This window comes from Myroides sp. N17-2 (assembly GCF_002286775.1).
Lineage (GTDB): Bacteria > Bacteroidota > Bacteroidia > Flavobacteriales > Flavobacteriaceae > Flavobacterium.
The window spans coordinates 57672-143974 of sequence record NZ_NSGJ01000008.1; the positions used below are offsets into that span (position 1 = coordinate 57672).

The following is an 86303-nucleotide window of genomic DNA, read 5'->3' on the forward strand; positions in this document are numbered from 1 at the left end:
AATTGTTGTGAGAGCCAGCTAGTCATCGGCACTACGATTACATTGGCTATAGCATAGGCTGTTACTACCCACGCAATATCAGTTAGTGAAACACCGATACTACCTTTCATATCATTCATGGCCACATTGACAATAGTAGTATCTACAATCTCAAGTAACGCACAAAGAATAGCTGTAACTGTAATGATTATTCGACGATAACCATGCTCTACTAAGCTTTCTTCATTCATGGTTTATCGCCCGCTTTTAATGTTTACATCGATATCTACGTTCATCCCTGCCTTAACATGTACTAGCATTTCATCCTTAGGATTAGTGAATAGTATCTTTACAGGTACACGTTGAACTGTTTTTACGAAGTTACCTGATGCATTATCAGGAGGTAGTAACGCGAACTTAGCACCTGTAGCAGGAGACATAGAGTTGATTGTTCCTTCGAACTCGTGTTTAGGGAATGCGTCTACCTTAATCATTACAGATTGTCCTTCGCGCATATACTGCATCTGTGTTTCTTTAAAGTTAGCGACTACCCAAATATTTCCTTTTTGTACAGTATTAAACAGACCTTGACCAGGCTGTATAAGTTGCCCATTTTGCAAGTTTATTTTAGATACTTGTCCATCTTCTTTAGCTGTAATCACAGTATAAGAAAGGTAAAGTTCAGCATTGTCTAGATTTGCTTTCGCTTGATCTACCATTGCTTTCGCAGCGTCTATTTGAGAGGTAGTAGCTACAGCTTGTGACTTGCTAATATTTACTTGTTGAGCGACAGCATTAGCTTGTTTCTCTATTGCTTTTAATTGCTCTTGTAATACGATTACTTGCTTCTCAGCTATTTCTTTAGCCGCTAGCGCTTGCTCATATTGTTGTTTCGTGATAGATTGACTAGCATATAGTTTATTATAACGCTCATAGTCATTCTTCGCTCTCCACAGTTGTGTTTTGGCAGCATCTATATTTGCTCTAGCAGTAGATACATTTGCTAATGCTGAGGTAGCACCCGCTTGAGAAGAGAGTACAGTAGACTCACTTGTGTTCTGTCCTGCTTCAGCTACTTTCACCTGACTTAGAGCCGCTTGATAATTCGCTTTTGCTTGCTCTACTTTGATGACATATTCTGTGTTATCTAAAGTGATAAGTGTATCTCCTTTTTTGACAGCTTGGTTGTCTTGAACATAGATATTTTTAATATATCCAGGTATTTTAGAGATAATAGGAGTGATCTTAGTTTCTACCTGAGCATCATCAGTTGTCTCGTGAGATCTAGAGTGAATGTATTTATTTACACCATATCCCCCCCCTACAAGTACGATAACTGCTAGAGCAGCAATAAACTTCTTGTTAAGCGGTTTTTTATATTCGTTATTAGTCGTAGTATCCATATTATTTCTCGATGTATTCTGTTAGGTTCCCTGTTTTATATGCGTATTGGTATAATGAGAGTGTTTGATCAGCCTCACCTACCACACTATTTATTTGCGCTTGTAGTTGTTGTACATCAGCTTCTAATAACTGATCTGTATCTGCTAAGCCATTGTCATACTTATCTTTTACGATACGGTAGTTCTCATTAGCTTGTGTAAGCGCAGTACTTAGTACACTATTTTTCTGTACAGTAAGGTCATAATTATTATACGCCTCTTGTAGTTCTACATTAGCGTGGTCCTCAGTGATCTGCAATTGATATTCAGCTTCTTGTTTTTTAGCTTTGGCAATGTTTACTTCCGTTCTATTTTTGAAGATAGAAGTTAAGTCGTATTTCACACCTAATCCGATCATCGTAGCATTCGTCATTTCCATAACTTTATCTAAGCGAAACGCCATATATCCACCTGTTAAGGCAATAGAAGGGTAATAGTTAGCACGATTAAGTTGAATATTTCGTTGTGCTAATTCTACACTTTTACTTGCGTATTGAACATCTTTTCGATCAGTTATACCACTTTCTGTATCGGGTAATACATTAATCGTTTTGATTGGTTGGATAACTATTGTTTCTTTTAATGGTAACTCTAATAAAGAGTTTAAACGCATATTGATATTTTTGAAAGCCGTCTGTGTTTCTTGAAGTGATAATTGCACATTAGCTTCTTGTAGTTGTACTCTTAAAAAATCATTTCGCGCAATAAGACCATTGTCTAAGAAGTTTTGCATATCCTTAGTACGTTGTACAGCGCGTTTGTGGTTTTCTTTTAAGATTTCAATAGAACGTTGTGTTTTATAAAGAGCAAAGTACAGGTTGATTGTTTCCCATACGGTGTTCTCTGTTGTTGCTTCTGACCCTAGTTGTGTCATTTCATAAGCTTGTTGACTTTGCTTTACAGCGTTTCTAATTTTGAAACCACTGAATAAAGGCATAGTTGCAGTTGCTTGTGTCATTGCCATATACTCAGGACTTATCGCTGCAGGAGAGTGTGATGGATCTGATGCGGGGATTGGCACTTTGACATCGACATTGGCTCCGCTAAATAAGTGAAGGTAAGTACCTGATAGTTCCACATTGGGGTAGTACAGGTTTTTTGCACTGTTGACCTGTAATCGAGAGGCTTCTTTTACAGCAGACGCTTTTTTGATTTCTTTGCTGTTTTGCAAACTAAGACCTATAGCTTGGTCTAGAGTAAGTATTTTTTTATCAGGCTCCTGAGCCCATAAACTAAAAGCAAAGAACGTAGTAAGTAAGAGGTAATTACTTCTGTTCATTGTAGATTAAAATTGATTGAAAGGATTGTATTAAATAAGGATATATATGTTGTTTGACATGCAAACTATATTCTTCGTGATTATCGATATTCCAATATTGCGTTAATGTGCGCTCGTGGTGTATTAGGTAGCTAATAATGCCTAAAGCAAAAATGACAAAGGTGATCGGATCAGGTGTAGCTTTAAATAATCCTGTGCTATGCCCTTCTTGAATAAACCCATTGATGATCTCTAATATCTCTAGTTGTAAGGTAGTCATAGCATCACAGATCTCAGGGACACGCTCTTTTTTTGATAGTTGGCCCATTAGAATAATATGGAAGTCAGCATTCTGTAGCTGCACATTCATCATGTGCTCTACGAAAGCTAGCAGTTTATCCATAGGGTTTAACTGTGTATCTTTAGTCAGATCAGTTAACTTTTCTCTCGTACGAGTAAGCCTCACTTCAAACAAAGCGGCAACCATCGCACTCTTAGATCCAAAATAATAATTAACCATCGCGACATTAATACCTGCTGCTTTAGAAATATCTCGTATGCTAGTTCCATCTATCCCTTTCTGAGAGAATAGTTCTTCTGCTACTACTAGTATTTCCTTCTGTTTATCACTTAATGCCATTATGCGTCTTTTTATTTGAGAGGGCAAATTTAAACAAACGTTTAATTGGTTTTTACATTTTATTCAATTATTTTTAGTTAAAATGGTTTTAATGTATTTATTTAAGCATATCATTGTGTTTAATGTAATTGTTAACTTTTTGATTTACTGTAAATTAGAAGTGTAGGGTATATCTTGTTCGGTTTGAAATTATTTTTCACAATAGTTTTAAAACAGCAGCAAGAAATGGATTGTAGGAATTGATGAGATTATATTTCTTTGTATACTTGTATAACCTAATGAATGATATGGAAGTAAATAAACAATATGAAACAGCAAGAGAAGCGATAGCCTATATCGTGGCTAATCACTATCGACAGCCTAGTCTATCTGAGATAGCAAGTGCTGTAGGGTTGAGTGATTCTCATTTCCAACGTTTATTTACAGAGTGGGTAGGTAGTAGCCCGAAGCAATTTTTGAGGTATGTCACGCTGAATTACGCTAAATATGTTATCAAAGCGAAGTTAGAAAACACCCTGTTTGACGTAGCAGATGAGGTGGGACTGAGTAGCAGTAGCAGGTTACACGATATGTTTGTATCTATAGAAGGGATGACTCCGAACGAGTATGTTAATGGGGGAGCTACTTTAGTGATTAGCTATAGTTATTGGGATACCTTGTTTGGTAAGATGGTTGTCGCCTCTACTGCGAAGGGGATATGTCATATCGCATTCGTGGTAGATGAGAATGATGGATTAGATCGAGTACGTAAAGACTTTAAGAATGCTACTTTAATAGAAGAACCGAAGGAGATGCATCAGGCAGTTATCGCTATATTAAACAGACAAGGTGATTTACCCCAAGTCAAACTTCACTTAAAGGGAACACCATTCCAATTAAAAGTTTGGGAGGCGTTGTTACAGATTCCTGAGGGAAGACTGAGTACTTATGGATTATTAGCTGAGCAGTTAGAAAACCCTGGAGCTAGTAGGGCAGTGGGTACGGCCATAGGTAAAAATCCAATTGCCGTATTAATTCCCTGTCACAGAGTGATACAGCAGACGGGACTATTAGGTGGATATATGTGGGGACCTGAGAAGAAGAGACTTATCGTGAGTTGGGAACTAACTAAGGCTCAAGACTAAAGTATTCGCTAGTTTAACGATTAAAATATAATATAGAAGAGTGTCCATAGTGGATGCTCTTTTTTATTCGGAGACAAGTGAATAAGGGGTGAAAGCAGGATTATAAGGAATAATAGTACAGTTATAGTAGGATAAAGTTGATTTTATAACAGATGTTATTGTGTTATTAGAGTGGTCGCATAGTGGTCACATACTGGTCGCATAGTTTTGGCTCTTTTTCATGCGACCACTATACGATCAAACTGCTATCATTATTTTATCATTGGCAAACTGATTAAAATAGATTAACCAAAAGTTGTACTTATTATGCTCTCCATAAATACATTAAGGCGAGACTTATCTAGTCTCGCCTTAATGCAATGAAATTAGTGACACCTATTGTTGATTAATGGTTAATGAACTCCAATAAGAAGCTCCTAATAATACTGCTGCCACTACTATAAAACCTAATGAGCTAATAGGTTCTCCCATTGATAAGTGCGCTACTGCTGCAGATATAAGGTTAATGGTAAATCCTGCATAGGCAAATCCTCTTATCTTTGATGATAAGAATGGAAGTAAGATAACGATGGCACCTAAAGCTTTGGCTATGGCTAACTCTATTCTGAAGTAATCAGGAAAACCTAGGTATACGAACGCTTCTTTCATCTCTGGTGATGCGATATAGTTATAAGCGCTAAATAACATAAAAAGAGAAAATAAAGAAGTGGATACCCAAAAGGTAATTTTTGTTGTTTTCATTGTATAATATTTTTAGCAAAGGTCAAACTTATGATTTCGTGCTTACCTATTACTTCCTAAAAGGGAACTACTTTCCTGTAGGATACTACTGTTGAAAGAATTACTTTTATGGTACCTAAAAAGAAATAGAGATGAAGGATAAAACTCCGCTAAATAAGTCTTCCCAATGCCAAACGAGGATAGTCGCAATAAAGGATACAATGAGTTTACTCTCTGGAAAATGGAAGGTGTATATCATCGGAACGCTCTTATATGGAGGGAAGATGCGATATATGGATCTGATGCGTGAAGTAGAGGGAATAGGTACTAAGATGCTGTCTAAAGAACTTCAGGACTTAGAGGCAAATCACCTAATTAGCCGTACTGTGGTAAATACGAAACCCATCACAGTGGAGTATGAATTAACGGAATATGGCAAGACCTTAGAACCCGTTATCAATGAGATTATGGCGTGGGGACAGCATTATCGAAAAACAGTTTTTAATAGTGATAATACACAAGAGTAATTATTTTATCATTTTCTTATAGGTATCCGTATTTTGTATCTAAAAACAGTGTAAATTTAGTATGTATATTGAACAGCTAATAAAGTAAACTATGGGTTACAGTTTATCAGGCATTGTCATTGGTAAAACATATAAGAATTCTCTTGATCTATTTAAAAAACAGATCGGTTTAGAATTAGAATTGGTGAAAGAGATTTCATTCGAAGAAGCGACTTCGGGTAATACCGAGCACGGATACTGTGATGTATGCTTTACAGATCAGGGAACAGTAGTATTTATAGAAGAGAATCTATGTGAGGAGATGTATCTGATTAAGGATGCTAAGGTGATGACCTTTGTGTTATCAGATACGATGAAGATGTCTAGAATTATGTATAGCGATGGGGCAGGTCATAAGCGTGTGTTGATCACTACTAATGACGAAGAGATAGTTAGTGAGGGTACTCCTCTAGCGATAGAAAAAGAAGGTAAAGAAGTGTCTGAATTGATTTGGGATACGCTGACCGATATTATGCAGGAAGACTTCGAACAATTAGAAGAAAGTGCTAATTGTTATAGATATAAGCTAAGTATTACAGAAGTTGATAAGTCTACAGTACGTCAGGCAGTCATAAAAGGCAGAAGCGAATATTGTCACCTTATCTTAGAACCTAGTGAGCGATTAGTGTTTACACACGATGGTAATATCACGTATAAAAAAGCAATTGTGTTAGGACAAGAGGACGGATTCCTGAAGTGGATGAAGTTTATTGTTGTGATTATGATAGCATTATCAGTACTTACCTATGTCTATGTGAGTTGGTATTACGCTCTTATTCCACTGGCTATTATGGGGTATCTTATCTATAGTATATATACGAATAGTGACCTATCTAAGGCTAGTGTAATAGAGAAGAAAGACGTCATAGAAGTAGAATTTGTCAAACGTACGAATATCAATACTATAGGGTTTGATATTCGATTTAAGGATAGTATTGGCAAGCGAAAAGTAAGAAGATTCTTACTGCCTACTAAAGGGGATAATCAAGAGGACTTTTACCAAAAAGCGATTGAGATATTTAAGAGTAATGGCTATATAAAATAAATTAAACCCAGAATCCGCATTCGCCCTATACTACGAATAAATGCTACTTTACATCTCTTTCATTTCTTCTAAAACCATACTATTTGCCGAGCTACAGCTGGCTCTTCGTTTAAAATAGTCCACAGGACTATTTTACACTCAGCCCTTTCATAAATTCAGAGCTGTTTTGTATAATTCATTCTCGTTAATAGGTCTATCGCGTATTCCGGGTTAAAAAGGTATTCGTGAGAATACCTTTTTTAGTTTAAACTGTTCAGTTAAGCTTACTTCCACCAGTAGTAGTAGTTATGTCCACCGTCATATACGAATCCGCATCTAGGGTATAGTGTATTACCGATGTCGTTCGTCTTCTCTGTTTCTAACATCAGTCCACACGCATTCGTCTCGTCACACCACTGCTTCGCTCTGTCGATAATCGCCACTGATAGCCCTATACCTCTGTACTCTGGGTGTACGAATAGATCACTTAACAGCCATTGTTTCTCTAGTTTGATATAGTGAAACAGTTCGTATAACTGTACGAATCCTACTGCCTGTCCATCTACATACGCTAAGAAGATATGTGACTGATCATTTGATAAACGGTCTTTTAAGAATTGTTTTCCTTTCTCATAGTTAGATTCTTGTCTGTAGAATACGCGATACATATCGAATAACATCGCTGCGTCTTCTAAGTGTTCTAAAGTTGCTTTTACTAAAGTTGCCGTTGTGTTTTTAAGAGTTACTTGTAGTTTAGTTACCCCAGTGTTAGTTGTTGTCATAAGTACAATGTTTATTTAAAATATTGAGGCAAATGTCTAGCAAATTAGGTAGGGAAGAATAGACCAGTTTTTAAATAGTTAGGTAGTCCTGTGGGAAGGAGTAAATGTCTTTGTTTATAATGACTTATGGGGTTTGTATTCTCTATATCTCTACTTCAAGATGAAAAGATGTTTTTATATTTTATATTTAAGTAAATTAGCTAAAACAATTTCATAATGATTCTATTAAATAAGAGATGATTACACAAGAAGATATTTATACTTACATATTCAATGAAGATTGGAAAGAAATTCTCAATGTTCTTTATAATGAGAAAGATAAAATTAATACAGACGCTATGTTAGGACATGCTTCAAGAATATTTGAAGAGGTGTTTTTCAAAAAAGTAGAGTTTCATGATGTGGGAGATGACGAAATTACTAATCATTTAGATAGATTGTATTTACTTCATCATGGTAAATTTTATGTTTTAACTGATGAAAACTATAAGAAACTATCACTTGAATTGGCAAAACGGAAACCTCTAAATGAAGCTTATTCATATGCAAAAGACTTTCCGGAAAATGAATTTTGTAAAGGTATAATATCAGAATATAAAATACAGAAGCAAGGAGCAGAACAAAAAGCAAACAATAAAATTGCATTTATAAATATGAATTTGATTGAAATATACAATAGACTTTTTGAACTGATAAATAATCAATCGGATACTGCGACATATTTTTCAGGACCTAGATTTATAGATACTGTTAGAACGTTTTCTCCATATTTTCCTACATACTCTCAATTTATTGAACAAAGAAATAATGAAGGGAAAAGTACAAGTAGAAAGATTTTTTACTATGATATTTTGTTGAGTTTAGATGAAGACATCAGAATGAAGGTGATTAAAAGAGTTTTGGAGATTGTAAAACCATTTGAAGAAGCAAAGACAATTCAAATTGAGAATCTTATTAATAATAAACCAGAATTAAATGTTGTAAAGGAGGTGACAATAAAACAAGAAAATAATAATGATAGTCCAACTGTATTTATATCATATTCTTGGGATGACGAAGCTCATAAATTATGGGTATTAGATCTTTCAGAACGTCTAGTAAAAGATGGTGTTAATGTCATTTTAGATAGATACTATTTAACTCCTGGCACTAATCTTCAATACTTTGTTGAAAATAATTTAGATAAAGTCGATAGAATTATTGTCGTTTTTACACCTAATTATAAATTAAAGGCAGATAAACGAACAGGAGGGGTTGGATATGAATATTCAATTATGAATATCGAATTGTATAAAAATATATCTAGAAATAAAAGAATTATACCACTTTTAAGAAAGGGTGAGATGGAAGACAGTATTCCTACATTTATGCAACAGTTTATACATATTGATGTAAGAAACGATGAGAACTTTGAAAATAGTTATAATGATTTAATTAGAGAGATTTACAATGAACCAGAAATTGTGAAACCAGAGATTGGTCTTAAACCAACTTTTAGATAAATATTGTGGTGGTTTATAGATTTAAACTATAAGCGAATACCTTGTAGAATAACAACAATAATTATACAACAACTAACCAAAATAATATAACAACTCCGTGGGATGAGAGTATTACTTTTGACCCTAAGATTATGAAAAAACTATTCGTCATATTATTCGCATTATTGTACACAGGCTTGGCTTCAGGCTTCAGTACATATCAGCACATCTGCCAAGGATTAGTGCAGCAGACGAGTATGTCTAACTCTCAGACTAATGATTATAACTGTGGATTCTGTGCAAGAACAGGAAAGACAGTAAAGGAACCTAAGAAGTACTGCTGCGAAGAAAAAGTAGAAGTGGTAAAGGTGAAAGCTGAGGTACAGAGTAATTCATTTAAAATCTTAAAAATAAACTTCTTTGCAGATGCGATATTACACCGTTACTTCGGTGCTGTGTATGAGTTCGCAACTACTGTACAAGATAATTTTACTACTTATACTTACTATTTATACAAGGTTAAATCTATCCCTCTGTATATCAAGAATTGCGTTTATAGACTTTGATTAAATACAATGTTTAAACCGTGAATATGTGATAGCCAAATGCTGTAAGCTAATTTGTCTACTATTTATTCTAGGTTTTAATCTATGCCCATTAGTTATGATGTTGACTAGTAATGATACTTTAGAGTAACATTGGTTAGATTACATAATGGTTGATGGTTATAGATACTATATTTATTCACAGGATTCTGTTATAGTATTAGTTTTATTTACTGATCCATCCCCTTTATATACTGATGATTTAGACTATTAGATAGTCTTGTGAATCGCTGTGGTATATATATGGATAGGTAAGAATAGAACTCTATCAATGTAAAAGAATGAAGTGAATAAGTATACAAACAATATTGTATAATTAATCACATCTTTTCATATGAAAATTAATAGGATAGCACTGTTTGTCCTATTGGGTGCGACGTCTATGTCTTATGGACAAAAACTCACGTTAGACGCTGCATTAAAACAGGCTATAGAACGATACGACCTAATTAAGGTCAAAGAAGCAAGACTTCGTGCTTCTGAAGAAAATACTACCAACCAAAAAGGAAATTACTTTCCTGATTTAACATTCGGTGCCCAACAAAGTTACGGTACCATCAATGCGCAGAACGGTCCGATGTATGCATACGGAGGATTAGGATCTGCAGCTACCTCTATGCCCTTAGCAGAGCAGAGTTGGAATGCAGCTTTTGGTTCATTATATTTTGCTAATGTCAATTGGAATATCTTCTCTTTTGGTAAAACTAAAGAAGGGATAACTATGGCAAAGGCTCAACAGTCGGTTAATCTTAAGGATTTAGAACAAGAGATTTTCCAACAACAAGTAAAAGTAAGTGCTACGTACTTGAACCTATTAGCCTCTCAGCGTATTAAATATGTGCAACAAAAGAATTTGGAGCGCGCGAGAGTATTCCACGAAGTTACAGCTGCTAAGGCAAAGAGTGGCTTATTACCACAAGTAGATGAGCGATTAGCAATGGCTGAAGTGGCTAATGCGGAAGCATTACACATCAAATCGTATGATAAAGAGATAGAGTTTAATAAACACTTAGCGGTGTTATTAGATGAACAAACGAAGCTTTATACGTTAGATGATGTATTCGTATTAGACAAGCCTGCGCTATTAGAAGAGCCTACTAAATCAAGAGATCAACACCCTGTACTATTATGGCAAGAGAGCAAAATAGAGCAAAGCGAGTCTATGGAACGCTTAGTGACTAAAGGTAGTCTACCTACGCTGAATGCCTTCGGAGTACTACAAGGTAGAGGATCTGGGTTTGATTATAACTATGTGCAGGATAACAGTGCTTACTCTACAGCTTATGGTAAAGGGGTAGGTATCGATAGAGGGAACTACTTAATAGGGCTTCAATTGACTTGGAATATATCTAATTATTTTAGAACAACATATAAGCGTAAACAACAAGAATACATCACAAAGAGCTATGCGTATGAATTCGATCAAATGGATAAAGAATTGGCTAACCAAATCACTTTAACCAAAGAGAAGTATACTAACGCAGAGGCGATATGGACACAAAGCAAGATACAGTTAGAGGCTGCAGATGTGGCTTTCAAACAACAGAAAGCTTTATACGACAACGGATTGAGCAACTTAGTTGATTTTACTCAAGCGCTGTATACCCTACAACGTGCAGAGATAGACTACGAAATCGCTCAAAACAATGTGTGGCAATCGCTACTGTTACAAGCATCAGCTTATGGTGATATTCAATATTTGTTAAACGCTATTCCCCTAAAATAAGATAGTATGAATTTAATTCGTTTTGCCCTGCGCAAGCCGATATCTATTATGGTATTGGTAATAGGATTGTTGTTCTTCGGAATAAAGTCTTCTAAAGAGATTCCAGTAGATATACTTCCTGAAATGAACTTACCAGTGGTTTACATTGCCCACTCATTTAATGGGTATACACCACAGCAAATGGAAGGTTATTTCACGAAGATGTATGTGAATATGATGCTTTTTGCCAATGGTATTAAGAGTATCGATACCAAGAATACACAAGGGTTGACCCTGATGAAAATAGAGTTTTACGAAGGGACAGATATGGGAGAGGCTATTGCGTCTATCTCTGCACTGTCTAACCGTTCGGTAATCTTCTTGCCACCAGGAGCACCGCCACCATTCATTATCCGTTTTGATGCTTCTTCTCAACCTGTTGGGCAGTTAGTATTCCGTTCAGAAACGAAGACGAATAATGAGCTTCAAGATATTGCCAACTTTGCTGCACGTCCTTTCTTGATTAAGATTCCTGGACTGACTACAGCACCGCCATTTGGAGGGTCGCCTCGTACGATAGAGATTAATATCGACCCAAATAAACTACGCACACACCACATCAGCCCAGAGCAAGTGGTAGAAGCAATTAGTAGACAGAACGTAACAATGCCTTCTGGTAACGTATATGTTGGAGACAAAAACTATTTAACTCCTACTAATAATACGCTTAAGACAGTAGCGGAGTTTGGAGATATTCCTTTGTTTAAAGGACAAGTAGATAACGTGTTTATTCGTGATGTTGCAACGGTAAAAGACGGTGCGGATATCACTACAGGATACGCTTTAGTAGATGGAAAACGATCTGTATATATCAACATTGCTAAATCTGGTAAAGCATCTACATATGATGTAGTAGAGAAGTTAAAAGAGTCATTGCCAATGATTCAGAATAACTTACCTGATGATGTGAAAATCTCTTATGAGTTTGACCAATCAGTGAATGTTATTAATGCGGTAAAGAGTTTAATCGTAGAGGGGATATTAGGAGCATTATTGACAGGGTTAATGGTTATGCTGTTCTTAAGAGATCCACGAGGCGCCTTAATCGTGATTATGACTATTCCGATTGCTATTATTTCGGCAGTATTGTTCTTAAAGATGTTTGGTCAGACGATTAATATTATGACTTTATCTGGGTTGGCCTTAGCGATAGGGATCTTGGTAGATGAGAGTACCGTAACCATAGAGAATATACATCAGCACTTTGCCCTCGGCAAGAATAAGGCACAGGCGATATGGGATGCGTGTAAGGAGATTGCATTCCCTAAGCTGTTAATCTTATTTAGCATCTTGGCGGTATTTGCACCAGCCTTTATGATGACGGGTATTCCTGGAGCATTATTTATGCCATTGGCGATGTCTATTGGATTTGCGATGACAGTATCCTTCTTATTATCTCAGACTTTCGTGCCGATTATGGCTAACTGGCTGATGAAGTATGATCCATCTAAGCACGCTATTCCAGACGAAGCGAAAGGATTTGATAAGTTTAAGAATAGAGTAGTGGCAGGTATCGAGAAAGTGATGCCAATGAAGAAGATGATTGTTGTAGGATCTATTGTATTAGCATTCTTATCAGTGGCATTTATGTACCAAAATATCGGTAAAGACGTATTGCCAACAGTGAACTCAAGCCAAGTACAATTGCGTATTACAGCACCTGAAGGAACGCGTATCGAGCATACGGAAATGAAAGTGAAAAAACTGTTGACAGAGTTAGAAGACTTGTTCGGAAAAGAGAAGATAGCGATATCATCAGCTTTCGTAGGACAGCACCCTTCATCGTTTGCGGTAAGCCCTATTTACTTATATAATGCAGGACCTCACGAAGCTTCTATGCAGATAGCATTTAAAGATTTTGGTGGGAATACAGATGAATTAAAAGATCAAATACGCGAGCGTATTAAAGAGAAAATGCCAGAGCTAAAACTGACATTCGAACCGATCGAATTAACAGAGAAGATCTTGAGTCAAGGTACGAATACGCCTATCGAGATTAGAATATCTGGTATGATGCGTAAGATGAATATGATGACTGCTAATAAGTTGTTAGCGAAGTTAAATGAGATAGACTATATGCGTGATCAGAAGATGCCTATCTCTATGAACTATCCATCATACGAAATCAATATAGATAGAGTACGTGCAGCACAGCTTGGCTTAGACGCTATGGACATCGCCAAATCATTAGTAGCTACTACAGCTTCGTCTCGTTATACGAATCGTAATATGTGGGTAGGTGGTATGATGGGTATCGCGTATGATGTACAAGTACAGATGCCACAAAATCAATTAAACAGCAAGCAGGAATTAGAGAATATTCCGTTGAGTAAGAACTCAGATAGACCTGTGTTAAGTGACGTGGCTACTGTAACAGAGGGCAAAGTACTTGCAGAAAGTTACAATGAGGGAACGATGGGATACATTACTGTGATCGCCAATGTGCATAAAACAGACTTAAATAGAGCAAAAGAAGATGTAGAGAAGGCGATAGCTGAGTTAGGTGAATTGCCAAAAGGAGTAAACGTACAGTTAATGGGTATGGCTCCAGTGTTAGATGATACGATGAATAGCTTGGCAAGTGGATTGTTAATCGCTATTGTAGTAATCTTCTTAATGCTTACAGCTAACTTCCAGTCATTTAAAGTGTCGTTTGTGATTTTGACTACAGTGCCATTCGTTATGTTGGGGTCTTTATTATTACTGAAAGCAACGGGATCTACTGTCAATCTACAGTCTTATATGGGAATCATTATGTCAGTCGGGGTGTCTATTGCCAATGCCGTATTGTTGATTAACAATGCGGAGACATTGAGAAAAACAGGATGGACAGCAACAGCTGCGGCTATAGAAGCAACAAAACTTCGTATTAGACCAATTGCGATGACAACGATAGCAATGATAGCAGGTATGTTACCAATGGCGATAGGACACGGAGAAGGAAGTGAGCAGGTAGCACCACTGGGAAGAGCAGTTATCGGAGGGTTATTAGCCTCTACTGTATCTGTATTAATCATCTTGCCGATGGTATTTGCTTGGGTAATGAATAAAGTGGATAGAACATCTCCATCATTAGACCCAGAAGACGAAGAAAGTACTCATTATTCACCTATTGAAAATAAATAAGAAAATGAAAAGATTATATATAGCACTTGTTAGCCTTGTTGTATTTACGGCGTGTGCAGATAAGAAGACTCCTGAAGTAAAAGACGCAAAAGATGAAAAGGGAGGAATGAATATGACGATGAATAAAATGGAAACAGTAGCGATAGAGAAGATGAATCCTGCTGTTCCCTTACAACTGCCTGGTGAGTTAAGAGCAGACCAGCGTACAGAGATCTTTGCTAAAGTGAACAGTTATGTGACTGACCTAAAAGTAGACATCGGGAGTACAGTAAAGAAAGGGCAGGTAATGATGATACTTGACGCTCCTGAGATACAAGCACAGGTAGCAAATGCACAGTCTAAGTGGAAAGGGCAAGAGGCAATCTATATTGCGACTAAAGCAACGTATGACAGAACATTAAAAGCAAATCAGACGGAGGGAGCGATAGCCCCTGATTATTTAGAGCAAGTAACTGCTAAGATGTTAGCTGATAAAGCACAATTAGCTGCAGCTAAATCAGCGTATGAAGAGATGAGAAATATCGATCAGTACTTAGTGATTAGAGCGCCATTTGATGGGGTAGTTACAGATAGACAGGTAGATAAAGGAGCTTATGTAGGGCCGATGAGTAAGTTGCCACTTCTTATAGTAGAGGATACAGGTAAGTTGCGTTTAAACTTATCTATTTCGGAGGCTAATACACCTTATGTAAAAGAAGGAGATACCGTGAAGTTTAAAGTGCGTACACTACCGCAAAAAGAGTTTACAGGTGTGGTAACACGTAAGGCAGGAAGTTTAGACTTAAAGTTGCGTTCTGAGCAGATCCAAGCTGATATCAGTAATGGTGAGCATTTACTTAAACCGAATATGATAGCTGATGCTACTGTAAACTTAAAAAGTACTGAGCCTACGTTCTTTGTTCCTAAGTCAGCCTTAGTAGATAGCAATCTTGGAATGTATATAATAGAAGTAAAGAATGGTACAGCTTACCATATAAAAGTTGCTAAAGGACGTGTAAACGGAATGATGATAGAGGTATTTGGTGATATAACACCAGGTGCTAAAATCTTAAAGATGGCAACAGAAGAAATAATGAATGAACAAAAATTAATGTAATAAAAATGATGATTATGAGAACATTTGCAATTAGAAGTTTAGCAGTAGTAGGATTAAGTTTACTTACTATCGCTTGTGGAGAGAAAAAAGAAGCTGTAGTAGAAGCAGCTCCTGCACAAGAAAATCATGCGGATCACGCAAACCACGAGATGCATTCAATGCATAAAAACGAAGAACCTGCTGGAGCGATGGCTTCAAATGGTCAGTTTAAAAAAGGTGATGCTGTACCAAGTGATTTAGTGTGTATGGTAAATGATGCTTACATGGGGAACAAACAATTAGAGGTAGAGCACGAAGGAAAAATGTACTACGGATGTTGTGAAATGTGTAAAACAAGAATTCCACAGGATGCAACTGTACGTGCAGCTGTAGATCCTTATTCATTAAAATCAGTGGATAAAGCAGAGGCTTACATCGTTATAATCGGTAACAATGGAGAAGTAGCTTACTTCGAAAATGAAGATAACTACAAGAAATTTGTAGCTGAAGGTAAACTAGGTTAATAATCATACCTTAAATCTGCAGCCACCATTTACTGCGAATAAATTCTACTTTACATAGCGTCAATTAGCTCTAAAACCACACTACAGTGTGCTTTGACCACTAATTTTGCTCTGTTTTGTATAATTCATTCTCGTTTAAATGTTATCTGCAGAGTTAAGATAATAGAATAAAATAGGAGTGTCGATTATATCTCGGCACTCCTTTAAATAAGGAGGAGATATGGAGTATTCAGTTATTTTACACATTAAAAATATGGTTTGCTATCGATGTGTTTTAGTCGTAGAGCAAGAACTTAAAAAGTTAGGAATACTAGAAGCTAAGGTACAGTTAGGTAAAGTAGCACTTATGCACAGTTTAAGTGAACAGACACATAAAGGCTTTGAGGAAAGGTTACAATCTTTAGGTTTTGAGTTGTTAGTTGAGAAGCAAGAGATCGTTATAGAAAGTATTAAACAGTTGATTCTTGATATTGTTCAGAAGGACAGTAGATTGGCTACTAAATTATCTTATTTGATATCAGAGAATCTAGCGATAGATTATAGTTACGCAAGTAAGATGTTTTCGGAGCGTGAGTCTATTACGATAGAGAAGTTTTATATCTATCAGCGTATTGAGCGTGTGAAGGAGTATATATCATATGGTGAAATGACTTTATTAGAGATTGCCAATAAAATGTATTACAACGATTTAAGCCATTTAAGCAAACAGTTTAAAAGTGTAATGGGAGTATCTCCATCTCAATATAAGAAGGAACAGAATTATAATAGGAATTATATTGATAAGATAATTACTTAAATCCGCAACTACCGTTTACTACGAATAAATTCTACTTCACATAGTATCAATTAGCTCTAAAACCACACTACAGTGTACTTTACTCACTAATTTCACTCTGTTTTGTATAATTCATTCTCGTTTAAACGTTATCAGCGAATTTAAGATAATTACTTAGTTTGATGCGCTATGCAGGTGAGAGTGCATAGTATTTTTTTATTTGTACTTGAAAAGAGGACGTCGGGAGATGATCCTCTTTTTTTTTGGTTTAAGTCAAAGTGCAGTAAGCAAAATAGCTTCTGCTATTAGGTATTCACAATTCTATATTTAAGAATAGGTGTATTATAAAAAGATATTGTTTAGAGTAAGTTAATTAGAATGAGATTAATGGCTGAGTATTATATGATTGAGAGTTGAGATATATTCACTGACAATTATTTACAATATGGACTTGTTTTGCAAATAAAAGAGTTGATAAGTCATTTTATAGAGAGATATAGATGAAATAGTAGAAAATGGGGATTGCAAAATGAATAAGGAATTAGCATTTAGTGAATTAGTCACTAAACGAGAATATATATACTGAAATAAAAGTTATAAATGTGATATTCACATTAGGTGATTAAATATTGTAAAAAGCAAGTTTGTATGTGTTTTATTTCAATATTCAAACTATTTTTCTATTGAGTAGAATACGTTAATTAATGAAATTTTATAGCATAAAAAATTACTGTAAGTGGTTTTTGTTGAAAAAATATACACGATGTATGGTGTATTGATGAATATTTTATGTTTGTATAAAGAAAATTATATTCAAACAAAAACAGCTTTTGGTTCCCTTAAGTGCGTTGAAGAATTACTTTTTAATTGCAACAACCAACAGAGTTAACTCCTCTAAATAAGATTATAAGAGAGATGAGTTGAAATTATTAGTTTTAATAGAATACTATTTATTAGAGTTATTGTTCCTAGTTATTATAGTGTAGTAGAAAATAGAAGTGATAATAAAGGAGTACTTGTAACCTTATTATTTGTGAATTTATAATAAGAATTAATTCACTTGAAAGCATTTGTTAGTAGTGAATTATTTGATTAGTGAAAATATGTATTTTATTTCGTGTAAAATGTAATTTGCTGATTTAAAATTATTTATAGTTGTTTTTTGTTTTGGTTTATTGCATTTAATTTATTTTTTTTCGTTGTTTTTGTTTTTGGCACAGTAATTGGTTTATTGTCAATGTGCGATTATCGTAGGGAAAAAAGTTAGTGAATTAATAAATTGTGAAAGTATGAAAAGTAGTGAAAGTGTTATCAAGAAATTAAAACAGTTATTAGGAATTAAAACCGATTTGGAATTAGCTAATATATTAGAAGTAAAACCAAATACTGTTTCATCATGGAAGTCTAGAGAAACGTTACAATATGAAAAGATTATGAACTTGTGTAAAGAACACAAAATAGATTTGAATGAATTGTTTTTCTCTAATACACATAAAGTATTTAATACGGATTTGCAAAAAAGAAAGGTCAAAATGATTTCGGTAGATCACCACTTTGAGTATTTCTTAAATCCTGAAAGAACATGGGCTACATCACCAAGTTTTGTATTCCCAACAGAAGAAGAAGTAGATACAGCATTCCAAATTTCGGCTGAAAATATGTATCCGACAGTGAAAGTATCATCATATGTACTAACGAAAAGAATAGAGCTAGAAGATATAAAACCATGGGGTATATATGTAGTCGTAATCGAAGGTAAAGGAGTACTTTGCTACAGATTTAAACGTTATACAGAGAATGGAGAGTTATCATTTATTAGTGATAATGAGACATACGATAATTTAGTAGTAAGACCTCAAGATGTCAGAGAGATATTCTGTGTACGTGGTGCATTCTTAGGTAATTTAAAGAATTTAGCGTAACTTTTATAGTTGATTATAAAGAAGGGTTTTCACTATGTGGAAGCCCTTTTTTAGTATGTTAACTTTTTGATATCATCTTTATTAACTAAGGATATATTAAGTCTGCAATCTAAAGGAGGTTAGTAATTAAGGCATTAATTGATAACAAAATATAGGGTGTAGTAAAAATAGTTTGTTTTTATTGTGTATATTTGCAAAGCATTGAATATGAGTATTTAATAGTTTTTTCAGACCATTCTTCTAGGTCAATATTAAAAATAATCAAATCATACATTAATAGGATAATCTAGACACATTTTATGCTGTTTTGGTTCGGGTGAGTCCATAGTGAGTCCATAATGAGTCCATAGTGACTCCATTAAAAAGGCTGTTTTAATGGAGTCACTATGCTCTCACAATGCTGTCAGTATACATTCATAAGAAAGGAGATAGGAACAACTCTAAAAGATGCTATTAATAAGGTGGTTTTGGATTTGGATAGGGTAGAATGGCTATAATCCTGATGAGATAGGATCAAATGATTTTTAAAGAAAAAGAATCATCTTAATGATGATACAAAGATACAAATTTAAATGTAATAGATTGGTAAAGAGTGTTTTTTACTTAAAAGAGGTGTTTAAGTGGGGTAGATAGAAGGAATTATATTTACATTCAGATTGTTGAATTTTATTAGGGAATTGCCTTGTATTTGTTTAGAATGTTCTAAATTTGAAGTGATATTTTGAATAATAAAAGAGATTAAGATATGAGTCAAGAAGTTAGAGGATTAGAGCCTAAGAACTTATGGAACAAGTTCGCTGATCTAAATGCAGTGCCACGTCCTTCAAAAAAAGAAGAGCGTGTAATCGAGTTTATGATGAACTTTGGTAAGTCTTTAGGTTTAGAAACTATAAAAGATGAAGTAGGTAATGTTATTATTAAAAAGCCTGCTACTAAAGGAATGGAGAACAGAAAGACTATTGTGATGCAATCACACTTAGATATGGTTCACCAAAAAAATAACGATACAGTATTTGACTTCGACACACAAGGAATAGATATGTATGTAGAAGAAGGATGGGTTAGAGCTAGAGGTACTACATTAGGTGCTGATAACGGTATCGGTGTGGCTTCTATTATGGCTATCTTAGAGAGTAATGAGATTCCTCACCCTGCTATCGAAGCATTATTTACTATCGATGAAGAAACTGGAATGACTGGTGCTAAAGGTCTTAAAGGGGGTATGTTAGAAGGAGAGATTCTTTTAAACTTAGATACTGAAGAGGATGACGAAATAGATATAGGATGTGCTGGTGGTGTGGATGTAACTGCATCTGCTGAATATGATGAAGAAGCTACTCCAGAAGGATCTGTTGGATATAGAATCACTGTGAAAGGTCTTAAAGGAGGTCACTCTGGTATGGATATTCACAAAGGGTTAGGGAATGCAAATAAGATAATGAATAGATTATTATTTGATGCTTTTGATAACTTTGGATTACAGATTGCTAAAATTAAAGGAGGAAGTTTACGTAATGCTATTCCTAGAGAAAGTGTTGCAGAGGTAATTATCGCTAGTACTTTTGACGAGGCATTCGTATTTGATATGATGTCTATCGTAGATGAGATCAAAGCAGAATTACATACTGTAGATCCTGACTTCGAAGTAGTATTTGATAAATTAGATGAAGCAGAGACTCCTAAGTTAGTAATGCCTTCTATGGCACAGTACTTCTTCGTGAGATCAATGTATACAGCTCATAATGGTGTACACCGTATGGCTCCTGACTTTGAAGATCTAGTAGAGGCATCTAATAATATCGCTAAGGTAGAATTAGGAGATGGAAAGTTAGTAGTAAAGTGTTTAACTCGTTCGTCAGTAGAATCATCTAAGTTAGATGTGGCTAATGGATTGCGTTCAGCATTTGAATTAATGGGATGTGAAGTAGAGTTTTCTGGTTCTTACCCAGGATGGACTCCTAACTCTGAATCTGAAATCTTAGATGTATTAGTAGATATCTACGAAAAACAAGTAGGGGAGAAACCAAGTGTAGTAGCTTGTCACGCTGGATTAGAGTGTGGTATCTTAGGAACTAACTATCCTGATATGGATATGATTTCTTTTGGACCTACTATCCGTGGAGCTCACTCTCCTGTAGAGCGTGCTAATATCGCATCTGTACAGAAATATTGGAAATTCTTATTAGAGATTTTAACTCAGATACCTGAGAAGAAATAAGCTAATATGATTAGATATACAAGACGCCTTAATCGGCGTCTTTTTTATTGTTGTTTTTTAACAAGGATAGAGTATGTGAAAAATTAATGTTTAATTAAGAATTAAGTCTAGTGAAATTAGTACTTTAGACGCTATCAAATAAAAACTCAATATTTATGAAAAAATCACTTTTAGCCTTAGCTTTAATCGGAGCTTTCGCAATCTCTTGTGGTGAGAAAAAAGATGCTAATACAACAGAACCAACTACTGAAACTACAATTGAGCAAGTAGAAGCACCTGTAGCAAAAGAGTTGACATATACAATGGAATGGACAGCTTTTAAAACTCCTAAAAAAGTAGGTGTTAAAGGAACTTTTACAGACATTAAACTAAATGATGTGAAAGCTGATGCAGCGACTTTAGAAGAATCTTTAAAAGGAGCTAACTTTGTGATCACTACTTCGTCTGTAAGTACTAATGATGCAGGAAGAGATGAGAAATTAAAAGTAGAGTTCTTCGCTAAGATGATGGGGAATATCAATGGTTTCTTTGGAGAGTTTAAAGACGGTAAAGTATTAGTAAACTTAACAATGAATGGAGTAAGTAAAGAAAAAGAGTTTACTTATACAGTAGAAGGAGATGCACTTAAGTTAAAAGGAGGTATCGATATTATCGCTGACTTTACAGCACAGGCAGCTTTTGATAGTTTACATACAGCTTGTAAAGATCTACACGAAGGTAAAACATTCTCTGAAGTAGAGCTTTCTGCAGAGATTAAAAAATAATTAACTACTTTTGTAGTGTAATTGAAGAGGAGTATGATAAAATATTCCTCTTTTTTTGTACCTTTGCAAACCAAATAAATTATCTATTTTAAGATATGTTAGATAGACTACAAATTATAAAGCAACGTTTTGACGAAGTTTCTGACTTGATTATTCAGCCAGACGTTATTTCTGATCAAAAACGTTACGTACAGTTAAATAAAGAATACAAAGATTTAAAACAGCTTGTTGAGAAACGCGCTGAATATGTAACTCTTAGAGGTAATATGGATGAGGCTAATGAGATATTAGCTGATGGAAGTGATGCTGAGATGGTGGAGATGGCTAAGATGCAGTTAGACGAAGCTAAAGGACGTTTACCAGAATTAGAAGATGAGATTAAGTTCTTATTAATACCTAAGGATCCTGAGGATGCTAAGAACGTAATGGTAGAGGTACGTGCTGGTACAGGTGGTGATGAGGCGAGTATCTTCGCAGGAGATTTATTCAGAATGTATACTAAATACTGTGAAGGTAGAGGATGGAGAACATCTGTAGTAGATGTGAATGAAGGTACTTCAGGAGGATATAAAGAGGTTATTTTTGAGGTAACAGGAGAGGATGTTTATGGTACATTAAAGTATGAAGCTGGAGTACACCGTGTACAACGTGTTCCTCAAACGGAAACACAAGGACGTGTACATACATCAGCAGCTACTGTAATGGTATTGCCAGAAGCAGAAGAGTTCGATGTACAGATAGATATGAACGATGTTCGTGTTGACTTTTTCTGTTCATCAGGACCTGGAGGTCAGTCAGTAAATACAACTAAATCAGCTGTACGTATGACGCACATTCCTACTGGACTAGTAGCTCAATGTCAAGATGAGAAATCTCAACACAAGAATAAGGATAAAGCTTTAACTGTATTGCGTTCTCGTTTATATGAGATGGAATTGGCAAAAAAGCAAGCAGAAGATGCTACTAAGCGTTCTTCTCAAGTAAGTAGTGGTGATAGATCTGCTAAGATTAGAACCTATAACTATCCTCAAGGACGTGTAACTGATCACCGTATAGGTCTTACGCTATATGATCTAGATGGTGTAATGAACGGTAATATTCAAAAAGTTATCGATGAGTTACAATTAGTTAGTAATACTGAGAAATTAAAAGAAGGAGACGTTTATTAATCGTCTTTATTAAATATTATAAACCACACTTGCTTATGTATAGTGTGGTTTTTTTTAAACTACAACTACTAAACAATGACTACACAACAATTAATAGAACAAATCAGAGTAAAAAAATCCTTTCTATGCGTAGGATTAGATGTTGATTTAGATAAAATACCTACTTTTTTATTAAAGGAGGAGGATCCTATATTTAGCTTTAATAAAGCGATTATAGATGCAACACATCAATACGCTGTCGCGTATAAACCAAATATTGCATTCTATGAGGCTTATGGTATTAAAGGGTGGATGTCATTAAAGAAAACGATAGAGTATATTAATGAGTATTATCCTGAACTGTACACTATAGCAGATGCTAAACGTGGAGATATCGGAAATACGGCTTCTATGTATGCGAAGGCATTCTTTGAGGATATGTCTTTTGATAGTGTTACTGTAGCTCCTTATATGGGAAAAGATTCAGTAGAACCTTTCTTGGCTTTTAAAGATAAGCACACGATACTGTTAGCATTAACGTCTAATAAAGGAGCTTTTGATTTTCAAACAAAAGAAGTGGATGGTAAGCCTCTTTATCAGCAAGTATTAGAAACTTCTCAACAGTATGAGCATGCCGAAAACTTGATGTATGTAGTAGGGGCAACAAAAGCGGAGTATTTTGAAGAGATTAGAAAAATAGTTCCAAATAGCTTTTTATTAGTACCTGGAGTAGGAGCGCAAGGTGGAAACTTGCAAGATGTGTGTAAATACGGATTAAATAAAAGTGTAGGATTACTAATCAATTCATCAAGAGGAATTATCTTTGCATCACAGGCGGAAGATTTTGCTGAGAAAGCAGGATTAGAAGCTAAGGCTATCCAGATAGAAATGGAGGAGATATTAAATAAAATGGTATGATAGTATTAAAAGATCAAATAGGGCAAGAGCATCGCTTCGAACAAGCACCAAAAAGGATAATTTCGTTAGTTCCATCACAGACAGAGACATTATGTGATTTAGGATTAGAAGATGAGATTAAAGGAATAACTAAGTTCTGTGTACATCCTTATCACTTAGGTGTGGTTAAAATAAAAGTAGGTGGTACTAAGAAAGTGCATATAGAAAAGATAAAAGCACTTAACCCTGATATTATTATCGCTAATAAAGAGGAGAATACACTTGAGATTGTTGAGAGTCTTAAAGGGATTTGTCCTGTTTGGGTAACTGATGTAGTTACTTTAGAAGATAATAAGCAAATGATCGAAGATTTCGGTGTCTTGTTTAATAAAAGAACAGAAGCCAAAAAATGGAATGACAAGATAGATTTTGCTATTAAGGAATTTATGTCTTTCGTTAGCACAAGAGAGGAGCAGACATCTGCTTACTTTATCTGGAGAGAACCTTATATGGCAGCTGGAGACGATACGTTTATCAATACGCTGTTGACTCTAAATAAGTTTACGAATGTATATGCTAATAGAGAAGGAAGATATCCTGAGATAGAGATTAGAAAAATGAGAATACAGGGTGATCCTGAATTAGTATTTTTGTCTTCTGAGCCTTATCCGTTTAAGGAAGAGCACGCTTTTGAGATAGGAAGATGTTCACATCACGCAAAAACGATATTCGTAGATGGAGAGATGTTCTCGTGGCACGGTACCCATTTACACAATGCTTTTGAGTATTTTAAACAAATACATAAGCGTCTAGAGTAAGTAAAATATATAAAATAAAAAGCCGAGTAGTCATCCTACTCGGCTTTTTTTAACTAACCCTAACTGTTATGAAATCAATCATTATTGATACAGCAAATATCAAAAAAATATTTGGATAGAGCAGTTAATCGAATGTTATAATAATGTTATAGTTGTATTTTTGTTTAAAAAGTAATTTTTAATTCAAAAAATAAGCTATTTTGTTATTTATTCTTTGATTGTTTCTTTGTAGAATTATTTGATGTGTTATTTTTAGAAGGGTTTGTTAGATTATCTTGAATTGCGAACACATCTTTTAGAAGTTTAGTATCTCTAGAGCCTGTAATGTTTTCTCTAATATTCTTTTCTTCTACAGCAATCATTTTAAACACACCGTCCATCGTCTGATTAGTGATATAATCTGTTAGGTTTGTAGGTACAGGAGAAACTAAAGGTAGAGCATTATATGTTGTTGACATCTTTTCCCATATCGCATCAGCACCTACATCAGATAATGAAGATTTGATTACAGGACTAAATTTTTCATAAAGACTCTTCGTTGTACTTTTCTTTAAATAATCCGTTGCAGCTGATTGACCACCGATAAGGATATCTTTTGCATCGTTAAACGTCATATTTTTTACAGCGTCAACAAATATAGGAGTAGCTTCTTTGACTGCATCTTCTGCAGCGCGATTGATTAGTGTTAATCCTTGATCTGCTAAGTTACCCATCCCTAGTTTACGCAAGGTCTTATCTACTTTTTGAAATTCAGCAGGCATCACGATTTTTACAAGTTCATTTTTAAGAAAACCGTCTGGTTTAGCTAGTTTACTTACTTGTTCAGAAATTCCTTTGTCAAGAGCTTCTTTTAATCCTTTAGCCACTTTGTCTTGTGTAATACTGTTGATTAGGTTGCTTGTTTTGTTGTTCTGAGCATTAACGATAGGGGAATTAGCTAAAGCGCAAAATAAGATGGCTGTAGCTATCATTGTCTTTTTCATAGTGAGTTTTATTATTTTGTAATTGTATTTACTTCTAGTTTAATCGCTTGTCTGACAATTTCTAGTTTTTGTTCTATCTGTAGATTTTGGCTAACTAAGGTTTGTCTTAGTTGAGTTGCATTTGTGATATTAGGATTGGCACTAGTAACTTGGATTAGTGCTATAATATCATTTTTAGTTTGTATTAGTATCTGCCAAAGTTCATTGCTTACATAAACCTGTTGAGAGACATTGTAATCAAACTCTTGTTCTAAATGTGTGATAAGATTGATCTGATATAGAGTTTTGTCTTCAGAATTAGGGTTTATTCTCAAAACAAGTTTCTTTAGATCAATGCGTTCAATAAGAATAATTAAACGTTCGAAAGCTTGTAGTTTCAGTGCTTGAAGATCAATAGTGTTTTGTGTTCTAAGTTTTTCTAATAGAAAAAGATCTTTCTTAGATTGATTTACTAATAATTTACTAAAAGACATATAGGCTACAGCTGCAGTAATTAAGGCAGGAATAGTATATGCGATAAGTTGTAAGATAAAATCCATACCCATTGCGATTATTTTTGAACAAAAGTAGGGAATATTATGTTTTATGTGCTAATTTTTATAGCAGTAAAAAACTTGTTATAAAGGTATAGTAATCGTAATTTTGACACTTTCGAGTAAATTAGATATGCAAAATTATATAGATCAGTTAAATGAGGCTCAAAGAGCGCCTGTACTTCAAAAAGAAGGACCAATGATAGTAATCGCTGGAGCAGGATCAGGGAAAACGAGGGTGTTGACTTTACGTATAGCTTATTTAATGCACCAAGGAGTGGATGCATTTAATATTCTATCACTGACCTTTACTAATAAGGCAGCTCGTGAAATGAAAGTGAGGATAGCCCAAATCGTAGGTAGTTCAGAAGCAAAGAACTTGTGGATGGGGACATTCCACTCTGTATTTGCAAAAATACTTAGAGCTGAGGCTGATAAATTAGGGTATCCAAGTAACTTTACTATTTATGATTCTCAAGATAGTCAGCGTTTAATCGGGCAGGTTATTAAGGAGATGCAGTTAGATAGAGATATCTATAAACCGAAAGAAATCTTAAGTAGAATATCGTCTTATAAGAATAGCTTAGTGACTGTAAAGGCTTATTTTAATAATCCTGAATTACAAGAAGCTGATGCGATGAGTAAGAGACCTCGTATAGGGGAGATTTACAATAACTATGTAGAGCGCTGTTTTAAGTCAGGAGCAATGGACTTCGATGATTTGTTATTAAAGACAAATGAGTTGTTGACACGTTTTCCTGATGTGTTATCTAAGTATCAAAATAGATTTAAATATATCTTAGTAGATGAGTACCAAGATACGAATCACTCACAATATCTTATTGTTAAGGCGTTGTCAGATCGTTTTCACAATATCTGTGTGGTAGGTGATGATGCTCAGAGTATCTATGCTTTTAGAGGGGCAAATATTAATAATATATTGAACTTCCAAAAAGATTATGAAGGGGTGCAAACGTATCGACTAGAGCAGAATTATCGTTCTTCTAGAAATATAGTAGAGGCAGCGAACTCTGTTATTGATAATAATAAGGTGAAGTTAGATAAAGTAGTATGGACTGCTAATGATAATGGACCAAAAATAAAAGTACACCGATCTTTAACAGATGGAGAGGAAGGACGTTTCGTAGCGTCAACAATCTTTGAAGAGAGGATGCAGAATCAAAAAAACAATAGTGATTTTGCTATTTTATACAGAACCAATGCGCAGTCACGTGCGATGGAGGATGCCTTGCGTAAAAAGGATATTCCTTATCGTATATATGGAGGGCTGTCATTCTATCAGCGTAAAGAGATTAAAGATGTACTGTGTTACTTAAGATTAGTAATTAACCCTAAGGATGAGGAAGCTTTAGTACGCGTGATAAACTATCCTGCTAGAGGTATTGGTAATACGACATTAGATAAGCTTACTATAGCAGCTAATCACTATAAGAGATCTATATTCGAGGTGATGGAACACATCGATAAGATAGACTTAAAGATTACTGCTGGAACTCGAAATAAGTTGAGTGACTTTAGTAATATGGTTAAGGCGTTTCAAGCATTAGAAACTACAATGGATGCGTATCAGTTAACAGAGCATATCGTTAAGAAAACTGGACTGGTACAAGAGATGCGAAAAGATACTACGCCTGAGGGAATCACTCGTATGGAAAATATAGAGGAACTTTTAAATGGTATTAAAGACTTTATCGATGGGCAAAAAGAAGTAGATGGGGCTAGAGGAGCTTTAAGTGAGTTTATGGAAGATGTGGCATTAGCTACAGATCTAGATAAGGATACAGGTGATGATGATAGAGTGGCGTTAATGACTATTCACTTGGCTAAGGGACTTGAGTTTCCTACAGTATTCTGTGTAGGGATGGAGGAAGATTTGTTTCCAAGTGCGATGAGTATGAATACGAGAAGTGAGTTAGAGGAGGAGAGAAGGTTATTCTATGTGGCGTTAACTCGTGCAGAGCATCAAGCCTATCTTACTTATGCTCAATCTAGATATAGATGGGGTAAATTAGTAGATAGTGATCCTTCTCGCTTTATAGAAGAGATCAAGGATGAATATCTAGAGTATTTGACTCCTGTAGAAACTAATTATAGATATAAGCCAACGATTAATGCGGATATATTCGGTGATGTAGATAAGAGTAAATTAAGGTTGACAAAACCTGTGGGAGGTAATCCTCCTGCTTACATCACAGATAATGAAGAGCCAAAAGAGAATAGAAATATTAGGAAGCTTAAGCCAATGGATTCTTCAAGTGCGAAGGTGACAAGTCTGACAAATGGGAATCAAGATCTAGTGGTCGGTCAGAATGTGATGCACGAACGTTTCGGTAGAGGTACCATTATCGGATTAGAAGGTATGGGAGCAGATAAGAAAGCAGAGATACGATTCGATGTAGGTGGGATTAAAAAACTACTTCTGAGATTTGCTAAGCTTCAAGTTTTATAGTAAATTTAAGTACACTAATAATAGTAATTATGTCACAGTTTATAAAGATCTATCCTGAGAATCCAAGTGAGAAAGAGATAGATAAAGTGGTAAAGGTATTAAGAGATGGAGGATTAGTTATCTATCCAACGGATACTGTGTATGGATTAGGATGTGATATTTCGAATTCAAAGGCATTAGAGAAGATCGCTAAGATAAAAGGAATTAAGTTAGAAAAGGCTAATTTTTCTTTTATATGTCACGACTTGAGTAATATCTCTAATTATGTTAAGCAGATAGATACTTCTACTTTTAAGATACTTAAAAAGGCTTTACCGGGGCCATATACATTCATATTACCTGGAAATAATGACTTGCCTAAGGATTTTAAAAAGAAAAAGACGGTAGGTATCCGTGTTCCGGATAATAATATAGCACGAGAGATAGTGAAGAAACTTGGCAATCCTATAGTGTCTACTTCTATATATGATGAGGATGAGATATTAGAATATACTACAGATCCGGAGTTGATCTTTGAGAAATGGCAAAATATTGTAGATGTGGTTATTGATGGTGGATATGGAACAAATGAAGCCTCTACTGTAATCGATTTGTCAGGAGATGAACCAGAAGTAATCAGGGTAGGTAAAGGGGATACTGATATCTTCTAAAAGAATAGAGTAAAATTAAAGAACAAATAATTAACAAGGTTAATTTACAGTTGCAAAGCATATAAACTTAATTAAATTAGGGTTTTTCAAACTGAATTGTTATTTTTGTAACTGTTTAAATTAAAAGCTAAACGTATCACACTATGAATTTACATGAATTTCAAGGTAAAGAAATATTAGCTAGCTACGGTGTAAGAGTACAACGTGGATTAGTAGCTAACAACGCGGAAGAAGCAGTTGAAAAAGCAAAACAACTTACAGAAGAAACTGGAACAAGTTGGTATGTAATTAAAGCTCAAATCCATGCAGGAGGAAGAGGTAAAGGAGGAGGAGTTAAGTTGGCTAAAAACTTAGACGAAGTAAAAACAATCGCTGGTAACATTATCGGTATGGATTTAATTACTCCGCAAACTCCACCAGAAGGTAAAAAAGTTAATCGCGTATTAGTTGCTGAGGACGTTTACTACCCAGGAGAAAGTGAAGTTAGTGAGTTTTACATGTCTGTATTACTTGATAGAGCTAAAGGACGTAACATGATTATGTATTCTACTGAAGGTGGAATGGATATCGAAGAAGTTGCTGAAAATACTCCACACTTAATCTTTAAAGAAGAAATTGATCCTGCTGTAGGATTACAAGGATTCCAAGCTAGAAGAATTGCTTTTAACTTAGGATTATCTGGAAACGCACACAAAGAAATGGTTAAGTTCGTTGATGCTTTATATAGAGCATATATCGGAAGTGACTCTTCTATGTTTGAGATCAACCCAGTATTAAAAACTTCAGATAATATGATTTTAGCTGTTGATGCAAAAGTTACTCTTGATGATAACGCATTATACAGACAAAAAACATACGCTGAATACAGAGATACAACTGAAGAAAGAGCAATCGAAGTAGAAGCTAAAGAAGCTGGATTAAACTACGTAGATTTAGATGGTACTGTAGGATGTATGGTTAACGGAGCTGGATTAGCGATGGCTACTATGGATTTAATTAAGTATGCTGGTTTCGAACCTGCTAACTTCTTAGACGTAGGAGGAACTGCTGATGCTAAACGTGTTGAAATCGCTTTCCGTATTATCTTAAAAGATCCTAATGTAAAAGCTATTTTGATTAACATCTTCGGAGGAATCGTTCGTTGTGACCGTGTTGCTCAAGGAGTTGTTGATGCTTACAAAAACATGGGTGATGATATCCAGGTGCCAATCATCGTTCGTTTACAAGGAACAAATGCTGAATTAGCAAAAGAAATTATTGATCAATCAGGTATGCCAATCTTATCTGCTATCGCTTTCCAAGAAGCTGCAGACCAAGTTAAAGCTGCTTTATCATAATTGATTATAAAGTTATAGAAAAAGGCGAACTCACTGAGTTCGCCTTTTTTAGTATATCTCCTTTTCTGAAAAGATAGAGGGGAAATAAAAAAAGCTATTCAGTTTAGTGAATAGCTTTTTTTTTATTTTGATTTTTTACCATTGTTGAATTTAATTCCAGCTAATGGATGAGCTAAGTCCTTTTTGTTAAAAGTGCTTTTCTTTTTATTGTCTGCAGCAGATTTGTTAGCAGGCTTAGCGTAAGATTTACCTTTATTCTCAGTTTTCTTCTGTTCTTTAAAGGGCTTTACTTCAGCTTTATTAGATGTAAGTACTTCCGTTGGGTTTTTAGGATCTTCTTTAGTACCTCTTAAGTGGATAACTAATCCGTTTAAGAAGTTTCTAAGGATTTGATCTCCACATTCTACGTATTTAGGATGATCCTCATTTCTAAAAAGGCTTCCAACTTCAGCTTTCGAAATTCTAAAATCAACTAACTCTAGGATCTCTACTATTTGATCGTCGCGTAATTGTAAAGCGACTCTCAGTTTCTTTAATATATCGTTATTGTTCATTCAATGTCTTTTTGCAAAGGTAATTAAAATATCTACAGTTTGTCTTTTAAAGCTTTTATTTCATCTCTTAATCGTGCCGCATTTAAGAAATCTAGATCTTTTGCTGCTTTTTCCATGTCTTTTCTCTTGGTTCTGATGATTTTTTCAATATCAGCTTTAGTTTTATACTTCAGTGTCTCTTCTGCTGCTTGGAGAATAGATTCTTTTTGCAGATCCTCGTAAGATGCTTTTACTAATTCGCTAGAGATTTTTTTGACAATAGCTGTTGGGGTAATATTGTTGTTTTTATTATAGATCATTTGCTTTTCACGTCTGTAGTTTGTTTCGTCTATAGTACGTTGCATACTAGCTGTGATCTTATCTGCATACATAATAGCACGACCATTAACGTTTCTAGCAGCTCTACCGACCGTTTGGGTAAGTGATCTGTGACTTCTTAAGAAACCTTCTTTATCTGCGTCTAATATCGCTACAAGAGATACTTCAGGTAAGTCAAGTCCTTCTCTTAGTAAGTTGACTCCGATTAGTACATCAAATAGCCCTTTACGTAAATCTTGCATGATTTCAACACGTTCTAATGTATCTACATCAGAGTGTATATATCTACATCTAATACCTACACGGGTGAAGTATTTAGCTAATTCTTCAGCCATACGTTTGGTTAAGGTTGTAACTAAGATTCTTTCATCTTTTTCTACTCTTTTGTGTATTTCTTCGATCAAATCATCTATTTGATTTTCTGTAGGTTTTATTTCGATAATTGGATCTAATAGCCCTGTCGGACGTATTAGTTGTTCTACATATACTCCTTCAGATTTTTGTAGTTCATAGTCAGCAGGTGTAGCTGAGACATAAACTACTTGATTTTGCATGGCTTCAAACTCCTCAAATTTAAGTGGCCTATTGTCAAGTGCTGCAGGTAGTCTAAAGCCGTATTCTACTAGATTTTCCTTACGTGATCTATCTCCACCATACATTGCGTGGACTTGAGATACTGTCACGTGACTCTCGTCTATTACCATTAAATAATCATCTGGGAAGTAATCAATTAAACAGAAAGGGCGTGTTCCTTGTTCTCTACCATCTAGATATCTTGAGTAGTTCTCAATTCCTGAACAGTATCCAAGTTCTCTAATCATTTCAAGATCAAAGTTGGTGCGTTCTTCTAAGCGCTTAGCCTCAAGATGTTTTCCTATCTCTTTAAAATAGTCTACCTGCTTGACTAAGTCTTGTTGTATTTCCCATATTGCTGCTTGTAATACATCAGGTGATGTAACAAACATATTGGCAGGGTAGATTGTAAGATTAGTGTATTTTTCTATGACGGCAGATGTACTTGGATTAAAAACCTCAATATCTTCTATCTCATCTCCAAAGAAGTGTATTCTAAAAGGATTGTCTGCATAACTAGGGAACACTTCTACTGTATCACCTTTTATTCTGAATGTACCAGCAGTAAACTCAACTTCTGTTCTGGCATATAAGCTCTGAACTAAGCGGTGAAGTAGTTTAGTTCTGCTTATTTGTTGATCGACCTCTAAAGCGATAACATTTTTTTGAAATTCAACAGGGTTTCCTATACCATACAAACAAGAAACAGAAGCAACTACAATAATATCTCTTCTACCTGAGAGTAGAGCAGAGGTAGTGCTTAGTCGCATCTTTTCAAGCTCTTCGTTGATAGATAAATCTTTTTCGATATAAGTACCTGTAACTGGTAAGAAAGCCTCTGGTTGATAGTAATCGTAGTAAGATACGAAGTACTCTACTGCATTGTTTGGGAAGAAGCTTTTAAATTCTGTGTATAACTGTGCTGCTAAGGTTTTGTTGTGTGCTAGGATTAAAGTAGGTCTGTTTACTTCTTTAATTACATTAGCTATAGTAAATGTTTTTCCAGAACCAGTAACACCAACTAGTGTTTGGTATTTTTCATCAGCATTGATTCCTTCGGCTAGTTTTTTTATAGCTTGGGGTTGGTCACCTGTAGGGCTGTATTCTGAATTTAGATTAAATTTCATAGTTGCTTCAAATAAGTAATGCAAAGTTACTTATTATAAACAAAAAAAGCGCAAGAATAATCTTGCGCTTTAATATGATTAAATTGAATTCTAAAATTAGTTAATTTTGAAAACAACTTTTCTTGCAATTCTACGAGCTGCAGCTGAATCTTTAGATACAGCGTCATCAATTCCATTTCCTTTAGCAGAAACTTTAGATGAAGAAACTCCAGATTTAACTAAGATATCTTTAACTGCGTTAGCACGTCTTTCTGATAACTTGTTGTTGTAAGATTTGTTACCTACTGCATCAGCATATCCAATTACTTCTACAGAAGCATTAGGATTAGCTTTCATATAGTTAACGATGAAGTTGATTCCGTCAACGTTTGATGGTTGAGATTTGTCAAAATCAAAGTAAGCAGCTACATATCCTTTGTTGATTAATTCTTTAATCATGTTAGAATCAGTTCCTGCAACAGCTTGTTCTGGTTGATTACCATATTTCTCAGCGATGAAAGCTTCGATGTTATCAGCAATACCGTTGTTGTTTTTATCGATATTTCTACCTCTAGAATCAACTAAAGCTCCAGCTGGAGTGTTAGGCTCTAAGTCTAAGTAATCTGGCACACCGTCTCCATCAGAGTCAACAAGCATTCCTTCAACTTTAGTTACTCTACCTTCTAATTCAGCTAACATATTGTTTTCTGCTTCAGATTCAACATACCAGTCAGCATGTTGTCCGTTTTTACCTAAATAGATAGAAACTCCAACAGAAGCATTAAACATAGTTCCTTGAGCGATTGAACGCGTTGTAGCGTTTAAACCATCCCAAGTATTGTTTTGTTGTAAACTTTGAATAACTGTAAAGTCAGCGTTTAAAGCTACACGTGGGTGAACTTTAATTTGTCCTGTTAATCCAGCCATTAAGTGACCCATATTGTCTGTTCCAGACATTGCGTCTCCATTCATCCAAGAGTAACCTCCCCCTGCGTGAGCTTGAACGTTTAATACTTTAGTCCAAGATTCGAAGTTTAAAAGTCTTCCAACGTTAACAACTCCTTCTAAGCTTGTTCTGTAGTGGTTTGTGTTTAAATCAGCATCATTAGTCCAATTGTCTAATTTGTCGTATCCGAAAGATGCTTTAATACCAAACTTATTGTTTAAGCTATAACGTACACCTCCATCTAAGTGTAAGTTTTTGAATGTTTCAGCAGTATATCCTGAAGATAATACTCTAGCCGGTTTAGCAAACCCTCCATTTAAGTCAATAGACCATTTGTTGTAAGGACTTTGAGCATGAACAGCACCAAAAGCTAATACAGAAGCCAATAACGGTAATGTTAATTTTTTCATAGTTGTCTTTTTAATTTCCATTAAACGTGATTAAAACAATCACATTTTTTACTAATCGCTTATGAAGCAAATATAAGGCAAAGATTTGTATTAGAAAGAGAAATCGAAGTTTTTTTGTAAAAAGCTATATATTTTTTACATTTGTTTCATTAAAGATATGATATATGGGATATGTTTCAAAGATATTCGTTACTGTTGATGTGGTTTTGTTTAGAAAGTGTTCAAACATTTTGCAATTATTATTAATAAAACGCAAAAATGAACCATTTCGCGATTATTGGGCTCTACCTGGTGGTTTTGTTGACGAAAATGAGGATTTAGTTGTTGCCGCTAGACGTGAATTAGTTGAAGAAACGTCGATTGTTTACGAAGACCTTGTACAAATTAAAGCGTATGGAAAACCTTTTAGAGATCCGAGATCACATATGGTTACTGTTGCTTTCTATGGTGAGGTAGGAGAGGACATTGTTGGCAAGGCTGCTGATGACGCTAAAGAGTTAGCTTGGTTTAGTGTTGATGAATTGCCTGATTTAGCATTTGATCATTTGGATATTATTACAGATGCTATAAGTATCTACAAAAAAAAATAAGTCTATATAGACTTATTTTTTTTATGCTCTATTTTCTAAGAGTTTTTTCTCCATTACAAAAGTTCCAAATGGAATGACTGAAGCGATACAGATAAGCCCATATGTTTTTAAGCTCCATTTTTCATCTCCTTTTAGTACAGTAGCCATAACTATATATAGTATGAATAGCACTCCGTGTCCCATACCTACTATTCTTACCATCTCTGGTTGTTGCCACATATACTTTAATGGCATAGCGATAAATAATAACGCTAGTAATGATAGTCCCTCAAGCAGAGCGACAATTTTAAATAATTTAAGCATTCTTATTGAATTAGAAGTTTTAAGTATGCTAATATACTTTTATTATGATAACAAAAAAAGCCTAACAGCAAATCTGTTAGGCTTTTATATTTTGATTAACATTTACAATTAGAATGTAGATAAACGAGTGTTGTAATCTCTTAAATCTTCTAAGTTGTGTTTGTTATTAATGTCTTTGTATAAAGATAATAAGTACTGTAAGCTTTCTGTGTCATTTTTAGCTTCTTGCTCTGGCTTAGTAGCTCCTTCTTCTTCTTCAACTGGCTCGTCAGATGGAATAGCAATTAAAAATGCATTGTTGTTTTGAATGTGTTCGTATGCTAAACGAATAGACTTAACTAACACTGGTTTCTCTTCTAGTAAAGCAAACTCTCTTAGTTTTTGTAAATCTGCTACAATGTTTTCTACAACAAGACCATCAGCTATTAGATCTGACTGGATCTTTTTAATCAATTTTAAAGCATTTGCGTTTTCCACAGTAAATATCTTTTTAGTATAAAAAATTATGGTGCAAAAGTAATCTTTTTAGATGATTATAGTGAAATAAAAGATGAAATATTTTAATTGTTTTTATATAAATAACTTTAATAGTGTGTGTTATGGTTTGTTTTAGTAGTATAGTTTACTTCAAATTGTAAATAGGTTGTAGTATTTAAACAAAAAACCGCCCTTTTCAGAAGAAAAGTGGCGGTTTTTTTCAAACAAACTAAACCAAATTGTCTGTATCCTATAACTAGAATACGTATTCGTTAGTCTCTACCAATTTAGTTGCAATAGTTTCTCTAAGTGCATTTACATTTGGTAGGTTCACATATTTTGTAAATCTGCGTAGTCCCATTAACATCACACGTTGCTCATCACCTTCAGTGAAAGAAGATATACCCTCTTTTCCTTTTAATGCGATAACATCTACAGCGTGGTATAAGTATAATTGAGCCATAGCGATTTGTTCTTTAATATTTGCTTCTCCTTTAAGTTTAGCTAATTTCTCAGTTCTAAGGATACCACTTTCTGCCATATAGATTTCGATAAGCATATCTGAAGCAGCCATTAATAACGCTTGGTGTTTATCTAGTTCAGGTCCATATTTTTGAACCGCACTACCAGCTACCATTAAGAAAGCTTGTTTTAACTTGCTAATCATTTCTTTTTCTTCAGCGAATAATTCTGAGTAATCAGGTACGTCAAAGCTTGGGATACTCATTAGTTCATCAGCTACTTTCATAGCAGGTCCTAATAAATCTACGTGTCCTTTCATTGCTTTTTTGATCAACATACCTACAGTAAGCATACGGTTAATCTCATTAGTACCTTCATAAATACGAGATATACGTGCATCTCTCCATGCGCTTTCCATTGGTGTGTCTTCTGAGAACCCCATACCTCCGAAGATTTGTACACCTTCGTCTGCACAACTTTGAACGTCTTCAGAAACGGCAACTTTAAGGATAGAACATTCGATAGCGAATTCTTCTACTCCTTTTAATTCTGCCTCTTGGTGTGTATTACCTTCTGCGATACGTTGGTTGATACGCTCTTCTATAGCTGCAGCAGCTCTATATGATGCTGCCTCACCTACATAAGCATTAGTAGCCATTTCAGCTAATTTAGTACGGATAGCACCGAAAGATGAAATAGGTGTTTTAAACTGGATACGATCATTAGCGTATTTTACTGATTGTGTGATTAAACGACGTTGTGAATCTAAACAAGCAGCTGCTAATTTGATACGACCTACGTTTAATGCATTCATCGCTATTTTAAAACCATTTCCTCTTTCAGAAAGCATGTTTTCTACTGGAACTTTTGTTTCGCTAAAGAAAACCTGACGTGTAGAAGAAGCTCTAATACCTAATTTGTGCTCTTCTTCTCCTAAAGTAATTCCGTTGCTTGGATCGTTTTCTACGATAAATCCGGTGATATTTTTATCATCTTCAATACGTGCGAATACGATAAATACACTACAGAACCCTGCGTTAGAGATCCACATTTTTTGTCCTGTGATAGAGTAGTGCTTCCCATCAGCAGATAATACTGCTTTTGTTTTTCCAGAGTTAGCATCTGATCCTGCATCAGGCTCTGTTAAACAGTAAGCACCAAACCATTCTCCTGAAGCTAATTTAGGAACGTATTTTTGTTTTTGTTCTTCATTTCCATATAAGGTAATTGGCATAGTACCAATACCTGTATGAGCACCGAAAGCTGTTGAGAAAGAACCTGTCGCTCCAGAGATATAATCACATACTAACATTGTAGAGATGAATCCCATTTCTAATCCTCCGTAAGCTTCAGGAACTGCAACTCCTAAAAGTCCAAGTTCTCCTGCTTTACGCATAGATGATTCTGTGAATGCGTAGTCTTTTTTCTCAAAACGGTCTTTATTAGGCCATATTTCTTTGTCGATGAATTCTTTTACAGATTCACGCATCATTACTTGCTCTTCAGTGAAGTCCTCAGGAGTGAATATGTCTTCACATTTAGTTTCCTTTACTAAGAATTGACCTCCTCTAATGATATCTTTACTCATAATATATTTCTTTTATTTTGGTTAATAGCAATTTATAATAGTTCATAGATTCCAGCAGCACCTTGACCTGTACCGATACACATCGTTACCATTCCGTATTTAGAACCGCGGCATTTCATCTCGTCAAATAATTGTACTGATAGTTTAGCACCTGTACATCCTAACGGGTGACCTAATGCGATAGCACCACCATTTACGTTTACGATATCTGGATTAATCCCTAATTCTCTCATTACAGCTAATGACTGAGAAGAGAAAGCTTCGTTTAATTCGATTAAGTCGATATCTTTTAGTTGTAATCCTGCTTGTTTTAATGCTTTTGGAATTGCTTTTACAGGTCCGATACCCATAATACGAGGTTCAACACCTGCAGCAGCATAGTTTACCATACGAGCGATAGGCTCAATGTTTAACTCTTTTACCATTTCTTCTGACATTACCATCACGAAGGCAGCACCATCACTCATTTGTGATGAGTTACCCGCTGTTACTGATCCATCAGCTGCGAATACTGGTCTTAACTTATTTAATGCTTCGATAGAAGTACCAGCTCTTGGCCCTTCATCTTTTGTAACTGTATAAGATCTGCTATCTTTTTTACCTTTCTCATTAATGAATACCTCATTAATAGTGATTGGTACGATTTGATTGTCAAATTTACCATCTGCCTGTGCTTTAAGAGCTTTCATGTGTGAGTTATAAGCAAACACATCTTGGTCTTCACGAGAAATACCAAATTGATTAGCTACAGCTTCAGCAGTTAGCCCCATTCCCCAGTAGTAGTCTTCGTGACCTTCTTTTGCTACGCCATAGTCTGGAGTTGGCTTATATCCACCCATTGGGATATAACTCATACTCTCAGCACCACCAGCGATGATACAGTCAGCCATTCCAGCTTGTATCTTAGCTACAGCCATACCGATAGTTTCTATTCCAGAAGCACAGTATCTATTAACAGTTACACCAGGTACATCATCTATTTTTAATCCCATAAGAGAGATAAGACGTCCCATGTTTAACCCTTGTTCTGCCTCAGGCATTGCGTTACCTACCATAACATCATCGATACGAGTTTTGTCAAATTCTGGTAGTTTACTCATTAGATATTCGATCGTCTCAGCAGCCAGTTCATCAGGTCTTTTAAATCTGAACACACCTTTAGGGGCTTTACCTACGGCTGTTCTATATCCTTGTACTATATATGCAGTTTTCATATTTGTCTGTCGTTTTAATTGGTTAAAGATTAGTTTCTTAATGGTTTACCATTTTTCAACATATACTGAACTCTCTCTAAAGTTTTGCGTTCTCCACATAGTGATAAGAAAGCTTCTCTCTCTAGGTCTAATAAGTACTGTTCTGTAACGAAAGTTGGTTCTGATAAATCTCCACCAGCCATAACATACGCTAATTTATTAGCTATCTTACGGTCGTGTTCTGAGATGTATTTACCAGCTAACATACTATCTGTTCCTACTAAGAACATTCCTAATGCTTGACGACCAAGTACTTTAATGTCTTTTCTAAGAGCAGGTTGTGTGTATCCAGCTTGTGCCATTACTAAAGCCTCTCTTTTTGCTTGTGCAATTTGCAAGTCTTTATTTACGACAACTAAATCTTTTCCTTTTTGTAATATATTTAAGTCAAAAGCTTCTTGTGCAGATGTAGCTACTTTAGCCATACCGATCGTTAAGAAGTGCTCTTGTAGTGTATTTAATTCCACATCATTTTTGCGGTATAAATCAGCAGCTCTCACAGTCATCTCTTTAGAACCACCACCACCAGGGATAAGTCCTACACCGAATTCTACTAATCCGATATATGTCTCAGCAGCAGCGACTACTTTATCAGCATGTAAGCTCAACTCACATCCACCACCGAAAGTCATTCCATGAGGAGCAGCTACTACTGGAATACCAGAGTAACGCATTTTCATCATTGTATCTTGGAATGTTTTGATTGCGATGTTTAATTCATCCCAATCTTGCTCTGCAGCCATCATGAAAATCATCATAAGGTTAGCCCCAACAGAGAAGTTACTACCTTGGTTACCTACTACTAATCCTTGGAAGTCTTTCTCAGCGATTTCAACCGCTTTGTTTAATCCAGCTAATACTCCACCACCGATTGTATTCATTTTAGAGTGGAACTCTAAGTTCACAATACCATCTCCTAAGTCGATTAATGAAGCCTCACTATTACCCCATACTTTATTAGTAGCTCTAATATTGTCAAGGATAATGAAAGCATCTTGCCCTGGAATTGGTTCAAAAGCTTTTGTATTTTGGTTGTAGTACAGTTTTTTACCGTTTTCTACTTTATAGAAGCTTTTCGCTCCTGATGCAGCTAATTCTTTAACCCAGTCAGCTACTGTATATCCTTCTTTTTCTACTAAAGCGATACCTTTTTCGATACCTACTAAATCCCAAGTTTGGAATGGTCCATATTTCCAAGCATATCCTGTGCGCATAGCGTCATCGATAGGGAATAGGGTATCTGTGATTTCAGGAACACGTTGAGAAACATAAGCAAATAATGAAGCGAAGTGTTTTCTGATTAATTCACCAGCTTTTGTTTGATCTGCTAATAATAAAGCCAATTTAGCTTTCGTTCCACCAGCTTGTTTAGCTGTTTCTAAAACGGCTATTTTAGCGCGCTCTAATGGACGGTATTCTAATTTTTCTAAGTCTAATGCGTAGCGATTAGTCTTACCATCTTTATCAATCTCTTTATAGTAGAATCCTTTTCTTGATTTATCACCTAAGAATTTGTTCTCTAATAAGAAGTTTAATGGTTTGCTATCTTTCACTTGTTGAATCATTGCATCAGCAGGACAGTTTTGTTTTAGTCCATTTGTTACATTGATTGCTGTGTCAAGACCTACTAAATCTCCAAGTTTAAATGTACCCGTTTTAGGACGACCTAAGATAGATCCAGTTAATGTATCCGCTTCTTCTATAGTTAATCCTATTTCTTGAGCTAATTGCATTACCATAGCCATAGAGTATACTCCTATACGGTTACCGATAAATCCTGGTGTATCTTTACATAATACAGGTGTTTTACCTAAGTATAGGCTACTGTATTTTTGGAAGAATTCAAGTACCTCTGGAGCAGTTTGTGGGCCAGGGATAATCTCAAACAATTGTAAGTATCTTGGAGGGTTGAAGAAGTGCGTTCCACAGAAGTGTTTTTGGAAGTCTTCTGAGCGACCTTCTGCCATTAGTTTCATTGGAATACCTGATGTATTCGAAGTAATTAATGAACCTGGTTTTCTATATTTTTCTATCTGTTCGAAGACAGATTTTTTAATGTCTAATCTTTCGATTACAACTTCGATTACCCAGTCGTAATCTTTTATTTTTACTAAATCATCTTCTATATTTCCAACAGCGATGCGTGAAGCAAAAGCTTGTGAATAAATAGGAGCAGGTTTAGATTTAAGTGCATTAGCTAAGTGAGTACTCGCTATTTTATTTCTTACGACTTTACTTTCTAGTGTAAGTCCCTTTTTTTCCTCTTCAGGAGTTAATTCTCTAGGTACAATGTCAAGAAGCAATACTTCTAGTCCAATATTAGCAAAATGACAAGCAATAGCTGATCCCATTACACCAGATCCTACTACTGCTACCTTTTTAATTATTCTTTTCATATTTTATTGTTCTTTGGTTTCTATACTGTTATAACACTTGGATAAGATACGACAATTATTTGTCTTCAAATATACTTTTGTCGTTGATTAACTGATTGATAACTTCAGTTACTTCCATAAAGTGTTTGATTTTTTCTTCAGATATTTGTGCGTGTATTTTTTCATTAAAGCGTTTTACCTTTGCTTTTGAAAGCTCTCTCTTTTCTAAACCAAGAGGAGTAAGTTTAATGATTACACCACGACCATCATTAGGATTCTTCTCACGCGTGATCAATTTATTCTCTTCCAATTTTTTTAGTGTGCGTGTAAGACTAGTCGCTTCCATTCCCATATTAGGACCTAATAGAGTAGAGGGAGTCCCTTCTTTATCTATACTTAAAAGTGCAAACGCAAGCGACATCGTAGCATCGTATTTTGATGCTTCTTCATTGTACATTCTAGCTACTGCTTGCCATGTTGCTCTTAATACGTAATCGATTGTTGTGTTTTTCATATTGTATTGAATAATCCAAATATAAAAAAAAATAGTATGCACGCATACTATTTTTAAAATATTTATTCGTTAAGTGAGAATTTTTGTAATTAACCTCTATAAATTTTATCGTAAAGGTCTTGGTGTTTCGCTAAAATGATGCGTCTACGTAGTTTTAAAGTAGGTGTTAAGTGTTCGCTATCAATGCTCCAAACGTCCGGAGTAAGTTCAAATTTCTTAACTTGTTCCCATTTACCAAACTTTTTATTGATTTCTTCTACTTCTGCAGCTACACGTTCTATAACCTTAGGGTTTTTGACGATTTCTTCATTTGTAGTACCGATATCATATCTCTTGCGACGTGCCCATTCTTTTACGAAGTCAAAGTCTATCTGGATAAAGGCTGCAGGCATTTTTTCTCCTTCACCGATTACCATTATTTGCTCGATAAAACGAGATTGTTTCATCATATTTTCAATCATCTGTGGAGCTACATATTTACCTCCTGAAGTCTTGAACATTTCTTTTTTACGATCTGTAATGTGTAAGAAACCATCTTCATCTATCTTACCGATATCTTCTGTATGGAAATAACCGTCTTTAATAACGCTATTTGTTTTTTCTTCATCTTTAAAGTAACCTAACATTACATTAGGAGCTTTACATAGTATCTCACCATCTTCTGCTATTTTTACCTCTACATTGCTTAAAGGGCGACCTACTGTTCCGAATCTCAACCCACCATTACGAGCATCATTTACTGAAATAACAGGAGAAGTCTCTGTTAGACCATATCCTTCCATCACAGGAATACCTGCAGCGTTAAATACTCTAGATAAACGAGCTTGAAGTGGAGCACTACCTGAAACGATTATCTTCATTTCTCCTCCTAATCCTTCTTGCCATTTACTAAATACTAGTTTTCTAGCGATTTTTAATTGGAAGTTATAGAAAGCGCCTCTATTGTATGGTTCGTACTTAAACCCAAGCTCTAAAGCCCAGAAGAAAATACGTTTTTTAATCCCTGTTAATGAAGAACCTTTAGCGAATATTTTATCGTATACTTTCTCTAATAGACGAGGTACCACAGTCATTACGTTAGGGTTAACTTCTTTTAAGTTGTCTCCCATTTTATCGATAGACTCTGCGTAGTAAATAGATGTCCCTGAGAATTGGTATAAATAGATAAGCATTCTTTCGAATACGTGACATAGCGGTAGGAAACTAAGTGCTTTATAGTGATCTTCACGACCAAATGGAACGCGTTCCCAACTTCCTAATACGTTAGATAAGATATTGTTATGCGATAACATAACTCCCTTAGGTCTACCTGTAGTTCCTGAAGTATAGATTAGTGTAGCTAAGTGATCAGGAGTGATAGTATCTTTAATACGATCCACTTCTGCTTGAGTAGAAGTGTCGATACCTAAAGCAAGTATTTCATCAAAGTTCTTACATCCTTCGATTTTATCAAATGAACAAATACCTTTTAATTCGGGTAATTGATCTCTAACACTCATTAGTTTGTCATAAATCTCTTGGTCTGACACGACACAGTATTTTGCCTCAGAGTGACTAAGGATAAACTGATAATCTTCAGCTGAGATAGTAGGGTAGATGGGCACGTTCTGAGCGCCGATTTGTAATATACCAATATCTAAAAGATTCCATTTAGTTTGGTTATTAGCAGAGATGACAGCTATTTTATCATTCACTTGAATGCCTATGTTTAGTAAGGCACGTGAGACCATATTAGCTTTGTCTATATATTCCTGTGAAGATGTCTTTTCCCATACTCCGTTTACTTTAGTGACTAAAGCTTCCGCTAGAGGAAAATGTGCATTTTGGAAATAAGGAATATCAAAAAGTCTTGTAGGATTTACCATGTTATCATTAATTAGCTAACGCAAAGTACGAAAAAAATATATGATTTCCTCTATTTAATGTGTACTTGACAAGTTTTAAATATTTTGATTGCTATTCCTTTAGTTGATTTTCTTCTAAATTACATTATTCGTTATTCTAGTAAAATGCAGTTGAATTATATGTTTAGTTGTTAAGGTATTGATATTCAGTTGTTGTTTTTTATTTAAAATATGAAGAGTGAGGAGGTTTCTATATGATACATCGGTTAATTGGGGTAATTTAATTTTGAGAATAATTGCTTTTAGGTAGATAAAATAACCGTTATTGCTATTTAGATGGTGAGGTTATCTTGAAATTGAATTTATTCTATCCAATCTCCTTCATTAATGTTATATTTTAATTCGTAACTTTGTCATTCTAAATGTATCTGTATTTATTTATAAATTATTGATATTCATATAGTTCTGGATTGTATTTCTTTATACTTATCTCAAAACCTCCTTTTTTTTCCAATTATTATTTATGAAGTTGCTATCTTGCTTTGTGTGATTGCATAGTGATAGCATTATATCTGCATAGTGACTCCATTAAAATAACCTTTTTAATGGAGTCACTATGGACTCATTATGGACTCACTATGGACTCACTATGGACTCACTCCAAAGAAAACTGCACAGATACGCTTAAGTTATCTTATTAATTCGTGATTTAATTGTTTTAAAATTTGACCTAGAAGATGGGTCTGAAAAGTAGTGTGAAATTTGGTATTCAGTGTTTTGTAAATATACACAATAAAATGTATTATTTTGTTGTCTTTCAGTGTTTTATTAAACTCGTAAACAGTTTTAGCCAAATACTATAAGGCTATTCTACTTCATAATTCTTTTCGGTTAGATGTTTATCACTTATTCTAGGTAAAATACTGGGCAATAAATCTAAAAAAGCTTTGTTTTTAATAGGATAGATTGTCGAAAGTAGATAATTATACTAATTAGATATAAAATGCCTTATCTACTTCTATAATTCAGAGTAGAAATGATTAAGTTTGTGTTTCTATAAAAATGAATACTTATGATTTCTAATCGTTATCGATTAAATGAACTATTAGTAATGGGGTATAGATTGTTCTTGGCCTTTTTCTTTTATTTCATCGCTCGTACCTTATTTTATTTCTACAATAGTGATTTATTAAATGTGGATTCTTTCGGTCAGTTTATGGAGCTTGCGTACCATGGAATTACATTTGACAGGATGGCTATTTTTTATGTCAATCTACTGTTTATATTACTATCTATACTACCCTTGTTTATCAATACTAAAAAAGGATATCAGAAGGTGGTGTTCTATGCGTATATTATACCAAACTTGATTGCATATTCAACTAATTTTATTGACTTTATTTATTACAGATTTATCTATTCACGTACTACTATAGCGGTGTTCGACAGTTTAGAACACGAGTCTAATAAGGGACAGTTGTTTATGAATTTCTTAGTTAACTACTGGCATGTATTCATTATTTGTATTATATTATGCGTGGCATGGGTATACTTATATAAGCGAGTGAAGTTTACTAGATTTTTAAAAGTAGAGGCTAAAGGTGCTTACTGGATATTGAGTGTTATTATTATTATTTTGACAGGTGTAGGGGTATTAGCAGGTGTACGTGGAGATCTTAAGAAATCAACGCGTCCTCTAAATATCATAGATGCCAATAGATATGTTGAAAAACCTGAGCATGCAGATATTATTTTAAATACTCCATTTGCTATCCTTCGTACGTTAGGAACAACTAGTTTTAAGAAGGTAGAGTATATGGATGAAGCTACCCTTAATAAGTATGTGAGCAGTGTCAAACAGTATAATACAAATGAGGCGAGTACACCTAATATAGTATTGTTTATCACAGAAAGTTACGGTCGTGAGTATATTGGGGCTTTTAATAGGGATATGAATATTAAGGATTATAAGAGTTATACTCCATTTTTAGATTCATTATCGCAGCACAGTTTAATATTTCCTAATGCATTCGCTAATGGGTATAAATCTATACATGGTGTGTCATCTGTGATAGCGGGTATTCCTTCATTTAAAGATGCTTTTACATCATCACCTTATCCTAAACAGAAAATAGAATCATTAGTATCTACTTTAAAATCTAAGGGATATGATACTTCATTTTTCCATGGAGCACCTAATGGGTCTATGGGATTCTTAGGTTTTGGTAATATACTTGGGTATGATCATTATTATGGTAAGACAGAGTATAATAATGATGCAGACTTCGATGGAACTTGGGGGATCTGGGATGAACCATTCTTTAGATACATGAAGCAGACATTAAGTGAGAAAAAAAGACCTTTCTTTGCTACGTTATTTAGTGTGTCGTCACATGAACCATTTAATATTCCTGCAGAATATGAAGGTAAGTTTCCGAAGGGAAACCAACCTATTCATAAAACAGTTGGGTACACAGATTATGCATTTAAAAAGTTCTTCGAAGAGAGCAGTAAAGAGGCTTGGTTTAAAAATACCATCTTTATCATTACTGCAGATCATACTAATCAAATAGATTATGATATATATAAAGAATTAGTGAATCGTACAGCAGTGCCTATTCTAATATATACACCTGATGAACGTGTAAAAGGTGTAGATAAGCGACTAGCACAGCAGATAGATATTTATCCGACTGTATTAGATTTAATAGGGTATGATAAGCCATTTAGAAGTTGGGGACGCAGTCTAGTTAACGACACGATAACTACGCCTTATACAATAAACTATGGTGGTAATGAATATACATACCAAGAAGGAAATTATATCGTACGATTTAATGGAAAAGAGGTAACAGGATTCTACGATATCAATGACAAGGGACTTAAAACGAACCTTATCAGTAAGAAGAATAAAGAGATGGAACGTTTAGAGATGAAGACTAAAGCATTCGTACAAGACTATTTTACCCGTATCATCGATAAGAAATTAGATAAGTAAATAGACATTAATGTTGTAATTAAAAGAGCACCTTCAGTAGAGGTGCTCTTTTATTTTGGGAAACTCGCATTTTAACTGAAATGAGATTAATGAATTTTTAAAGTGAAATGTATTCGGTTAATGAGATGTGGTGATGTCTTTTGTTCATTATTATTCAATCCGTTTAAGAGTTTTTTTTTGTTCATTTTAATTAAAATTTTAATAAAAAATGGAGAATCACAAAGTTGTTCTAGGTTAAGGTTTTAGGGGTGGTTTTTGATTAAATTTGCTAGTGATAATTAACGATTCCCCACTCTAATATATGTTAACTAATAGATTCAGAACCCAAGAAATACTGGTGATGATATACCGATTATTACTAGCTTTTTTCTTTTACTTTATAGCTCGTTTTTTCTTTTATTATTATAATGCCGATTTATTAAACGTTACTTCAGTAGAACAATTTTTAGAACTGTCTTTTTATGCATTATCTTTTGATAGCATGTCTATTTTCTACATGAGTATATTGTTCATTTTGCTATCAATATTACCATTGTTTATAAATACTAAACCAAGCTATCAGAAAGTAGTGTTCTACAGTTATTTTATACCTAATTTACTTGCTTATGCTACTAACTATGTAGATCTTATATATTATCGTTTTATTTTATCTAGAACTACTATCAGTGTTTTTGATAGTTTAGAACATGAGAAGAATAAAGCAGTATTGATTTCTAATTTTTTAATTAATTATTGGTCAGCTTGGGCTTTATTAATTATTACTTCTATTCTTTGGATCTATTTATATAATAGAGTTAAGATTAAGTATTATGTAGTCGAATCTACCAAGCATTATTTATTAACTACTTTAATTATATTGCCTATCGCTGTTTTAGGAGTGGTAAGTGGAATAAGAGGGGGTTTTACAAAAAAAAGTAGACCTATTAATATAGTAGATGCAAATAGATATACAGCTAAACCTGAGCATGGAGATATTGTTTTAAATACACCTTTTGCTATTCTTCGTACCATAGGTAAGACTAGTTATAAGAAAGTGAATTTTATGGAACAGAAGATGCTTAAAAAGTATGTTAGTGGTGTGAAACAGTATGATGTGAATAAATCGAATACACCTAACATTGTTTTGTTTATCACAGAAAGTTACGGTCGTGAGTATATGGGTGCTTTTAATAAGGATATGAATATTAAAGATTATAAGAGTTATACTCCTTTTATAGATTCTCTTGCTCAGCATAGTTTGATTTTTCCTAATGCATTTGCTAATGGCTATAAATCTCTTCATGGAGTGTCCTCTATTATAGCAGGTATTCCTTCATTTGAAGAAGCATTTACATCATCCCCATATCCTAAACAAAAAATAGAGTCTTTAGTATCTACTTTAAAATCTAAGGGATATGATACTTCTTTCTTTCATGGAGCTGCTAATGGGTCTATGGGATTCTTAGGTTTTGGTAATATACTAGGGTATGATCATTATTATGGTATGTCAGAGTATAATAATGATGAGGACTTTGATGGGACTTGGGGTATCTGGGATGAGCCATTCTTTAGATATATGAAGCAGACATTAAGTGAGAAAAAAGGACCTTTCTTTGCTACATTATTTAGTGTGTCTTCACATGAACCATTTAAACTTCCTGCTGAATATGAGGGTAAGTTCCCTATGGGAAATTTACCTATCCATAAGACAATAGGGTATACGGACTATGCGTTTAAGAAGTTCTTCGAAGAGAGTAGTAAAGAGTCCTGGTTTAAAAACACTATCTTTATCATTACCGCAGATCATACTAATCAGATAGATTATGATGTATATAAAGAATTAGTCAATCGTACCGCTGTGCCTATTCTAATATATACACCTGATGAGCGTGTAAAAGGTGTAGATAAGCGACTAGCACAGCAGATAGATATTTATCCGACTGTATTAGATTTAATAGGGTATAATAAACCGTTTAGAAGCTGGGGAAGAAGTTTGATAAATGATAATAAAACTGTGCCTTATACGATAAACTACGGGGGTAATGAATACACTTATCAAGAGGGTAATTATATTGTGAGATTTAACGGAAGTGAAGTAACAGGATTCTATGATATCAATGACAAGGGACTTAAAACGAACCTTATCAGTAAAAAGAATAAAGAAATGGAGTTATTAGAGAAAAAATGTAAAGCCTTTATTCAAGATTATTTTGCCCGTATTATCGATAAGAAATTAGATAAGTAAAGAATAAGTAGAGGCGGAATACTCTTGCATCTTATTACAGTTGGCCTTAATAAAAGTTATGGCGCAGTATAAAACAACGAAGCACCTTATATAAGGTGCTTCGTTGTTTTTATTCGGTTAGGTCATTTTCCTTTAATAAAGCTTTTGCTTTTTCTAGGTTTTCTTCATTGACAAGTACGTTTACAGCTTTGCCGAGTGCGCCATATCCTGCTCCTATAGCTGAATCAATATCATCTCTTATAATATAAGAAATATCGTTCTCTTCTAAAAGATTTCTTACAGCAAGTACCATCATTTCGCTACCTGCAAATAGTTTTTTGTGACTCATAATTGTAATATTTATAACTAAGATATGACTTTTATTAAAAAGTAGTTTTAAGAATAGGTTAAAATTATTTTTAACACTTTTAATGGTTTGCTATTCAATAAAAAAGTATTATCTTAATAAAAGAATTAGAATTCTAAAGTAACATTGATGTATGTTGAAATACGAGATGAATTAAATAAGGATAATTTCATGTCAAAATAAAACATAGCATTTATGATGTATAATTTTAAAATGAAAAACACACCAAAGTGATAATGTAGGAAATTGTTATTTGGTTTAAGTTGATTTATTATTTAATAAATGAAGACGCTTATGAAAATTGATGAAACCAAGGCATTTAGTGAATTGACAAGTATAGCACAGACAATAGCAAATAAGAGTGCCTCTAGAAAGCAGATATCTGAAGCTGTAGTAATCGTTAAAAATATTGGATACGAGAAGTGGGCTAGTATTACTAATCTCCCCCCATTATGGCATGGTATAGTTAAAGAGTTGACGGTTTAGTAGACTCTTTAAAGTAGTGCTAAACTCAGTATTAGTATTAGCCAAATACTAGAGAGTAATTCTGCTTCGTAGCTTCTTCATTAGCTCTAAAAGCATATTATAAAGTGCTTTAATCTAATGTAGATTTATATCGTATAATTGCTTTTTGGTTATGTGTTTAGCACTTACTCTGAATAAAATAGTTAAGACTTCATTCGAAAACGAGTGAGGTCTTTTTTGTTTATATAAGATTAATGAGATAAAAGTATCCTTTTTGGATAAAAGTTGAATATAGTATTCTTAGCATAGTTAGTCTTATAATGGCTTATTCGGATAAACTTTAGTTGATATAGTGATAAAGAGTGAATATGGCGATTATATTTTACTTCCGTTTTCTGTAATATTATCAAGATATATTGTCAGATTAATGCATTTTTTTACTCGAAATAATAGAGAAGTATTACCGTAATGATCTATGAGAGGTATATTTTTTAATTATATAGTTTTTGTAAATTTTGTGAAAATTTTATTATAAGTTTGTTAGGTATTATTGTGGATTTTGTGTTGTTATTATTTAAAACATTGACAAATGTTGACAATTTTTACTTGTTGTGAAATGAATTAAAAAAATAAAGAAATGGCGATTAATTTAGTAAAGGGTCAAAAGATTGACATTGGGTTAAACAATTTAACTATCGGATTAGGATGGGATCCTAATGAAGGAACAGGTCACGATTTTGACTTAGATGCATCAGCGATTATGATCGATGGGCAACGTAAGTTAGTAACAGAGGAATACTTTGTTTTTTACAATAATTTAAAATCTCCTGATGGGGCATTAACTCACACAGGTGATGATCCTTCTGGAAATAGCAGTGATGGTGATGATGACGAAGCTATCGTTGTTGATTTAAGTAAAGTAGATAGCCGTGTAGAGGAAATCTTATTTGTTGTGACAATAGAAGGATTTAAAGAGCGTAGACAAAACTTCGGTCAAGTTAGAAACTCATATATCCGCATCGTAGATAATAATACAAGAGAAGAGATTGCGAAGTATGAATTAGATGAAGATTTCTCTATAGAGACAGGTATAGAATTCGGTAGATTATATAAACGAAACGGTGGATGGAAGTTTGAGGCTTCAGGTATAGGTTATCAGGCAGATTTAGGCTTCTTCTTAGAGAAGTATTACAGTGGAACGATTATTAAATAAAACATAATAAAAAATGGCTATTAATTTACAGAAAGGTCAAAAAATTGACCTAAGAAAAGAATCTGGAGAATCACTTGTTAATTTTTGTATGGGAGTTAACTGGGGAGCAATCGAAACTACTAAATCAGGACTATTTGGTTTTGGAACTAAAAAAGTTGTAGAGGATGTAGATTTAGATTTAAGTTGTATTATGCTTGATGCAACAGGTAATATAGTTGATTGGTTATATTCTCCGGATTATAACGCTTGGTTATCTAAGAATAACATTCCTCTAGGAAAATTACAGTCTTACGATGGAGCTCTTCGCCACAGTGGTGATGACCGTCAGGGAGATGTGGGAGGAGATGATGGATTAGATAATGAAGTTATCACTGTAGATTTGAGTAAAGTTAATTCAAATGTAGAAAAGATTTATTTCTTCATTAATATTTATTTAAATCAAGGACAGAACTTCGACTTTGCTCAAATACCATTTGCTAAAATCAGAATGTACGAGGGAACTCCATCACGTGTGAACAGTGTATTCTCTAACTATGATATCGTTACGGATAGTAACTATAGAGGGAAGAGAGCAATTATCTTAGCTAAATTATACAAGAAAAACGGAGAATGGAAGTTCGACGCTATCGGAGATGCTACTGATGATAACATGTTCGTACATACTATCGATAGAATTTCTAAAGATTATAAATAGAATATGGATATAGATTCTAGATCGTATAAGCATTATTCTTTTGATTTATGGTTAACCTTGTTTCGTTCACATCCTGAATTTAAAGCTAAGAGAGCTCATCTGTTTAGGGATTTCTTTTGTATAAAAGAGTCTATAGAGGAGGTTGTTAAAGTTTTGAGACACTATGATGTGTTGTGTAATAAGATCAATGAGACCACAGGTGGTAATATGGATACTTACGAGATGTATCTTCTGATACTAGGAAGGTTCGATATACAGCCAAGTCAACAAGAATTAGAATTGTTCTATGTAGAATCAGAAAAGTTGTTTTTTAATTATCCTCCTGTATTACTTAATCATTTTGTATCTGCGGATTTTTTAGCATTAAAGAATCGCGGCTGTACGCTGAATGTATTAAGTAATACTGGTTTTATCAAAGGGAGGACAATTAAAAAGTATTTAGAAGAGATTGGAATGCTTCAATATTTTGACTTTTTAATTTTTTCTGATGAAGTAGATCTATCTAAGCCAAACCCTAAGATTTTTAAGTTGGTTCGGGATCAAGTTAACCCTACTGTTATGAATAAGGAGATTATTCATATCGGGGATAACGAGGTGTCGGATTATCAAGGAGCTTTAGGAGCAGGGTTTAGTGCATATTTAATTAAATGATGATTAGTAGATACAGTTTACACAAAATAGATAATAACGAACAGTTTACATTTAGTCCATCGGATTATAGTGTTTTTAAGTTTGGGAATGTTCGCGTAGCAGAGCAGTTTGCTAAAGAACTTTTTGAAGGTTTTATAAAAGAATATGCTGATCAATTAATGACAGAGGAGATTTATATATTTCCTAGTCCATATATGGCTATTCCGACTGCGTCAAACTACCTGTGTTATTATTTTAAAATAGAGTTAGATCGGTATTTATTCTTAAAAGGGCATAGTTCGTCTAAATTGGGTAAAATACACCGAAAACAAACATATACAATAGATTACGGAAATCTATCATTCGAAGATAGAAAGAATTTAATAGCAAATGATACTTATTATATCGACAGGGAGCTGTTGAAAAATAAGCTATGTGTGTTTTTAGATGATATTAAGATAACAGGAAGTCACGAGTACACCGTTAAGAAGATTCTTAATGAATATGATGTACAAGGGAACTTCTTTTTTCTGTATTATGCTGAAGTGGTCAATCTAGATTTAGATCCGAAGATAGAGAACTTCTTTAATTACTATACCATAGCAGATGAAAAGTCATTGATAGAATTAGTGAACTCAAACAACTTTAAATTCAATACACGTGTGGTTAAATACATACTTAATCTGGCAGAAGATCAGTTTACTTATGTGTTTAATAACATAGCAGAGGAGAAGAAAAAGAAGCTTTTTGACTTGGCTATAAGCAATGATTATCATCAAATAGAAGAGTATCAAACAAATTTAAAAAAACTTTATTATGGCAATTAACTTACAAAAGGGGCAAAGACAAAATATTAATGCTCCTAAATTTACAATAGGTTTAGGATGGGATGTGAATGAAACATCTACAGGTGGTGCATTTGATTTAGATGCATCTGTGTTTTTATTAGGAGAGAATAAAAAGTTAGTATCAGATAGTCACTTTATTTTTTATAATAACCTAAAGAGCCCTGATGGATCAGTAATTCACACAGGAGATAACTTGACAGGAGATGGTGACGGAGATGATGAACAAATCAATATTGATTTAACTAAAATCGACTCAGCTGTAAATGAAATTATTGTAGTAGTAACTATTCACGAAGCTGAATCAAGAAAACAAAACTTCGGACAAGTAAGAAACTCATTTATCCGTGTGGTAGATTCAGGAAGTCAAGAAGAGTTGTTGAAATATGAATTAGATGAGGATTTCTCAATCGAAACAGCTGTTGAATTCGGTAGACTTTATGAGAGAAATGGAGAATGGAAGTTCGAAGCTGTTGGAAGTGGACAACGCGATGGACTAGGTGCTTATGTAGAGAAATTTCAATAAAACAATAACCTTATGAGTATGGATAAGCAAGAGTTAATATTGATAGATAAGGAGGGCAATGTAGCATTAGATACTTTAGCAACTGTAGATACGAGTGAGTATGAAATAGTGGCTAACTCTATAGATGAGAGTAATCCAAACTCTATCTTAAACTACGGGTCTGAGTTACAAGCTAGTTTAGCGAATCAGAGTGATTCTTTCTTAAGCAATGTACGTCGCTCTAATTCAGGAGAAGTAGGAGAGTTGATTAATGGACTGTTAATCGAACTTAACTATGTGGATGTGGATGAGTTACAAAATAATAAAGTAAGAGGATTCTTGAGAAGGTTGCCTTTTATGAAAAAGATTGTAACAGAAGTAGAGAACTTATTCGCTAAGTATGATAAAATCGTTAATAATATAGATTCTATCTCACATAAAGTAAATGCAGGTATCATTAATTCTGCTAAGGATAATGCAGTCTTACAGACTATATTTGAGTCTAATGTGCAGTCTTTGAAAGATTTAGAAAAGTATATCATAGCAGGAACTATGCGCTTAGAGCGTTCTCGTGCAGAGTTAATGGAAATGGAAGTTAAGCCTGATCAACATCAAGATTATGAGATCTCAGATAAGAGAGATTTTGTGAATCGATTAGATCGCAGACTTGCTGACTTAAAGGTAGTACGTATTATTATCCTTCAGTCTCTACCACAGGTAAGATTAGTTCAGAGTAATAATATCTCTATAGCAGAGAAGGCGCAGACTATCCTGACTACTACATTACCTGTGTGGAAGAATCAGTTAACGTTAGCTGTAGCAATGCATAGACAACAACAGCACATCGAAGTGCAGCAAAAAATATCTTCTACAACAGAAGAAATTTTACGTAAAAATGCAGAGCGTTTAGGGCAAAATAGTCGTCAAGTAGCACAAGCTAATGAAAAGACTATAGTATCTGTGGAAACATTAAGAGCAACGACTACGTCTCTAATCAACACATTAAATGATGTGAAAAAGATACAGACTGAAGGGGCACTTAGTAGAAAACAATTAGATACTGACTTGCAGAAATTAGAAACTGAATTAAGAAATAATTTAAAAAATTCATAGGTTAATTTGTTGGATCAAAAAGATTTAATATTAAGAGATAGTCAAAGAAGAATCGTAAGATTAAAGCTTCTTAGCAATTTCTATAAACAATCCGATTTGATTAGCATCTTCATAAAAACAGAGTTAGTACATTCTATTTTTAAGGATAATGAAGACGATTTGTTGGATTACAATAAACTAGAGCTTTTTCATCTTCAGTTTACAGATAGTTTACTTGAATTGTTAACTAAGATAAAGAGACGTAAGGAAGCACAGATTGTCTTAAATCTAAAAGAAATAGAAGTGAATAATAAGTTTATCAGTAGATATGGACAGATAAATAGAACAGAGAATGACTTTGATACAGAACGCAAGTTTTACAGTGCTAGAGTAGGTCAGTATCTATCTGATATATATGAGAGATTAACAGGTGTAGAAGTAAGTAATACAGTAGAGGATCCTTCTTCTTTTTCGGGAATGTACGGGAGTAATTATTATCATGATGTAGATAGTAACTCTTATTTTGAGAGAGAAGAAGGACTCCGCTTCTATGAGTACGAGGGTATTCAGATAGAGAGCCGTTTAATCGGAAGACTGAATATCAATGGTTTTAAAGTACGTTTTATTTGCGGATATGCATATGGTCGAGATTACTATGAGTTGTTTCAAATCTTTCAGAGTGATGATGAGTTTATTTACGATGTTCAAGCTAAGGTGTTTTATTTTTTAGAAGAATCAAAAGGAGAGTTATTAGATAAAACTCATAATAGATTAAAAAATGATATCGTACAGGACTTGACCATTAAAAATGAGAAGCTTGTATTAGATAATAAAAAGGCACGAGAATATTTGCCTATAGAAGTTCTCGATGTGATTAAAAAATATAGGGAGACATTAGATAATATTAATTTTTTAAGTAATTCATTTTCAGTTGATGAAGAGACGAATATACTTAAAGCAATGCTTAATCTTAATCTAGATGGAAGTATGTAGATTAGGTAAGGTTATTCTTAAATCTGCAACTACCTTTTACTGCGAAAGAATTCTACTTTACATAGCTTCAATTAGCTCTGAAACCATACTAATGTATGCTTTAATCGCTAATCTTACTCTGTTTTGTATAATTTCATTCTCGTTTAAACGTTATCTGCAGATTTAAGGTTTTAGCAAATGTATTTATACTGTAACAAATTATGAATAGAAGATTACTAGCGTATTTTTTATTAGATACATCAGGTTCTATGCATGGAGAACCTATACAAGCACTAAATAATGGATTTAATGGTCTTATCAATATGCTTCGTACAGATCCTCAAGCGATGGAATCACTGTGTCTTAGCGTAGTGACATTTAATAGAGAAGTGGAGAACATAGTGCCATTGATTGAGTTAAATAACTATCAACCGATAGAGATAAGTTGCCCACAGAGTGGACCGACACATACAGGAGAAGGGCTAGAGATGGTCTATAACCTTGTAGAAAAAGAATTAATTAAAGGAACGACAAGTCAAAAAGGAGATTGGAAACCGCTGTTATTTATATTTACAGATGGTAAACCTTCAGATTTGATGAAGTATAGAGCCTTTATTCCTAAAATAAAAGAGCTAGATTTCGGTGTTATCGTAGGATGTGCTGCCGGTCCTAAGGCAGAGGTTTCTTTCTTACATGAGTTGACTTCTAATGTAGTCAAACTTGATACAACAGACGCTAGTACATTATCTTCTTTCTTTAAGTGGGTGAGTTCATCAATAGAGATGGGTAATAAATCACAAGGAACAGGAGAATCATTAACTCTACCGACACCACCATCAGAGTTGAACTTTAATTTTTAATTACATCTACGGCCTGTATTTTATCACAGTGATTAATGAGAGAAATACAGTATATGTTTGATATTTTGTAAATATGAGAAGACTACCGATTTATTTTTTAATTGATATATCAGAATCAATGGTTGGTGACCCTATAGAACAAGTTCAAGAAGGGATTGCTACAATTATTAAAGAGCTAAAAACGGATCCGTATGCGTTAGAGACGGTGTCGATATGTATAATAGGTTTTGCAGGGAAAAGTGCTATCATTACCCCATTACAAGAGGTGATTACGTTCTATCCACCAAAAATACCAATAGGAAGTGGTACTTCATTATCACAGGGATTTGAAACCTTGATGCAATCATTTGATAATGATTTGGTCACTACTACCTATGATCGCAAAGGAGATTGGAAGCCTGTCGTGTTTTTGTTTACAGATGGAATACCTACTGATAGTACGGATATTACAGCAAGAACAATAGATAAGTGGAATACTAATTATAGAAATAAATGTAGTTTAGTAGCTATATCTATTGGTGAAAACACGAATTATAATTTGCTAGGTAAACTTACAGAGCATGTATTACAATTTAATAATACTAATTCAGAATCATATAATACTTTCTTTAATTGGGTAACAGCTTCTATTAAAGCTACAAGTGTCAATGTGAATGCTAATGTAGATTCTATCGACCTGAGTAAGGTAAATTCGCAAGTAGTGGAAAAGATAGATTTATCTAAGAATCACTCTGTTTCTGATGATCAATTTGTTGTCATTAATGGAAAGTGTTCTAAGACAGAGAAACTATATTTAATAAAGTTTAAGAGAGAGTTTTCAGATTCAGGGTTTTGGGGATTGCAGTCAAAAAACTATATCGCTGAAGGAGCCTTTAGAATAGATGAAAGTAGTTATAAGCAGTTCTCTACGGATAGAGATTATTCCTTAAAGGTATCTTCTCAGGAATTAAGAGGTAACCCAAGTTGCCCTTGTTGTGGTAATAATTATGCTCTAGCTACCTGTGCCTGTGGAGGTGTTCACTGTTTATCAGGAGATGGGTATAATGTATGCCCATGGTGTGGTAATGAAGGGCACTATGGTATGTCTGATTCGGACTTTGATATCAATAGAACATTAGGATAGTATGGATGATTTTCTAAAATATGTATTAGATAATCATACTCAAATTGATAAGAAGTTACACGAGAAATTAGTTAATCGATTATTAGTTAAAGAGGGAGTAGATAAATCGTTAGAATGGTTAAGAGGATTTCAAAGCAGTATAGTAGGGCATTTTATGATGTATCAAGAAATAGAGGAGTTTAAAGAAGAACATCTAGTATTACCCAATGGTGAGGTAAATAGGCTGTATGAGTATATATTTGATTTGGACCGTTATCCGAACCTTATAATTACTAAGATTGAAGGTCTAGAGGTGTTGAATCTAACTTATAATTCAGACACTAAAACGATATCAGGAGTTCCCAATAGTATGACTTCGACTAAAATAGATATATACTTTAGTCATAAGAAAGAAGCCAAAGAAAGCGAAGAGATTAAAGCCGTGTATTTAATGGTTAATGCCAACCCGAGAAACTTGTGGAAAGATTTGCCAAGTGACCCCAATGGTGCGTATGCACAAAGTGATGCAGTAGCAAGAAAGGGTGTTTTTTTAGACAAGAAAGTAGTAGGGGCTTCTAAGCGAGGGAGATCACATGCACATATCGGTAGCTATAGAGATGATAGTTTTGGCTTTGCTGATTTATGTAAAGGTTGGTCACTTATAGCAGTAGCAGATGGTGCAGGATCAGCACAATATGCTAGACAAGGAGCACAGTTAGCAACTTCTTTTATTGAGCGTTATTTTAATAATGAAGAGTTGTTAGACTCACTAGATTATGCTATTCTAGAACAGTATAATCTGCTTAATGAGGATATAGTAGAGACTGAAATACTTATGCTAAGTAAGGTAAGTGAGATATTATCAGGAGGTGTAACAGCTCTATTCGCTGAACTAGAAACCTTTGCAGATACAGTGCAAATCAAGTTAGACGATATGCATTCTACTTTAGCGTTCACACTGTGTAAGAAGTATGCTTCAGGCTATCTTATCTTGTCATTTAGTGTAGGAGATTGTCCTATAGTTGTTTTCTCAAAAGAAAATAAGACAGTTAAGGTGTTAAATACATTAGATGTAGGAGAGTTCGGTGGAGGAACACGTTTTGTTACGATTCCTGAGATCTACCAAGAACCACTTTCTAAACGATTAAATATACACTTCACACCAAACTTCAGTCATCTGTTCTTAATGTCTGATGGAATTTATGATCCAAAGTTTGGGACAGAGAACAACTTAGATGATTTAGTGTATTGGAATGATTTTATTTTGGATTTAGATGGGCAAAATGAAGATCAGATAAAGGTTAATTTAGTAGATGATTTAATCGCAGACGAGGAGTTGTTATTGTGGATGGACTTTTGGAGTAAAGGCAATCATGATGATAGAACTTTGGTTATTGTATATTAAGTAGGATAATGAATATAGTAAGAGTTTATTCAATAGTAGATACTTCGAAAACATATGAATATGTGGACGATGGCAAGCCTAAGCAAGGTGGGGTGAAAGATGTGTATTTCTCCCCTAAGAGAGATTATGTAATTGCTTTTTTTAGAAATAAACAAGATGATAATCAGAAAGAGCGTATTAAGAAGATCGTTACTTTATATCACGATAATATAAAAAAGGGTAATGCATCTACGTATTACTTAGATGAAGTATTTAGATGGCCTTATGATGCAGTGGAAAAGAATGGTTTGATAGGAGTCGTTGTTCCTATTTATACTCCTAATTTCTTCTTCAAAAAGGGGTATCAAATGCACAATACGCTTATAGGTGGTGAGAAAGTAGGGAAGTGGTTTACTTCTCCATCATTTAGAAATAAACAGTTTCCTTTTAATTTAGATAAAAGTGAGTTGGGTGATTGGTCTAGTTATTTAGATATCTCACTTAATATCACAAGAGGGATTAAGAAGATGCACCAAATGGGGTTAGCACATTCTGATTTGTCTTATAATAATATATTAGTAGATCCGATTACTAAATCAGCAAATATTATTGATTTGGATGGATTGGTAGTTCCGGGTATGTTTCCACCAGAGGTTATCGGGACAGCAGATTTTATAGCTCCAGAGGTTTTAAAAACCAAGCACCTGACTTTAACGGATCCGAAGAGAATATTGCCTAATCAGAAGACGGATTTGCATGCATTGGCTATATTAATCTATATGTATCTACTTAGAAGGCATCCTCTTAGAGGAGGTAAAATATGGGATATAGACTCTGATAGAGATGAGATTATGGCTATGGGTGAACGAGCTTTATTTATAGAGCATCCTGAGAATAGCATGAATAGGGTAAAACTCAATCAACTTAATAAGTGGGATACCTTTTGGGGTAATCCGGAGAAAGTACCTTATACAGTGTTAGGGCCTTATTTAGGAGAGTTAGTAAAACGTGCTTTCGTAGAGGGGTTAGAGAATCCTATGATGCGTCCGATGGCAAATGAATGGGAAGGAGCACTGTTAAAGACTATGGATATTCTACAAGATTGTTCTAATGTGAACTGTAGTGAGAAGTGGTTTGTATTTGATAATACATCTAAACCTACATGTCCTTTCTGTGGAGAGAAAGTTCATCATAATGTGCCTGTCATTGATATTTATTGTAAAAATAGAGATGGTGTTTGGAAGTTAGATAATCACCGTATCGTAGTAAGTGATAGGAAAACGTTACATCAATGGCATGTGACTAAGAATATTATTAACAATGAAAATCTAACAGTAGAGGATAAGAAGGCAGTTGCGACGTTTGTGTATGAAAATGGCGAATGGGTATTAATTAATCAATCTGTTCAGGGGATGAAAGATATGTCTGACCAAGTAGATGTGTTGATTAATGACAGAATAGTACTAGCACATGATAAGAAAATATTATTATCAGGAGGAGAAGGAGGAAAATTGTTATATGTAACAATGGTTTAATCCAAAATCTTCATTAGTCAAATACTACAAAGCAATTTTACGTCATAGTTCTTTCATTAGCTCTATATTGTATAATTACTTTTCGTCTATATGTCTATCGCGTATTCTGGGTTTAAATAAAATAAAAAAAAGAAAGTTTACAAAGTAATTAGTAGTAAAGTTATGGAAAGAAGTATTTTAGATACGCATCCTGGGTTAGTATGGGGGTTTGGTATCGTAGTAATAATTATGTTATTACTTGATTTAGGTGTTTTTAATAAGAAGGCACATGAGGTTTCTTCTAAAGAAGCTACTATTTGGACAATTGTTTGGATAACGCTATCAATGGCGTTTTCAGGGGTTATCTATTGGGTGTTTAATCACGACGCAGGAGGACATGCCTTAGCTGTTGAAAAGATCACACAGTTCCAAGCAGCATATTGGATAGAGAAGGCTTTATCAGTAGATAATCTTTTTGTATTTATACTAGTGTTTGGATTCTTTAAAGTACCAAAATATTTGCACCACACTGTGTTATTCTGGGGTATTATAGGGGCATTAATCTTTAGAGCAATCTTCATTTTTGCAGGAGTAGGTATTATTAATATTACTTATTTGCCTGAGATGACGGTTTTTGGATCTGTAGTTAAGATTAATGTTGTGATGACTTTGTTTGGTTTGTTTCTTGTGTATGCAGGTATCAAATCTTGGGGTGGTGGAGATGAAGATGAGGATAAAGATTTTAGTGAATCAGCGGGGGCACGTTTAGTAAAGAGATTTTGGAAAGTAGCTGATAACTATGATGGAAACAAGTTCTTCACTATGCAAAATGGTATTAAGATGGCAACACCATTATTAGTAGTGGTTGCGGTTATTGAATTTACGGATGTACTGTTTGCGGTTGACTCTATTCCAGCAATTTTTGCTATCTCTAATGATCCTTTTATATTATATACATCTAATATTTTTGCGATATTAGGATTGCGTTCATTGTATTTCTTGTTAGCGAACTTTATCCATATGTTTAGTAAGTTACCTTATGGATTAGCGATAGTGTTGAGCTTTATTGGGGTAAAGATGTTGATTTCACCTTGGATACATATTCCTTCACCAGTTTCACTAGGTATAGTAGGTTCTATATTGGTGATTTCGGTTTTAGTTTCAGTTATGTTCCCTGATAAAAAAGATGAGGGTGAAAAGAAAGATGAGGGCGAGATTAAAGAAGCATAAGTATAAAAAGATATAATAGATTAGAACACCCTAAGCAACTATTGCTTAGGGTGTTTTTTTATCTAAAAAGGATAAGTGTTTTAAGAGGTTTTTTGTAATTTTATAAATGATATTATTAATAAAAAAACAGTTATTTTTAAATGTTGTTTTTTTATTAGGAATGCACTAATGGTGGAGTGTTTGTTTGGATATGTTTATCTAAATAAGTAGCCTATTAAAACGATATTTTAGATGAGTAAAAGTAATTATTATAGGGTGTTGGGTATAGAACCAAATGCTAGTGACGAAGAGTTGAAGAAAGCGTTTAAGGCGTTGTTCGATCGATATAATCCTGAGAATAGTCCAAATAGTTTGTTTCTTAAGACAATGTTTCAACAACTTAATGAAGCTTATGAAGTATTGGGAGATAAGGATAAAAGGGAAAAGTATAATCTAGCTAATGGTTATACATTGCCAACATCATCACCAGTTCCTCCTGTGATAGAGAGAAATGTAAGTAATACCACCACCACAACTCGTGAAAACCGGATTACACCTACTGAAAAGGATAATAAGGCTTATCTGTTTTTATTTATTATCATTGGGTTGCTTTTAGGGTTAGGAGGGTATTTTGCTTCTGCTACTTTTGGAAGTGATGATCAGGGAGCAGTGAGTGATGTGGAAAGTGTCGTAAGTACAGAAGATAATGCTGTAGAGGAGACTCCAAGTCCTGGCAGAACGATGAAAGAGAATATAGAGCATCTAATAGATGAAGCAAATAAGGAGAAAGATGTTGATTCCTCAGTAGTTATAGCAGCGCCCAATGATCATGTAACTGAGGTAAGTAACCCAATGGCAACTACTAATGATAAAACAAAAACTGAGAATAAGACAACTGCTCTCTCTGTTGAAAAGAGTAAGCAGCCTGCTGCTTCAGAAAGGGTAGCTAAAGAAGATAAGAGTACAAAAACGGTAACTAATGCAGTGTCATCTAAAAGAGATGAAAGAGAAGGAGAATTTGGCTATAAGAAGTATTTTAAAGTGGGCTCGACGAAGAATGAAGTATGGGCTTCTCAAGGGGATCCTTCTGATGTACAGACACAAGGAGATGTAGAAGTATGGTTCTATGGCAAGAGTAAAGTACGCTTTAAAAACGATAAAGTAATAGACTATTCGAATGTTAGTGGTAGATTAAATGTGAAGAACTAAACTATATATCAATAGTATATGTTCTATTATTTATTGGTATTTACTTTATGTAAATGGTTTTAAGATAAATATTAATTGTAGTTTTGAGGATATATTTTTTGAAATACTATGAACATAGTCTATTTTGTTTTTGGTAGTAATATCAATTATTACCAACAAGTTATTTTTTCTATTTGTACAGCCTTAGTAAATAAAGAGGAATCTGACCGAATAATTGTTATTGCAGAAGAGCCGACTTTATTTAAGTTAGTAGCGGATTTTGTTACGATTATACCAATTGATAATGATATCATTAGTGAATGGAAAGGTGATTATAACTTTATATTTAGGACAAAAATAAAAGCACTACAGTTAATTGCTGAAAGATATCCTGATCAACATATTCTGTATTTAGATGGAGATACCTTTTTCTATAAATCGTTAACTGTGTTAAAGCAAGAATTATATAAAGGAAATGGTATTATGCATGTGAAAGAGGATGCTTTATATCAGAAAAAAACAAAGACAGAGAAGAAACTATGGAGCAAAGTAAAGGATAAAACATTTGCAAATATTCTTGTTGATAAGAGTATCAATATGTGGAATGCAGGTGTAATAGGAATTCCAAATACTAACTTTGATTTAATTAATGTAGCCTTACAAATTAATGATGAAATGTGTGATAACAATGCATTGTGTTTTTTGGTAGAACAATTATCTTTTTCAATTGTGTTAGAGAAACAACTAAAATTAAATGCATGTGATCATGTGATAGGACATTATTGGGGCAATAAAGAAGAGTGGGATGTAATAATCTCCGATTGGATGAAGAAATCTCTGATGAGTAATTATACTCTCCAAGAAATGATAGAGGAAGTCAAGAATGTCCCATTCCACGAAATTCCTGTCTATGTAAAGCGATCAAATACAGGTATTCGTTTGACCAAAAAAATACAGACGATGTTTAAGCCTAGAAGTAAGAGCTATATTAAATAAAATATTATTTAAAAAAACACCCCAAGTCATTGCGACTTGGGGTGTTTTTTTATGCTTAATAGTGAGGTAAGATATAAATGGCGTGCATCAGTATTCTGTATTGACGGGGTTTTTAGTTTTGTTAATAATTATTTAAATTTAGTGAGGCTATGTACGATGATAATATCAGTGTAAATGAGGATTTCCGTAAAGTATAAAAGAGTTTTTTTTATAATATTGTATTTTCTGATAAATTACTATATTTATTAAGTTAAATGCAATAGTAGGGTTTATAAATTAATTATAAAAAATGGTTAAAAAGTATTTCGAATTTTCGTTGTATTCAAAGGGGTTTACACCTGTTTTACGTAAAGCTGTGCTTTCAGTTTTGCTTGTTTCTATAATGTCTATAACTAGCTGTGGAAGGAAGGATTTGCTTGAGTCTAAGATTGCCGAGCTAAAGATAGAACAGACTGTGGATGGCGAGCAGTTCACCGCTCTAGTTGATTTGATTGAAAAAAACAGTGGAGATAGAAGCTTTAAGAAGTTCTTGTCAAAAGAAGGTGTGTTTCAAGAAGAGAAGTTAATCACTTTTTTAGAGAAAAAGGGGTATACTGTATCATTAGAAGCTGTAAAAGGTATTTCTAAGATAAACTTCTATTTAGAGTCATCAGGTAGTATAGATGGTTACTTAAACGGAAATACTTCTTATAAAAATGATATTATAGACTTGCTAGTAGATGTTAAGAATCACTATGATGTAAAAGATATAAATCTAAGTTATATCACGAATCAAGTAACGCCTCTAAATATTAGTGATAATGTAAATGACATCACTAAAGCCTTAACAATAGATTCGTTTAGAACTGCGGGTAATCGTGCGAGTAGTGATTTGAACGGTATCTTAAATACATCATTTAATTTACAAGATGATGGTGAAGTTACTTTCTTAGTATCTGATATGATTTACTCTATCGAAGGTAGTAATGTATTAGAGTTATTAAATGCTAGTAAGAGTTTTATAAAGGATGCATTTAATAAAGCCCTAAAGAAAGATACTGATTTAAGTACATTGATATTAAAGCTTGACTCTGACTTTACAGGGACATATTACAGTTATAATAATCTAAAAACCACTTTAAATAAAGAGAATAGACCATATTATATTTTTGTGTTTGGAGGAGAACGCTACTTGAATGAAATAATAACGAAGCTAGATTTGCTTAATCGTAAAGAGGTTAAAGAATACCACTATTTTACTCCTAGCACTTTACCTACTTATTATAACGTCTTTAAGACAGAGAGTGATAATGGTTCTTATAAAGTTGATAAAGGAAGAAATAATGAGGTTGTTTCAATATCTGATATCAGATTATCAGGACGTGATGGAGGAGAGTTCTCTTTTACAGTGGGTGTTGATTATTCTAAGTTGAATCTAGAAAGCAAATATCTAGAAGATGTAAATAATTATGCAATTACACACGGTAATTATGAGTTAGTTGGAATAGAGAAGTTTGATGTAAGTCTATTGCACCCAAGTGCTAAAGAACAATTGTCTAGAAGTGGACAGACATTAACTCATCTCTTGACTTTTGAGGCAAAAAATAAAAGTTATAACGACCTATCATTTGAGTTAAAGAAGAAAGTGCCTAGTTGGGTATTAGATGTGAATACGGAGAATGACTTAAAAATCCAAGAGACAATAGATAAGACATTTGGTTTTAAGTATCTGTTTGATGGGATATATGAGTCTTATTTGAATAACACATCGATGAAGAATTATAGTGAATTTAAAATTAAAATTAGCAAATAAAAATGAACGATCTTTTTGCAACGCTTTATGAGGGATTTAATCCTTTAAACCTTTTTTACATTGAGAACTTCTCAAGTGATATGTACGATTCTGGTAGTTATGTGACTATGGGATGGGCATTATTAATAGTTACTGTTGTTACGGTAGTATTATACTATTTCTTACTGTCTAATTATGGTAAATTCTACAAGAGAATATGGTGGTTCGTATATATATTAATCATAGGTCTTATCAACTTTATTATAGCTTATAATGTAAGTATGAATGCTATGGATGATCTATTTATCACAAGTGAAGATGGAAATCCTTATGGTTTTTCAGAGTATTTTCAGTTGGGAATGGTCAATGTTCTTTACGGAGTTATTCTGTCATTTATATTGTCAATAATAGTTAAGTTTAAAAGTATTCAAGCAACTAGAACACCATTTTAATTATGAATAAATTATATCTATTCGGAATAGGAGGAACAGGTTCGCGTGTGATTAAAGCATTGACAATGTTATTAGCAAGTGGAATCGACACAAACAAGTTTGAGATAGTACCTATCATCGTGGATCCGGATGCTGCTAATGGTGATGTCACAAGAACAGTACAGCTATTAAAAGATTACAATTACATTAGAAAAGAGATTCAGGCAAACGTAGATACTGAAGGATTCTTTCAAACAAATATAGAAGAGTTAAGCCCTGGTGCTAACTACAAGTTCGGGCTAGGAGATACGAATAACAAAAAGTTTGGTCAGTATATCAACATTAATGGATTAGACCAAGCAAATGAAGCTTTTGTTAGGTTGTTATTTTCTGAGGAGAACCTAGATGCTGATATGCAAGTTGGGTTTAAGGGAAACCCTAATATTGGTAGTGTTGTCTTAAACCGCTTTATTGATTCTGCAGATTTTCAGAATCTAGCGAATGGGTTTAAACAAGGAGATAGGATATTTATCGTTAGTTCTATTTTTGGAGGTACTGGTGCGGCTGGTTTCCCTTTATTGCTTAAGAATATCAGAAATGTAGAGTCTACTTTCCCTAATTATAAATTACTACAGGACGCACCTATAGGAGCTTTATCTGTATTACCTTATTTTAATGTTACTGTAGATGATGGGAGTTCTATCGATGGAGCAACTTTTGTTTCTAAAGCGAAGGCGGCATTAAACTATTATGACGTGAATGTATCAGGTAATAATTCGTTAAACTCATTCTATTATATAGCTGATAATTACACTAGTAATCAGGTGAATAATGAAGGTGGTGTAGGGCAAAAGAACCAAGCTCACTTCGTAGAATTAGCATCAGCATTAGCGATAATAGACTTCTGTAGAGAATCTTCTCACAGATTAGAATGTGCAAATGCTCAGGCTATAGCTCCTATTTATAAAGAGTTCGGTGTACAGAATGACACATTGACTTTTGGGTTAGAGAATCTATCTCCTGCTACAAGTCAGTTATTAAATACACCTTTATCTCAGTTTACTTTATTCACTTTATATATTGGTAGTAAACTTCAGGAGGCAAGAGAACAAAACTGGGCAAAAGACTTGAATATTAACTCACTTATGGGGAGCTCATTCTATAGCCATTTAACTCAGTTTGTCAATGAGTATAGAGGTTGGTTAAATGAAATGGGTAATAATCAACGTACGTTCTCACCTTATAACTTAAATGTAGGAGAAGGTAACCTATTTGAGTTTGTCAATGGATATAAGGCTGACGCAGGGATGTTTGATAAAGGAGGGAAGAGCTATGGTCGTTTTGACTTTATCTTATCTAAGGTAGATAAAGAAATTGATAGCAAATCACAAGGAAACAAACGATTTGTAGATTTATTCTTCGCCGCAACTAATGAATTAATTAAAACAAAATATAACTTTTAATTATGGCAAAAGTATTACGATTACAAGAAGATGGTAATAATAACTTGCAACACTGGCAAGATTCAAGTGCTTACGGAAAAACAGCTATACAAAGTATCATTGATGGAAATGGAGATGCTGTAAGTAGACAGATTACGTCTATTCCGAGTCCTTTTGCTCGTTTTGATTTATTAAAAGTAGCATTCGAATACGTAAATAACTCTAAAGATATCAATGGTAATACTATTTATCACAAGATGGTATCAGACTGTTTAGATATAGCTGAGTTGTTTTTTGATTTTGATAAATTCAGTAAAGATTTTAATATTATAGCTTGGGATATAGCTACTAATCTACAGGCTTTACGCAGTAGTACTGATGCAGGACATAAACAGTTAGGAGACACGCTTAAGTTGTTTTTTGACCAAGATGCTAAGGCAAATAACTTCGACGATATACGTCAGATATTCTTACTAGATTATAAGCATGGTAAGAATAAAATGAATATTATAGGGGGGACTTCACCTGTGACTTTATTCTCTACTACAGCTAATAATTACCAAGGGCAAATTAATGTGTTCTTTGGTAACAGACGTATTTTTGATGGAATATGCCCGTTGAATAAAAGACAGTTTGGTTTTCAGGAATATATGTATGCTTTACTAGGAAGCATACCGAATGGAAATACACTGTTTAGCGCTATTTATGACTATTTATATACTATTAACTTCCCTTTATTGACTAATGATGAGAAAACAATCATTAAACAATTAGATCCTAATACAATTAAAGGTAATTCTTATAAGGCTATTAGTGTAGATGGAGGAAATAATGATGTAGAAGTATTAGGGAACAAGATATATAGCTTTAAAATTAACGTTGGCTCTATTACTGATAATAGCGAGTTTGTTATTATGCCTAATATTGTATCTGCAAGTTCTCCTGAGAATGAGGTAGAAAGCAAACAATTGCCATTGATTCTTCCGATAGATAAAATCACTAATGATTTTAAATATGTGACTGCTAACTGGGATAGAAATAAGGTAGCACCTTATTTTGACACGGCTAGTTTTGAAAATAGAGTATTGCCTCACGATGGTGCTAAGTATCCCTATTATACAATATCGGATATGTTAGAAGAGAATATCATATGTCTTCCTTTTCCGATTAATAATGAGGTGTTCTTTAACGGGAACTTTACTTCTCAAGATACGAATTGTTATAGAGGATATCTGTTGCCTATCAAGGCAGAATTCTTTAAATACTTTACTCAAGATTTCTTAGAAGGAAGTATTGGTGGAAGAAATATCCTTGAGATTACAGAGCGTGGCCAGGGAGATACCTTATATGTAGATGTGACATTGCGCATTCCGATTAAAGGTGATGGTACAGGTAATTCTGTCATTACCTATCAAAGAACATATGTGAATGGTGGAGCTTATAATACTCAACAAGCAGATTTAAAAGAGAACAAGGGAGCAATTTTTAATTACTCGTGTAGTATAGCTTTAACTTCTTTAGTGAAATACATAGGTAAAGAGGATAAGCATTTTTACCGCATAGGATTCTTTGATAATGACACCGTTAATAGTGTGGGAACTAGATTAGCTTCTTTAGATGTGCTAAAAGGAGGAAATTATGTTGAAAAAACTGCTGTTAAGAAAAGACAAGTTAGCTCAGTAGCAAACTCTACCTACTATGTAATAGAGAAAGATTTTGATATTATTCAGTTAAATGCCAAGAATGCTAAGGGTGTTATATTGCCTAAATGGATTGAGAAGAGAGCTGGTAATGTGAAGTATTCTTTTGCAGTTGACTTCGGTACAACGAATACCCACATAGAGTATAAGAGTTCTATTCAGCCTATCGCTGTACCATTTGACGTAACTACTCGAGATATCCAATTGGTAAAGCTGCATAAGCTATCAGCAGAGCAGGCGAATAGCCTTGAATATAGAGGATTTGAGAATGTCTTTTATCAGGAGCTAATGCCTACATTAATTCATAAAGAAGTAGGGGATTCTTTCCCACAGCGTACTGCATTGACACATCATATTAATATGAATCCTGTGGATAAGAACTATGCCTTAGCAGATTTTAATATTCCGTTCTATTATGAGAAGAATATTGTTATCGGGGAGGTAAATACCTTACATACAAATCTAAAGTGGACTGAATTTGGAGCAAATCAAAGTGCACAAGGTTTAGTAGAAGGGTATCTAGAGAACTTGGTGTTTATGATGTATAATAAGGTAGTGCTTAACGGTGGTGATACTAGTAACGTAGAGATTAAATGGTTATATCCTACAAGTATGAGTACGTTTAATAAAAACCAACTAGCATCTACTTGGTCAGGTTTGTACGCTAAATACTTTGGAAGTAATGTTCAGAATTTACAAGAAGTTACAGAGGCATTAGCGCCATATAATTACTATACTACTCAAGGGGTACAATCTATGAGTAACTCAGTCGTGTCAATAGATATAGGAGGAGGAACAACAGATGTGGTTGTATTTACTAATAACCAACCTAACATATTAAGCTCATTTAAGTTTGCTGCTAATAACTTGTTTGGTGATGCGATTAATACGACTAGCTCATTAAATGGATATGTATGTAAGTATAATTTGATTTACGATGGGCTTTTAGATAGAAGATATAAGGATATAGGAGAGAGTATATTAGCTACAGATAATTCGGCTGATTATATCTCATTCTTATTCTCTTTAGAAAGAGATAAAAACTTTAATTCTAATCACGCCTTTACTAAACTTCTGTATAGTGATACAGAGTTAAAAGTAGGACCATTGTTGTTTTTTAGCTCTATTATCTACTATATCGCTAAGATGATGAAAGAGAAGAATGTTATTTCTCCTCAGTATTTTACTTTTAGTGGTACGGGGTCTAAGTTGATTAATATCCTAGATGCATCACCTCAAAAAGGAGTGGTTTCTACATTGATCTCAGGAATATTCCAAGACATCTATGGGGATAACTCAATTCGCATACAAGTGCGCGTGGATGAGCAAGTGAAAGAGATTAGCTGTAAAGGGGCTTTAATTGATAACTCGTACGTAGTTGATAATACTATTTTGAGAGAAATTAAGTCAATCTATGATTTTTCTATTGTGGATGCTAAAGATGTTAATTATTCTGCTGCAGAGCAAGATGAGTATATCAATAGATTACATAGAGAATATATCAACTTCATCGAGTGGTTCTTTGCTTTTGATAAGAAGTTTAATTACGAAGATAATTTCGGAATTAGCTCTGGGGCATTGCCTAAATATAAAGAGAACTTACTACAGAATGCAATCGGTTTCTTAAAACTAGAAGTCAACAGTGCTATCAAAAGCCAAAATGGCAATAAAGAGTCGAAGTTATCAGAAACATTATTCTTCTATCCATTAAAGGGAACTATTAATCAATTGCTATATGCTATAGCTTCTGGAAATCTAAAATAAGATGAGATACCTATATTTAAGTTTTATATTAATTCTGAGCCATTTAGGAATGGCTCAGAATCTAAGTAAAGAAGAATTCGTAAAAGCAGTTAATACGATAGGGGTGTATTGTGTTAATACTTCTAGGAATGAAGACTCTAAAGATGATTTTAAAGGATCAGTCATCCCGACCAAGGACCAAACTTTGGAAGGATATAAAGCAAAGTTCGTAGATACTAGTAATACTTATAAGCTGATTAATGAGTTTATATCATTAAGAGATTCAAAGGATTTTACTCAATTTAATACAGTTGATTATTTAAATGGTAAAGCGGGTAAGAATATTTTTAATAATTCGTCTTATCAAACAATAGTCACATTCTTTAGTAAAGAGAATCGTAAGCAAAATTATACTAGGGATTTTAGTGAACTAAAAAGGATCTACAGTGCTACAGATAAGAATAGCGGAGTTACTACTGATACGACAAATGATTTGACTCAAACACAAGCACAAGATACTACTGTAGCTGTCAGCGATCCTCTTCCGACTTCTGACGTAGAGGATGATATAACAGTTACTCCAACTACAGAACCAAAGGTAGAAGAGATAGGTTTTTTTGAAATCAAACCTCTATCAGTTGGTTTAACTTTAGGAGTAGTGCTTGGTTTTATAGGAGCTTTCTTTTTGCTTAAAAAGGTAGGGAGTTCTGATGATAAAAAAGAAGATTCGAAGTATAAGATTGACCGTCCAACTAGTTCACCTGTTAATGATACTACTGCAGGTAGTAGTGATTTAATTAAATACCAAGAAGATATTAAAAAGTTGCAGGAAGAAAATAGACAATTGCTTGCTAAGATGACTGATTTAGAAAAACTAGAACAAGCAATTGTACAACCGAAAGAGCAAATGATAGAAGAGATAGTGTCTGCCCCTATTGAATTAGAAGTAGTAGCTCCTGTACCCACAAAGAGCGTTAAGTACTATTCTATCCCTAATCAAGATGGGATTTTTACAGCAGAGAAAAGTAGAGAGAGTAGTATCTATAGTGTTGAATACATTAATAATAATGAAGGAATTTTCTATATAGATATCAGCGACCGTTATCTACAAGACGCTATATTCGAAATGAGTACATTTATTGATTGTGGTTGTGAGTATACAGCTACACCAAGCTCTTCTACTAAAGGAATAAGAGTACTTCAGACCGGCTCTGTTATCAACGAAGGAGGTAACTGGAGAATAGTAGAGAAGTGTAAGATAGAGTTTGTGTAATCAAACAAAATAAGAAGTATTAAATATGAATGAAGGAACAACAAGTGGACACGATTTTTTAATCATATTAATAATTGTATGTATCGTAGCTCTACAAGGATGGGTGTTTTATAAAGCATACTTAAAGATTAATATATTTAAGTCTATTTTGCCAGAAGCAAAAAGCTTTAAAACAATTAAGATCTACGTTAGAGAGGATAAGATAGAAGGACTTGATTTAGAGGATGTCTATGCCAACTTGGATAAGTATAAGAAGAATAAGTCACAGGAAATAGGGGCCACTGATACGGTTATTGAAACAATAGATACTAAAGTAACTCAAGAGAGTATCACTGAGAAATACTATAAAATGCCAAACAATATAGATGTTTTTGATGTTGAATGTCAGAGTATTGACCAAGCAATGTATCAGCTAAGTATTTCTTCTCAATTTCCTGATTATGCCGAGTTTGAATTAATAAATGGAGATGAGATTAATGTAGGTAAGTTTTTGACACAACCGACCCTTTTTCTTGATAGAGCTTGTGTATACGATGGGATAATTCCAAATGAGGTAAAGAGTATTGAAGTTATCAAAAAAGGTACAGCGATGTTGACAGATGGCTTGTGGAAAGTAGAAGATCCTTGTAAAATAATATTTCACTCTTAATTAATGTAATGGCAATGAGCGATAAGAAATATATAGAGTTAACTATTATAGATAGTAGTGGTGAGCAGAATGAAGTATATAAGAATATTCAAGATTCAGTAAATACGTATTTAATTAAGAATAAGGGTGCTGTTAGTGATTTTAATCTAATCAAAGATATCGTAGATAGAAATGTAGATGCAGTAGAGGAAGAGATTAGCGCTCAAGTACCTATTCCATTGTATTTAGGTCTAATGGGAACTATGTTAGGTATTGTTGTAGGGCTTTTTGCTATTCCTAGTGTATCTAGTGATGAGTTTAATCATTCTGTTGATATTTTGATAGGAGGAGTGAAGATTGCTATGATTGCTTCTTTTGTGGGATTATTATTGACTACTATATTGTCTGGGTGGCTATTCAAAGAGGCTAAGAATAGAGCAGAGTCTCTAAAGAACAGCTTTTTTTCTTGGATTCAGACTAGTCTTTTACCTGTCTTAAGTCAGAATACTACTTCAAGTTTGTACTCTTTACAGGCTAACTTAGTCAAGTTTAATAATACTTTTTCTGAGAATGTAACAGAGTTCAGAACAGTATTAACAGGTATACAAGGTTCTTTCCAAAGTCAGGTGGATATTATGGAGGAGTTAAAGAAAGTAGATGTTGTACAGTTGGCTAATATCAATGTGAACGTACTGAAAGAGCTAAAAGAAAGTTCATCTCACTTTGCTAAATTCCAAGAGTATCTAAACAATGTAAATGGTTTTATAGAGAATACGAAGGAGTTAAATAGTACGGTTTTAAAGCAATTAAATAGGACAGAGGATTTCACTTCTATCGCTGAGGGGTTTAAAGGAAGTAATGAAACGAATCAACAGATGATTCAGTTGATGAGAAATGAAATCAAGCAAATTCAAGATAGAAGAAAGATGCTAGAGGGACACGTGGTCGAGATAGATAGTGCATTTCACAAGGCATATGAGCAGTTTAATGATCAGGCGATCGAGACTTTTGAGAAGATGCGTAGCAGTGAAGAGTTAAATGCACTAAAAGCAGAGATCACTTTAGAGACAGGTGCTATCGAGGAGAATGTTAATATGGTATTTAAGACCTTAGATAAGGTATTCACTGACTTTGATAGACAAGTATCTAAGCAGATCGAGGTGTCTAATAGTAAGAATAATGAGATGCTTATGATTGCGTTTAACGAGTTTAGAGATGAGTTGATTAAAGGCAATGGATCATTAGGTGCAGAGAATAGTAGCTTTAAGAATGATAAGATCCTGAAGATATTATTATATGTATTTGCAGGTACAGGTAGTATAATAGGACTGTATCAAATCTTTAAGTTCCTATTTAAATAATTTCTGTTAGAATGGCAAAGAAAAAAAAGGAAGAAGGTTTCTTTTGGGCAAGTTATGCTGATTTAATGACGAGTTTGTTCTTTATTATGTTAGTGCTTTTTGTTCTTTCTATCACGATTATGAAGAAAAGACAAGAGGCCACAGTACAGCAGTTAAAGCAGATTACAGATATTCAAGATGCTGTTAAGGAGTTGCCTGAAGAGTACTTTAAATACGATGAGGAGCACAAGCGTTTTGCATTGAAGAGACAGATTAGTTTTTTAGCGATGTCTAGTGAAATTACGAAGGCTGATAAACCTTATTTGATTAAAGTAGGTAAAAGTGTATCTGAACTAATTGAAAAGATGAAGAAAGAGTATGCAGGACAAGATATTAAGTATATGATTATTATAGAAGGAATGTCTTCTAGGGATAATTATTATAAGAATAATGAGTTAAGTTATGAGCGAGCATTAGCACTGTATAACTTATGGAATGCTAACGGTATTCGATTTGATAATTCGATTTGTGAGCTTCAGATAGCAGGTAGTGGTGTGAATGGGGTAGGACGATCGACAAATGAGACATTAAATCAGCGTTTCTTAATTCAAATTGTTCCAAAAATTGGTAATGTTAGATAATAATGAAGAAGATATTTTATATAATCACAGTTCTACTAGTAGGATTGTTAATGACTGATTGTGCCAGATGTTCTAGGTCAGGTACCAATCGTACACATCATACTGATTCTAGAAGACAGTCTAGTCAGAGACATAATGATAAGTCTACTACCACTAGTGGAAAGGGAGTTATTAAGATGAAGAAAAGAGGTGGTGTTTATGAAGTTCCTGCTAAAATAAACGGTGTAGAGATGCAATTTATATTTGATACAGGGGCTAGTGATGTGACTATCTCACTGACTGAGGCAAGTTATTTATTAAAGCAAGGCAAGTTAAAAGAAGAGGACTTCGTTGGTGTGGCACAATATCAGATAGCGGATGGGTCAATAGCTGAGGGAACAGTAATTAATCTACGTGAAGTACAGATCGGTAATAAGAAAGTGAAGAATGTACAGGCGTCAATCGTTCATAATATGGAAGCGCCTTTGTTATTAGGACAAAGTGCACTAGAGCGTTTTGGTGATTTTTCTATTAATTATCAAAAGCAAACATTGACATTTAAATAGCAGAGTTGTGAGTAAATCAAAATATTACAGAGTATTAGGAATACAGGAGAGTGCTAGTCAAGAAGAAATAGAGCAGGCTTATGTAGATGCTCTTGATAAGTATAATCCGGAGAAGAACCCAAACAGTCCTTTTTTAGTTACAATGACGCAGCAAGTGAATGAGGCGTATCAAGCTATTTCAACTGATAGAACTATTAAGCCAGCTGTGGAACGTCCTTGTAGTCAACCTACAGAAACAACTATAAGAGAAATACCTTCACGAGGACCAATCAATAATAATGATAAAGTAGCTTATAGTATTCTATTTCTTCTAATTGGGTTATTAGCAGTCGGTACAGGATATTATTTTTATAGTGAGTATTCTAAGTCTTCTGATGCCTTTATTGATCAAGAAGAAGTTGTTGTTGAACCTGATGAGGCTAGTAAGGATAATACCGTTGCTGAATCTGAAGATAGTAGTAAGGATGATGCCATAGAAGAAGTGCTTACTGACAATGATTCAAAAGCAATAGAGGACGTCATATCTAATAAAAAAGAGGAGGTAGCTGTGGAATCTAAGAAAGTAGAATCAAGTGTACCAGTAGCTAAACCTATAGTAAAAGTAGTAGATACTCCTGCTAAAAATAAAGCTGTAGCTGAAACTCCAAAGCCTGTGGCAGCACCTATACAAGAGAAAGCTGTTGATAAAATAGAAGAAACTATTAGCCCTAAGAAGTTCTTTAAGATAGGTTCTACTAAAGATGAGGTCTTTGCCGCACAAGGCGAACCAGTTAGAGTTCATTCTCATTTAGATATTGATACTTGGTTTTATGGTGATCATAGAGTGAGGTTTAAAGGGGGAAGAGTATTGGATTATGTCGATCCATATAAGCAATTAAACGTTTCTAAGTAAAAATGACCAAACATTATTATAAGATATTAGGGGTATCTGAGGATGCAAGTACTGAGGAGATAGAGGAGGCTTATGTATTATTAAAAGACAAGTTTAATCCTGTAAAGAACCCAAATAGTATTTTCTTAAGAGAAATGTCCGAGCAGTTAACTGAGGCTTATAATACCTTAAGTAATGAAGAGAGAAGAATTGATTACGATTATGACTTTCTAGGAAAAGCCAAACCGAAGCCTAAAGTAATTCCCCTTATAGCGTTTTTTAAATGTGAGAAAGAATCCTTTACAGAAGGAGAGGAACTCTTGTTCTGTTGGGAAGTCATAGATGCTGATATCGTTAGAATCGAACCGTTTGGGTTATTAGTAGATGCTTCAGGCGAACAGAGGATAAAAGTGCAGAAAGGACAAGAAGTAATTAAGTTAAAAGCAATCAATACTAATTCTGAAGTCATGATAGAAACAGATATTATATTGGTTTATACTCCGCAGACTAAGCAAGTAGGAGTCCCTCCGCCTTATGAAGGCTCCTTAGAGAGAAGAAGAAACGAAGACAATACTAGAGTCTTAAACACTGTTTATTACCCTACGACAAATGGAAATAGAGTAGGAAGGGGACGGTTGTTTCTAGGTTTAATAGGCTATCTTATTCTAGCAAGTATAACTTTAGCTATAATACCTAAAAGTGCTAATTTAATAAGTGGTTTGATAGCAATATTTATTGGTATTCGATGTATTATTCTTATTAGAAAGAGATTTCACGATATAGGACAGTCAGGTTGGTTGATGTTACTATTGTTAATTCCTTTTTTTCAAGTTATACCGGCGCTTATACTTCTGCTTTTTCCAGGAAATAAAGGAGCCAATAAATATGGTGTTAGAAAGTAAATGGACTGATGTTATTTTATACTATTATATTGTTTTTTGAATTGTGTACGTAATAAACGATCTACTAAGAACAAAAAACACCCCAAGCCATTGTGACTTGGGGTGTTTTGGTTTTTATAACTAACTAATCAATCAAAATAATATTATTGGTTTCTGAATACCAATTCGTTGTTGAAAGAGTCTAATAAGATGATACTATCTGCTTTTACATTACCAGATAAGATCTCTTTAGACAAGCGGTTTAATACCTCTTTCTGTACAACACGTTTTACAGGACGTGCACCGAACTCAGGATCATATCCCTTGTTTGCCAAGAATTCTTTAGCTTCCGCAGTTGCTTCCATATGTACGTTTTGTTGAGCAAGCATCTTGAATACACTTTGCAATTGAATATCTACGATTTGTAAGATATTGTCTTTGCTCAACGGTGTAAACATTACCACTTCGTCAATACGGTTTAAGAACTCAGGGCGAACTTGTTGTTTCAACTCGTTCAACACTTCTACTTTAGCATCTTCAGAAGCCTGTTCAATATTTGTAGCATTCTCAAACTTCTCTTGGATAATGTGACTACCCATATTTGAAGTCATAATAATGATGGTATTCTTGAAGTCAGCTAAACGGCCTTTGTTGTCTGTTAAACGTCCTTCATCTAATACTTGCAACAAGATGTTGAATGTATCAGGGTGTGCTTTTTCTATTTCGTCTAACAGCACCACAGAGTAAGGTTTTCTACGTACCGCTTCAGTTAATTGACCACCTTCATCATACCCTACATATCCTGGAGGTGCTCCTACTAATCTACTTACGCTGTGTCTTTCTCCATATTCACTCATATCAATACGCGTCATAGCACTTTCATCGTCAAATAGGTACACTGCTAATGCTTTAGCCAGCTCTGTTTTACCAACCCCTGTAGTTCCTAAGAATAGGAATGAACCTATCGGTTTTTTAGGATCTTGTAATCCAGCTCGACTTCTACGTACAGCATCACTAATAGCTACAATTGCTTCTTCTTGACCTACCACACGTTTGTGTAATTCGCCTTCTAAGTGAAGCAGTTTTTCTCTTTCACTTTGTAGCATTTTAGTCACTGGTACACCAGTCCATTTAGCTACTACTTCAGCGATATCATCACTTGTAACCTCTTCTTTAATTAGCGATTGACCACTTTGGTTTTCGTCTAATTGTTTTTGTGCTTTCTCAAGGTCTTCTTGAGCGTCTTTTATTTTTCCATATCTAAGCTCAGCTACCTTTCCATAGTCACCATCACGTTCCGCTTTTTCAGCTTCCAATTTATATGTTTCTATTTCTTGTTTAATAGCCTGTACGCGATCTACAACCTCTTTTTCAGATTGCCATTTGCTATAGATATCGTTTCTTTCTTCTTTTAAGTTAGCAACTTCTAATCCAAGAGATTTAAGTTTGTCCTCATCATTCTCACGTTTGATGGCTTCAATCTCAATTTCTAATTGCATAATCTTACGATCAAGCACATCTAATTCCTCTGGTTTAGAGTTGATTTCCATTCTTAATTTAGCCGCTGCCTCATCCATCAAGTCAATCGCCTTGTCTGGTAAGAAACGGTTGGTGATATAACGCTCTGATAAGTTAACCGCAGCGATAATCGCCTCATCTTTTATACGTACTTTGTGGTGAGCTTCATACTTCTCTTTAATACCACGTAAGATAGAGATAGCACTTTCTGTGTCTGGCTCATCTACCATTACTTTTTGGAAACGACGCTCTAAGGCTTTGTCTTTCTCAAAGTATTTTTGGTACTCATCTAATGTTGTCGCTCCGATAGAACGAAGTTCTCCACGTGCTAAAGCAGGTTTTAAGATATTCGCGGCATCCATAGCACCTTCACCACCTCCAGCACCTACTAAAGTGTGAATCTCATCGATGAATAAGATGATGTTTCCTTCAGCAGAAGTTACCTCTTTAACTACTGATTTTAAACGCTCTTCAAACTCTCCTTTATATTTCGCACCTGCAATCAAAGCTCCCATATCTAATGAGAAGATTTGCTTGTCTTTTAAGTTATCAGGTACATCTTGCTGTACGATACGGTGTGCTAATCCCTCTGCGATAGCTGTTTTACCAACTCCTGGTTCACCGATAAGCATTGGGTTGTTCTTTGTACGACGGCTCAAGATTTGTAACACACGTCTGATTTCTTCATCACGTCCGATTACAGGATCTAGTTTACCTTCGTTAGCTAATTTTGTAAGGTTATTAGCATATTTATTTAAAGAGTTATAAGTTTCTTCAGCAGATGCAGAAGTTACTCTTGCTCCATTTCTGATTTCGTTAATAGCCGCTTCAAGTTGTTTTTCTGTTACACCTTGATCTTTTAATATCTGTGCTACTTTACTCTTAGATTTAAAAATAGCTAAGATTAAGTGCTCTATAGAGACATACTCATCCTTCATCTTCGTAGCGATAGCCTGCGCTTCAGTGATAGCAGTACCTGCTTCTCTTGATAAGCCCATTTGACCTCCTTCTACTTTTGGGAAGTTAGCGATTGTTGCATCTAATACAGATTTAAAAGTATCTACATTGATGTTTAATTTCTTTAAGATAAAAGGAGTAACGTTTTCGTCAACTTCCATTATCGCTTTGAAAATGTGCTCATTTTCTATTTGTTGTTGCCCTAAGCCTTGCACGATTACCTGTGCTTGCTGTAAAGCTTCTTGCGATTTTATTGTAAAATTATTTAAGTTCATATAATAATCTGTTTATTTGTTTGGTTATATCGTAATAGTCAAAAGGTGTTCCAATACTAAATTTAAGACATTTTGACAATGTTTGCATAATTCGCATTAGTAAAAGATGTCAAAAAGTCATAAATTTGCCTATATACACGTAATCGAACTAACATTTTGTCTTATGGAATGGATCAATATAACAGAGAGTAGTCAAATAAAAGAGCTTATCGAAAAATCAAACGATAAAGCAGTCATTATATTTAAACACAGTCCACGTTGCCATATTAGCAAATTTGCTCTGCGCAATTTTGAAGCTAGTTTTACTAATCCGACGGAAGTAGATTGTTATTTAGTAGATGTAGTTAACGATAGACTTTATTCTATGGAGGTTAAAGAATCGTTACAGGTTCAGCACGAGTCTCCACAGTTAATCATTGTTTATAAAGAAAAAGCAGTATTTAATACTTCACACGAGAGTATAGATGGGGCTGATACAGATAAATTGTTATTAAGGCTGTAAGTATGGTAAGAACATTAGTGTATAGAACCATATCACTGCATGGAGTTAAAACACCTGGTATTATTGAGAATGGAGTATATCACTTTACCTATTTTGATGTCTATGAAGATGGTAGAGTAGCGAATTGGAACTTTGAAGATTTTGAACACTTTATTAAAGATGTACAGAATGGATGGGTGGTGACTAATATCCCTGATGGTAAGGAATTTTCGTGTTATAATTTAGGTGCATGGAATATCACTGCAGGGAGATGGTATTATACTCCGGAGTCTTATATTGCCTATATTAAAAGCTTAGTCTTAGAACTTAATCCTAATTGGACGAATATACATACGTATCAAGAAAGACGTGTAAATGGTGTAGTAGTAGGGGAGTCAGGATCAGGTACTTTGTATAAAGAGGATACAGTGGATGTAGATGTGTTTTTCCCTAAGAAAGTAAAAGGAGAACATCATAGTCTGTTTTACTGCATTGAGAACAATTATTATCTTGTAAGTATTTTGCTTTTTAAAGATAAGAGTATCATAATTCACGGATGTGGAGAAGAGAAGGTTATTGACTTTGATGTGTTAAGACAGTTGATAGACCAAGGAGTAGTCTGTAGTACATTACCAATAGGAGCAAGAGTGATTATCGAAAACCTAGGTGAGTTTACTACAACGGAAGAAAGTTACAGCAATGATATAGAAGATTTGTTTGCCGGATTAGAAGATGATTACCGCAAACTAAATGGAGAGAAATCGTTAAATGATTTGTGTTTAGATGTCTTTGATGCATATCAAGCAAATCCGTCTGACGAATTAAAAGAAGCTTTAAAGTTAGCTTATGAACGAGTACCTGAACATCTGCGTATGTATCTAGGTGATATGGATACTAGAGATAGTGAAATTATAGAGATTATCTACGGCCCTGATTATTGGGATAATGAAGATATAGAATAAAGAAAGAGGCCAAGAGCCTCTTTTTTCATAAATAGTGGGGACTAAGTTAAACCCTGATTCAGCATTAGCCAAATACTACAAAGCAATTCTAATTAAGAATTCTTTTTATCAATTATTCTAGGTTTAAATAGAAAGGGTGTTGTATTTGTTTTCGTTTAACTGGAACATATATTTATGCGCATTAGGTGTGCCTATAAAATACAAAGGCAAGTCATTCAAAGTTACACCGTATACTTTTAAAGCGAACTCACATACTACTAGTTTTACTCCTGCTTTATCAGCAGCATCTAGCTCTGCGCGCAATTCTTTATTGTTTAATTCTTGAACCATCTGTCCCATTATCACGATTTGGAAATCAGCTTTAGGATTAGCTTTTTTGATTTCACTTCCTGTCATAATAGAAGAGCGAAGGTTTTTTATAGATTGTACTAGAATAGCATATTTATCTCCTTTAGTATCCTGTTCATAGGCTATAGTAGATACTTTAGATGTATTAAAGGCTACAGCCTGTGTACTCACGATAGAACATAAAGCGATTGCTAAAACTAATTTTCTCATTGTTTACTATATTATGGTTTATATAGTGGCTAAAGTAGACGATTAGGTAGAGATGGGAAGTAACAATTGTTACACAACAGTTAATTACTAAGCTTGTAAATCCTGAAGAGCCAATCTCTCCATGTTGCGGTTACTTGCTTATTTCGTGCCCAATGCTTGAGGAATGTTTGCTCAAGAGAGGTTTTTCAGCAAGAACACCTCTAGCATTAGGCTCATATTCCTAAGGAAGATAGTAATTGAGAAAAGATAACTATGTAACATTAGTTACTGTACTATTCCAAATTAGTGAATAACTTTGAAGTATTAAATCGGATAGGATGATAATTACATATTTTAAGAAATGGTCAATGATGAGGTGGGTTCGCTTAGGGCTAGGAGCGCTCCTTTTATTTCAAGCAATAGATGCGGAGTTATGGATATTAACTATTCCTGTAGCCTATCTGTTTTTACAAGCATTCTTTAATTTTGGGTGTAAAAATGATCAGTGCAAAATTAACTAAACTTAATTCAGTGTTGATTATTAGTGTTTTATGCGTGAGCTAAGAAGTGTTGAAAAATACAAGAATATTTATATTTTAGCAAAGTTTTTAAAACTCGCAAAATATGAACAAAAGAGTCCTAACAATATTTCTTTTTACAGCGATACTAAGCTTATCAGTAGCGTGTAAAGATAAAGAGGCAGATACTCCATTAGCAGATAGTACTACAGAAGAAGTAACAACTACTGAATCAACAGAAGAACCAATGGCAGTAGCTGATGAAGCAGTAATAGAAGGGGAGGAAGGAGAATATAATCCAACGATCTTCCCAACGTCATTTAAGTTTAAGCACGATTTGATAATGACGGGTACTTTTCACGAAGGAGAGGTATCTGCAGATGTAAGCAGCAAATCTTGGGTAGGATTAGTCAAAGAAACAGATGGTACATATAGTGTACATAAACTAAATCCTACGACTAAAATAGTACACGATGATGTGGTAGATGAGGCGGGGGAGATGACCGCTGTGAAGGTCTCTGCTAAGAGTGTAGGCGAAATAGTATTTATGACTAATGAGGGACTTATCAGTCAGGGAAGTAACCTTACAGTAGCTCAATTACCTACAACAATCTATCCTGGTGAAAGCAAGGATTTTACGTATAAAGGAAAAACGTATACTATCTATGCTGAAGGAGAGAAAGGAGCTCCTTATACTTATGAGACTAATGAGGGTGAAGTAATCAAGACTTACGAAATTAAGAAATACCAACTATATCTTAAAGTGAAGGGACAAGATAAAGTGATTACGCTTTTAGACTTAAAAAGCCTAGAGGAAGCTACGCCAACTATAGAGTTTGCAGGTGATTTAAATGGAGATGGTTATATTGATTTATTGATCAATACTACTTATAATTATAATATGAGTCGCCCTACTTTATATCTATCTGATTCAAAATCAGGACAACTTACTGTGAAAGCTGTAGCTGCACTAGAGAGTGTAGGATGTTAGTAAGTAACGAATATAATATAATGAAAAAAGCCTGTAGATGATGTTCACAGGCTTTTTGTTTATAAGGTTGATTCTAATTTCTCTAATAATTCGTCAAAATCCATTAGATCATTAGGATTGTTATAATAGTGATTTAGTCGAGAATCTATAAAATCCTTTTGACCTTGTGATAGGACATTACTTGTTTTCTCTTTATCATCGTTATTGTTCTTATTTTCTTTCTGTTGTGTTTTCATAAGAATAACAGTTTTAATGATTTATACAAAGATAAAAATAAAATGTATATAGGGTTTTCTATTGCGTATTTTTAATGTATTCAGGTTGTTATGTTTTTTGTACTTTATTTTACTACATATTACTATCTTTCATTGCAGGCATATTGATTTCCTTGACGCAAGTAGCTGTAGAGGTCGATATGATAAACCGGATAGCCTGTAATACGTCTTGCAGAGGGATAAGTTCTCCATTAGATTTTTCGATAATAGATTCCACAGTTTCTTCGCATCCATATTCTGTCGCTAAATAGCCTAGGTTAAGAATAGATACTCCTATATTATCCTCTCTAAGGTTTTCTCTTAAAGAGTGAATAACCCCTCTTAAGGCAAACTTAGTCGCTGAGAAGGCTACTTCTTTACCACCGTGATTATCTAGTCCCCACGTAGAGCCAATCAAGATGATCTTAGCGTTCTCTGATAACTTGAGGTTCTCTATAAATGCCTGAACCATTAATATACATGACGAGATATTCGTATTAATCATATTAATGATTTCGTCTTGTGTATTATCACTAAACTTATAATCTTCAGAGAAGGCATTGTGTTCCCATATTCCTACATTATAGATGAAGTAATCTATCTTTTGATCTCCTATTTCTTGTTTTAGAGCGTTAGTAGCAAGGACAGGGTTAGATAGATCTGCTGCTATCCAATGTTTATTAGATGAGGCAGAAGCTAGATAATCAGGCTGACTACGTGAGATACCATAGACCGTATCTTGTTCTGTAGGAATGTATTGAGTGATAGCTTTGCCTAAGCCTTTGCTTACGCCGTATATTAAGTATGTTTTGGTATTCATTGAATTTTGTGATTTATAGTCTTGGGAACTTGTATTAATAGTAATAAGACCGTATTGTTTTGCAATCAGCAATTTACAAAAAGTAACATTAATTCTGACTTACTTGATGTTAATTTAAGAGTAGTGACAATATGTTGCAGTTTAATATTGTCTTTTATATGTGTAAGTTATTGTTTTTTAGTTGTTTGAGTAGTAGTGTTAAAAAAGTGTTTTTATGTATTTGATATAGGAAGAATATATAATTTTGCGCCACCTTAAAAATACGAAATAACAATGAAAAGAAAATCACTAATTGCGGTGATGGTTTTAGCAAGTGGTCTTTCAATGAGCAGTTGTAAAAACACAACAATAGAAGATAATTCTATTGAAACTGAGCGGAATACTGATACAGTAAATTTGCACCCTGAAGAAATCGTCTTTACTAACTTAGGTACTGATGACGATGGCTTCGAACACTACAGCCTAGTATCAGGTACTGAGAATATCAAAGATTATCCTAAGAACTTCTCGTTCGCTAACACGATGATTACGCCAGGAGCTTTTCACGCTGATGAGTTGCCAGAGACTATCGCTGATAAAGAATGGTTAGGGCTAATATCTGATAAGGATAATACTTATAAATTAGTGGCTCTTAAACCAACTGTTTCTAAGATATTTGACCCTTCTCACGATGAAGTAGGAATGACTAGTGGAATAGAGATTGTACAGCACAATGAACAAAATTGTCTATTGTACATCGAGAAGCAGAGTAATCTAAAAGAGACGAATGTAGAAGTAGCTAATATCCCTTCATACATCTATCCAGGAGAGAAAGTACAGTTCACCTTTAAAGGAAAAGAATATACATTGTATGCTACCGGAACTAGAAAACTAAACGGTGTAAATGAAGCTGACTTTACTAATTCTGTTGAGAATGGGTATGAGATGCCGAAGTACTACGTGAAGAACTATACCCTGAGAATGGAGATTAAAGATGGAGATAAGATGAGTGAAATGATGTTATTATCACAACGCTATTTTGAAGAAGGACAAGTGCCTAAAGTTATATTCGGAGGCGATATTAATAATGATGATGTAGTGGATATTCTAATCAATACTTCTACAGAATATAATGTCTCTAGACCAACCCTGTATTTATCAGATACATCTAATAATGATGTATCTATACTACCTGTAGCATCACATGAGAGTATAGGATGCTAGTTTCTTATTAATTACTTTTACTAGAGATAGTAAATTATAATATGTACTTTTTTTAAAGCCATTAAGCATTAAGCTTAGTGGCTTTTTTGGGGTTAAAGAATTAAAGTTCACATTAGATGATTGTTGTTGTTTTGAGTAATGGGATTAAATGTATGTATTGTAGTAGTTTAGGTTATTTGGTGTAGTAAAAAGCATTAATAATCATCGCATATTTAATAATTTTAGTTCAATAGCGTCCTAAACGTTTAAAAAAAGGCACAAAAAAAGAGAGTAAATTAAGGATCTCAAATTATCTTTGAGTTGCACACCTAAAAAAGACTCTCTTGATGTCAAATATAACATTGT

76 protein-coding genes (1 of these 76 only partly in view) are annotated in these 86303 nt (G+C 34.2%); 53 read left to right on the forward strand and 23 right to left on the reverse strand.

Going from position 1 to position 86303, the window contains the following annotated elements:
• The 4 genes in view from CF599_RS05480 to CF599_RS05495 are tightly spaced (at most 3 nt apart) and all read right to left on the reverse strand, a layout consistent with a single transcriptional unit that may run on beyond the window.
• Positions 1 to 230, reverse strand: partial view of a DHA2 family efflux MFS transporter permease subunit gene (locus tag CF599_RS05480; RefSeq protein ID WP_121965042.1) — the start only. The gene continues 1345 nt to the left of window position 1, outside the view; the window shows 230 of its 1575 coding nt (coding positions 1–230); it begins with the start codon at positions 228 to 230; its stop codon lies off the left edge, out of view.
• 3 nt (positions 231 to 233) lie between these two features.
• On the reverse strand, positions 234 to 1382 hold the full coding sequence (locus CF599_RS05485; RefSeq protein ID WP_121965043.1) for an HlyD family secretion protein: 1149 nt from the start codon (positions 1380 to 1382) through the stop codon (positions 234 to 236).
• 1 nt (position 1383) lies between these two features.
• Positions 1384 to 2700 carry a TolC family protein gene (locus CF599_RS05490; protein ID WP_121965044.1) on the reverse strand — a complete coding sequence of 439 codons (1317 nt, stop codon included), beginning with the start codon at positions 2698 to 2700 and terminating at the stop codon, positions 1384 to 1386.
• Positions 2687 to 3319, reverse strand: coding sequence for a TetR/AcrR family transcriptional regulator (locus tag CF599_RS05495; protein ID WP_121965045.1), 633 nt, complete (start codon positions 3317 to 3319; stop codon positions 2687 to 2689). The genes CF599_RS05490 and CF599_RS05495 overlap by 14 nt, the downstream gene beginning before the upstream one ends.
• Before the next feature lie 287 nt (positions 3320 to 3606).
• On the opposite strand from CF599_RS05495, the gene CF599_RS05500 reads away from it, so the two are divergent.
• Entirely contained in the window at positions 3607 to 4443 is an 837-nt protein-coding gene (locus CF599_RS05500) for a bifunctional transcriptional activator/DNA repair enzyme AdaA (RefSeq protein ID WP_121965111.1), read from the forward strand.
• Between the two features lie 375 nt (positions 4444 to 4818).
• On the opposite strand, the gene CF599_RS05505 is transcribed toward CF599_RS05500, so the two are convergent.
• Positions 4819 to 5184: a DoxX family protein gene (locus tag CF599_RS05505; RefSeq protein ID WP_121965046.1), complete on the reverse strand. Its 366-nt coding sequence runs from the start codon at positions 5182 to 5184 to the stop codon at positions 4819 to 4821.
• A gap of 131 nt (positions 5185 to 5315) precedes the next feature.
• Between CF599_RS05505 and CF599_RS05510 the strand changes: the two genes are divergently transcribed.
• Positions 5316 to 5690, forward strand: coding sequence for a helix-turn-helix domain-containing protein (locus CF599_RS05510; protein WP_121965047.1), 375 nt, complete (start codon positions 5316 to 5318; stop codon positions 5688 to 5690).
• Between the two features lie 91 nt (positions 5691 to 5781).
• The gene (locus CF599_RS19790; RefSeq protein ID WP_254050242.1) at positions 5782 to 6774 is read left to right on the forward strand and encodes a hypothetical protein; all 993 of its coding nucleotides are present in this window, start codon (positions 5782 to 5784) and stop codon (positions 6772 to 6774) included.
• 263 nt (positions 6775 to 7037) lie between these two features.
• On the opposite strand, the gene CF599_RS05520 is transcribed toward CF599_RS19790, so the two are convergent.
• On the reverse strand, positions 7038 to 7535 hold the full coding sequence (locus CF599_RS05520) for a GNAT family N-acetyltransferase (RefSeq protein ID WP_121965048.1): 498 nt from the start codon (positions 7533 to 7535) through the stop codon (positions 7038 to 7040).
• Between the two features lie 236 nt (positions 7536 to 7771).
• Between CF599_RS05520 and CF599_RS05525 the strand changes: the two genes are divergently transcribed.
• The 13 genes from CF599_RS05525 to CF599_RS05585 all read left to right on the forward strand — a co-directional run bounded on the left by CF599_RS05525 (position 7772) and on the right by CF599_RS05585 (position 24653).
• Complete coding sequence (locus CF599_RS05525; protein WP_121965049.1) at positions 7772 to 9037, forward strand: toll/interleukin-1 receptor domain-containing protein; 1266 nt, start codon at positions 7772 to 7774, stop codon at positions 9035 to 9037.
• 131 nt (positions 9038 to 9168) lie between these two features.
• Positions 9169 to 9582 (forward strand): hypothetical protein, encoded by a 414-nt coding sequence (locus CF599_RS05530; RefSeq protein WP_121965050.1) that lies wholly within the window; start codon positions 9169 to 9171, stop codon positions 9580 to 9582.
• A gap of 373 nt (positions 9583 to 9955) precedes the next feature.
• Positions 9956 to 11347 (forward strand): TolC family protein, encoded by a 1392-nt coding sequence (locus CF599_RS05535; protein ID WP_121965051.1) that lies wholly within the window; start codon positions 9956 to 9958, stop codon positions 11345 to 11347.
• A 6-nt stretch (positions 11348 to 11353) separates the two neighbouring features.
• On the forward strand, positions 11354 to 14512 hold the full coding sequence (locus CF599_RS05540) for an efflux RND transporter permease subunit (protein WP_121965052.1): 3159 nt from the start codon (positions 11354 to 11356) through the stop codon (positions 14510 to 14512).
• A gap of 4 nt (positions 14513 to 14516) precedes the next feature.
• Positions 14517 to 15608 carry an efflux RND transporter periplasmic adaptor subunit gene (locus tag CF599_RS05545; protein WP_121965113.1) on the forward strand — a complete coding sequence of 364 codons (1092 nt, stop codon included), beginning with the start codon at positions 14517 to 14519 and terminating at the stop codon, positions 15606 to 15608.
• Between the two features lie 14 nt (positions 15609 to 15622).
• Positions 15623 to 16111, forward strand: coding sequence for a hypothetical protein (locus tag CF599_RS05550; RefSeq protein WP_121965053.1), 489 nt, complete (start codon positions 15623 to 15625; stop codon positions 16109 to 16111).
• A 220-nt stretch (positions 16112 to 16331) separates the two neighbouring features.
• Positions 16332 to 16907 carry a helix-turn-helix domain-containing protein gene (locus tag CF599_RS05555; RefSeq protein WP_121965054.1) on the forward strand — a complete coding sequence of 192 codons (576 nt, stop codon included), beginning with the start codon at positions 16332 to 16334 and terminating at the stop codon, positions 16905 to 16907.
• Between the two features lie 1268 nt (positions 16908 to 18175).
• Positions 18176 to 18808: a helix-turn-helix domain-containing protein gene (locus tag CF599_RS05560; RefSeq protein WP_121965055.1), complete on the forward strand. Its 633-nt coding sequence runs from the start codon at positions 18176 to 18178 to the stop codon at positions 18806 to 18808.
• Positions 18809 to 19553: 745 nt separating this feature from the next.
• Positions 19554 to 21026, forward strand: coding sequence for an aminoacyl-histidine dipeptidase (locus CF599_RS05565; RefSeq protein ID WP_121965056.1), 1473 nt, complete (start codon positions 19554 to 19556; stop codon positions 21024 to 21026).
• A 155-nt stretch (positions 21027 to 21181) separates the two neighbouring features.
• Positions 21182 to 21790, forward strand: a complete 609-nt coding sequence (locus CF599_RS05570; protein WP_121965057.1) for a YceI family protein — start codon at positions 21182 to 21184, stop codon at positions 21788 to 21790.
• A gap of 95 nt (positions 21791 to 21885) precedes the next feature.
• Positions 21886 to 22959 (forward strand): peptide chain release factor 1, encoded by a 1074-nt coding sequence (gene prfA / locus CF599_RS05575; protein WP_121965058.1) that lies wholly within the window; start codon positions 21886 to 21888, stop codon positions 22957 to 22959.
• Positions 22960 to 23034: 75 nt separating this feature from the next.
• Positions 23035 to 23856, forward strand: coding sequence for an orotidine-5'-phosphate decarboxylase (gene pyrF, locus CF599_RS05580; protein WP_121965059.1), 822 nt, complete (start codon positions 23035 to 23037; stop codon positions 23854 to 23856).
• On the forward strand, positions 23853 to 24653 hold the full coding sequence (locus CF599_RS05585; protein ID WP_121965060.1) for an ABC transporter substrate-binding protein: 801 nt from the start codon (positions 23853 to 23855) through the stop codon (positions 24651 to 24653). Before pyrF ends, CF599_RS05585 begins: the two co-directional genes overlap by 4 nt.
• A gap of 203 nt (positions 24654 to 24856) precedes the next feature.
• Here CF599_RS05585 and CF599_RS05590 read toward each other — a convergent pair whose 3' ends face one another.
• Together CF599_RS05590 and CF599_RS05595 are read right to left on the reverse strand one after the other, a co-directional pair.
• Complete coding sequence (locus CF599_RS05590) at positions 24857 to 25636, reverse strand: DUF4197 domain-containing protein (RefSeq protein WP_121965061.1); 780 nt, start codon at positions 25634 to 25636, stop codon at positions 24857 to 24859.
• Positions 25637 to 25647: 11 nt separating this feature from the next.
• Entirely contained in the window at positions 25648 to 26175 is a 528-nt protein-coding gene (locus CF599_RS05595; protein ID WP_254050243.1) for a hypothetical protein, read from the reverse strand.
• Between the two features lie 127 nt (positions 26176 to 26302).
• Between CF599_RS05595 and CF599_RS05600 the strand changes: the two genes are divergently transcribed.
• From CF599_RS05600 to sucC, 3 genes are all read left to right on the forward strand, one after another.
• The gene (locus tag CF599_RS05600) at positions 26303 to 28639 is read left to right on the forward strand and encodes an ATP-dependent helicase (RefSeq protein WP_121965063.1); all 2337 of its coding nucleotides are present in this window, start codon (positions 26303 to 26305) and stop codon (positions 28637 to 28639) included.
• A 29-nt stretch (positions 28640 to 28668) separates the two neighbouring features.
• Positions 28669 to 29289, forward strand: coding sequence for an L-threonylcarbamoyladenylate synthase (locus CF599_RS05605; protein WP_121965064.1), 621 nt, complete (start codon positions 28669 to 28671; stop codon positions 29287 to 29289).
• Positions 29290 to 29432: 143 nt separating this feature from the next.
• Positions 29433 to 30626, forward strand: a complete 1194-nt coding sequence (gene sucC, locus CF599_RS05610) for an ADP-forming succinate--CoA ligase subunit beta (protein WP_121965065.1) — start codon at positions 29433 to 29435, stop codon at positions 30624 to 30626.
• A 122-nt stretch (positions 30627 to 30748) separates the two neighbouring features.
• Here sucC and CF599_RS05615 read toward each other — a convergent pair whose 3' ends face one another.
• From CF599_RS05615 to CF599_RS05625, 3 genes are all read right to left on the reverse strand, one after another.
• Positions 30749 to 31180: a DUF1456 family protein gene (locus CF599_RS05615; RefSeq protein WP_121965066.1), complete on the reverse strand. Its 432-nt coding sequence runs from the start codon at positions 31178 to 31180 to the stop codon at positions 30749 to 30751.
• A gap of 32 nt (positions 31181 to 31212) precedes the next feature.
• The gene (gene uvrB, locus CF599_RS05620; protein WP_121965067.1) at positions 31213 to 33198 is read right to left on the reverse strand and encodes an excinuclease ABC subunit UvrB; all 1986 of its coding nucleotides are present in this window, start codon (positions 33196 to 33198) and stop codon (positions 31213 to 31215) included.
• 96 nt (positions 33199 to 33294) lie between these two features.
• On the reverse strand, positions 33295 to 34533 hold the full coding sequence (locus CF599_RS05625; protein ID WP_121965114.1) for an OmpA family protein: 1239 nt from the start codon (positions 34531 to 34533) through the stop codon (positions 33295 to 33297).
• Between the two features lie 164 nt (positions 34534 to 34697).
• On the opposite strand from CF599_RS05625, the gene CF599_RS05630 reads away from it, so the two are divergent.
• Complete coding sequence (locus CF599_RS05630) at positions 34698 to 35123, forward strand: NUDIX hydrolase (protein WP_121965068.1); 426 nt, start codon at positions 34698 to 34700, stop codon at positions 35121 to 35123.
• 21 nt (positions 35124 to 35144) lie between these two features.
• Here the strand turns inward: CF599_RS05630 and CF599_RS05635 are convergent, their stop codons facing one another.
• The 7 genes from CF599_RS05635 to CF599_RS05665 form a co-directional block, all read right to left on the reverse strand.
• Entirely contained in the window at positions 35145 to 35426 is a 282-nt protein-coding gene (locus CF599_RS05635) for a DUF3817 domain-containing protein (protein WP_121965069.1), read from the reverse strand.
• A 108-nt stretch (positions 35427 to 35534) separates the two neighbouring features.
• A complete protein-coding gene (locus CF599_RS05640; protein ID WP_121965070.1) occupies positions 35535 to 35903 on the reverse strand; it encodes a hypothetical protein in 369 nt (122 codons plus the stop codon).
• 256 nt (positions 35904 to 36159) lie between these two features.
• Positions 36160 to 37953: an acyl-CoA dehydrogenase family protein gene (locus tag CF599_RS05645; protein WP_121965071.1), complete on the reverse strand. Its 1794-nt coding sequence runs from the start codon at positions 37951 to 37953 to the stop codon at positions 36160 to 36162.
• 32 nt (positions 37954 to 37985) lie between these two features.
• Positions 37986 to 39167 (reverse strand): acetyl-CoA C-acyltransferase, encoded by a 1182-nt coding sequence (locus CF599_RS05650; protein ID WP_121965072.1) that lies wholly within the window; start codon positions 39165 to 39167, stop codon positions 37986 to 37988.
• Positions 39168 to 39196: 29 nt separating this feature from the next.
• Positions 39197 to 41602, reverse strand: coding sequence for a 3-hydroxyacyl-CoA dehydrogenase/enoyl-CoA hydratase family protein (locus CF599_RS05655; protein ID WP_121965073.1), 2406 nt, complete (start codon positions 41600 to 41602; stop codon positions 39197 to 39199).
• A gap of 55 nt (positions 41603 to 41657) precedes the next feature.
• Positions 41658 to 42095 (reverse strand): MarR family winged helix-turn-helix transcriptional regulator, encoded by a 438-nt coding sequence (locus CF599_RS05660; RefSeq protein WP_121965074.1) that lies wholly within the window; start codon positions 42093 to 42095, stop codon positions 41658 to 41660.
• Positions 42096 to 42184: 89 nt separating this feature from the next.
• Positions 42185 to 43960: a long-chain fatty acid--CoA ligase gene (locus CF599_RS05665; protein ID WP_121965075.1), complete on the reverse strand. Its 1776-nt coding sequence runs from the start codon at positions 43958 to 43960 to the stop codon at positions 42185 to 42187.
• 1051 nt (positions 43961 to 45011) lie between these two features.
• On the opposite strand from CF599_RS05665, the gene CF599_RS05670 reads away from it, so the two are divergent.
• Both CF599_RS05670 and CF599_RS05675 read left to right on the forward strand, forming a co-directional pair.
• Positions 45012 to 46937, forward strand: a complete 1926-nt coding sequence (locus CF599_RS05670; protein ID WP_121965076.1) for an LTA synthase family protein — start codon at positions 45012 to 45014, stop codon at positions 46935 to 46937.
• 301 nt (positions 46938 to 47238) lie between these two features.
• Complete coding sequence (locus CF599_RS05675) at positions 47239 to 49161, forward strand: LTA synthase family protein (RefSeq protein WP_121965077.1); 1923 nt, start codon at positions 47239 to 47241, stop codon at positions 49159 to 49161.
• Between the two features lie 109 nt (positions 49162 to 49270).
• Here the strand turns inward: CF599_RS05675 and CF599_RS05680 are convergent, their stop codons facing one another.
• The gene (locus CF599_RS05680) at positions 49271 to 49489 is read right to left on the reverse strand and encodes a DUF2007 domain-containing protein (protein ID WP_121965078.1); all 219 of its coding nucleotides are present in this window, start codon (positions 49487 to 49489) and stop codon (positions 49271 to 49273) included.
• Between the two features lie 312 nt (positions 49490 to 49801).
• Here CF599_RS05680 and CF599_RS05685 point away from each other — a divergent pair, with 312 nt between their 5' ends.
• The 26 genes from CF599_RS05685 (at position 49802) to CF599_RS05815 (ending at position 77463) form a co-directional block, all read left to right on the forward strand.
• Positions 49802 to 49993, forward strand: a complete 192-nt coding sequence (locus tag CF599_RS05685; RefSeq protein ID WP_121965115.1) for a hypothetical protein — start codon at positions 49802 to 49804, stop codon at positions 49991 to 49993.
• Between the two features lie 616 nt (positions 49994 to 50609).
• Positions 50610 to 51185 (forward strand): TerD family protein, encoded by a 576-nt coding sequence (locus CF599_RS05690; RefSeq protein WP_121965079.1) that lies wholly within the window; start codon positions 50610 to 50612, stop codon positions 51183 to 51185.
• A 13-nt stretch (positions 51186 to 51198) separates the two neighbouring features.
• Positions 51199 to 51879 (forward strand): TerD family protein, encoded by a 681-nt coding sequence (locus CF599_RS05695; protein WP_121965080.1) that lies wholly within the window; start codon positions 51199 to 51201, stop codon positions 51877 to 51879.
• A 3-nt stretch (positions 51880 to 51882) separates the two neighbouring features.
• Entirely contained in the window at positions 51883 to 52530 is a 648-nt protein-coding gene (locus CF599_RS05700) for an HAD family hydrolase (RefSeq protein WP_121965081.1), read from the forward strand.
• Positions 52530 to 53336 carry a phosphoribosyltransferase family protein gene (locus tag CF599_RS05705; protein ID WP_121965082.1) on the forward strand — a complete coding sequence of 269 codons (807 nt, stop codon included), beginning with the start codon at positions 52530 to 52532 and terminating at the stop codon, positions 53334 to 53336. Before CF599_RS05700 ends, CF599_RS05705 begins: the two co-directional genes overlap by 1 nt.
• Positions 53326 to 53880: a TerD family protein gene (locus tag CF599_RS05710; RefSeq protein WP_121965083.1), complete on the forward strand. Its 555-nt coding sequence runs from the start codon at positions 53326 to 53328 to the stop codon at positions 53878 to 53880. Before CF599_RS05705 ends, CF599_RS05710 begins: the two co-directional genes overlap by 11 nt.
• Positions 53881 to 53898: 18 nt before the next feature.
• Entirely contained in the window at positions 53899 to 54972 is a 1074-nt protein-coding gene (locus CF599_RS05715; RefSeq protein ID WP_121965084.1) for a toxic anion resistance protein, read from the forward strand.
• A gap of 96 nt (positions 54973 to 55068) precedes the next feature.
• Entirely contained in the window at positions 55069 to 55944 is an 876-nt protein-coding gene (locus tag CF599_RS05720; RefSeq protein ID WP_254050244.1) for a hypothetical protein, read from the forward strand.
• A 200-nt stretch (positions 55945 to 56144) separates the two neighbouring features.
• Positions 56145 to 56783: a VWA domain-containing protein gene (locus CF599_RS05725; protein ID WP_121965086.1), complete on the forward strand. Its 639-nt coding sequence runs from the start codon at positions 56145 to 56147 to the stop codon at positions 56781 to 56783.
• Positions 56784 to 56856: 73 nt separating this feature from the next.
• On the forward strand, positions 56857 to 57906 hold the full coding sequence (locus CF599_RS05730) for a TerY-C metal binding domain-containing protein (protein ID WP_121965087.1): 1050 nt from the start codon (positions 56857 to 56859) through the stop codon (positions 57904 to 57906).
• Between the two features lies 1 nt (position 57907).
• Complete coding sequence (locus CF599_RS05735) at positions 57908 to 59290, forward strand: PP2C family serine/threonine-protein phosphatase (RefSeq protein ID WP_121965088.1); 1383 nt, start codon at positions 57908 to 57910, stop codon at positions 59288 to 59290.
• A gap of 8 nt (positions 59291 to 59298) precedes the next feature.
• Positions 59299 to 60804, forward strand: coding sequence for a helix-hairpin-helix domain-containing protein (locus CF599_RS05740; protein ID WP_121965089.1), 1506 nt, complete (start codon positions 59299 to 59301; stop codon positions 60802 to 60804).
• A 162-nt stretch (positions 60805 to 60966) separates the two neighbouring features.
• Positions 60967 to 62013, forward strand: a complete 1047-nt coding sequence (locus CF599_RS05750; protein ID WP_121965090.1) for a TerC family protein — start codon at positions 60967 to 60969, stop codon at positions 62011 to 62013.
• Between the two features lie 231 nt (positions 62014 to 62244).
• Complete coding sequence (locus tag CF599_RS05755; RefSeq protein WP_121965091.1) at positions 62245 to 63201, forward strand: J domain-containing protein; 957 nt, start codon at positions 62245 to 62247, stop codon at positions 63199 to 63201.
• Positions 63202 to 63309: 108 nt separating this feature from the next.
• Positions 63310 to 64176: a hypothetical protein gene (locus CF599_RS05760; protein ID WP_121965092.1), complete on the forward strand. Its 867-nt coding sequence runs from the start codon at positions 63310 to 63312 to the stop codon at positions 64174 to 64176.
• A gap of 289 nt (positions 64177 to 64465) precedes the next feature.
• The gene (locus CF599_RS05765; RefSeq protein WP_143824793.1) at positions 64466 to 65968 is read left to right on the forward strand and encodes a hypothetical protein; all 1503 of its coding nucleotides are present in this window, start codon (positions 64466 to 64468) and stop codon (positions 65966 to 65968) included.
• Between the two features lie 2 nt (positions 65969 to 65970).
• On the forward strand, positions 65971 to 66399 hold the full coding sequence (locus CF599_RS05770) for a hypothetical protein (protein ID WP_121965094.1): 429 nt from the start codon (positions 65971 to 65973) through the stop codon (positions 66397 to 66399).
• A gap of 2 nt (positions 66400 to 66401) precedes the next feature.
• Positions 66402 to 67841, forward strand: a complete 1440-nt coding sequence (locus tag CF599_RS05775) for a hypothetical protein (protein WP_121965095.1) — start codon at positions 66402 to 66404, stop codon at positions 67839 to 67841.
• Positions 67842 to 67843: 2 nt separating this feature from the next.
• On the forward strand, positions 67844 to 71284 hold the full coding sequence (locus CF599_RS05780; RefSeq protein ID WP_121965096.1) for a hypothetical protein: 3441 nt from the start codon (positions 67844 to 67846) through the stop codon (positions 71282 to 71284).
• A gap of 1 nt (position 71285) precedes the next feature.
• Positions 71286 to 72536: a hypothetical protein gene (locus CF599_RS05785; RefSeq protein WP_143824794.1), complete on the forward strand. Its 1251-nt coding sequence runs from the start codon at positions 71286 to 71288 to the stop codon at positions 72534 to 72536.
• A gap of 25 nt (positions 72537 to 72561) precedes the next feature.
• Entirely contained in the window at positions 72562 to 73185 is a 624-nt protein-coding gene (locus CF599_RS05790) for a hypothetical protein (RefSeq protein ID WP_121965098.1), read from the forward strand.
• Positions 73186 to 73199: 14 nt separating this feature from the next.
• Positions 73200 to 74525, forward strand: coding sequence for a hypothetical protein (locus tag CF599_RS05795; protein ID WP_143824795.1), 1326 nt, complete (start codon positions 73200 to 73202; stop codon positions 74523 to 74525).
• Positions 74526 to 74536: 11 nt separating this feature from the next.
• Positions 74537 to 75145, forward strand: a complete 609-nt coding sequence (locus tag CF599_RS05800) for a flagellar motor protein MotB (protein ID WP_121965100.1) — start codon at positions 74537 to 74539, stop codon at positions 75143 to 75145.
• A gap of 2 nt (positions 75146 to 75147) precedes the next feature.
• Positions 75148 to 75690 carry a TIGR02281 family clan AA aspartic protease gene (locus CF599_RS05805; RefSeq protein WP_121965101.1) on the forward strand — a complete coding sequence of 181 codons (543 nt, stop codon included), beginning with the start codon at positions 75148 to 75150 and terminating at the stop codon, positions 75688 to 75690.
• A gap of 7 nt (positions 75691 to 75697) precedes the next feature.
• Complete coding sequence (locus tag CF599_RS05810) at positions 75698 to 76582, forward strand: J domain-containing protein (RefSeq protein WP_121965102.1); 885 nt, start codon at positions 75698 to 75700, stop codon at positions 76580 to 76582.
• 2 nt (positions 76583 to 76584) lie between these two features.
• Positions 76585 to 77463, forward strand: a complete 879-nt coding sequence (locus tag CF599_RS05815; protein WP_121965103.1) for a DUF805 domain-containing protein — start codon at positions 76585 to 76587, stop codon at positions 77461 to 77463.
• A gap of 143 nt (positions 77464 to 77606) precedes the next feature.
• Here CF599_RS05815 and clpB read toward each other — a convergent pair whose 3' ends face one another.
• Positions 77607 to 80192: an ATP-dependent chaperone ClpB gene (gene clpB / locus CF599_RS05820; RefSeq protein ID WP_121965104.1), complete on the reverse strand. Its 2586-nt coding sequence runs from the start codon at positions 80190 to 80192 to the stop codon at positions 77607 to 77609.
• A gap of 163 nt (positions 80193 to 80355) precedes the next feature.
• Between clpB and ytxJ the strand changes: the two genes are divergently transcribed.
• Together ytxJ and CF599_RS05830 are read left to right on the forward strand one after the other, a co-directional pair.
• On the forward strand, positions 80356 to 80694 hold the full coding sequence (ytxJ, locus tag CF599_RS05825; protein ID WP_121965116.1) for a bacillithiol system redox-active protein YtxJ: 339 nt from the start codon (positions 80356 to 80358) through the stop codon (positions 80692 to 80694).
• Between the two features lie 2 nt (positions 80695 to 80696).
• Positions 80697 to 81635, forward strand: a complete 939-nt coding sequence (locus CF599_RS05830; protein ID WP_121965105.1) for a hypothetical protein — start codon at positions 80697 to 80699, stop codon at positions 81633 to 81635.
• A gap of 123 nt (positions 81636 to 81758) precedes the next feature.
• Here the strand turns inward: CF599_RS05830 and CF599_RS05835 are convergent, their stop codons facing one another.
• A complete protein-coding gene (locus CF599_RS05835) occupies positions 81759 to 82193 on the reverse strand; it encodes a DsrE family protein (protein ID WP_121965106.1) in 435 nt (144 codons plus the stop codon).
• Between the two features lie 317 nt (positions 82194 to 82510).
• Here CF599_RS05835 and CF599_RS05840 point away from each other — a divergent pair, with 317 nt between their 5' ends.
• Both CF599_RS05840 and CF599_RS05845 read left to right on the forward strand, forming a co-directional pair.
• Positions 82511 to 82693 carry a hypothetical protein gene (locus CF599_RS05840; protein ID WP_121965107.1) on the forward strand — a complete coding sequence of 61 codons (183 nt, stop codon included), beginning with the start codon at positions 82511 to 82513 and terminating at the stop codon, positions 82691 to 82693.
• A gap of 103 nt (positions 82694 to 82796) precedes the next feature.
• Positions 82797 to 83681 (forward strand): hypothetical protein, encoded by an 885-nt coding sequence (locus tag CF599_RS05845; RefSeq protein WP_121965108.1) that lies wholly within the window; start codon positions 82797 to 82799, stop codon positions 83679 to 83681.
• A 59-nt stretch (positions 83682 to 83740) separates the two neighbouring features.
• Here the strand turns inward: CF599_RS05845 and CF599_RS19485 are convergent, their stop codons facing one another.
• Both CF599_RS19485 and CF599_RS05850 read right to left on the reverse strand, forming a co-directional pair.
• Positions 83741 to 83917, reverse strand: a complete 177-nt coding sequence (locus tag CF599_RS19485; RefSeq protein WP_158221766.1) for a hypothetical protein — start codon at positions 83915 to 83917, stop codon at positions 83741 to 83743.
• 112 nt (positions 83918 to 84029) lie between these two features.
• The gene (locus tag CF599_RS05850) at positions 84030 to 84755 is read right to left on the reverse strand and encodes an SDR family oxidoreductase (protein ID WP_121965109.1); all 726 of its coding nucleotides are present in this window, start codon (positions 84753 to 84755) and stop codon (positions 84030 to 84032) included.
• Between the two features lie 273 nt (positions 84756 to 85028).
• Here CF599_RS05850 and CF599_RS05855 point away from each other — a divergent pair, with 273 nt between their 5' ends.
• On the forward strand, positions 85029 to 85958 hold the full coding sequence (locus CF599_RS05855; RefSeq protein WP_121965110.1) for a hypothetical protein: 930 nt from the start codon (positions 85029 to 85031) through the stop codon (positions 85956 to 85958).
• Positions 85959 to 86303: the final 345 nt, after the last annotated feature.

Bases quoted from the DNA above. Each gene is read 5' to 3' on its own strand.
- CF599_RS05730 (WP_121965087.1), top strand. From the start codon at position 56,857: ATGAGAAGACTACCGATTTATTTTTTAATTGATATATCAGAATCAATG.
- CF599_RS05700 (WP_121965081.1), top strand. From the start codon at position 51,883: ATGGATATAGATTCTAGATCGTATAAGCATTATTCTTTTGATTTATGG.
- pyrF (WP_121965059.1), top strand. From the start codon at position 23,035: ATGACTACACAACAATTAATAGAACAAATCAGAGTAAAAAAATCCTTT.
- uvrB (WP_121965067.1), bottom strand. From the start codon at position 33,198: ATGAAATTTAATCTAAATTCAGAATACAGCCCTACAGGTGACCAACCC.
- CF599_RS05550 (WP_121965053.1), top strand. From the start codon at position 15,623: ATGAGAACATTTGCAATTAGAAGTTTAGCAGTAGTAGGATTAAGTTTA.
- CF599_RS05840 (WP_121965107.1), top strand. From the start codon at position 82,511: ATGATAATTACATATTTTAAGAAATGGTCAATGATGAGGTGGGTTCGC.
- CF599_RS05510 (WP_121965047.1), top strand. From the start codon at position 5,316: ATGAAGGATAAAACTCCGCTAAATAAGTCTTCCCAATGCCAAACGAGG.
- CF599_RS05845 (WP_121965108.1), top strand. From the start codon at position 82,797: ATGAACAAAAGAGTCCTAACAATATTTCTTTTTACAGCGATACTAAGC.
- CF599_RS05830 (WP_121965105.1), top strand. From the start codon at position 80,697: ATGGTAAGAACATTAGTGTATAGAACCATATCACTGCATGGAGTTAAA.
- CF599_RS05800 (WP_121965100.1), top strand. From the start codon at position 74,537: ATGGCAAAGAAAAAAAAGGAAGAAGGTTTCTTTTGGGCAAGTTATGCT.
- CF599_RS05670 (WP_121965076.1), top strand. From the start codon at position 45,012: ATGATTTCTAATCGTTATCGATTAAATGAACTATTAGTAATGGGGTAT.
- CF599_RS05680 (WP_121965078.1), bottom strand. From the start codon at position 49,489: ATGAGTCACAAAAAACTATTTGCAGGTAGCGAAATGATGGTACTTGCT.
- CF599_RS05815 (WP_121965103.1), top strand. From the start codon at position 76,585: ATGACCAAACATTATTATAAGATATTAGGGGTATCTGAGGATGCAAGT.
- prfA (WP_121965058.1), top strand. From the start codon at position 21,886: ATGTTAGATAGACTACAAATTATAAAGCAACGTTTTGACGAAGTTTCT.
- CF599_RS05690 (WP_121965079.1), top strand. From the start codon at position 50,610: ATGGCGATTAATTTAGTAAAGGGTCAAAAGATTGACATTGGGTTAAAC.
- CF599_RS05675 (WP_121965077.1), top strand. From the start codon at position 47,239: ATGTTAACTAATAGATTCAGAACCCAAGAAATACTGGTGATGATATAC.
- CF599_RS05605 (WP_121965064.1), top strand. From the start codon at position 28,669: ATGTCACAGTTTATAAAGATCTATCCTGAGAATCCAAGTGAGAAAGAG.
- CF599_RS05765 (WP_143824793.1), top strand. From the start codon at position 64,466: ATGGTTAAAAAGTATTTCGAATTTTCGTTGTATTCAAAGGGGTTTACA.
- CF599_RS05505 (WP_121965046.1), bottom strand. From the start codon at position 5,184: ATGAAAACAACAAAAATTACCTTTTGGGTATCCACTTCTTTATTTTCT.
- CF599_RS05660 (WP_121965074.1), bottom strand. From the start codon at position 42,095: ATGAAAAACACAACAATCGATTACGTATTAAGAGCAACATGGCAAGCA.
- CF599_RS05705 (WP_121965082.1), top strand. From the start codon at position 52,530: ATGATTAGTAGATACAGTTTACACAAAATAGATAATAACGAACAGTTT.
- CF599_RS05695 (WP_121965080.1), top strand. From the start codon at position 51,199: ATGGCTATTAATTTACAGAAAGGTCAAAAAATTGACCTAAGAAAAGAA.
- CF599_RS05785 (WP_143824794.1), top strand. From the start codon at position 71,286: ATGAGATACCTATATTTAAGTTTTATATTAATTCTGAGCCATTTAGGA.
- CF599_RS05530 (WP_121965050.1), top strand. From the start codon at position 9,169: ATGAAAAAACTATTCGTCATATTATTCGCATTATTGTACACAGGCTTG.
- CF599_RS05630 (WP_121965068.1), top strand. From the start codon at position 34,698: ATGGGATATGTTTCAAAGATATTCGTTACTGTTGATGTGGTTTTGTTT.
- CF599_RS05585 (WP_121965060.1), top strand. From the start codon at position 23,853: ATGATAGTATTAAAAGATCAAATAGGGCAAGAGCATCGCTTCGAACAA.
- CF599_RS05770 (WP_121965094.1), top strand. From the start codon at position 65,971: ATGAACGATCTTTTTGCAACGCTTTATGAGGGATTTAATCCTTTAAAC.
- CF599_RS05520 (WP_121965048.1), bottom strand. From the start codon at position 7,535: ATGACAACAACTAACACTGGGGTAACTAAACTACAAGTAACTCTTAAA.
- CF599_RS05850 (WP_121965109.1), bottom strand. From the start codon at position 84,755: ATGAATACCAAAACATACTTAATATACGGCGTAAGCAAAGGCTTAGGC.
- CF599_RS05500 (WP_121965111.1), top strand. From the start codon at position 3,607: ATGGAAGTAAATAAACAATATGAAACAGCAAGAGAAGCGATAGCCTAT.
- CF599_RS05805 (WP_121965101.1), top strand. From the start codon at position 75,148: ATGAAGAAGATATTTTATATAATCACAGTTCTACTAGTAGGATTGTTA.
- CF599_RS05595 (WP_254050243.1), bottom strand. From the start codon at position 26,175: ATGGATTTTATCTTACAACTTATCGCATATACTATTCCTGCCTTAATT.
- CF599_RS05535 (WP_121965051.1), top strand. From the start codon at position 9,956: ATGAAAATTAATAGGATAGCACTGTTTGTCCTATTGGGTGCGACGTCT.
- CF599_RS05590 (WP_121965061.1), bottom strand. From the start codon at position 25,636: ATGAAAAAGACAATGATAGCTACAGCCATCTTATTTTGCGCTTTAGCT.
- CF599_RS05755 (WP_121965091.1), top strand. From the start codon at position 62,245: ATGAGTAAAAGTAATTATTATAGGGTGTTGGGTATAGAACCAAATGCT.
- CF599_RS05725 (WP_121965086.1), top strand. From the start codon at position 56,145: ATGAATAGAAGATTACTAGCGTATTTTTTATTAGATACATCAGGTTCT.
- CF599_RS05495 (WP_121965045.1), bottom strand. From the start codon at position 3,319: ATGGCATTAAGTGATAAACAGAAGGAAATACTAGTAGTAGCAGAAGAA.
- CF599_RS05525 (WP_121965049.1), top strand. From the start codon at position 7,772: ATGATTACACAAGAAGATATTTATACTTACATATTCAATGAAGATTGG.
- CF599_RS05750 (WP_121965090.1), top strand. From the start codon at position 60,967: ATGGAAAGAAGTATTTTAGATACGCATCCTGGGTTAGTATGGGGGTTT.
- CF599_RS05565 (WP_121965056.1), top strand. From the start codon at position 19,554: ATGAGTCAAGAAGTTAGAGGATTAGAGCCTAAGAACTTATGGAACAAG.
- CF599_RS05775 (WP_121965095.1), top strand. From the start codon at position 66,402: ATGAATAAATTATATCTATTCGGAATAGGAGGAACAGGTTCGCGTGTG.
- CF599_RS05855 (WP_121965110.1), top strand. From the start codon at position 85,029: ATGAAAAGAAAATCACTAATTGCGGTGATGGTTTTAGCAAGTGGTCTT.
- CF599_RS05710 (WP_121965083.1), top strand. From the start codon at position 53,326: ATGGCAATTAACTTACAAAAGGGGCAAAGACAAAATATTAATGCTCCT.
- CF599_RS05555 (WP_121965054.1), top strand. From the start codon at position 16,332: ATGGAGTATTCAGTTATTTTACACATTAAAAATATGGTTTGCTATCGA.
- CF599_RS19485 (WP_158221766.1), bottom strand. From the start codon at position 83,917: ATGAAAACACAACAGAAAGAAAATAAGAACAATAACGATGATAAAGAG.
- CF599_RS05625 (WP_121965114.1), bottom strand. From the start codon at position 34,533: ATGAAAAAATTAACATTACCGTTATTGGCTTCTGTATTAGCTTTTGGT.
- CF599_RS05490 (WP_121965044.1), bottom strand. From the start codon at position 2,700: ATGAACAGAAGTAATTACCTCTTACTTACTACGTTCTTTGCTTTTAGT.
- CF599_RS05740 (WP_121965089.1), top strand. From the start codon at position 59,299: ATGAATATAGTAAGAGTTTATTCAATAGTAGATACTTCGAAAACATAT.
- ytxJ (WP_121965116.1), top strand. From the start codon at position 80,356: ATGGAATGGATCAATATAACAGAGAGTAGTCAAATAAAAGAGCTTATC.
- CF599_RS05780 (WP_121965096.1), top strand. From the start codon at position 67,844: ATGGCAAAAGTATTACGATTACAAGAAGATGGTAATAATAACTTGCAA.
- CF599_RS05650 (WP_121965072.1), bottom strand. From the start codon at position 39,167: ATGAAAACTGCATATATAGTACAAGGATATAGAACAGCCGTAGGTAAA.
- CF599_RS05570 (WP_121965057.1), top strand. From the start codon at position 21,182: ATGAAAAAATCACTTTTAGCCTTAGCTTTAATCGGAGCTTTCGCAATC.
- CF599_RS05560 (WP_121965055.1), top strand. From the start codon at position 18,176: ATGAAAAGTAGTGAAAGTGTTATCAAGAAATTAAAACAGTTATTAGGA.
- CF599_RS05665 (WP_121965075.1), bottom strand. From the start codon at position 43,960: ATGGTAAATCCTACAAGACTTTTTGATATTCCTTATTTCCAAAATGCA.
- CF599_RS05715 (WP_121965084.1), top strand. From the start codon at position 53,899: ATGGATAAGCAAGAGTTAATATTGATAGATAAGGAGGGCAATGTAGCA.
- CF599_RS05645 (WP_121965071.1), bottom strand. From the start codon at position 37,953: ATGAGTAAAGATATCATTAGAGGAGGTCAATTCTTAGTAAAGGAAACT.
- sucC (WP_121965065.1), top strand. From the start codon at position 29,433: ATGAATTTACATGAATTTCAAGGTAAAGAAATATTAGCTAGCTACGGT.
- CF599_RS05635 (WP_121965069.1), bottom strand. From the start codon at position 35,426: ATGCTTAAATTATTTAAAATTGTCGCTCTGCTTGAGGGACTATCATTA.
- CF599_RS05835 (WP_121965106.1), bottom strand. From the start codon at position 82,193: ATGAGAAAATTAGTTTTAGCAATCGCTTTATGTTCTATCGTGAGTACA.
- CF599_RS05600 (WP_121965063.1), top strand. From the start codon at position 26,303: ATGCAAAATTATATAGATCAGTTAAATGAGGCTCAAAGAGCGCCTGTA.
- CF599_RS05540 (WP_121965052.1), top strand. From the start codon at position 11,354: ATGAATTTAATTCGTTTTGCCCTGCGCAAGCCGATATCTATTATGGTA.
- CF599_RS05790 (WP_121965098.1), top strand. From the start codon at position 72,562: ATGAATGAAGGAACAACAAGTGGACACGATTTTTTAATCATATTAATA.
- CF599_RS05735 (WP_121965088.1), top strand. From the start codon at position 57,908: ATGGATGATTTTCTAAAATATGTATTAGATAATCATACTCAAATTGAT.
- CF599_RS05545 (WP_121965113.1), top strand. From the start codon at position 14,517: ATGAAAAGATTATATATAGCACTTGTTAGCCTTGTTGTATTTACGGCG.
- CF599_RS05615 (WP_121965066.1), bottom strand. From the start codon at position 31,180: ATGAACAATAACGATATATTAAAGAAACTGAGAGTCGCTTTACAATTA.
- CF599_RS05760 (WP_121965092.1), top strand. From the start codon at position 63,310: ATGAACATAGTCTATTTTGTTTTTGGTAGTAATATCAATTATTACCAA.
- CF599_RS05655 (WP_121965073.1), bottom strand. From the start codon at position 41,602: ATGAAAAGAATAATTAAAAAGGTAGCAGTAGTAGGATCTGGTGTAATG.
- CF599_RS05795 (WP_143824795.1), top strand. From the start codon at position 73,200: ATGAGCGATAAGAAATATATAGAGTTAACTATTATAGATAGTAGTGGT.
- clpB (WP_121965104.1), bottom strand. From the start codon at position 80,192: ATGAACTTAAATAATTTTACAATAAAATCGCAAGAAGCTTTACAGCAA.
- CF599_RS19790 (WP_254050242.1), top strand. From the start codon at position 5,782: ATGGGTTACAGTTTATCAGGCATTGTCATTGGTAAAACATATAAGAAT.
- CF599_RS05485 (WP_121965043.1), bottom strand. From the start codon at position 1,382: ATGGATACTACGACTAATAACGAATATAAAAAACCGCTTAACAAGAAG.
- CF599_RS05685 (WP_121965115.1), top strand. From the start codon at position 49,802: ATGAAAATTGATGAAACCAAGGCATTTAGTGAATTGACAAGTATAGCA.